Raw genomic sequence first — 112,985 nt, 5'->3', positions numbered from 1 at the left:
AGCACTTGCAATTCAGCAGGGTCATGTCTGGACCAGGCGATGAAGGACTTCCAGAAAGCAGCACGGGCAGGTTCGCTGCCTTTTTCGGCCACCTGCTGCAGAAAGCTGAGGCCAATGTGCTTGCCGTCCACATAGCCCCCTTCGTAATCGGTGAAGTCTTCTGAGTAATACGAGAGGTTCTGGCTGGCTTTGCGCAGGGTGTACTGTGCTTCGTCGATGACAATCAGCACGTCCAGGTCGCTGCTGGCTTTGCCAAACCCTTTGGCCAGTGACCCTCCGACCACGATGGCCTGGACTTCCGGGTTCTGGGTGTAATGCTCGATGAAACGTTCAAGGGCAGCATGGTGGTGGGGATGAAGCATCTGGGACCTCCGAAATTTTGAAATCGATTTCGAACCAGCATAGGGGGCAAGGGCTTCAGCTGTCCAGGATAGGCCTTTTGGCTGAGGTGGCGGCAGGTTGCTGGGGCAATGCTGGCCAGACCCTCCACCCTAACCAGCCCCCTCCCGTGCTGCACGGTCTGAGGGTACAATGGGACCCATCATCAGCGGCACAGGAGGCATATGCGCGGTTTGACCCCGGAGGCCATGGTCCTCGAAGAAATCAGGCAAAAGAAACTTGTCACCCCTGAAGAGTACCTGCTCATTCAGACCTACATCCAGACCCGCACCGACCACACCAGCGCTTCACAGATCAGGGACATCCACGAGGCATTCCAGCAGGGGCAAATCAGCGAAACCACCTACCAGGACACCAAGGCCAAACTGATCACCCGCATCCGCAAGGAAGTCAAAACCCGCGAAATTGCCCCCCTGGCCCCCGAAGAAGAACCCGAGAAACCGCGCAGCAGACCTCTTCCATTGCTGGCTTTGCTGGCTGTGGGGTTGGTGGTGCTGGGTTTGTGGGTCAGCGGGGTGTTCGGAGTGCCAGACACGGTTTCTGCCCGCACCGTTTCCCAGCTGGTGGAGCAGCCCAGTGGCACCTTGCCGATGGAATCTTTCCGTCAGCCAGATGGCACCTACAGCTTCGATTACCCGGTGACAACCCTGGGCCAGAACAGCCATATGGTGTGGTTCTCCAGCCAGAAGTGGTGGCTGCGCATTGAAAATCCGCAAATTGAGGCCGCAGACCTGGGCCGTGCCCGTGAAGTGAGCAGTGGCCTGTGGAAGGTGCAGAGCAAACTGGGCACCCTGTATGTGGCCGAGGGAAGCACCGGCATGCACATCCGTTCCGAGGTGTTCCAGCAGGAACTGGCAGGCATGCCCTGATCGATGGGCCCGGCGGGCTCATTGAATGCTGCGCACCGATCCCCGCTCGATGACCTGAAAGGGCAACACCACGCCCCGATCACAGCGGGGGTTTTGCTGGCATTCCAGCAGGAGTTTCACAGCCTCCTGACCCATCTCGACCAGGGGCTGGGCCAGGGTGGTGAGGGGCGGCCAGGTCATCTCACAGAGGGGGATGTCATCAAAGCCCATCACACTGATCTGGTCGGGAATGGCAATGCCCTGTTCTGCAGCACTGGCCAGCACCCCGGCGGCCAGTTCATCGCTGCAGGCAAAGAGGGCACTGAACGCTTTCTGATTGCGCAGCAGGGCCTGGAAGCCTTTTTGACCATCCTGAAAAGTGAAACCCCGGGTGTAGATGATCAGGCCTTCCTGCACACTCAGGCCGTGGTGCAGGTGGGCATCCCGGTAGCCTTCCACCCGTGCCGTGCTGCTGAAAGGGTCGAATCTTGCTCCAGCCAGAATGGCAATGTCCCGGTGGCCCTGCTGGATCAGGTGGGTGGTGGCGGCACGGGCCGCCAGACGGTCATCGCAGCGCACATAAGGCACCACAAACTGGTATGACATGGAGGACAGCAAGACCAGCGGAATCCGGGCCTGTTTTAAAAGGTCGTGGTGCTCGCGTTGCAGGACCTCGCTGGCGAAGATCACACCGTCCACCTCTTTTTCTTTGAAGGTTTGCAGGCTGTCCAGGGTGCGTTGCAAACTGCCATCCGAGTGGCAGACCAGCAGGGTGTAACCCTCTGGCAAGGCCTCCTGCACCCCTTGCAGCACCTGGGAGATGAGCATGCTGGAGACTTTTGGGAAGACCACACCAAATGTTTTTCGGGCGGTTTGCTTCACGGGTTCCGGAGCGCGCACAGGCAGGTACCCGAGGGTTTGCATGGCCTGCTGCACCCGTTCGCGGGTGTGCTGGCTGTAACCTTCCGTGGAATTGAGGATGCGGGACACCGTGGCCACCGAAACCCCGGCGGCCACCGCCACATCCCGCAGGGTGGGTCGGGAAGAGGTCAAGGTTCAGCCACTGGGTAACTCTGGGCATATTTGTTGATGGTGACTTCGCGTCCTGCGGCTTCCAGCACCTGCTGAAACACCTGCATCACCTGCAGATCTCCGTGCACCAGATGCACCCGTGCGTTTCCGGTGGGGGCCAGGAAAGCCAGCAAATCGTCCTGGTCTGCGTGGGCGGAGAAACCGCCAATGGTGTGCACGCTGGCCCGCACCAGCACCTCTTCCCCGTGAATGCGCACTTTTTCTGCACCGGCAATCAGGCGGCCCCCCAGCGAGTTGGGGCTCTGGTAGCCCACAATCACCAGGCTGGTGGTGTCTTTCCACAGGTGGTGCTTGAGGTGGTGCACGATGCGCCCCCCGGTGAGCATGCCCGATCCGGCCAGGATGATTGCACCACCTTTCAGATCGTTGAGCATGCGGGATTCTGCAGTGCTGGCCGTGACATGCAGGTTTTCTGGGCTGAAAGGACGGTCTCCTTCTTGCAGGTCGTGCTCAACATCAGGGTTGAATTCGCCGCCCAGCGTTTCATACAGGCGGGTGATGCGGGATCCCATCGGGGAATCCAGGTAGATGGGGGTCAGGGGAATGCGGCCCTCCTCCTGCAACTGGCGCAGCACATAAAGGATGTTCTGGGTGCGCTCCAGCGCAAAAGAGGGAATCAGGACCTTGCCGTCTTTGCGCAGGCTTTCTTTCAGCACCCCTGCAAATTCATCCACGGTTTCTTTCTGGCTGCGGTGCAGACGGTTGCCGTAGGTGGATTCGATCACCACTGCATTGCAGGGTCCAGGAAGCAGGAAATCTGCTTCCACGGGGCTTTCCCGGTTGCCGAGGTCGCCAGAGAACACCACCTTCTGCCCTTCATGCTCGATTTCGATCCAGGCGCTGCCCAGCACATGTCCAGCTGGATGAAAACGGATCTGGATGCCCTCAAATTCCAGCGGTTTCTCCCAGCTGGCATCGGGCTGCAGGCGTTCCATCAGCAGGTCAATGTCCGGGGTTTGATACAGGGGAGGTTTGACTTCGTGCTCGCGGCCCTGGCGTCTGGCTTTGCGCAAATCCCGCTCATGATCTTCTTCAGCAATGTGGGCAGCGTCCCTGAGGATGATTTCGGTGACGGCTCGGGTGGCAGGTGTGCAGTGGATTTTGCCCTGGTAGCCCCCTTTGATCAGGAGGGGCAGGCGTCCCACATGGTCCAGGTGCCCGTGGGTGACAAGCACCACATCCAGCGAGGCCGCATCAAACGGCAGGGGTTGCTGGTTCAGGTCGTCGAGTTCGCGGCTTCCCTGGTACAGTCCACAGTCAATCAGGATGCGTTTCCCGGCAGTTTCCAACAGGTGACAGCTCCCGGTGACGGTTTCGGCGGCGCCATAACTGGTGATGTGCATGCTTTCATGGTACGGAATTTTGCAGGGGTGGGATGTGGGATCAGCGGGTTTTCTCTGGCTCGATTCTCACCCCCTGAGCGAGTATGCTTGTACAGTATGTTGTTTGCCGTTCCCTTTGACCCGATTTCTCTGCTCCACCTTTCGAACGTTCCGGCTTGCGTTGCAGCCGTCCAAATGACCGATTTTTCGCGCAAAATCCAGCCCATCCACACCTTGCAGGAGCACTGAAGTGGAATGGGTGCTCGCCTCACAGAGCCCCCGCCGCCGGGAACTGCTTTCCCGCCTGGGGGTGCCTTTTCGCATTCAGGTGGCCCACACCGATGAAGTGTCACTTGCCACCTTGCCTGAGGAGGTCGCGCAGGACCTCTCTCGCCAGAAAGCCCTGGCTGTGCGGGAACAGGAGCCTGATGCCCTGATCATCGCAGCAGACACCATCGTGGTGCTGGACGGCGAGGTGCTGAACAAACCTGTGGACCGGGAAGAAAACCGAGGTTTCCTGTCCAGATTGCAGGGCAGAGAGCATCAGGTGATGACGGGTGTCACCATCAGCACACCAGAATCCGTCTTTTCTGGTGTGGAGATCACCAGGGTGAAATTCCGGGAATTGACGCAGCAGGAAATCGACTGGTATGTGCGTTCCGGGGAAGGCCTGGACAAGGCCGGAGGGTACGGGATTCAGGAACTCGGGGCGCTCCTGATTGAAGGCATCCATGGGGATTACTTCAACGTGGTGGGGTTGCCTCTGGTGCGCCTGCTGATGGTGTCCCGGGCTGCGGGTGTTCCTTTGCTGGGGGAGCATGTTTAAACAGCTCACCCTGCTGTTCATCGCCTTTCTGATTGTCGGACTGGTGATGACCCGCTTCATGCCCACCCCCCCCATGGCCGTGACCAGCGGGATCATTCCGTTGACCCGCCTCTCCCAGCAAATCTCCATGAACATCAAAAATGCGGTCACCAGCGTTCTGGAGCAGCGGGATTTGCGGGACCGCTACAACCTCAACCACGAAGAGTTGCAAAGCCTGCGCAACGAGGTGCGGCAACTGAGGCTGGAGGTGGCCCGACTGCAACGTGCCGAAGCGGTGCGCAAGACCGTCAGCCCTGGCATTTTCACCACCGCCGAAATCACCGCCATTGACCCCTCTCCCTTGCTGTCCCGCCTGAGGATCAACCTGGGCGGAGAGCAGGGCGTGCAGCGCAACATGCCGGTCACGGTGCCCACCGGACTGGTCGGACAGGTGATGGAGGTCAGCAGCCGTGAAGCCTGGGTGATCACCCTGGTGGACCCCGAATCCAACGTGGGCATCGCCATCCAGGGCAAATCTGGACGGGGCATTGCGGTGGGAGCGCCACCAGACCGCCTGCGTGCCGAATTCCCCCGCAATGTGGACGTGCAGGTCGGAGACCAGATCGTGACGGCCAGCCTGGGCGGCGTGTACCCGGCCAACGTGCGGGTGGGCGTGGTGGATTCGGTGCTGCCCCTGGGGGCCAATGCCACCAAACGGGTGGCTTTCATCAAGCCAGATGTGGATGTCAGCAACCTGGAAGAAGTGATTCTGTTGAGGGCCCTGTGATTCGACCCCTGCTTTTTGTGCTGTTCAGCGTGATCCTGCAAGGCATCTTTCCGATTTTGTTGCCCCGTGCCTGGGGCTTTGACGGCCCCGATCTTTTCCTGCTGCTGGCCCTGATTTTTGCGGCCCGCCTTCCCATGAACTGGGGGATGCTGGTGGCTTTTGTGGTGGGGCTGTTTCAGGATGCGCTGGGTGCAGGCCTGATGGGGCTGCATGCCACCGCACTGGCAGGAGCCGTTTACCTGTTTTACGGGGCCAGGGTGTGGCTCAGCCAGCAAACCCCCGGACGGGAAACCCTCTGCCTGATCCTGGCCTTGATCGGCCAGTGGACGGTGTTTCTGTTCCTGACCTACTGGCTGCGCAGCAATCTGGTCACCGTGCACACGCTTTACACGGTGCTGCCGTCGCAGGTGGTGTTCACCCTGCTGTTCACGCCCCTGATGTACCGGTTTGCTGACTTTGCGCTGGGCCGCGTTGCCACCGATGACCGGAGACTATGAACCGCCTCAAGTGGATCGCACTGTTTTTCACACTGGTGCTGGTGGCCTTCGGGTACCGGCTGTACGACTGGCAGATCAAAAAGTACGACCAGTTCCAGTCCCGCAGTGAAAGCAACACCCTAAAGAGCGGCCCCATCCGGGCGTGGCGGGGAGAAATCCGCACCAGAGATGGCCTCTTGCTCGCCACCAACCGCCTCAGTGTGGATCTGATTTACAAGTGGGTCAGTTCCCGCGACAACAAACCCATCGAATCCTGGGAGAAAATCCGTTACCTGGCGGGCATCAAAGACCCCAAAATGCCAGAGTTGCCTGTGGGCAGCGAAATCACCCTGGCACTCAACATCCCCCAGCAGAACCTTTCGGCGCTGTACGAATACGTGGTGTTCCAGCCCAACCTGGAACTGCGGGAACGCATCGAACGGGTGTATCCGCAGGGAAAACTGGCCTCCAACCTGCTGGGTTACGTGGGTCCGATTGATGAGACAGAGCTGGACTCCGGGCAATACCAGCGCGGAGACATCAGCGGCAAAACCGGCCTGGAAGCCAGCCTGGAAACGCAACTGCGCGGCATCAACGGCCTGAAACTCACCGAGGTGGATTTCAAGGGCAGGCGCATCACCGAGCGGGTCGAACAGGAAGGGGAAGCAGGCAAAAACTACACCCTCACCATCGACAGCAAGCTGCAGAAAGCCGCCGAGAAAGCCCTGGATGAAGCCCTCACCGACATCCTGCGGCAGCACAAGAGCCGCCGCAACATCAAAGAAGCCCACGGGGCCATTGTGGCCCTCGACCCCCGCAATGGAGAGGTGCTGGCCCTCGCCAGCAGACCCACTTTTGACCCCAACTGGTTTGCCCGTTCCCCAACCGCACCCGAAGCCGGAAAAGCGCTGGCCGCAGACCGCATCGACAGCCCCATGATCAACCGGGCCGTGAATGCCTTCAGTCCAGGCAGTGTGTTCAAACCCAGCACCACCGATGCCATTCTGGAATCCTACACTTACAACCCGGTGTTCAACTGCCCTTCCAGCATTTTTTATGGCGGTCGGGCCTGGAAAAACTGGGACTGGCGCAACCGGGGACCCATTGACGGGCGGGAAGCCATCGCACAGTCCTGCAATCCCTGGTATTTTCAGGCTTCCATCAATGCCAAAGCAGGCCCTGTCTCTTTTTCCAACACCCTCGCCAGAAGGGTGAAAGAACTGGGCTTCGGCAAGGAAACCGGCATTGAACTGATCGGCGAGAAAACCGGGAACATCCCCAGCCAGAAAGACTACAAGGAATGGTACCCCGGCTTCACCCTCAACATGTCCATCGGACAGGGGGATGTGCTGGTGACGCCCCTGCAACTGGCCAAGGTGCTCAGCACCCTGGTCAACGAGGGCAAAAACCAGCCGCTCACGGTGATCCGGGCCATCAACGGCACGGTGCAACCCCACAAGAAAACCAGTCAGGTGGCCGGGCAGGCCTGGGTCTGGAAACAGGTCAAACAGGGCATGGAAATGACCACCCGCGAAGGCACCAGCAAACACATGCTGGGACCGGACCTGTTTCCGGTGCGCACCGGAGGCAAAACTGGAACCGCCCAGACCAACGCCCGCGTGGACGGCCAGGTGCAGCAATTCGAGCACTCCTGGTACGAAGGATACGGGCCTCTGGACAACCCCAATCTGGTGGTGGTGGCTTTCTTCGAGTTCGGAGGGGAAGGCTCAGGGGTGGCGCTTCCTGCCGTCAAGAAAGTCATGGCGGCACACTGGGGCATCAAACTGGACGACAAACTCAAAGTCGTTCCGGTGGATGAATTGCCTGCAGATTGAAACACAAAAACCGCCTTGGAGGCGGTTTTTTGATGGGATCGGTTGATGTTTAGAGGTCAGGACACCCAGACCATGAAACCCTGGTTTGTGTGGTTTGGATTGTGCTTGTGAAATTTATATTTAAAATTTTTGTTTGGACCTCAGTGCTCAGTACGCCCAGACCAGCACCGCAGAAGCCCAGGTGAGCCCTCCTCCAAAACCCGCCAGAGCGATGATGTCGCCTTTTTTCAGCAGATTGTTTCTCCGGGCATAATCGAGGGCCAGGGGGATGGTGGCGCTGGAGTTGTTGGCATGCTCTTGCAGGCTGACCACAAACTTGCCGAGGTCCAGTTTCAGGCGGTCTGCGGCAGCCTCTATGATGCGGGCATTGGCCTGGTGGGGCACAATGCGGTCCAGGTCTTCCACGTTCAGGCCTGCTTTGCGCGTGGCGGTCAGAATGGCTTCGGGGATCACGCGGGTGGCAAATTTGAAGACCTCACGGCCATTCTGGACGATGTAAGGATGCAGGGCTTCTCCTGAGGGCAGGGTTTTTGCTGTGGCCCCTGAGTGGAGGTGCTTGCCCCCTGAGCCGTCTGTTCCCCAGACAAAGCTTTTGAAACCATAAGGCTCTGGGACTTCTTCCAGAACGGCCACCCCTGCTCCATCTCCGAACAGCACCGCCGTGGTGCGGTCTTCCCAGTTGGTGATCCTGGAGAGGGTTTCTGCACCGATCACCAGGGCTTTCTTGCTGGTGCCCGCCTGGATCTGGGCCGCAGCCACATTGAGGGCATAAGCCCATCCCGCACAGGCTGCAGACAGATCAAAAGCCGCGGCTTGCAGCTTGAAATGGTCCTGCACCAGTGCAGCCACAGAAGGAAAGTAAGCATCTGGAGTGGCCGTGGCCACAATCACCAGATCCACCCCACTCAGGGCCTCAGGAGCGAGCTTTGCGGTGGCCTGAATCGCCAGAGTGCTGGTGGATTCGTGTTCTGCAGCCAGAAAACGCTGTTTGATTCCGGTGCGGGTGTAAATCCATTCGTCGCTGGTGTCCAGCGTTCTGGAGAGGTCTTCATTGGTGATGCGTTTTTCGGGAAGGTGGGTGGCAAGGGCAGTGATTCCAACATTCATGGGATCATTCTATAATTGACTGACCGGTCAGTCAAAGAATTTGCTTACAATTCCTCAGGTACATTGGGAGCATGATGCCCGGACCAGAACAACTGCAGGAGATGTGGAGAACGCTGAAGATCAAAACCCTCCCAGACCTCCCTGCAGACATTGCAAATGTCCTGAACCAGATGCGCAGCACCCGAATCAATGGAGGGGCATGGTACGCAGCTTTTCAGTTTGAAACCCATCCGGCCCTGGATTGGTTCATCAAAGACCATCCACAACATCTGGAAGCTTCAAATTTCTTTGCAGACGCATTGCTGCATCCTGTGGTGCAGCAGGCCTTGAAAGCTGCCCTTCCTGAACAGGGCATCAGCGCAAATCCCATCTTGATGGATACCTTTGACCTGGAAGCCAGTCTGGCAAGGGAAATTCATTCGGGTGGAGCTTACCACCACACCTACACTTCGGTCAGGCAATCCAAAAACCTGGCAGCTTCCTTTGTGGATCAGGTCCAGGGAGATCTTCGCCACCAGTGGTTTGCATACAGTCCAGGGGGGTTCTCCGATCCCAGCGATTCAACCCCCTGGGACCACAGCTGGTATGGGCTGAACAGCCTGAAAAGAAGCTTCTGGATTTTGCATGTCCATGATGTGGATTGAAGAGAACAGAGGAGTGCCAGGATTTCCAATCTAGATGGAACATTAGACTGTGAACTGTTCACTGTGAACTGTAAACCTGTTCAATACTCTCTGGGATGGAGTTCCGGGTGCAGCACCCCATGAATGATCCTGCCCGTCATGCCCCAGATGCGGTGTCCGTTCCAGGGGTAGGTGTAGATCAGGTGGGTGCGGCCTTTGAATTCCCGCTCCAGGGTCTGGGGCGACAGCTGCATGAGGTCTGCAACCGGGACCAGCAGGATTTCTGCCACCTCTGAGGTCAGGGTGAAAGGGTAATCTGCAGGCAAAGTGGCGATCACCGGCGTGACGTGAAAGCCTTGTGGGGTGAAGGTGTCGTCCCACATGCCATGCACCGTGACCTGACTGGGGTCCAGACCCACCTCTTCCCAGGCTTCCCTGAGGGCCGCCTCAATGATGGTCTCCCCTGCTTCGATTTTGCCACCGGGAAAACTGATCTGGCCTTGATGGCTGGGCAAATCCAGAGAGCGCACAGTGAGCAGTATTCTGGGGTTTTCTTCTGCTGTAAAACCGACCAGCACGGCAGCGCTGCGGTACTCTGGCAGGTGCAGGGTCACGCGCTCTCGCTCTTTGAGGGTGTTCAGGATGTCATTCAGCAGGCTTAAGGGCATGGGCAATTCGCTGTTCGGTGCGGGACCTCAGGGCAATTTCGGGGTTGATGTCCAGGGTTCTGGCCCACTGAACCACAGCTTCCAGAACGTCCAGCACGCTTTCTTCTGTGTCGCTGGCGGTTTGCAGAGCGGTTTGCACTTCAGCAAGGCTGCCTTTTGGGAGTTGCAGGGCTTTTAAAACCTGACGGCTGCGCTCCAGGGCACCCAGGCTGCTGGGAATGCGTTCCAGGGGGTGTTTTTCTTTTCCACCGTTTTCTGCGGTTTTGATGGCTTGCCAGTTCTGCACCACCTCATCTGCATTTTCTACGCTGGTGTCTCCGAAAACGTGGGGATGGCGGCGGATCAGCTTGTCACAGATGGATTTTTCCACCTCTGCATAACTGAAAGTGCCGTTTTCCTCTGCAATGACCGAATGAAAGGCCACCTGCAACAGCACATCTCCCAGTTCGCCCGTCAGTTCTTTCAGGTCCCCTTTGGAGATGGCGTCCACGGCCTCTGCAGCTTCTTCCAGCATGTAAGGGCGCAGCGTTTCATGGGTTTGCTCCTGGTCCCAGGGGCAACCCCCCGGAGCCCGCAGGCGACGCATGATGTTCAGCAACTCTTGCATGCTTTACTTCTTCAATCCCTTGAAGGCCTCTGAAAGCACCTCGTCCAGTTGCAGTTGCTTCAGGACTTTGCTGGCTTCGGGGTGGTTTTCCAGGTAATGCAGGGCCGCAGGGTCAATGGACTGCATGGCACGCAAGTAGGCCCGCTGCACCTCTGGAGAAAAAGACAGAAAGGCAGCAATGCGGTCCTGGTCGGAGGAGAGAGCGGGGGTGGTGGTTTTGCTGGCCTTGCGTTTCATGTTTTTCAGCATACAGGTTCAGGTCCCTTCGCACACCTTCACACGCCGCAGAGGGTGGCGATGTACCGGCCAAATTGCAGGGTCTCCTGCTCATCGAAGTTGCCATCGGGTTTTTTGGTGGCCCTGAGGTACTGGTAGAGGGTCACCATCAGTTTCATGGTGGCGTCCAGTTTGAAGTGGGTGTCGGTCTGCCCGGAGAGTTGCAGGGCGTATTTGATGGCCAGTTCCAGGGCGGCCATGTCCACGACTTCGGCCTGACGGTAGCGGAAACCGCCCCCGGTGGCCAGCCATTCCAGCGAGCAGTTGGCGGCACGGGCGATCTGGTTGGCTCTGGAGAGGCTGGGTTCTGCCCCAGTGAGGTATTTGCGGATCAGGGCTTCTCCCAGTCCGACCTTGCGGGCAAAGCCAGACACGCTTTGCTCTCCGATCAGTTCTCTGAGGCGCTGGGCAAAGGTGCTCTGTGTGGGTTCGTGGGTGGAGGCAGTTTCGGTGTTTTCCATACTTTAGTACGAGATTTAGAACCAGAGTATTGACTTCTGTGTGTCATCCCGTAAGATGATTCTACAGGACACAACGTTGTCGGAGGGAAAATGAAAGCACACTTCAGCCTGGGAGATCAGGAAGCCCAGCAGGCCCTAAATGCCATTCACACCGAACTGCTGAAACGAAACAAAACAGCAGTCATTGCCATCGCCGATTCACACGGAGAATTGCTGGCCCTGCGCCGCATGGATGGTGCGGGTCTGCCCTCCATTCAGGTGGCCACCAACAAAGCCTACTCTGCAGCAAGGCTGGGGGAATTCACCGGAGACACCGGAAAAGCAGCGAACACCCAGGGCTGGAGTTTCAGCTATTACGGCGAACTGAAGTACGTGGGCTGGGATGGCGGTGTCCCGGTGTGGCACCAGAACCAGGTGGTGGGCTCGGTGGCCGTCAGTGGGCTCGCTCCCACCGAAGACCGCGAACTGGCCGAACTGGGTGCAAAAGCCATTCTGGACCATCTGAACCTGGAGTTGATTGCATGACCCTGCTGACCGAACTCAAACCCGGAGCCTTGAAGCTGTCCCGCATCATTGCCGGAGCCTGGAGGATGGGTGATTGGAACTGGAACGCCCAGCAGCGCCTTGCATGGATTGAGCAGTGTTTAGAACGCGGCGTCAGCAGCTTCGACCATGCCGACATCTACGGCAACTACAGCGTGGAAGACCTCTTTGGGGAAGCGCTGGCTTTGCAACCCCAGCTGAGGGAGCGCATCCAGCTGGTCAGCAAATGCGGCATCAAACTGCTCTCTGACCGCAGGCCAGAGCACCGCATCAAATCCTATGATTACAGCAGCACCCACATTCGGGAGTCTGTGGAAAACTCCCTGAAGGCCCTGCGCACCGACCATCTGGATTTGCTGTTGCTGCACCGCCCCAGCCCCCTCCTGAATGCAGATGAAGTGGCCGAAACCTTTGCAGCGTTAAAGCAGGAAGGCAAGGTGCTGCACTTCGGGGTGTCCAACTTCAGTCCAGCCCAGTTTGCCCTGTTGAACAGCCGTTTCCCACTGGTCACCAACCAGATTGAACTGTCTCCGCTGCATCTGGACCCCCTGCATGACGGGACGCTGGATCAGGCCCAGGAATTGAGAACGGCTCCGATGGTCTGGTCTCCGCTGGCGCAGGGCCGCGTTTTCACCGGAGAAGGCGATCAGGCCCAGCGGGTCAGGGGTACCCTGCACAAACTGGCCGACCAGCACGGAGTTGCCGTATCCACAGTGGTGTATGCCTGGATCCTGATGCACCCCAGCAACCCCTTCCCCATCACGGGCTCCCAGCGCATGTCCGTGATCAATGAAGCCGTGCAGGCCCTGCAGGTCAAACTGTCTGCAGAAAACTGGTTTGAGGTGTGGCAGGCCGCAGCGGGACATGAAGTGCCCTGAGAAGGTTTGAGATTTCTTCCATGGGGCGAGGCATGCCTCGCCCCAACATTTTTCGTTGTAGATCCCACACCTTGATCTTTTGCCCTTGGCTCTCGGCATCCACACATTCCTTCATGCCTTCTGCCCCTTCTGGGTCAATCCTCACTTTAGAAAGTTTTCCCAGACGGGTAAAGTGAAGCAAATGCACGATACCCTGGTGATCAATTGTGGCAGTTCCTCTTTAAAATTTGCCCTGATCCGGCTGTCCAGTCAGGAGACCCTGCTGAGCGGTCTGGCCGAGAAATTGTTTGAAGCAGAACCCGTGCTGACCGTCAAAAGTGCTGCCGGGAAACAGGTGGTGAAGCTTTCAGAGCAAGGCCACGCCGAGGCCATGCGCGGCATTCTGGGGGTGTTGCAGGAACAGGATTTGCTGTCCCAGGTGTCCAGTGTGGGTCATCGGGTGGTGCATGGTGGGGAGTTCTTCAAATCTGCGACCCGCATTGATGCTGCCGTGGTGCAGGCCATTCGGGACTGCATTCCGCTGGCTCCGCTGCACAATCCGGCCAACCTGCTGGGCATCGAGGAGGCCATGAAAGCTTTCCCGGACCTGCCCCATGTGGCCATTTTTGACACGGCCTTTCACCAGACCATGCCAGAGCAGGCTTACCGCTATGCCCTGCCCGATAACCTGTACCAGGAGCATGGGGTGAGGCGCTATGGTTTTCACGGGACCAGCCACCAGTACGTGACCCAGCAGGCGGCAAAGTTGCTGGGAAAACCCCTGGAGGACACCTGTCTGGTCAGTGCCCACCTGGGAAACGGTTGCTCGATCACGGCGGTGAAAGGAGGCCAGAGTGTGGACACCAGCATGGGCATGACTCCACTGGAAGGGCTGGTGATGGGCACCCGTTCAGGAGACCTGGACCCCAACATTCATTTGTTCCTGTCCCAGACGCTGGGCTGGACACTGGAGCAAGTCACGAATGTGCTGAACAAAAAAAGCGGATTGCTGGGCATCTCCGGGCTGTCCAACGACTGTCGGGAGCTGGAAGAGGCAAAAAATCAGGGACATGCAGGTGCAACGCTGGCCCTGGAGGTGTTCTGTTACCGTCTGGCCAAGTATGTGGCTGCCATGGCAGTGCCTCTGGGCAGGGTGGACGCCCTGATCTTCACAGGAGGCATCGGAGAGAACAGCCGTTTCGTGCGTGAGAAAACCCTGTCCCACCTGGGCATTCTGGGGTTTCATCTGGACCCGGAGAAGAATGCTGGCATGGTGGGAGGCCAGTCGGGTCCCATCACCCGTGAAGGTGGGCCAGTGGCCCTGGTGGTGGGCACCAACGAAGAGCGGATGATTGCTTTGCAAACCCGGGAGGTGCTGTCGTGAAAATCTTTTTTGTCGCTCCGGTGGGTCAACAGGTGGGTCTGTCCAGCACAGCGCTGGGTCTGGTGCGGGCCTTGCAGAGGGCTTCGCTGAAAGTGGGGTTCTGCAAGCCCATCGCGCAGGACCACACCAGCCTGGACCGCAGCGTGCATTTCGCCAAGGAGAACTGCAAGGTGCAGTCCCCCTCCCCCATCAACCTGGACCGGGCCGAGATGTTTCTGGGCCAGCACCAGGAAGACAGCCTGATGGAAGAGGTGGTGAGTGTCTTTCAGAAGGCCTCCGAGGGGGCAGATGTGGTGGTGGTGGAGGGTCTGGCCATCACCGGAAAAAACCCTTATGCCAGTCAGCTCAATGTTTCGATGGCCCGCAACCTGGGGGCAGACACCGTGCTGGTGGCCTCCCTGGCCGGGAACACCACTTTTGATCTGGCAGACCAGCTGGAAATCACCGCCCACGATTACGCCAGCAGCAACCGTCAGGCCCTGGCGGGTTATGTGCTGAATTTTGCCGAGCCTGACACCGATGTGATGAAACTTCTGCACGATCTGCGCACCCACAGCGCACTGCTGGCCGGGCTGCCCATGCTGGGGGTGCTGCCTCGCAATGCAGAACTGGCTGCTCCACGCACCTGGGATGTGGCCCAGCATCTGCATGCCAGGATCCTGAACCAGGGTCACATGAAGATGCGGCGGGTGCGGGCCAACATGGTTTCGGCCCGTTCGGTGAACCGCATTGTGGAACTGTTCAAACCCGGAACCCTGGTGGTGGTGCCTGGAGACCGCGAGGATGTGATCATGGCGACCAGTCTGGCCAGCCTGAATGGCATTCCACTGGCAGGCATGCTGGTGACCTGTGGTGAGATGCCCAACGAGAACATCCTGCGCCTGTGCAGGCCTGCACTGAACTCGGATCTGCCGGTGATGCTGGTGGATTCCAACAGTTACCAGACCGCAAATTTGCTGAGCCAGATGGATCCTCAGGTGCCTCTGGACGACCTGGAACGCATGGAGCAGGTGCTGGATTTCGTGGCAGACCGCCTGGATTCGGGCTCCCTGCAGCAGAACATCCATCTGACCCACGAGCGCAGGATGTCTCCTCCGGCTTTCCGTTTTGAATTGATCCAGAAGGCCCGTGCTGCCCGCAAACGCATCGTGCTGCCTGAAGGTGATGAGCCCCGCACCGTCAGGGCTGCCATTTTGTGCCATGAAAAAGGCATTGCCGAGTGCATTTTGCTGGCCCCTCCTGAACGGGTGCACCATGTGGCCGAAGCGCAGGGTTTGCACCTCCCCGAGAATTTGAAGGTGCTGGATCCAGCCAGCGTGCGTGCAAGGTACATCGAGCCAATGGTGGAACTGCGCAAGCACAAGGGCCTCACCCACCCAATGGCAGAACAGCAACTGGAAGACACCGTGGTGCTCGGGACCATGATGCTTGCTCTGGGAGAGGTGGACGGTCTGGTGAGCGGGGCCATCCACACCACCGCCAACACCATCCGACCGGCTTTGCAACTGATCAAGACCGCTCCGAGCGCCAGCATTGTCAGCAGTGTCTTTTTCATGCTGATGCCTGAACAGGTGCTGGTGTACGGGGATTGCGCCGTGAATCCCAACCCCACTGCGGAAGAGCTGGCAGACATTGCCATCCAATCTGCAGATTCTGCTGCAGCTTTTGGGATCATTCCCAGGGTCGCCATGATCAGTTATTCCACGGGGACTTCTGGAGCCGGGGACGATGTGGAGAAGGTGCGCAAGGCCACCGAACTGGCAAGGACCAAGCGGCCTGATCTGGTGATCGATGGTCCCATGCAATATGACGCGGCCAGTGTGGTCAGTGTGGGCGAGCAGAAAGCACCAGGCAGTCCTGTGGCAGGAAAAGCCACGGTGTTCATCTTTCCAGACCTCAACACCGGGAACACCACCTACAAGGCGGTGCAGCGCAGTGCCCATGTGGTGAGTGTGGGTCCGATGCTTCAGGGCCTGAGAAAACCGGTCAATGACCTCTCCCGGGGTGCCCTGGTGGATGACATCGTATACACCATTGCCCTGACCGCCATTCAGGCGGCACAGACCCAGCACCTGACCCCTTCCTGAAGGTTTTTGATTGGGGTTGTTGAAAAGTCGGTAAGACAAAATGTTCAAAAGCATCCCGGATCAAAAGGTCCGGGATGCTTTGTGAGGCGACTTTGCAAAGAAGATGTGATCTCAATCACAGGATGGGTTTTGAGGTCATGGTTTTGTAAGTGTTTTCCCGATACACTGGGTTCATACAGCACAACTTCAGGAAGGAGAAGGACATGAACAACTACAAACACACCGAAAGGCTCAGTGTTGCTCCCGGAGACCTCTGGCAGGTGCTGACCGATGTGGCCCACTGGAGCATGTGGGACACCGAAGTGGAAAGCGCTCAGATGGAAGGCCTCTTTAGACAGGGCTCAAAAGGAACGATCAAACACAAAAATGGCGGCTCAATCAAGTTTTCCGTGCTTTTGTGCGATGTGGGACAGAGCTACATCATCTCCACCACCCTTGCGCTTGGGGTGGAAATGCTGACCAAACGCTACTGGGAAAAAGACGGCAACGACATCCTGCTGACCCAGGAAATCACCCTGATTGGCCCCATGGCCCCCATCTTCCTGCGCATGCGCAAAGAGGGCTTCAGCAAAAACGTGCCCCAGTCTTTGCAGAACATCAAAGCACTGCTTGAACCCCGTTTTCAGCAAAGCCAAAAGGAAAGCATCAATCACAATTACAGCGCAGAAACCAAGCCTGGATCGGTGTTTTGAAGATTTTGTGATTTGAAGCGTTTCCAACAGTACACCTTCTTTCTCCTTCTGAACCCGGATCCACAGGTCCGGGTTTTCCCTGCAATGTTTCCCAGAACGCAATTGGCCTGACCGGGCTTCAATAAAATAAACCCCCATGAAACACCAGAATGCACTGATCACCGGCGGATCCAAAGGCATTGGATACAGCATTGCAAAAACCCTGCTGGACGCAGGACTGAACGTCACCATCACCTCAAGAAAACAGGAAGACCTGGATGCAGCCGCAGCCTCACTGGGGCACCCTGAAAAACTGCTGGCCGTCAAAGCAGATGCCCGGGATTACGGTCAACTGGAAACCGCAGTGCAGGCCCACCTGCAGAAATTCTCTGCCCTGGACGTGGTGGTGGCCAATGCAGGAGTGGGGATCTTCAAACCCGTGCAGGATTTGACCCTGGAAGACTGGCACGCCGTGATCGACACCAACCTGACCGGGGTGTTCTATACCGTCAAAGCCACAGTGGACGCTTTAAGCAAAACCCAGGGCTACCTGATCACCATTTCCAGCCTGGCCGGAAAAAATCCCTTCGCTGGAGGGGCTGCGTACAACGCCAGCAAATTCGGTCTGAACGGATTCACCGAAGCTGCCATGATGGACCTGAGAACCCTGGGCATCAAAACCACCCAGATCATGCCTGGAAGCGTGGCCACCTACTTCAACAACCACACGCCCAATGAACAGGATGCCTGGAAAATCCAGCCCGAGGACATCGCCCAGATCGTGCAGGATTTGCTGGAAATGAACGAACGTGCCCTGCCTTCACGGGTGGAAGTGCGCCCAAGCCAGCCCAGAAAAGGCTGAGGTTTTCAAAAAGAAAAAGAGGCCACTGGCCTCTTTTCTTATGGCTGGGATTCGTCCTGGGCTTCCTGAACTTCCAGAAAATGGCTGGGATCATCGGGCTGAAACACCTGACGGATCCACTCGTAAGCGCTGCGCTCACTGGTGAAACTGCCGTACTCGCTGGGGTTGCCCTCCGTGAAGTAAATGCGGATCTGCCACTGGGTGGGCAGAATCTGGTGAATTTCAGCGCGGGTCACCTGGTCCAGGTTGATCACATTCTTCTGTCCATTGGGGTTTTTCACCATCAAAAAGTGGGCCATGCCTCCAGTGTGGACACACTTTGCTTTGATGTCTGTAAGAAAGCCCGAACCACAAAGCAAAAAGCGCCTTTTGAAGGGCGCTCTGTTGCTTCTGGAAATCTGACAGAAACCTTACAGGCTTTTTCTGACTCAATCTCTGGAAAATTCCTCGATGCGGTCCTCATGGGCCACAATGGCCCGCGCGGCCATGCCCAGAAAAAACCCGGTGTCCACCACACCGAGGGTGCTTTTCAGGCTGTGTTCCAGCGCAATGGGATTGGGATGGCTGAAGCGCAAATCCGCAATGTAGTTTCCATTGTCGGTGATCAGCAACTCACCGTTCTTCTCTCTGAGTTTTGGCTCCCCAAATCTGGCAAGGCGCTGCAAGGTGCTCTGAATTCCGAATTGCACCACTTCCACTGGCACTGGAGCTTTCTGGCCCAGATGGGACACCAGTTTGGTGTGGTCTGCAATCACGATGAATTCTCTGGCCTGCACCTCCACGATCTTTTCTCTCAGCAGGGCGGCACCCAGCCCCTTGATCAGGTCCAGGCTGGGAGAAATCTCGTCTGCCCCATCAATGGCAATGTCCAGGGGGGTGGGATCAAGGTCCAGCACGGTGATGCCATTCTCGCGGGCCAGACGTTCACTGTCGATGCTGGTCGCCACCGCCACGATGTCGGTCAGTTCGCCTTCCTTCAATTTACGGGCCAGTTCCAGAATGGCGTACTTCGCAGTGGACCCGGTGCCCAGACCCACCCGCATGCCACTCTGGATGTGACTGACCGCTTTGATGGCAGCCTGCTCCTTAAGGGCCTCCAGGCTCATGCAGGTCTCTTTTCCAGGTCTGCACGGATGGCTTTCAGAACGGCCTCGGTGTGCCCCTCCACTTTCACCATGTACCAGGCTTTCACGATTTTGCCTTCGGGGTCAATCACAAAGGTGGTGCGCTTGATGCCCTCTGTGATCTTGCCATAGTTGTTTTTGGGACCCCAGGCCCCGATTTCATTGATGTAATCTCCGGTCAGGTCTGAAAGCAGCGGGAAAGGCAGGCTGAACTTCTCTGCAAAAGCCGCATGGCTGTCCTGATCGTCCTTGCTGAGGCCCAGCACCTGAGCCCCGAGCTGCTTGAGTTCCAGACTGTCCCGGAAATCACAGGCCTCCTGCGTGCAACCGGGCGTGTCGTCTTTGGGGTAAACGTAAAGCACCACATGACGCCCCCGGTAATCTGCAAGGCGGTGGGTGGTGCCGTTCTGGTCCTGCAATTCAAAGTCAGGCATCTGTTGTTGGGCTTCGAGCTTGGTCACAGGAATAGGTATACCACGGAAGAAAAGGGGAAGTGGGTGTGGTGGGTTGTATTTTGCCGAGGACCGAGGGCCGAGGGCAAATTAAGCTTTTGCTTCAGCCATTCAGATGGCCTGTGTGCTTTGGCTTTTGCCCAGCAGAAACAGCTCTCGGTCCTCGGCTCATTCACACCCTCTCCAGCACCCGCTCCACCCGACTGCCGTGCGGAAAAATCCCATCCTGCAAATCTTCGGTCAGGTTGAAGGTGACGGTGTGGTAATGGGTGGGGGCCACCCCGAAACGTTCCTGCAGGGTGCGCGGCAAGTCTCTGGGCTGGAAATCCAGGGAGGTGCGCAGCACATCCAGGTCTTGCTTTTCCAGCAGCATCAGGGGGTCGCTGGAGGCCAGCAGGCCGCCGCACACCTGCAAGAGGCGCAGCAGGGCTTCCCTTTCCATGTCACTGAGCAGGCTGAGTTTCTGGCGGGCGATCATCACGTCCGGGTCGGGCATGTACCAGTGGTACTGGTAAAAACGACTCAGGCAGGTTTGCAGGGTGCCTTTCAGGCTGGGGTGGCTGCCGTCTTTGACCCACCTGCGCCTGGAACCATCGTCCCAGACCGGGGCCACGTCGGGTCCGATGCGCATGGCGTCCACCAGCCCGACGCTCTGGGCGAGCGGTGCGCCGCAGCCAAGAATGAACGCATCTCCAGCGCCTCTTTTGAAAGCTTCCAGGCCTTTGCGGTAGGCTTCGGTTCTGCTGAGGCCACCCCGGCGCACCCCTGGCAGGGCTCCTGCGAACAGGAAATCCAGCTTGAAGTAGGTGTACCCATGGCTTTTGAAGGTGCAGGCGAGCTCCTCCAGCCAGTCCAGCACCTCCTGCTGGGAGAGGTCCAGAGCGTAGTAATCGTTGTCCCAGTTGTCTCCTGCAACCACAGGCTGGCCCTTTTCGTCTTTCAGGAACCAGTCTGGGTGGTCCCGGAAAAGCTGGCTGGTGGGGCTGGCAATGAAGGGGGCAATCCACAGGCCTGCTTTGAAACCGAGCGCTTCAATCTGGGCCGGGATGCGGGCCACATCGCCCTGGAAGGAGGGGCGCTTTTCCAGCCAGTCTCCGAGGTCGTTCTGATAGCCATCGTCCAGCTGGAAACAATCGAAGGGGAGGCTCAGCTCTCTTGCCAGACGGGCATTTTCCAGAAAGTCATGTTCGGTGATGTTGCGGTAGTAGGAGTACCAGCTGCACCACACCCTCACTGGCTTCCACTGTGGGGCCTGCATGTTGTGGGCAAATTGCCGGGACAGTTCTTCAATGCGCTCAATGGGGGCATCGGTCCATTCAAAGACCACTTCTTCCGGGGGGCCGTCTGTCAGCAGGGTGACGGTGACTTTTTCGGCTTCGATGCGGGCCTCCCAGCAGCTCACACTGGTTTTTGCAGAGAGGGCAAAACCCACGTAAGCCCCACTTTCGGTGATGAGGGCAATCAGGTGGTGGCTGCGCCAGATGCCTTTTTCTCCACTGGGCGGGAACTGGATGTCGTAACCCTGTTTGACCAGTTCATCCAGAATGGGCCTTTGCTGCACATCGGAGAGGTCCCTGAGGTCTGCGTCGCTCCAGCTCTGGTAACCATTGAGCAGGATCTGGTAGGGCTGTGCGGGAAGAATCCAGGTGTGGGTCTGTGTGGTCAGGCGGTCTTGCATGGTGCTCCTTGAGGGGTGCAAAGAATTGGGGAAGCCTCTTGCCGAAGGCTTCCCCGAGGAAAAGGGAGGTGGATGGGTGATGTGGGCTTATTTGAAGAGTTTGTTGACTTTCTCGTTGGCGTCTCTCAGGGCACTGGCCGCATCAGTCTTGCCCAGGTACACGTTTTCCAGCGCGGTGGTCATGATGCTGTTGATCTCACTGGCGTTGTCGGTGATGGGAAACAGGAAGGTGCTGCCTTTGGTCTGGGTCAGCTTGGTGAAGGCAGACACGTCTGCGCCGTTCTTCTTGTGGGCGGCCAGGGCGTTGCTCACGCCTTTCTTGGTGGCGGGGAACACCACCCCGAATTTGCCCACGGCGCTTTCACAGGCATCACTTCCCAGGTACTTGACCCATTTCCAGGCTTCTTCCTTGTGCTTGCTGCCCACCCAGATGCTGTCTGCCAGACCGTTGAACATGCTGACCCGTTTTCCGGTGGGTCCCACAGGAAGCAAGGCAAAACCCACATCGAACTTGGCGTTTTCGATGTACCACTTGATCATCCAGCTGCCATCGGTGGTCAGCGCGGCTTTGCCTGCCACGAAGTTGCTGTTGGCCCCCAGGCCTCTGGAGTCCTTGTAGGGCATCAGCAAACCTTTTTTGAGGCTGAGGTCGGTGAGCCACTGGATGGTTTCGGCCAGTCTGGGGTCATCGTAGTAGTATTTGGTGGCGTACAGACCATCGTTGTACTTGAAGCCGTTGGAGGCCGCGAGCCAGCTCCAGCCCGTCTGTCCGTAGGGGTTGGGGTCAAAGGGGCTGACAAAGCCGTACTGCTTGACTTTGGTTTTATCAAAACTCCTGGACAGTCCGTTGTTGCCGTTCTGGTCCAGGGAAAGCTGGGCGATCAGTTTCTCAAAGGTGCCGCCATCTCTGGGGTTCCATTTGAGGCTGCTGAGCGTTTTCTCGCTGATCCCGGCTTTTTTCAGCATGTCTTTGTTGTAGATGATCGCGACGGTGTCCCAGTCTTTGGGCAGACCGTACTGCTTGCCGTCCCTGCCCCACAGGGAGTAGAGGCCTTCCAGGTAGATGTCGGTTTTGACGTTGTCCCGTTTGATCCAGGGGGACACATCCACAATCTGGCCGTTGAGGGCAAACTCGGGATATTTGGAGAGGTGGTTGGTGAAGACATCGGGGGCTGTCCCCGCCACAAATCCGGTGGTGATGCCCGTCCAGTAATCGTTCCAGCCTTTCTGGCTGATTTTGATGTTGATGTCGGGGTTGAGTTTCTGGAAGTCTTTTGCGCACTGCTGGTAGGCAGGGAGCTGGCTGCTGTCCCACAGCCAGTAATCCACGGTGGTGGCTGCGCTGGCGCTGGAAACGGTGGCGGAAAGGGCAAGGATGCTGCTGATGGTCACAAACTTTTTCATAAGGGTCCTCCGGGGCAAAAGTGGGGCTTTCTGGGCGATTTTGTCTCCATTCAAGGCCTTCTCCCTCCTTGAATGCTGAAACCTGGGTTGTGTGAGGAAGTCAACGGTTTACAGTTGACAGTTCACAGTGAGAAAATGCTTTTCTGGTCAGAGCCCGCTGCCGTAAGGCTCACTTGCCGCCACTGAAGGCGAGGGATTCGATGACCCGTTTGCCCATGATCAGCAGCAAAATGAACACCGGGATGATGGATAAGAACGCTCCGGCCATCAGGCCCGTCCAGTCCGGGGAGCCCTGCGGGGTCTGGGTCTGGAATTGCTGCAGGGCCACAGGGAGGGTGTACACGCTTTCGTCTTTGCCAATCAGGTAAGGCCAGAAGAAGTCGTTCCACATGCCGATGGTGGTGAGGATGCCCAGGGTGGCGAGGGGTCCCTGGCTCATGGGGAGCACCACCTTCCAGAAGATCATGAAAGGGCTCGCACCGTCCAGCACGGCGGCTTCTTCAGTTTCTTTGGGGATGGAGAGAAAAAACTGCCTGAGGAAGAACACCGCGAAGGGGGTCATCAGGATGTAGGGGGCGACCATGCCCTGCATGGTGTTGAGCCAGCCCAGGTTCTTGATGGTGATGAAGTTGGGAATGAACAGCACGATTCCGGGGACCATCATGGCGGTGAGCAGCAGGGTGAAAATCTGGTCCCGGAAAGGGAATTTCAGCCTGGCGAAGGCGTAGGCAGCCAGGGCAGAAAAGAAGGTCTGTCCGATCACGATCAGTCCGGTGAACACCACCGAATTCCAGATGCTTCTGAGGAAGTTCACGCTCTGGCCGGAACCGCCAGCTTTGAGGGCATCTTCGGCACTGACCATTCCGAGGACCCGTTTGAAGTTGTCCAGGGTGGGTTCGCTGGGCAGCAGTCTGGGTGCCCCTTCAAAGAGGGTGGTGCTGCTGGAGAGGGCAGTTTTGAGCACAATCCAGATGGGGAAAATCGAGAGCACGATGACCAAGGTGATGCCGAACCAGGCGAGAAAGTGTTCCCAGGGGAGGTTTTTTCGGGGTTTGGGGGTGAGGACAGTCATGGGGAATCCTTTACGCGAGGTCCGACTGGTCGGCCCGGAAGAATTTGAGTTGCAGCAGGGTGACAATGAGGATGATGGCGAACAAAACCATGCTCATGGCGGTGGCGTAACCCATCTTGAAGAAGGCGAAGGCGTTCTCGTAGATGTAAAACACCAGCACTTTGGTGGCATCTGCAGGCCCGCCTTTGGTGGCCACAGCGATGGTGTCGAAGATCTGAAAACTGCCAATCAATGAGGTCACAGCCACGAACACGGTCACGGGCCTGAGCAGCGGCAGGGTGATCTTCCAGAACATCGCTCCTTCGCTGGCACCGTCAATCTTGGCGGCTTCGTAGACGCTTCTGGGGATGCTTTGCAGTCCGGCATAGAACAGCAGGGCAGTGAATCCAGCGTGCCGCCAGATGTTCACAAAGGCGACGGTGGGCAAAGCCTGATCGGTGGAGGCAAAGAAGTCCTGTTTGGGCAGGCCCAGCGTTTGCAGCATGCTGTTCACGATGCCCAGCGAAGGATCGAGGAGCCACAAAAACACCAGGGCCACCAGCACGTTACTGACCTCAGCAGATGTGGCAGAGACTGGAGGCTCGAAAAAATGACTGGACCAACTCTGGTCTGGATCTTACCTGTCGAAATCCCAAAGTCCAGGCCTGTTTCAGTTCCTTTAGATTTTTTGGGCATAAGTTGCGAATACGAAGCCGCTTGATCCACGACCACAACCACTCGATCGGATTGAACTCCGGCGCATAAGGTGGCGTGTGAAACACCGTGATGCGCTTTCCAACCTCGGTTTTCAGGAATTCCAGCACCACCCTGGCCCGGTGAATCCGGGCATTGTCCAGCAGAATGATCAGTGGACCATCCAGATGCTGCAGGAGATGCTTGAAGAACTTCACCACCTGCACACCCCGAATCGCATGCGGGTAGCACTGCTGATAGATTTTTCCACACGGGGTCATGCCTCCAATGATGGAGAGGTTATCCCAGTGGCCATGGGTCGGTAAGACCGGTGTTTTGCCCCGTTTCGCCCAGGTGACACCGCGCAGGGTTTTCAAACTAGACCCCACCTCATCACAGACCACCAGCGTGGCCCCTTGTTGCAGAGCCTTTTGAAGTCCTCGCAACTTCTCCTGCGTCCAGGTGTCGATCTGGAATTGGTTTCTCTCTCTGGACTGGACGCAGGCTTTCTGCGGACTGTAGCCCAGTCGATGCACCCTTTTGCGAAAATGTTCTGGGTGGAAGCGCAGGTTCTGGGTCAGGTAGAGCATTTGAGCCATCCGCTTGCTGGTCCAGCTCTCCGTAGGGTAACCAAAGTGCTTGGCTCCCCGTTGCAGATCCTGCTCAAAACGTTGAACATCCAACATTCTTGGGGGTCTGCCTGAAGAGATCGTCCTTTTCAGACCTGTTTGACCCTGTGCTCTCCAGCGTTTTTTCCACAATGAGACCGTATTGGGATGAACGCCCAGCTCATGGGCAATCTGTTTTTGGACATGGTGGGGATCTTCAAAACGTCTGGCTGCTTCCATGCGCCGTTCTTCCAGTTGGCTTCGGGTCAGTGTGCTGGGCATCCACTTCACCTGTCCAGCATAATCAGCTCGAACTTTTTGTTGCCTGAAAGGCATGTTCTGGGATTCAGCTATACTCTGGTGGAGGAAGAGAGATGACCTTGAACACCCGTGAATTGCTGCAGGACACCTATGATCTACACGTTTATGGAACATTTTCCCTGGACAAAGAGCGATTGCAACAGATTCAGGAACGCAGGTCTGAGTTGAAATTCTTGCCTGCAAACAAATCAGAGCCAACCCCAGAGTTCATGGGTTTGGAATTGGATGTGCTGCAAGCCATCTATCTGTGCAGGAGCCTGAAGGAAAACTTTAAAATCGTTGCGCTGCCTACCCCCATCCGTTACTGGGTCCCTCAGATTTCTGAAGAGGAAGCCTTTGAGATTGCAAAAATAGAGCACCTGCGGGTCATTCAGAACGATCCAGAACTGCAACTGGGGCCTTTAACGGACAAAGTGTTCGGCAGGTCTTATCAGATGTATGGAGTGGCTTATGGTTTCAATTGCGCGAACATCAAAGCACAACTGGCAGGTTATGTTCCTGGAACGTGGTGGGTGCATGTAGACATGGTGGATGGAACAGTGTGGACGGATAACCAACTCGATGCCAGAAAACTGATTTGTTATCTGGCACGAGGAGATTCTTAAGCGCTTGATGACTCACCGTGACTTACACTGACAACAGTAGAGAGCAGGTAAGGAAGGATCATCAGGCCCCGGATCACGGTGCTTTTGACCACCCGGTCCATCGCCACGGCCAGCAGGATGCCCAGCACGGTCTGGATGGGGATGTTGAGCAGCACGTATTTGAAGGTGATGCCCAGCGCAGACCAGAATTTTTCGTCCTGAAAGACCTGCAGGTAATTTTGCAATCCCACGAAACTGGGGGCACTGAGCATGTTCCAGTCGGTGAAGCTGATCCACAGCCCCCGGATGGCAGGATACAGGTAGAACAGGCCAAACCCGATGCAGGCTGGCAGGATGAAGGCAAGACCAATCAGGGCTTCCTGTCTGGCCCCCCTCTGGACAGTGCGGTCTGGGGTCAACTCGGGGTTGGCTTCGGTGGGGTTCATGGTCTCCTCCTCGGGTGAATCACTGGGTTGATGATGGTTGATCGTTCAACTTTCTGTCAGAAAGCAAGGTTGATCGTTCAACTTCTTGAGCTGCTGCAAAAATCGGAACGGGTCGAAAACTCAGGTGGAAGATCGAATGCGCAACGTGACGGGCATACCCAGGTGGCCCTGCACATCCTGGCCTTCCATCAGGGCCAGCAGGGTGTCCACAGCATGGTGAACCATCTCGACATAAGGCACATGCACCGTGGTGAGCGGGGGATTGGTGTAAAGCGAAAACTCGATGTCATCAAATCCACTGATGGACACCTCTTCAGGCACCTTCACACCCGCCTCAAAAGCTGCACTGAGCAGCCCAATCGCCATGCGGTCATTGGCAGCCAGAATGGCGTCCGGTCGGGTTGGGAGGTTCCACAGGTGCTCAAAAGCCCGCTTGCCCCCGCCAAAAGACCAGTCTGCAAAATAGATGTGTTCTTCTGGGACAGCAAGCTGCAGTTCACGGGTGGTGTCCAGAAAACCGCTGAGCCTGAGTTCTCCAGACTGGGTGTGGTCTTCCTGGCGGCCTCCCACAAAAGCCAGCTGTTTGCGGCCCTGGTTCACCATGTGCTGCACCAGTTGCCGGATGCCGTCCTGGTACTGGGGCATCACCGAAGGCAGACTGGAACTGGCATCAAAACGGTCAAAGAGCACGATGGGACAATTCCACCCAGCCAGTTCTGCAATCAGGGTTTCAGAAATGCTGGGGCTGAGGAACAGCAGACCATCCAGACGGCCCTGTGAAAGGTGGGTTTTGATTTCTTGCAGATCGCTGGAGCTGTCCTCGAAGCAGTGGTAGGTCAGCAGGCTGTAGTTGGCATCTTTCGCAGCTTTCGAAACAGCCGCCTGCACCATGTTGCGGTACGGGTCCTGCACATCGAAGTCAGCCACCTCGTAGAACACGCAACCCAGGGTCATGGACTTCTGCTGCCGCAGCACCTTGGCAGTGAAGTTGGGCACGAAGCCCAGTTCACGGATCACCCGCTCCACCCGTTCGCGGGTTTCGGGTTTGACGCTTTTGGTGTTGTTGATGATGTTGGAAACGGTCTGGTAGGACACGCCAGCACGTTCCGCAACAGCTTTCAGCGTGGCACGGGTCACAGTGGGTTCTCCTTGGGAAGCAGGTGGTTGAACGATCAACCTTTTTATAACAGAATTCTGACATGCGGTCAATCTGGCAAAAATCCCGCCCTGTCAAATGCATCTGGCCTGAAACAGTTGCACAGGAACAAAACCCGGAGATTTGTGCACCGGGTTCAGACTTTCAGGACTTGTTTTTCTTTCAAAACTTTACCGTAAAGCTTTCAAATTGCCTGATGGACTTCCGTTTTAGAGGTGCCGCAACACGCTTTCCCGTGAGGCTTTCAATGCGGGCACAAAGGCCGCCGCAATCCCCAGTGGAACCAGCATCAGCACCCTGAACAGCAAAGGCCAGGACACTTCTGGCGCAGGCAAACTGAAGCCCAGCTTCCCACCCAGAAGTTGCCCTCCGGTGTAACCCAGCAGGTACGCCAGCAAGATGCCTGCTGTGACCCCCAGGGTCACGGTCAGCAGGGTTTCCAGCAGCACCACATTGAAAATCAGGTTGCGGCCAGCGCCCAGCGCCCGCAAAACGGCCACACTTTTCAGGCGCTCAATGCCTGCCGCGTAAATGGAGAGCCAGACCGTCAGGGCAGCAAGAACCAGCACCAGCACCGCCAGCACGCCATAAGCTGCCTGTCCCTGCAGCAGGAAACTGCGCATCTGCCCGAAAACCTGCCCCGGAAAAACCGCCTGGGCCACCTGGCCTCTGTTGACCTGACCCGCCACATTGTAAAGATCCGCCAGGCTTTTTCCGGTGTAGAGGATGGCAGTGACTTCTCTGGCCGACGGATCAAAAATGCCATGCACCTCCCAGAGCGTCTCCATGGGGGTCAAAACCGCGCGGTCTGCCGGGCCTCCAGTGGGTTTCAGAATGCCCACCACGGTGTATTGCTGCTCGTGGTGCTCTTCCTCTTCGGGGTCTTCCAGGGCTTCCGTGCCATGGCTGGTCTGAAAGGTGGACCCCAGATGCAAGCCTGCCTGGGCTGCCACATTTGCACCGATCACGGTTTCAAAAGGCTTCTGGAACAGTTTTCCTGTGGAGACCTGAAAATAATCTGGCCCGGTGGGGGTCAGCTTCTGGGTGAAGAAATCTGGCGAGGTGCCCACCACCGGAAACCCGGCGTAATTGTCTCCAAACCCCAGTGGAACTGCACGGCGGGTTCGGTCATCGGTTTTGAGCTTCTGGAATTCGCTGTAGGGAATGTTCCCGATGGGCACGTCCAGGTAAAACAGGCTGCTGAGGATGGCCTGCGTGGGGCTGCCTTTTGCCGTGATCAGCAGGTCAAAAACCTGGGCGGCATCCTGCGCACCTCTTTCAACCTGACGGGACACCAGCGGCACCACCAGCGCAATGGAAGTCGCCAGGGCCACCACCAGCATGGTGATCAGCGTGGACATCCACCTCACCTTCAGGTTTTTGAGGGCAATCCAGAAGGTCATGCCAGTGCCCCCAGGGTCAGAAGGTCTGGAATGTGTTTTTTCACCAGTGGGTCGTGTGTCACCACGATCAGGGCAGCATTCAGGTCCTGTGCTGTGCTTTTCAACAAATCCATCACCTGATGGGAACGCGCTTCATCCAGGTGGGCAGTAGGTTCATCTGCCAGCAGGACTTCCGGGCGGTTCACGATGGCACGGGCAATGGCGACCCGCTGGCGTTCTCCTGTGGAAAGCTGCACTGGCAAATGGTGCAGCCTGTGCCCGAGGTCCACCCTGGAAAGGGCTTCGGTGGCCCGCTGTTTGCGTTCTCTGGGACTTACTCCTGCCAGCCCAAGGGCCAGCATCACGTTTTCCAGGGCCGTGTAACCCTGCATCAAATGAAAATCCTGAAAGATGTAGCCCAGGTGCCTCGCCCTGAAACCATCACGCTGGGCTTCATTCAGGCCTGCCAGATCGGTGCCACTGATTTTGACCTGCCCTGGCGCTGCCACCAGCAAACCCGAAAGGTAATGCAGCAAAGTGGTCTTGCCACTCCCTGAACTGCCCATCAGAACCCTCTGGTCTCCCCTGTGCACCGTGAAGCTGGGGTACTGCAGGGTCACAGGGTCACTGCAACTGGGATAGGTGTGAATCAGGTTGCGAACCTCGATCACAGTTCCTTCACCTGCTTTGCGTAAATGCGCACCAGGCTGACAAAACCGGTCTGGGGATCTTCTTTGATGCCCACCTCCAGTTTCCCGGTCACTTCCAGTTTGCGTGTGCTGGGATCGAGTTCCTTGCCTTCTGGCATGATCACCAGCACGATGTCCGGGGGCCAGTCTGCTGCCGTGGTGCAAAAAGGGCAGGTGGCCATTGGGGTGCGGGTCAGCACAAAAAAATCCAGCTTCGGTTTTAAAGGGGGGGCCATGTAACCCACCATCTTCACCTGCTGGCCGTTCTGTTTTTTCAGGATCGGGGAAAATTCAATGCCCCGCACCGTCACCTCGCTGTAGAGTTCGGTGAATTTGATGGGGGTCTGGGCGTGGGACAGGCCCAGCAGAAAAAGCAGCACAACCAAAAGTTTCTTCACATCACATCCTTTAACGGTGCTTTTTGAGCTTTTTGAAAAGACCTCCCCCGGACGCACATCCAGGGGAGGTCTGGCAAGGGTTACCTGTTCTCTTTTGCAGGGTTCAGACCCAGGGCTCTGGAGATCCCGAAGAAAATGTCGGTCTGGTCGATCACACCGTAGAAGTTCTGGGCTCCCGCACCCCAGGCAAAGAGGGGCAGGGGGTCAGAGGAGTGCACTTCGGAAGAAGCATTGGTGGGGAGGTTTCCGGTGCGCAGCACACCCGTCTTGCAGGCTTCAGGGTTGGCCACATAGCCACCTTTGCCGTCGCTGACAGCGGGGTCCATGAAGACTTCCGTCCAGGTGTAGGTTTCGCAGTAATCGGGGGTGTTGGCGAAGCCCACAGCAAGGCCCTGTTTGGCGTCTTTCAGGACAGGAATGCCGTTCTGGTCCACACTCTTGTAGTAGTCAGGCCAGCTGGAAGTCTCATACAGGCCCACAGCATTGCGGTTGCCGGGTCCTTTGGTGTAATCATAACCGCCATACACGCTGATGGAGTGGGAGTGGTCCGCAGTCACCACCAGCAAGGTGTCTGGGTGGGCCTTGACGTACTCTTTCAGGTAGGCAACGGTGTGGTCCAGTTCCAGCACATCCCAGATGCTACGGTGCCAGTCCATGGGGTGCTCGTACTTGTCGATCATGCCGCCTTCGATCAGCAGGGCAAAACCGTTGGGGTTCTTCTCCAGGGTGGTCACGGCTTTCTGGGCCATGTCCCACAGGAAGGGCATGTCGTTGAAGCTGCCCAGCATCTCAGGACGCTTGAACTGGGCACGGTCCAGGTAAGAGGGGAAGTTGTCGATGTTGAAGAGGCCGAACAACTTGCTGGAATCGGCTTTCAGCAGCTCGGTGCGGGTGGAGACAAAGCTGAACCCCTTCTTCTGGGATTGGTCAATCCAGTTGGTCTCGTCTTTGCGGCGGGAACCGGCAGCAGACTTGGGAATGAAGTCACGGGAGCCGCCAAACAGCAACACATCCGGCTGGGCAGGACCATTGAAGTACTGGTCTGCAATGGACTGGTAATCCCCACGGCGGCGGGTGTGGGTGGCAATGCTGGCCGGAGTCGCATCGGTCCCGAAGGTGTTGGTGACAATGCCCAGACCCATGCCACGGGTGCGTTTCAGCAGTTCCCCGATGGTTTCAAATCTGGGGTTGTCCAGGGTGTCCGCCGTGTTGTCGGGGTAGACGTTCAGGGCGTTCACTTCCTGCTTCTGTCCGGTCATGATGCCTGCAGCACTGTTGGCAGAGTCGGTGATGAAGGCGTCCAGGCTGTTGTTGGTGACGGTGGCAAAACCCTGCAGGTCTTTTTCCATCTCCAGGTTGCCTCTGGACTGGCCGTTTTCGCTGTTGTAGCCTTTTGCGACAATGCGGGCGGCGTTCACGGTGTTCCAGCCCATGCCGTCCCCGATCACAATGATCACGTTTCTGGCGCTCTTGCTGGTTTTCTTGAAGGATTCAGCAGTCCAGCTCAGGGTTCTGGTGACAGTGCTGTCCCCATCCTGAATCACCACTGCTGCAGTGTGCACCCCACCTTTGTTCAGGCTCTGGTCGCGCAGGGTCCATTCGTATTTGCCTTCAGCGCTGCTGGTTTGCTGAAATCCAGCCCAGGCTTTGCCGTCCAGAGTAACAGTGACCCCTTTGAAAGCCTTGATGTCGCTGGCTTCAATGCGCACGTCAAACTTCTGCCCGGTCAGGAATTTCGCTCCGTCATAGGGGAACACCCTCAGGCTGGCGGCACTGGCACTGGTGGTCAGGGCCAACAAAATCATGATGCTTTTCTGCATAAATCCTCCCTTTTTGCTCATCAACAGGGAGATTACCTACTGCGTGTCAATGCTTCTTCAGTGTCTGGTCATGGATCTGTCTGCTGGGGCCATCAGGTGGAGAGAAGGGCTGGATCTGGGGGAACAGCAGCAATCCAGTAGAATGACCACCAAAAGGCCAGATTCACCAAATGACCATACACTGAGAACCTCATCCTCAAGGAGTCGCCATGCCTCAACACAGTTTCATCCTGCCCCAGAAACCTGGTCCCCTTCCCCTGGCAGAGGTTCAGGCCTTTCTTGAGCCCTTCCATGCCGAATTGGTCAGTGCTGTTGATGGAGTTGAACACCAGGGTTTAAGGGCTGGCAGTCAGTTCTACGTGAAAATCAATCAGGAAATCTGGTTTCACATTTATGTCGATCCGTATGATCCAGAAATGTTCTCATATCGGGCAGATGTGGAGGAGATTCTCACAGATGAGGTTGAGCAGAAATATAAAAAAGCTGGTTTCGAGATTGTTTTTGAATACAGGACCAGAGTGGCATCACTCCATTTTGAACTTTTGTTTGGCCTCATGGCTTTGATCGCAGAATTGTGTGATGGTTATGCCCTTGTCACTGAATTTCCAGGCAAAGACGTGGTTCGCTCATGGGAAATCAGGGAGTGGATCCATCAGCAGACATACCATTCTTGACTCACACCCCCACAAATTCTTCAATTTTGCTGCGGGCATCCAAACTGTGCGTCTCGGTCTCCCCCACCACTTCACCATCCCGCAAAAAGATGATTTTCTCGGCACAGAGGGCAGCAGCAGGGTCGTGGGTCACCATCACCACGGTCCAGCCTTCCTCCCGGACCCCCTGCTGAAAAATCTCCAGCACCTCGCGGCCGTTTTTGCTGTCCAGGTTTCCGGTGGGTTCATCGGCCAGGATCACGCTGGGGTGGTTGATCAGGGCGCGGGCAATCGCCACACGCTGCCTCTGGCCTCCAGAGAGTTCAGAGGGTCGGTTTTTCAGGCGTCCCGTCAGGCCCAGACGGTCTGCCAGGGCGGGAAGCCGGGATTTTGCCTGCTTCAACTGTCCTGCCAGTTCGGAGGTCAGCAGAATGTTTTCCTCTGCACTGAGGGTGGGAATCAGTTCAAAGGTCTGAAAAATGAACCCGATTTTTTCCCGTCTGAGCAGGGTGAGGGCATCGTCTTTCAGGCCTCTGGTGGGAGTGGCAGCCAGGGTCACTTCACCCTGATCGGGCAGGTCCAGCAAACCCAGCAAATTCAGCAGGGTGCTCTTTCCACTGCCAGAGGGTCCCATCACGGCCACAAAACTGCCCTGCTGGATGTCCAGGCTCACCTGGCGGAGGGCGTGGACTTTTTCGGTGCCCAGAACGAAGGTCTTGGAGAGGTTGTGTGCTTGCAGGACGACTGGCATGTGCGCCTCCATCATACGGGAGATGGAGGGGTGCGGTGTGCATCTCCCGCATGGAAGCCTGCAAAACATCTGCCTGGTTGCAGTGTCACAAATCCTCGAATTCCATGTCCAGTTTGTCTGCATACTGCGTCAAAAGATAATCCCGCACATCGTCTAGAACTTTAAACTGAACCAGCAGTTCCTGACCGTTGTAAAGTTCAAACCAGCGAATCTCTGCCCGGTCAGAGAGGTACTGCACAGGTTTTTCTTCTGTGGAATGGATCAGGAAAAAGGCCCGCCCCTGTGCATCAAAGCCAAGTTGCCTCGCCTCGCCGCTTTCATAAAGGACCCGGATCACCAGAGGCTGATACTGCAGCACTTCTGTCACCGAAAGTCGTTTTTTTGAAGCCCAGGACTGTTCTGTGCTCTGGTGGTAGTGGGGATTGAGCCCCCGGATCTGGCGGTATTCCTGATAACGGCTGAGGACATCCGCTTCGGCTGCATCAAAGGAAGTCTGCTCAGCCACTTTCAGGCCTCTGAGCCACACTTCGGTTCGTTCAACCAATCCCAGGTCATCCGGGTCAACATGCCAGTGGTTCTCACCCTCCAGAAACAGAAAGTCCCTTTCCCCTTCCTGGTGCAGCAAAACATAAGGTCCTTTCAACTGGTTCAAACCCACTCCTGTCCTCGTCCAGAAGCGCACTTCGTAGGGACTGTACCTGAGGATTTCGTCACGGGTGGGATAAGACAATTCCGTCCACATGTCTGACGTGGTTTCCACGGGAACAGCTTCCTGACGGGTGAGGGTTTCGCGTGCAGACACTTCTGGAGACAGGGGCAACTTTCTGGATTTTCGGTGGGCCCGGTATCTGTCCAGCAACCATTCTTCTGCATCCTTGCGCTTGCCCGAAAACAGGGTTTCTCCCTGCATCCGCACCTCATGGTTGAGGGTTTTGCGTTCCTGGGACTGCAGCAACCCGCCTTCCCGGTGCTCGGTGATTTCGGTGACTTCGTAAACCGTCAGAACCCCAGAGGCCAGCACCTGCATGCGGCTTTGCTCGTGTTCTGAGAGCCACTCTGGAAGGTGTTTTCTGTTCAACACCCAGGTCCACACTCGGGCATTGAGGTTTTTGGGCAGGGTGAACGCCAGATAGACCTGGCCCAGACCAGAGGGTACCCCCACCCACCACAGGTTGTGGTTCCACCAGTGCAGCCAGGTTTGCAAAATCAGTCCTGCAGCCAGACCCACGTAAAGCCAACCTGCCACGGCACGAATCCGTTCAAATCTGCGCCGATACAGGGGCCAGGTGAGGGCAAAAATCAGCAAACCCAGACCCAGCAAAAGCCACCAGAAGTTGTTGTGCACCACCAGTCGCCCACTGGCAAACCCCACCAACAGGGCCAAAACAGCCAGTCCATTGAACATCCCTTGCATTGCTGCTTTCATGTCGCCTTCTTTCTGTCCGCTCAGGGAGAGCGGCGCACCATGCCCAGATGAAACATGTATTTGTCGGTGTGAACATCTTCGTTCTTGACTGCATGGTACTTCTTCATCAGGGCCTGCAACTCTGCCTGACAGGCTTCTGCTTGCTCTGGCGTGAGGTCTGCATGGAACCAGTCGTTGACCGGGTATTCCTTTTCATTGACGCTCAGTCCTTCTTGCAAAGCAGGTTCCAGACGGTGCAGCAGATCTGTTCCTGTGACCCTGAGTTGCCACTCAGGGTAGGCCCTGCGTCCGGCCCGCGCCACCTCTTCCATGAAGGTGGTCCACCACCAGACCGCATGGGCTTTGACCAGTTCCACATCGCTGAATTCAGGCAGGATGCTGATGGGAGCAACAAATTCCTCTGCAGTGGCACGGTAATAGCGCACAGGTTTTCCGGCCCGTTTGACCTCCCGGATGAGGACCAGCAAACCACGGTCCAGCAATTTGTGGGTCCAGTAACTCATTTTTCCCACCGAGATGCCCAGGTTTTGCGCGGCCTGTTGGATGCTGCATTCTTCATGCACGTAAGGCCGGAGGTACTGCAGGTTGCGGCTGTCCAGCATGAACTGGGCGGCTTCGGGATCCAGCAGGTGAGGAGGGTGTGGAGCCGTCATGGTTCTCAGCTTACCCGCCGAAGATGAAAGGGTTACATTTCAGAAACAATTCCAAAAAATGCATTGCATTTTGGATTGGGGCCGGGGCAGAATCAACAGCACTTCCAGGGTCCACACAGGACAGAAAGGACAACCATGAAACAATCCCAGATGAAACAATCCCTGCTGATTTTGATTGCCACAGGAATGATGACCGCCCAGGCCGAAGATGTGTTTTCTTCCATGTTTGAATCCACCGCTGGCAGCATCCAGAACGCCACCGTCTCCACCGTGATTGGTGGGGCAGTGGAGGCCAGTGAGGAGGGGCCTCCAGCAGCTGTGGCCAAAACCGCCTTTTTGACCTACCAGCCCAATGCCAAAACCACCGCTGCAGTAGAGCAACAGATTTTGAAAACCCTGCTGGCAAAAGCTCCGGGCAAAGAAACCGAAATCAAAAACCTGCTCAAGCAGGCCAATGTGGTTCCCAACGTGCGAAAAGCCATTCAGGGTCTGGGGTACGATCCCAATGAACTGGCGGTCAGTCTGACCCTGTGGGTCAACACCTCTTTCGGGCAACTGGAAGACCGGGACACCACAGATGCAGAAAATGCTGCGGTCCTGAAGCAATTTCGCTCTGCTGTGCAAAATGCTGCTGGCCTGAAAAAACTCAGCAACGAAGACCGCCAGAAAACCGCCGAAATGCTGATGTACATGACTTTTTTCCAGAGCGTGGATGTCATGGCCGCCCAGCAAAACAAACCCGGTTACGACCTGGAGACTGTGAAAGCTTCCATTGCAGAGAACCTGAAACGCTTTGATCTGGACCCTGAACTTTACACAGTGACCGAAACGGGAATTGGCAAGAAAGACTGAGTCAAGAAAGACTGAGCTGAACTGAAAAAAGCAGCCCGGTTGTGGGCTGCTTTTTTCACATCATCTGAAAGTCACTTCTTCTTTTTCTTGCGTTCTTCTTTTTGCTTCTTGGCAATTTCCTGGGCGGCTTCCTGCATGGCGTCTGCAGTGTTGGAATCCACAGCCCTTTGCAATTCCAGAATGATTTCAGCAAAATAACCCTGCACCAGACGCTCCACACCCTTGCGGGCCAGTTTGAAGCGGGGGTGCACCGTGAGGGTGAAGGTGACTTCTGCGCCTCCAGGCATGGGCTTGAAGGACCATTGCTGGCTCATTTTCTCAATCAGACCGAAAGGCTTGCTGGTTTCCAGGGTGGCCCGGTTGGGTCCTTGCAGGTGGGTGTATTTGCCCTGAAAGGCTGCTCCACCGTACTTCCACTGCAGCACCCCTTTGATTTTGGAGCCCACCTGCAGTTTCTCTTCGCCTTCATACCTGTATTGACGCAGGGACTTGTCCCAGCGGATGCGTTTCTTGGGATCACCCACCAGACGGAACAGCACATCGGGGCGGGAACGAATGGGGAAACTCTGTTTGAATTGGATCGGGTCCTGCATTGCTCTACCAGTCTACTGGATTTTCTGCTGCTGCTGCGGGACTCCCGTCCAGATTTTCCTGCAGGTGTTGCAGGGCCTGGTCCAGCACCTCTGAGGGCACCTCATGGATCTGCGCCAGGGCCAGAAACACCAGCCTCACGGTCAGGGGCCGGGCATCGGGTCGGGCTTGCCGCACAGCTTCGCGGTAGATGGCCAGTTGTGGAGCATAATGCTGCACGGCTTCATCCAGGTCTGATGCTTCGATCTGGTCGGTTTTGTAGTCTTCCAGAACCCAGCCTTCTGGGGTCTGGTACAGCCGGTCAATGATGCCATTCCAGGTGACGCCCTCCAGACGGAAGGCAAAAGGAATTTCCGGGTGGTCTTCCAGCCGCTCCTTGCGGTCTCCTGTGAGCTGGTGGTGGGTGGTGAGCATGTCCTGCACGGCCTGCAAGATCCGTTCTTTTTCCTGGGGGGTGTAAGGCCTGAGGATCTGCTGGGTTTTCAGAACCCCCATGCCCTTGACTGTCAGATCAAAAGCAATGGCGTAATGGGTGAGGATGCCCACCACCTTGCCAAAATCCGGGATGTCCTGATCTGGGCTTTCGGTGAATCTGAAACTTTTGCGGTTGCGGGTGGGGGCACGCACCGTCAGCGGTGGCGCTTCAATGCGGGCACTGGCAAACTGGGGGTCCAGCAGCGGCTGCTCACTGGCAACTTCCACTTCCTGAATGGGGTTGGTTTTCTCGGTGTGGATCACCCGCACATCACTGCGTTTCTGGTCATGCAAAAAAGACAATTGCAAGAGCCAGCCCTGGGTTTGCCCGGTCCCCCCCACCGATCCGGTGAGGATCAGGTACTTCTGGGCACGGGTGAGGGCCACATAAAGCAGGCGCAGGTCTTCTCCTTCGCGCCTGCGCTGCCAGTGCTGCTGGATGCGTTCAAATTCGGGGGTGTCTTTTAAAATCACCTCGCTGGAATGGGGATCCACCAGCACCCGACCAGAACGCTCTCTGGGGTCATCTGAGAGGTCAAAGAGCACCGTGATGGGAAACTCCAGCCCTTTGGCCGCGTGCACCGTCATGATTTTGACCGCCCCTGAACCACTGACCGGCTCATCCGGGTCATTGCCCCCTTCTGCAGCCAGACGCAGAAAACGTGCAGCTTTGGCCGCGTCCTCAAAGCCCCTTTCGGTGAGGTCCCGCAGCAAGCCCTCCAGATTGCTTCTGGCCTCCGGGGAAGACACATCGATGGGAAAAACCCCCAGTGCCCAGCGCAAGAAGGCCACCGGCTGTCTGGGAGCGGCACGGATGCCTTCCAGAAGTTCCAGCAGCTCTGGATGCCGGGAAAGGTAGCTGTCCACGGTGTCCGAAGGGGTGGGGGCAGGAACATTGAGGGGCGGCACCTGACCCAGACGGGCCAGATCCAGCAAGGTGGGATGGTACTCGGCACGGATGCGCAAAAGCAAACTGGCATCCAGAATCTCGGGGCGGGCGTAGTAATTGCGGCCCCGTCCCAGCACAAAAGGAATCCCATGCAGTTTCAGGGCGGGTTCCAGATACCTCAGGCTGGTTCTGCGCCGGATCAGCACCACCATGTCTTCCCATCTGGTGCCTCTGGCATAAACCCGCCTTAAACGCAAAGCCAGGTCCTCAGCTTCCTGCTTGCGGGCTGCAGCAATGGTATCGGCCTGGGTCAGGCGGAATTCAATTGGGGTGGAAAGGTCCTCGGTGTGGGCAGAGGTCACCCGTGCAGGAAGCCCCAGTTCTTCAAACTCTGGAAAAAAGCGCTCTGCCACCTCGGTGAAAATGCGGGCCAGGGTGGGAGGATGGCGGTAGGTGGTGGTCAGGGGGGCCAGTTGCTCTGCAGACTGGTACAGCTCCAGAAACGCATTCACGTCTGCATTGCGAAAGGCATAAATGCTCTGCTTGGCATCTCCCACCAGATCCACCAGCGGAATCTGCAAAGCGTGAACAATGCGGGCCTGCAAGGGGCTGACATCCTGAAACTCATCGATGAACACCCGCCGGAAACGCTCATGCACCCGTGAGAGCATGTCTGGAGACTGCGTTAGCCTGAGGGACCACTCCTCCACATCGTCCGGGTCCAGAACCCGCCCCGCCTGCCGTTCACGGGTGCGTTTGGCCGCCTCCTGATAGAGTTCCAGCAGCTCTTTTTCCAGGTTGCCATAAGCCTGAAAGGGCGAGTAGGCCCGCTGCCTGCGCAGTTCCAGCAGGGTTTTGAGGGTTTCATCGGTGCCCCACTGAGCCACCAGAGACACACCGGAGGACATGGGGATGGACACCGCCTCTGCAATCACCTCAAAACAGGCTTCCTGAAAGAGCAGGTGGCTTTCCAGTTCATCCTGGGCCGCAAAATCCGGGTCCAGGCCCAGACTGGGCGCATTGAGCCTCAGAAGCGTTCTGAAAAAGCCGTGCAGGGTGGTGATGGTGGCCCCACGCAATTCAGAGAGGGCCTCTAAATACAGCCGCTTGTCTCTGGACACCAGATCCAGGTAACGGCCTTTCTCGATCATCTCACGCAGGGCCAGTTCCAGACGGAGGCGCAAATCTGCCGCCCCGGAACGGGTGAAGGTCACTATGGCCGTGCGCCGAAGGGGGGTCTGGGGCAAACTGAGCAGCACCTCCCGCACCAGAGAGGTGGTCTTTCCCGTTCCAGCACTGGCCGAACGGGCACGGATGCGCATGGTCATGGGATCATCTTAAAAAATCATGGGCTGGAGCGTAAACCCGGCGCAGCGTGAATTTCTCGGCGAATTTGACATCTGATTCCTGACCGCAACGCCTGAATTCTGCCTCGAATTCCTGGCTGGAATAAGGCCACTGGTAGAAGTCCCGGTAAAAAGAAAACAGTTTCAGCTTGGTTTCCATCTGCCCTGTGACCTCCACATGCACCGCCGGGAAGGTCGCATGCTGGGTGTAATACTGGTAGAACTTGATGGCCTTGCGGTGGGCTTCCAGGATGTCCGTGAGGCCTTCATTGATGATCTTGGGAATGCGCGTGAGGGTCAGGGCATCAAAAGCAATTCTGGCCGTCATGCGGTGGTCGGGGTGCGGGCTGAAATCGTCCCAGGTGATCACGGAATCGGGCTGGAACTCCGAGTACAGGCGAGCCAGTTGCAAAGCCTCCTCGCGCCCCCCGGTCATGCGGGAATCCCCCATGTCCAGAAAGCGGTACTCACAGCCAATCTCCCCGGCCACAAAAGCCCCGTGTTGCTGGCGAATTTCCCGCACTTCCTCGTGGGTTTTGTCTGCGTACTGGCTGGCCATTTCTCCCAGGGTGGTCCAGACCAGCATCACCCGGTCTCCGCGCTCCAGATGTTTCTTGAGGGTGCCCACGCACCAGAGTTCATCGTCAGGGTGTGCAAAAACGGCAAGCAGGTTCATCAGAGAACATTTTATACCCTCTGATGGTCCTGTCTGGGCTCAGGCCCGGAGTTCCCCTTCAGAAATGCCAGACCGTTTGATGACCTCTTGCAGGGCCTCCTCTGGCGTGCATTTGGTGTACTTGCTGAAACTCATGGTGAGGCCCCGCATGTCCTGCTCCATCACCTTGATGGGCTTGGGATGCTCGCGCCACTTGATGGTCTGGGGAAAATCAATCAGGACCAGCTGGTCTTCAAAAATCAGCATGTTGTATGCAGAATAATCTCCATGGATGTACCCCAGTTTGAGCATGCGTGCATAAAGATCCAGGGCCTGCTGAAAAAACGCCGCCCCTTCTTTCCACTCCATGCGCACATCACTCATGCGGGGCGCAGGTGCATCATGGTCTCCGATGAAACGCATGATCAGCACCTTTCCGGCCACCTCGATGGGCTCAGGAACAGGCAAACCTGCCACAAAAAGGTCTGAGAGGAACTGAAATTCACTGCTTACCCACTGTGCCTGATCAGAAGTGATGCCAAATTTGCGGGCCGTCATCATGGCCTTCTTGGCCTTGTTGTTGGTGATGAAACGGCCTTCCTGGTACAGCTCATCCCGCTGGAAACTGCGAATGCGGGCATCGGTGTAGATCTTGGCGGCCAGCAATCCGTCTGCACTGTCCAGCACGTAAATGGTGGCTTCTTTTCCACTGTAGTGTTCATAAAGGAGTTCAGTGAACAGACGCTTCTTGTGCAGGTAAGCCAGAGCAGGATCTGCAAATCCAGAATCGGTCTGCTCGGTGGCCTTGCGGTTGGTCTGTGGTTTTCTCTCTTTGCTGCGGTATTTCTCGTGTTGCGAATCGGTGGGTTTCTTTGACATTCAGGTCCAGTGTAGCAGAGGGGCAAGAAAGGTTCTGTGGGATTGGGGGAACAGAAACCAGGGGCAGAAAGCATTGAGGAGATGCCGAGAGCCGAGTGACCCAGCGCTGATCAAGCCGCATTTGAGCGCCTCAGTTTTGATCGGGGGTCCCGGAGGCACGCTTTAAGAGGCAAGAAGGCGCGTATTGGGGTCAAGAAGGACAGAGGGCAAACAGCAAAAAACGAATCTCCTTCTTCTGGTGAAACCAGCAAAAACCCGACAGAAGTTCTGTCGGGTCAGGGTTTGCTTGCTGTGAACTGTCTACTGTGAACTTCTTAAAGCAGACGGATGGTGTAGGGGTAACGGTAAAAATTGCCCTTGCTGGCTTCACTCACACCAATGAAGCTGGGGATCAGGGACAGCACCCACAGGATGCCCATGGCAGGAACGGTCAGCAGGAAGCCCAGACCGAAGGTCACAAAGCCCAGCACAGTGGCAATGATGCCCGCAGCCCACAGGTACAGGGTCACGGAGATCTGGTAGTTCAGCACTTCTTTGCCCTGCTCATTGAGGTTGGAGGAACGGTCCCGGAAGACCAGCCAGGCCACCAGCGCACCAATGACATTTCCAAAACTGGTGGGAATCAGGAGTCCTGCCAGTGCAGAAAGGTGTTGAATGATGGCGTAAGTCTGTTCTTCTTTGCTGAAGACACCCTGGGGGGCGTCGAGGTTGCTGGGTTTCAAAAAGTCACTCATGCATCAGGATACGGAAAGCTGCTGAAAAAAGTTCCCCTCTGCACCTTAATCAAAAAAATCCCGTCCAGCACACTGCTTGAAAATGTCATTTTCAAGCAGTTTCAGAAAAACCCTGTTCTGAACACGGTCTTTGCCTTGTGAAGTGTAAAAGTTGCCAACCATTTTTACACGAAATCGGTTTTTTGACCACCCATAGCGCAAATTCAAATTATGTGCTATCTTGAGCCCGCAGCCTCAAACGCTGGACATTACGTCAAGGAGTACATCTCATGGCCGAAAAAATCGCCAAAACCCAACTGATCGACATCGTCGCCAGCAAGACCAAACTCAGCAAAAAAGATGCCGGAGAAGCCATTTCCGTCGTTCTGGACGCAATCGTTGACTCCCTCAAAGAGGGCAAGAGCGTGGGCCTGCCCGGTCTGGGCACCCTGTCTGTGACCAGCACCAAAGAGCGTCAGGGCGTGCGTCCCGGCACCAAAGAGCGCATCACCATTCCCTCCGGGAAGAAGATCCGCTTCAAAGTGGCCACCACCCTCAAAGACGAACTCTAAATTTAAGGGTTTGCATGGGACGGGATTTCTCCCGTCCTTTTTTGTTGGTTTTTTGACGAGGGCCGATAGCCCAAAGTGCTTTAGTGAAAGCTGGCTGTCAAAAACCAGCTGCTGCTGCAAAAGCTTTTTAAACTTGCCCTCTGCCCTTGGCCATTGGCTCTCGGCCTATAGTAAAATGCCCAAAATGACCGTTCCCGTTCTTTCCTGCATCCGCCCCGAAAAGCCCCCAACTGGTGAGCATGTGTATTTGTATTGCGATGGGGCCTGTGACACCCAGGCCGGTCATGGCGGGTGGGCCTGCATCCTGAGTTATGGGTCAAAAGAAATGGAACTCAAAGGAAATGCCTCTGAGACCACCAACAACCGCATGGAATTGACCGGTCTGCTGGAAGGGCTGAAGGCACTGAAGCGGCCCTGTGTGGTGATGGTGGTGACCGACAGCCAGTATTTGCGCAATGCCTTCACCCAGAAATGGGTGCTGAACTGGCAGAGAAACGGCTGGAAAACCGCCAGCAAAGAACCCGTGAAGAACCAGGATTTGTGGGAAGAACTGATTGCCCTGGCAAAAGTGCATGACCTGAAGTTCGTGTGGGTCAAAGGCCACTCCGGGCATGAGTTCAACGAACGGGTGGACAGACTGGCTGTGGAAGAACGCCTGAAGCTGCGGGTGAAGTGACTTCAGGAAAGTTTTCCCCGCGGTTCCTGCAAACACTTTCTCTTGCAGTGAACTGAAAACTGTGAACTGTAAACTTCTCAGCAAAGCGCTTCCAGCCTGCATCTGAAAAGCGCTTTACAGCAAAGCTTTTGCGCCCAGTTTGAACAAATCGTATTCCATCAGGAAGGTGTGGATCTGCACATCCAGCTGGTTGCGCACCACCCGGTAGGCATTGAGCACATCTTCTTCACTGCTGGTTGCAGGCTGGGGTCTGGAAGTGGTCCAGTCCAGACGGGTGCTCACACCGGGGAAGATGGGAGCATCTTCGTTTTCTTCGGTGAGGGTGATCAGGTAATTGTAGGTGATCCCCAGATAATCTTTAAGGCGTTTGGGACGCTGGCCATCCATGCGGATGCCCAGTTCTTGCAGCACAAGGCGGGTGTAAGGATGAATCTGGCCTGCTTCCAGACCCGCACTGTACACCTCGAAGCGGTCTCCTGCATGGTGTCTCAGCAGGGCCTCGGCCATCTGGGTGCGGGTGGTGTTGGTGGTGCCCATGAACAGAACGCTGGAACGAAAGACTCTCACGAATCTTTTGTATCAGCGGCAGGTCATGGAAAAATCAGCTGGCTGTCAGGTGCTGATGGTCCGTTGAAGGGCAGCTCAGCTGGAAACAAAGATCACCTGTCCGTCCTGGGTGCTTTGCAGGGTGGGCACGATGGTGCTTTCACTGATGCGGGCACAGAAACGGATGTCTTCCCCCAGGCCCTTGCTTTCCAGGCTCATGCCTCCAGAGCTGCTGGACAGGGGTTCGATGGGGTCTCCCACCTGCCTGCGCAGGGTGAGGGCAATGCGGGCACCGTCGTTGAGGGTGAATTCTCCCATGGCCAGCAGGTACTCGCAGAGCACCCCGGCTGTGTAGGTGTCGTCCAGAGAGGCCCGGCCCCGTTCTCCAGAGCACACAATGGCAATCTCTTCGACGGCCAGACCTTTGGCCTTGCGTGCGGCTGCGTGGGCGTTGCGCAGGGCTCCCAGCAAAACGTGCTTGGCGCTTGCAGATGCGACACGGGCAGCGTAGGTGCCGTTGGTGGTGTTCATCACCACGGTTTTGCCTGCATATGAGCCTGCACCAGCTTCAATGGGGCTGTTCCCCAGGTCAAATCCGGCCACCGCCAGACCGCCACGCTCTCCGGCAATGATGGTGTTCTCTGCTTTCATGCCCAGCGACTCTTCAATGCTGCCCGAAAACAGCAGGCGGTCTGCATGGTGCTCCAGAAACACCGTGGCGGTGGTGGTGGCCCTCAGCACATCCACCACGATCACGGTGTCGGAATACTCACCGTGGGGCAGAAGGTCTACACGCAGGCGCATGCAGCCTCCGTGAGGGCCTTGAAGTTGCGGGCAATGCCGCCGGGATTGAAGACTGCACTGCCTGCCACCAGGATGTTGGCTCCGGCACGCACCACACTTTCCACGGTCTGCAGGTTGACCCCACCATCCACTTCCAGGTGACAGGTGGGGTTCACTTCATCCAGCCAGCTTCGCAGGGTTCTGATGCGTTCCAGAGCAGCAGGGATGAATTTCTGCCCTCCAAAACCGGGGTTGACGGTCATGATCAAGGCCAGGTCCAGATCTGGAAGCAAGGGACGGATCATTTCCAGGGGGGTTCCAGGATTGAGGGCCACTCCAGCCTGTGCGCCCAGTTCCCTGATCAGGTGCACAGCGCGGTGCAGGTGGGGGGTGGCTTCGGCATGCACAGTGATGTTCTGGGCTCCGGCCTGCACGAAGTCTGCAATGTAACGTTCGGGTCGGTCCACCATCAGGTGCACGTCCCGGTACAGGTTGCATGAGCGTTTTACTGCTTCTACGATGAGGGGGCCGATGGTGATGTTGGGGACGAACTGGCCATCCATCACATCGATGTGCACCCACGTGGATCCGGCAGTTTCAGCTTCCTGAAGGTCCAGGCCCAGCCGTGAGAAATCAGCAGAGAGGATGCTTGGTGCAATTTGCAGTCTGGTCACCCTCCCATTTTAAAGGTCTTTTCTGAAAAAGGTACACCACCCACCTGAAATCAGGCTGCTTGTGGGGGTCTTTCACAAGTGGCATGAACTTGCAGCAACAGAAAAGAGAGGCTTTGCAGCCTCTCTCGTGCACTTCCAAATCCCACCAGAAATCAGACCAGCAGACCTGAACGTTCCAGCAGTGCATCGGGGTTGGGGTCACGGCCCATGAAGTCCCGGAAGAGTTTGGCCGGGTCTTCGCTGGCCCCTCTGGAGAGGATCTTGTCCAGGAAGTCCTGCCCGGTGGCCCGGTTGAAGATGCCTTCTTCGCGGAAGCGGCTGAACGCATCTGCATCCAGCACCTCTGCCCACTTGTAGGAGTAGTAGCCTGCTCCATATCCCACTGGGGAAGCAAACAGGTGGGTGAAGGCGGTGATCATCTTGAATTCTGCTCCGGGTTTGACCGCCATGAATTGACCCAGCAGGTTGCGGCTGTAATCCAGCACACTGCCGTCCGCCTCAGGGTTGTATTTCATGTGCAGCATCAGGTCCGTGGTGCCCAGAGAAAGCTGGCGCATGGCCACACTGGCGGCACGGAAGTTGCGGGCGGCCACCATTTTTTCAAAGAGTTCATCGGGGATGGTTTCTCCGGTCTGGTGGTGGTGCGCAAAGAGGTCCAGGGCCTCCCGTTCCCAGGCCCAGTTTTCCATGATCTGGGAGGGAAGCTCCACAAAGTCCCAGGCCACGTTGGTGCCCGCCAGTTTCTTCACTTCCACATCGCTGAGGGCATGGTGAATCAGGTGTCCCCATTCATGGAAGATGGTTTCCACATCGCTGTGGGTCAGCAGGGCAGGTTCGTCCCCTACAGGAGGGGTGAGGTTTCCGCACATCAGGCACAGGTGGGGTTCAAAAGCCCCATCGCGGTCTCCGGTCATGAAGCTGTTCATCCAGGCTCCGCTGCGTTTGCTTTCACGGGGGAACCAGTCTGCAAAGAAGCGGGCCAGCAGCTGTCCAGCTTCATTGTAAATCTCGTAGGTTTTGACTTCTGGGTGCCACACCTGCACGCCCTTGACTTCCTGAATGGTGACCCCGTACACCCTGCGGGTGATTTCAAAGAGGCCTGCCATCACCCGGTCCACTGCGAAGTAGGGTTTGAGGGCTTCCTCATCAAAGTCATAGCTGGCTTTGCGGAGTTTTTCAGCATAATAGCTGACATCCCAGGGTTCGAGTTCCGGGGCATCCTCCCCTTCCAGCGCACGGCGGTATTCCATCAGTTCGGCGTTTTCCCGCTCGAAAAAGGGACGGATCTTGAGGGTCATGTCCTGCTCGAACTGCAGGGCGCGTGCTCCATTTTTGGCCATGCGGTCTTCCAGCACCAGATCTGCAAAGTCCTGGTAGCCCAGCAATTCTGCTTTTTCTTTTCTGAGGGCCAGAATTTCGTTGATCAGGGGTTCGTTGTTGTAAGGGTCTTCACTGCCCCGCTGGTTGTAGGCGGTGTACATGGCTTTGCGAATTTCAGGATCGTCCAGGTAGAAGATCACCGGAAGGTAGCTGGGCTGTTGCAGGGTGAAGCGCCAGCCAGGTTTGCCTTTGGATTCGGCATTCTGCCTTGCAGCAGCCCTTGCACTTGCAGGAAGACCGGCAAGTTTGCTTTCGTCTTCGATCAGGTGCTCAAATTCAGCGGTGGAATCCACCACATTCTGGCTGAATTGGGTGCAGATCTCAGAGAGGCGCATGTTGATTTCTTCCATGCGCTGCTTTTTCTCTGCAGGCAAATCTGCACCACTTCTGCGGAAGTCATCCAGGGCCAGTTCCAGCAGGCGGCGCTTGGCTCCGGTCAGGAACTGGGCATCTGGAGTGGCGGCATAATCTTTAAGGGCCTGATAGAGCGGCTGTGAGAGCGAAAACCGGGTGAAAAAGCTGGTGACTTTGGGCTGCACGGCCTGCAGGGTGGCCCGCACTTCTGGCCCGGTCACCACTGAGTTGAGGTGCAAAAGCAGGATGTAGCTGCGGGTGAGGGGTTCTGCCAGGCGGTCATAGGCCTTCAGGGTGTTCAGGTAGGTGCGTTCACCCTGCACCTCCAGCAGGTCTTTCAGTTCCTGTTCGGCCTGCTGGATCTGCACATCGATGGCGGCTTCAAAATGCTCAGGTTTGATGTCCTCAAAGGGCAGGTCAAACCCGAGGCTGAGCAATGGGTTGTCGTTCATGGCGAAAGTATAACCCGACTCCAAAATTTTTCTCTAGTGGTTTTTGCTTATTTTTTTCTGGGTGGGACAGGTGCCAGGAGCATTTTGAAACTTTTTCTCTACTTGACACACTGAAACGTTTACAAAGCTGAACCGGAATCGCTGTTGCCGTACAGCAACATGGCATCTCCCAGGCTGTAAAACCGGTAGCTTTCTGCAATGGCCGTCTGGTAAGCCTCTGCAATCTGCTTTTCACCAGCAAAAGCACCCACCAGCAGCAGCAGTGTGGAATGGGGAAGGTGGAAATTGGTGATCAGCAGATCCGGCACCTGAAAGGTGTAGGGGGGGTGAATGAAGATGCGGGTCTCCCCTGCTCCAGCCTGCACTTCACCATTCTGCACGGCACTTTCCAGCGCCCTGACGGTGGTGGTTCCCACGGCGATGACCCTGCGGCCTTCTTTTCTGGCCCGGTTGATGGCGGCAGCCGTCTCCTCGAAGATCACGAACTGTTCCTCGTGCATCACATGCTCATGGATGCTGCCAGAAATGGGTTTGAAGGTGCCTGCGCCCACATGCAGGGTCAGGTGGTGACGTTCCACACCCATGGCGTCAATGCGGGACAGCAGTTCTGGAGTGAAGTGCAGCCCTGCGGTGGGTGCAGCCACACTGCCTTCGGTGCGGGAATACACCGTCTGGTAGCGCTCTCCTGCCACCGTATTCTGGATGTAGGGAGGCAGGGGCAAGGTGCCCAGTGCATGCAGGTGAGGTTTGATGTCCTCATTGAAGGTCAGCAGGCGTGCTCCATCTTCCAGCGTGCCTGTCACCTCTGCAGTGAGGGTGCCGTCGCCAAAATACAGGGTGCTGTTGGCCTTGCGGGCAGGTTTCAGGTAGGCACTCCACACCTTGTGTTCTTTTTCCCTCAGCAAGAGCACCTCGATGGTGCCTCCAGAGGCTTTGCGGGCATACAGGCGTGCCGGAATCACCCGCGACTCGTTGAAAACCATCACGTCTCCAGGCTGCAGGTATTCCAGCAGATCCTTGAAAATGCGGTGCTCGGGGCCTTCAGGGGACACCACCATCAGGCGGCTGTGGTCCCGCGGCTCTGTGCCCGTCTGGGCAATCAGGTGGTCGGGAAGTTCAAAGTCCAGCAGGTTCATTGTGGTCGCTCCATGAAAAGTGCGCAGTCTGGCAACTGCGCATGGTTTGAAAAAGCTCAGACCTGGGTGGCAGGACTGTTCTTGTTGCCCTTGATGGGCATCAGGCCATGGTCAATGTCCACCAGATGGGTGAATTTGTCCACACAGTCGATGAGTTTCTGGGCGGTGGTTTCCTTGAAGGCAATCACCTCGACCCGTTTTCCTCGCTCCATGAAGACCTCCAGCACATCTGCGAAGTCTCCGTCTCCGCTGCCCAGCACAATCACGTCCAGGCTGTCGATCAGGCGCATCATGTCTGCCACGATGCCCATGTCCCAGTTGCCTTCCCAGATCACTTTGCCCTGTTCGGTGGTGTGGTGGTACTGCAGGGTCATGCGCCTGACCTTGTAGCCCAGCGTGCTGAGTTTGTAGATGAAAGGCCAGGCGCTGGTGTCTCCTTCTTTTTCCACCACATAACTGATGGCCCGCACCAGATGCCTGCCCTGTAAGGCATATTCCAGGACCCTTTCAAAATTGACGGTCCTCTCGTAGTAGTCCCGTGCAGAGTGGTACAGGTTCTGGGTGTCGATAAAAACGCCAACTCTCGGTTTGTCGGTGATGAACATTGTGCACCTCAAAAAATCACACGGCAGATGCCGCAAATAGCATAATATACCTTTAAGAGGCTTCATGTCTGTACAGGCAGGTTCAATGCCCGTCACATCAGAAAGCTGTTCTCAAGGCACATTGGCAGGAGGACCATGAAGCAAAATGTTTTTACAATCCTGCTGGTCAGCCCTGCTTCGCCTCCCCAGTGGATGCCCACAGACATCCAGTTGATCTGGCAGAGCGGGCTGGAGGTGGTCCCGTCTGAAAAAATACACCTGCTGATGGTGGATCTGCAAGCATCTCCCCAGGTGATTCAGCAAGCCCGTTCAGTTTTCCCGCTGTGTCCCACCATAATCCTCGGAGACAGTGCTGCACAAGCAAGTTGTTTAAGCTTGGAGCTTCCACTGGAGCATTTCGAGGGCTTCACCCCCCAGCTGTACCAGCGTTTGTTGATGCTGCACCAGCAACACCTGGAGCTGAACGACGCCATCAACCAGGAACTCAACAACCTGAACCTGCAACTGCTGCAGAACGGCACCGAAGATTTTTACAGCACCCTGGTGGAATGTGCCGTGCACCTGGTGCCTGGTGCCCAGGCCGGAAGCCTGATCGGGGTGGATCCGGATGGGCATTACACCTTCAAAGCTGCCCAGGGTTACGATCTTCCTGGCTTGCAACGCATCCGTTTTGCTCCCCACCAGGTGATCGGAGCAGAAAATGAAGTCCCACGGGCAAGCCGCCTGCTGAGGTTTCGGGAATTCAATGCAGGCCGCCTGGACCCCGAAATCGAAAGCATCCTGCGAAGTTCTGGACGCATCGATGAGATTCAGGTCAGCCTTTCCACCCAGGTGAGGGTGCACCAGAAACTGGCGGCCATTTTAAACCTGGAAAACTTCGATTCCGAAGAGGCCTTCACCTCCGAATCGGTGCGCATTGCTGAGTCTTTTGCAGACCGGGCAGCCCTCCTGATGCAGCGCTACATGCTGGAATGGCAGGTGCAGGAGCGGGCACAGCGTTACAAGCTGCTCAGTGAGCTCTCTGCAAAAATCGAAACCCTGATCCAGCCCAGTGAGGTGGCAGAAACCGCCCTGGAAACCCTGATTCAGCTCACCGGTTATGATTTGTTTGCTTACTATGAACGGCTGGCCCACGGCTGGCAGTTGCAGGCTTACAGGCATGCCGTTCCGCTGCCTTTTGATCCGACCCTCTTGATGAATGTCAATTTGCAGGACTTTGAGCGCCTGCCCCGTTCGGTGATGGCCCGTGAGGTGCTGGACATCCCGGATTTTCAGCAGGTGGTCAATCCCAGCCCTGACCTTCATCAACTGGGCCTGAAAAGCGTCCTGCTGGCCCCCGTGCAGGTGCAGCAGAAAGTGATGGGGGTGATGGTGCTGTGCACCCTCTCAGAACACCGGGAAGCCAGCCGCAATGAAGTTCAGGTGGTGCGCTTCATTCTGGGCCGCCTGCAAAATGCATTTGAACGCCGCACCTATCTGGAACAGGTGGAGTCCACGCGGGAAGCCACCCTGCGTACGCTGGGTCTGGCCCTGGAATACCGGGATTTTGAAACCAAAGGCCATACAGATCGGGTGGTGGATCTGTGTGAACGCTTTGCCCTGCGGTTGGGCCTGCCAGAAGAGGACCGCACCTTCCTGCGCTGGGGCGCATATTTGCACGATGTGGGGAAAATTGGCATTCCAGATTCCATTTTGCTGAAACCCGGCAAACTGACCCCGGAAGAGCGCCTCAAGATTCAGGAACACACCCTGATTGGCGCGGAAATCTGCATGCAAATGCCCCTCCTGCCAGAAGCCACCCGCGATGTGGTGCGCAGCCACCATGAGTGGTGGGATGGATCGGGTTACCCAGACCAGTTGCTGGCAGAGCAGACCTCGCTCCTGGCCCGCATTTTCACCATTGTGGATGTCTTCGATGCCCTCACCACCGAGCGGCCCTACAAAGAAGCCTGGAGCATCCCGACCACGCTGGTGCACATGGAAAAGCTTGCAGGCAAACAGTTTGACCCTGCCCTGCTTCCCGTGTTCATCGACCTGATTTGTGACCTGTATGGGGTGAGCCGGGTGCCCTGAAGCATTTGTCAAAAGCAGGGGTGGAAAAGGCCTGCTGAGAAGTTTACAGTTTGCAGTTCACAGCGAGATGAATCCTTTGCACGCTTTTCAAAGACCAGGGCTCCAGAGGGCACCAGAACCTTCATGTGGCTTGCGTCTTTTCTGGGAGAGCTTGAGGTGCAGATGCAAGAATGTTCTTGAAAGGGTGTTTTTTGCATTTGTTCTAGCTCGTGAAATAAATATCTTTTAAATCTGAGGCCACAAAAAAACGGGGCACATGGCCCCGCAGAATGTTTCTGGAGTTGCTTCTGAAATCAGCCCGTGTTGCGCACTCCAGCAGCAATCCCCTGAATAGAGAGCAGCAGGGAACGTTCCAGAGCGCTGCCTTCCATGCTTTCCGGGGGCAGGCTGCGGAAACGCTTGAGCAATTCCACCTGCAGTCTGTGGATGGGTTCGATGTAAGGGTTGCGCAGCAGGATGGACTTTCTGAGGTTGGGCTCGTTGTCCATGATCTCCCCTTGCACCACCTGACGGACCAGTTCCAGGGCTTCCTGGTGGGCCTGCTGGATCTTCTGGCCCAGTTCAGGGAGGTGGGGTGCCAGGTTCAGGTAAGCCTGGAAGACCATCATGTCGGTCTTGGCAAGGCTCATCTGGGCGTTGTCCAGCACACTTCTGAAGAAAGGCCAGTTCTGGTACATGTCACGGGCGACCTCCAGATCCATGGTCTTTAAACCTTCCAGCAGACCGTACCAGCCGGGAACGTTGGCGCGGTTCTGGGTCCAGGCCATCACCCAGGGGATGGCCCGCAGGTTGTGCAGGGTGGCTGGGCCGGGACGGCGCACCGGACGGGAGGCGATGTTCAGGCGGGCAATCTCCCGGATGGGGGTCACCAGTTCAAAGAATTCCAGGAAGTCAGGGTGCTCCACCAGTTCACGGTAGGTTTTCTGGCTGACTTTGGAAGCCCCCTGCATGGCCTTGACCCAGTTTTCAGGCAAATCCTGCACAGGTTTGGCTGCAGAGAGCAGCAGACCATACATGCCCTGCTCCAGGTTTCTGAACGCAATCTTGGGGTGGGAGTACTTGTCTGCCAGCGCTTCGCCCTGCTCGGTGATGCGCAGTCCGGTTCCGATGGTTCCGGCAGGCTGACCCAGGATGGCGCGGGCCATGGGGCCGCCACCACGGCCAATGGAGGTCCCGCGTCCATGGAAGAAACGCCAGGGCACTCCGGCTTCGCGGCACACATCAGAGATCAGGCGCTGGGCTTCATGCAAAGCCCAGTTTGCAGCCAGGAAACCCGCATCTTTGTTGGAATCTGAGTAGCCCAGCATGATTTCCTGCACGTCGTCTGCCAGGATCTTGCGGTATTCTCCGTTGGAGAGCACCTCGCGCATGATCTTGGGGGCATTCTGCAGGTCTTCCAGGGTCTCGAAAAGGGGCACAGGCAGCACCCGCACACCAATTTCACGCGACAGGATCAGCACTTCCAGGAAGTCAGAGACACTCTCGCTCATGGAAACGATGTAACGACCAAAAGACTCCTGGCCGTACTTGCCCAGCGCCTCGCGGATGGCCCTGAGGGGACCCAGCACACTTTCAAGGTCTGCACTGGGAGCGGCTTCTGCAGGCAGCATGGGCCTGCGGGTCTGCAGTTCCTTGCGCAACACATTGACCTTGGCTTCTTCAGGCAGGTCCTGGTAGTTGGGTACGCCAGCGTAGGTCAGGAGTTCTGCCACTGCAGCCCCGGTTTTGCCAGAGTGCTCGCGGATGTCCAGGCTGACCAGGTGGGTACCGAAGGTGCGGGTGCGGGTGATCACGGGTTGCAGGAACACCTGGGCAGAACGCTTCTGGAAGGACTGCTCCAGGGCTTTCTCCAGGTGGCGGATCTGGTCCAGCACCTGATCGCCACGCATGGATTCATTGTTGTGGATGGCCTGCAGCACTTCACGCCAGGGTTCTTCGGCCTTGTATTCGCGGGGGGCTTCCACCCGGGTCTGGTGGTGGCTGAGTGCAGAGAAGGCTTCACGGATGTCTGCCCGCAGCATTTCACGGGCACGGTCTGCGTGCAGGGCCAGCGTTTCACGGGTGACTTCGGGGGTCACGAAGGGGTTGCCGTCCCGGTCTCCTCCCATCCAGGAGTAGAAGTGGTAAGGCAGGCGCAGTTTGGCCTGCTTGCCATACACCCGCTCAAAAGCGCTGCGGAATTCGTTTTCCAGGGCAGGCAGCACGGCACCAATCACTTCGATGTAGTTCAGACCGCCTTTGACTTCATCGCGCACGGTGGGGCGCACGTGGCGCAATTCCAGGGTGCCCCACAGGGCTTCCACATGGGCGGTCACGCGTTCCTGGGCCTGCACATCGTCCAGTTTGGGCAGATCGCGGGCAATTTTGTCCAGGTGGAAGCGCACGGTGCGGCGGCGCATCTCGGTGGGGTGGGCCGTGAAGGTGAGGCCCAGGTGCAGGCCTTCCACCAGGGCAATCACGTCTTCGGCTTTCATGCCCTGCTCTTTGAGGGCCGTGAAGGCTTTTTCCAGACTCTGCTTGTGGGGGCCATCGGAGTTCTCGATTTTGCGAACCCGTTCGTATTCTTCGGCCAGGTTGATCAGCTGGAAGTACATGGAGAAAGCCCGCACCAGGGATTCCGCATCCAGCAGGTTGAGGTCCTTGAAGAAACCCTGCAGTTCGCTGGTGTCCTCTCCGTTTTCACGCAGTTCGATGCTGCGGGTTCGCACTTTTTCCACCAGCTCAAAAAACCGCTCGCCCTGCTGCTCTTTTAAGACGGTCCCCAGGGCGCGCCCGAGGGTGTTGACATCCTGATTGATGGTGCGCATTACTCTTCCTCCGTGTGCTGATAACGCTCGATGTGCTGGCACTGGTTGTTGTGAACATGCAGGACCACGCCGTTGAGTTGCGCCCGTCCTTCTGCCGTGCTCCAGCGCACCGGGATTTTGTCGACAAATTTGGAAATGGGTCCGTCTGGAGCGGCTCCAATCACACTGTTCAATACGCCCGTCATGCCTGCATCGGTCTGGTAGCCGGTTCCTCTGGGAAGGATCCGGGTGTCTGCAGTGGGAATGTGGGTGTGGGTGCCCACCACGCCCGCCACCCGACCATCCAGGAAAAAGCCGTAGGCGGTTTTCTCGCTGGTGGCCTCTGCATGAAAATCCACAAAGATGCTGCCCAGGTCTTCTCTTTCCAGCAGGGTGTTGGTTCCTGTGAAAGGGCAGTCCAGGGGATCCAGCCACACCCGACCCATGGCATTGATCACTGTGATGCGCTCCCCTTTGACCTCGAAGGTGTGCATCCCGTGTCCGGGGGTGCCCAGTGGGTAATTAAAGGGCCTGAGGATGTGGTTGGTCTGCAGCAACTCGTACACTTCCCGGTTGTCCCAGGTGTGGTTTCCCAGGGTGATGCAGTCTGCTCCGGCATCCAGCAGGGTTTTCGCGCTTTCTTTGTTGATCCCGAAGCCCCCTGCGGAGTTCTCCCCGTTGACAATCACAAAATCAAATTGGTCACGGATGGTCGGCAGGTGGTTTTTGAAGATCCGCCTGCCTGGTTTGCCGTAAACATCCCCCACGAAAAGCACTCGTAGCATGAGTCAAACTATAACGTAACTTTCACACCAAGGGAAAATTTGTTTAACGTGCGCGGTATACTGCCCCGTAAAATGGTTTTCCCCGTATCAGACGACAGCCTGAACTGTTGCCCCTGAAGTGGTGTACTTGCTGCGATATTTAACCCACAGAAAAAATATGCATTCTGGCGTTCTGGATGCACAAAAAAACTGGAACCCAGGGTTCCAGTGTCAGACCCAGCAGCCAGAATCACTCTTCCTGCAGCACTTTTGGCACAAACTTCAGGGCATCTGCAGCCACAAAATGCAGCGGAATGCCACACCAGTGTTTGATCAGTTTGTCCTGGTTCACGCCATGCAAATGCCCGTAAACCACCCCATCTGGACGGTGATGCTCGATCAGGCGGGTGAACCCGTTGGGTTCAAAAGCCGCATTGGTGAGGGGATAATGCAACATCACCAGCAATTTTTTACCCTGCAGCTTGCGGGCGGCTTCCAGGGTGAGCCTCAGGCGTTCCACTTCCCGCAGGTAGATTTTCTCGTCTTCGGGTTTGAAGCCCTCGGTGCCAGGGGTGACCCAGCCCCGGGTGCCACAGATCACCGTGTCTCCAAAAACCACGGCATCGTTCTGCAAGGCATACATGCCTGCAGGGAGCACGGCCCGCAGTTTGGAGATGGCAGGCCACCAGTAATCGTGGTTGCCCCTGGAAATCACTTTGATGCCAGGCAGGGCAGCGATGTCCTGCAAGTCCAGCAGCGCTTCTGGGAGGTGCATGGCCCAGGAGATGTCTCCGGGAATCAGGACCAGATCGTCTGGCTGCACGGTTTCATGCCAGCGTTCAAAAAAAATTTGAGGATGACCCGCCCACCCCGGACCGAAAATGGTCATGGGTTTGGGGGTGTGACGGGACAGGTGGGGATCGGCAATGGCCAGAATTCGCATGGTTTCATTCCTGTGGATTGATGCTATGAGGATTGATGCTATGAAAAATCCCCCCAGAGCTGGGGGGGTTGGTGGTCGGGGCGGCGAGATTCGAACTCACGACCCCTTCGTCCCGAACGAAGTGCGCTACCAGGCTGCGCTACGCCCCGTGACCACGGCAAAGGGTAGTTTACCCGTCCAGATCGGCAATGTCAAGCTGAAATTCCTCTTTCAGAAGCTTAAGCACTTTACCGTATTCAAAGCCACGGCGCACCAGAAAACCCACCGCCCGGCGGAAGCCTTTCTCTCCATCCCGCTGCCATTTCTGCAGGTTTCTCTCCATGAGGTCTCGAAGTTCCTGCTCCTCGGATTCGTCATCCCGCAGGGTCTTTGCATTGGCCTTGACCCCTTTTTCATAGAGTTTCTGCTGGATGTATCCTCTGCCCACCCCTCGTTTGCGGGCCAGGGTGCGGGCCACCTCCTGGTCGTTGAGGTAACCATAGCTTTTCAGCAGTTCAATCAGGGCATCTGACTGCTCAGGGGTGGCCCCTCTGCGGATCAGGCGGGTGCGCAGTTCATGCTCAGAGAGTTGCTTCTGGGCCAGTGCCCGGAAAGCGTAGGCCTTGAGTTGTTCCAGTTCCACATGTTTTACAGGGTTTTGGTTTTCCATCGTCCGCTCCAGAAGCGCCACAGGTAAATCAGTGCAATGGCTGTGATGTAAATCAGGGCTCCCATCCAGGCGCCCTGCACCCCGTAACCGTTTTCGGTCAGCAGGTAAGCAGGAAGCACCAGCAAAGACCAGGATCCCAGCACCGTCACCAGCATTCTAAACCGGGTGTCCCCTGCTCCCGAAAGGGCTCCCCCCAGAATGATCGCGATGCCATCCACCACCTGATAGAGCGCCATCACCCGCATGATCTGCACACACAGTGCCACCAGTGCAGGATCATGGGTGAAGAGGTTCACCAGAGGCACAGGAAAGGCAATGAAAGCAACAGCAATCAGGGTCATGAAACTGCCCCCCAGCACCGTGCCCCGCCACCCCACCCGCTGTGCAGTGGTCACACTCTGTTCTCCAATGAAGCGAGACACCAGGCTGCCCGTTGCTGCCGAGAGGGCAAAAGCAGGCATGAACCCGAAACTTGCCATCTGGTTGGCGATCTGGGACGCGGCCAGTTCCAGGGTGCCCAGCCTGGAGATGATGGTCATGAACACCGCAAACCCGGCCACTTCTGAGAGGTCTGCCAGTCCCATGGGAATGCCCAGCCTGAGGGTGCGCGCACTGTCCCGCCAGTGGGGCCACAGGGGGCGCATCACCCCATGCAGTTTAAACAGCACCACAAAACTCACCACGCACTGCACCACCACCGAGATGAAAGCTCCCCAGGCTGCACCTGCCACCCCCCAATGAAACTGAAAAATGAACACCCAGGCCAGCAGGGCATTGAGGATCACGGTCATCCAGCTGAGGATCAGGGGAATTCGGCTGTTGCCCACCCCCAGCAGGAACCCCACATTGAGGATCACCAGCAGGGCAAAAGGCGTTTCCAGCAAACGGATGCGGGCATAGGTCAGCAGGGCTTTTGCCAGTTCAGGCTCGGGGTTGCTGAGCTGCACGATCCAGTTCAGCAGGGGCTGTCCCAGCAGGGTAATGATCAGGGCCAGCAGCACAGAGATCGTGAAATACACCCCGTACCATTTGCGCATCTCGCGGGGTTCATTGGCTCCAAAGGCACGGGCCACAAAAGTGGTCACCGAGTTGGTGTAACTGCGAAACAGCAAGGTGAGGGTGAAAGCATACATCCAGCCCAGACCCACAGCGCCGACCTCCACCTGTCCCAGCCTTCCCATGAACAGCGTGTCGGTCACGCCCAGCATGGAGTAAGCAAGGTTGGAGAGCATCAGGGGCCAGGCCAGTTGGGTCAATTGAGAGGTCAGTCCAGAAGGGGTGCGAGCCGTCGTCACCGGTTCAGCCTACCATCCTGTATACAATCAGGAAAGCGCTTTCATGCCTATTGAAAACCAGCCACCAGAAGTCAGCCTTCAGCAAAAACCCAAAGCAGGTTTCAGCCTGAATCAGCAAAGCAGTTGAACGTTTGACCTGACAGCCACTTCAATGCAAATGGCTGCTCCCTTGCAATATTGGGCATCCTGAGCTACCATTTAAAGGCTTGTGTATTTTTGAATGCACAGGTGCACCCAGAAGTGCGGGTGCGCGCTTGCTGCAAAGCAGTCAGGCGCTCCGTGTTCCCCAGAACTGCGAAAAATGGGAACCGCTCCGGCAAAAGTCCGGAAGAAAGAGAGCAAAACATGCCTTTACGTCACCCTTCTGCACAAAAGCGTCACCGCCAGAGCCTCAAGCGTCGCCAGAACAACCGTTCCAAAAAGAGCGCCATCAAAACCTTCAGCAAAAAAGCCGTTGACGCTGCTGTGAGCGGTGCTGAAAACGCCAAGGAACTGCACAGCTTCGCTGAGAGCCTGATCGACAAGGCCGCCAAAGGCAGCACCCTGCACAAGAAAACCGCTGCCCGCAAGAAGAGCCGTCTGGCCAAGCGCCTGAACAAAGCTGCTCAGCCTGCCCAGTAATCCCATCTGAAATTCAAACCAGGAGGCTTTGGCCTCCTGGTTTGTTGTTTCTGCTTTTTGAATCAGTAAGCGATGGTGAACCTCTGGCGCTCGTGCTTGGGGTCTTCCAGTTCACTGATGACAGCGTGGGCGTAATCTTCCACACTGATGTTGCTGTTTCCGGCAGCATCGGACAGCAACTGGTCTGTTCCGAGGCGGTACTGGGTGGTGCGCTCTCCGGGGGCAATGATCGCAGCCGGGCTGAGGTAGGTCCAGTTGTGGTCGGTGCTTTTCAGCAGTTCCAGGGCTTCACCCTGCTGCTGGGCTTCGTGTTTGTATTCAGCAGGAAACTGGGGAATGTCCATGAGTTTGACTCCGGGAGCCACTTCCAGGCTGCCCGCCCCTCCCACCACAAAGAGCTTCACACCTGCCTGCTGGGCTCCGGCAGCCACCGTTTGAATCACTTCAGGGATGGGGGTGTCTCCGGGTTTGCGGGCACTGACCGAGGCGATCACCACATCGTGTCCTCTGGCAAGGTCTGCCACCTGTTCGCTGCTGGTGATGGTGGCTGGCACCACGCTCAGGCCAGCGGTTTCTTGCAGGGCACCTTCGCGTCTCACCACTGCGGTGACCTCATGGCCTTTGTGCAGGGCTTCTTTGAGCAGGGCGGAACCAACAAAACCAGTGGAACCAATCAAGAGAATCTTCATGGGTGCTCCTTTCAATGAGCAATGAGAGGTCTTTCCTGTAAAAATAAATTTTACAGGTTTTCCAAAAAAAATCTTCACACCTTCTGTCGGGTCAGCTCTTCGGCAAAGTCAGCCAGGGTGATGCCAGAGAACCGCTCTTCCATGGCTGTGCGGGCTTCCAGGAACACCCAGTCCAGGGATTCCTGGATGTTCTGTCCGATGGGACAATCGGGGTTGGGTCGGTCATGCATCCCAAACAGTTCGCGGTCAGGCACCACTGCCCGAAACACGTCCAGCAAGGTGATCTGTTCTGGAGACCGGGTCAGTCTGGAACCAGCCACCCCTGGACGCGTGTGCACCAGACCTGCCTGTTTGAGCTGGCTCAGGGCACTGCGCACCACCACCGGATTCACCCCCACGCTGCCTGCCATCTCTTCTGAAGAAGACATGCGGTCCGGCGTCAGGGCAATCAGGGACAGCACATGCACTGCGACAGCAAAACGGCTTGTGATCATGCCCACCTCCAGACCTGTAATAATTATATTTACAGGTCTGGAGAAATGTCAAGTCTGCAGGTTCTTCTGCAGGGCTTCCAGCAATTCCCCGGTCTGCCAGTAAATCCCGTGGGTGTAGTAATGCCCCTTCAGCAAATCGTTTAAACCGCCTTCTGGATGCACCTGCACATCAAGAACAGGTTGCCCTGAAGCCAGCACAAACATTTTGGAGGCCACAAAAGCCAGGGGGTCCAGAGGTTCCCACAGGTTGATCCAGCGCTTCAACTGGGCCGGAAGCAGGAGGGACTTCCCCTGATAGGCTCCTATGGAAGGTCTGGGATCGATCAGGTGAAAATAGGGGAACTGGCTGCCAAATGTGGTCAGTGATTTTGCCTGCAGGGGAAGGGGACTCCTCAGAATCAGGTCCAGGGCAATCACGCCACCCAGCGAATGCGCCACCACATGCACAGGTTTTCTTGCTGTGCCGTACCCAGATTTTTTCACATCAAAAGCTTTCAGAACCTCCAGAACCCGGTTCTGAATGGTCCTCTGGTTGCGCTGGTACACCAGAATGTCGCCCAGAGAGGTGGTGATCATGTGCCGGTTGGTGACCCTGGCGGTCTGGTACAACTGGGCCAGTTGATTGCGCACCGTCTCCCCTGCTGCCCGGTTGATGGCCTGTTCCAGCTGAGCTTTGATTGGCGCTGCCAGCCCAGGAGAAAGGGTGTTGATCAGGGAAAGCAGATCACCCATCCGGGCATTCTGCACAGAAATGGGAGGCAAGCTGAGGGCAGGTGCAGGATCCAGATCTGGCATGCAGGCGTCCAGATTTTCAGTGTGGGCTGCCAGATCTCCCCAGAACACCGGAAGAAACTGAAAATTCCTGTTCCCAGATGCCTGTTCAAAAGCTTTTTGCAGGGTCTGGACTTCTTTCTCAAATCCTGTTTTGTCGCGGTTGCCAATCCCCTGAATCACCAGAACAGGTTCCATCAAAGTCCTTTCAAAAAACCTGCCTTTTACAAGGCAGGTTCGGCAGAAGGGTTTTATTGGGCAGCGTCGGTCAGGTGTTCGGCTTCGGATTTTTCTTCCCAGCCCCCCATGATGTGCACGTGGGTGTGGAACACCACCTGCCCGCCTCCTGCGCCCACATTGACCACCAGACGGTAATCGGTCAGGTGCTCACGGGCCACTTTGTTGGCGGTCAGGAACAGTTCTCCCATGTGCTGGGCATCTGAGATCTCATCCAGACGGCTGGAAAACCGTTTGGGGATCAGCAGCAGGTGCACGGGGGCTTTGGGGGCAATGTCCCGAATGGCGATGAACTGCTCGTCTTCGTAAACGATCTGCGAGGGAATTTCGCGGTCAATGATCCTCTGGAAAATGCTTTTCTCCATGGGTGTCCTCCAGCAAGAGATGTGCAGCGTTCAACGGGTCCATTGTGCCTGTTCTGGCCTGCTGGCGCAAGGCTTCGCGTTTCTGGGGGTTCACCTGCGCCTGAAAATGCAGCCACACCAGCTGTTTCAGGTGCTCCTCAAACCACGCGGCCTGCTGGTCCTGCCTTTTGTGCAAGAGGTCTGCAGCGTGTTTTTCACGCCAGAGCTTCAGATGCTCCCAAACCTGAGCAATGCCTTTGCCTTGCAATGCACTGATCTGCAGCACTTTTGCCGCTGTTTTTTGCAGCCTGAAGGCACTTTCCAGCTGCACCTGGGTCAGGTTGGCCTTTTCGGGCAAAAGGTCGGTTTTGTTGATGAGGACCAGATCCACCAGTTCCAGAATGCCCCTTTTGACCGCCTGCAGGTCGTCTCCAGCATTGGGCAGGGTCAGCATCAAAAAGACATCGGTGAGGCTGGACACCAGCGTTTCCGATTGGCCCACCCCGACGGTCTCGATCAGGATGACCTCAAAACCTGCTGCTTCACAGGCCAGCATCACTTCACGGGTGTGCAGGGCCACCCCTCCCAGCACCCCTGCACTGGGACTGGGGCGGATGAAAGCCTCTGGACGGCTGGACAGCTTTTCCATGCGGGTCTTGTCTGCCAGAATGGACCCGCCTGAAACGCCTGAACTTGGGTCGATGGTCAGGACAGCCACTTTCAGATTCTGCTGGATCAGGTGCAACCCAAAAGCCTCAATGAAGGTGCTCTTCCCTGCTCCGGGCGTCCCACTGATGCCGATCCTCAGGGCCTTTCCGGTGTATGGGAGCAGCTGTTGCAACAGGGCTCTGGCCTGCTCTTGATGTTCTGGTTTGCGGCTTTCCAGCAATGTGATGGTGCGGGCCAGTGCCCGACGGTTCCCCTGCAACAACTGAGCAAACAGATCAGGACGGTGCAAATCAGGACTGGGCATCTTGCAGCAAATTAAGGAGGTCCTGGGCAGCGTCCATCACCACCGTGCCCGGTGTGAAAATGGCGGAAACCCCGGCTTCGTACAGCAGGTGGTGGTCTTGCGGCGGAATCACCCCTCCGGCCACCACCAGAATGTCACCGGCCCCCTGTTTCTGCAGTTCTGCAATCAGGTCAGGCACCAGCGTGAGGTGTCCTGCAGCCTGCGTGGACACCCCCACCACATGCACATCGTTCTCAATGGCCTGACGTGCTGCTTCTTCGGGGGTCTGGAACAGGGAGCCCAGGTCCACATCGAAGCCCACATCTGCCAGACCTGTGGCAATCACCCTGGCCCCCCGGTCGTGTCCGTCCTGCCCGAGTTTGACCACCAGAATTCGGGGCCTGCGTCCAGTGCGCTCCTGAAATGCCTCTGTCTGTTTTCTGAGGTCTGCAATGCGTTCCTGGTCTGCATAATGGCTGGCGTACACGCCGGTCATGCTTTTCACCTCTGCACGGTAGCGGCCAAAAGCGTGTTCCAGTGCAGTGCTGACTTCTCCCACCGTGGCACGCACCCGCATGGCCTCAATGCTCAGGGCCAGCAGATTCCCTTCTCCAGAAAGTCCAGCCTGTTCAAGGTTTTTCAGGACAGCATCAACTTTCTGGCTGTCCCGTGATGACCGGATCTGTTTCAGGCGGGCAATCTGCTGTTTTCGCACTTTCACGTTGTCAATCTGCAACACATCTACAGGGGTTTCACTGTCCAAACGGTAGCGGTTGACCCCCACAATCACATCCTGACCGCTGTCAATGCGGGCCTGTTTGCGGGCCGCACTCTCCTCGATGCGCAATTTGGGAATGCCCTGCTCCAGCGCTTTTGTCATGCCCCCCAGGTTTTCCACTTCTGCGAGGATCTTGCGTGCCTCCTCTGCCAGATCATGGGTGAGGGTTTCCATGAAATGGCTGCCCCCAAACGGGTCCACTGTATGGGTGATGTCTGTTTCTTCCTGCAAAATCAGCTGGGTGTTGCGGGCAAGGCGGGCACTGAATTCGGTGGGCAGGCCCAGCGCTTCATCAAAAGCATTGGTGTGCAGGGACTGGGTACCCCCCATCACAGCCGCCATGGCCTCAATGGTGGTGCGGATGATGTTGTTGTATGGATCCAGCGCAGTCAAACTCCAGCCTGAAGTCTGACAGTGCGTTCTGAGGGCCAGACTCTGGGGGTTTCTGGGCTGAAAAGGAGACAGCAGTTCTGACCACAGCAGCCTTGCAGCCCGCAGTTTGGCCACCTCCATGAAGAAATTCATGCCCATCCCGAAGAAGAAACTGAGTCTGGGGGCAAAAGCGTCAATGTCCAGACCTTTTTTGAGGGCTGAACGCACGTATTCCAGGCCATCTGCCAGGGTGTAAGCCAGTTCCAGGGCCGCATTCGCTCCGGCTTCCTGCATGTGGTACCCAGAAATGGAAATGCTGTTGAACTTTGGCATGTGGTTCGCGGTGTACTCGATGATGTCAGAGACAATCCGCATGCTGAATTCTGGTGGGTAAATGTAGGTGTTCCTCACCATGAATTCTTTCAGAATGTCGTTCTGGATGGTCCCGGAAAGCTGCGCCTGCGAGACCCCCTGCTCCTCGCCCGCCACAATGAAAGACGCCAGCACCGGAAGCACCGCCCCGTTCATGGTCATGGACACGCTCATCTGGTCCAGCGGAATGCCCTCAAAGAGGATTTTCATGTCCTCGACAGAATCAATGGCCACACCCGCTTTGCCCACATCTCCGGTCACCCTGGGATGGTCTGAATCGTAGCCCCGGTGGGTGGCGAGATCGAAGGCCACCGAAAGCCCCTTCTGACCCATGCGCAGGTTCTCACGGTAAAAGCGGTTGGATTCTTCAGCTGTAGAAAACCCTGCATACTGCCGGATGGTCCAGGGCCGGTGGGTGTACATGGTGGCCCTGACCCCACGGGTGAAAGGTGGCAACCCGGGAAGAGCCTCCTGCTGGGGAAGGTTCTGCTGGTCTTCTGCCGTGTAGAGGGGCCTGATGGTCACACCTTCAGGGGTGGTCCGGTTCAGGGTTTCGGGGCCATTGCCCCGCAGTTCTTTGCGGGCGAGGTCCTGCCACGCTTGCCTGTTCAATTTGTCCATACGTCTAGACAGAATATAACCCATTTTCGCAGGCTTGCCCATGAAAGCCGCTGCAACCCCTCACTGCAAAACAGCCACCTGATACTGGACACGGGTGATCCAGCCATCGGCATCCGGGGTGTCCTGAGCCCCCTTCAGGTAGACCTCCCGAATGCCTCCCAGAAAAGTCATGTTGTTCTTCTGCACGTATTCCAGCATGGCCTGATGCACCAGATGCAAGGGCTCATAAGGACCCAGATGGGTGAGGGTCAGGTAGGTGCCCGCAGGCATTTCCCTGAGCAAAAACGGGCTTTTCACCTCTGCATCGCCCTCAACAGCATAAGCCAGCTCAATTTCAAAGGGATCGTCTATGGGACACACCTTCGTCACCATTTCTGGCTTGAAGAGGTCCTTCTGGTCGTTGATGAACACGCTGCGCAACTCCATGTACGGAGACACCACCTTCAGACCCTGCTCTTCTGCATAATGCAGCAACATTCTGGAGGTCCGTTCACGGGTGGCCTCAATCCCTGCAAGCCCGGTCATCAGGCCCAGGCTCAGGATTCTGCTGGGAGGTTCCTGTTCCAGCGTGGGTCTGATGTCCTGGTGGTGCATGGACACCCGATCCAGATGCTGCAAGGTGCGCTGCAGTTCCTCAATCTGCAGCCTCAACCTGTGCCGGTGCTGCTCGATCACCTGCTCCACCACTTCATCCGTGCCAGAAAGGATTTCCCGGATGTTTTCCAGGGGCACATCCAGAGAACGCAACAAGCGGATTTTCTCGGCGTCTTTCAACTGTTCTGCAATGTAAAAACGGTACCCCGATGAGGGATCCACAAACTGCGGCAACAGCAACTGGATCTCGTCGTAAAACCTCAGGGAACGGATGGAAATCCGACTGAGCCTGGAAAAATTACCGATGGACAGAAAACCAATCTCACCCATGCACACCCACTCCAGCCCTGAGCATACAGGTCTCACACCGTGTGAGGGTCAAATGTTGCTTCTGGTGCCGTTTGACCCTCACACCACCGGAGACCCCAATCTGGATTCAGAAGGAGATGCACCATGTTTGAATCCCAGAATTACCTCGCCCTGCAAGCCGTCCAGAAAACCATCCAGCAAGAAAGCCAGCACCAGCAGGATGAACCAGCCCCATCCCTTCGAGGAGCATCGTCCTGGTTCAGCACATGGTTCGGAACCAGACCCTCCAAACGCACATCCAGAAAACCCCTGCGTCGGGCATGAAACCAGGGCATCCTGGCAACAGAAAAATCGGAAAGCAGAAGGCAAGTTATGCTTCTGCTTTCCGCTGTATGCCTTTAGCACTCGGCTCTGCGCTCCTGGCTCTCGGCTTTCTGCTTTGTACTTGTGGATCTGGTTACTTGTAGATCTGGGTGATGGTGTAGGTGTAGGTGCGTTTCTCGCCAGCGTTCAGTTTGGGTTCGACCAGCACACCTTCGGTGGTGGCTTTGACATTGCCCTTGATCTCGAACTTGCCAGAGAGCATGTCTTTGAACTGGGCCTGCACGGCGCGTTTCTTGTTGTTCTTCAGGGTGAGGGTGACGTTGTAAACGGCCTTGCTGTCGTTCTGGGAAACGGTTTTGACATCCCGTTTGAAGCTGACATCGGCGTCTCTGCCCAGGTTCAGCAGGGTTTCCCTGTCGGCGGTCAGGTCAGGGACCTGGGCCTGTCCAAGGATGCGGCCATCTTCCCGCACGGTGATGGTGCCTCTGGGCAGGAATTCGCTGCTGGTGAATTTGTACATGCGGCTCAGGTTGCCCTCGGTGGTCTGGGGGTAGAAGTAGGTGTTGGCTGCCAGATAAGGGGTGACTTTGGTCTGGGGTTTCACGAAAGGCAGGGTGTAGGTGCCATTGGCCGCCAGGGTGAAAGGCTGAGAGAGGTCGTAACGGTAAAGACCGCCTGCTTCGCCCTGTGCCTGGATTTCATTGGCGGTGGACTTGTCCATCATGGCTGCACCTTCCCGGACCATGGGCATGGGGGGGTTGTAGCTCTGGTTGAGGTTGACATCTCCCCCGAACAGTTCGGTGTTGTCCACGGTCAGTTTGCGTCCCGTGTTGTTGGTGATGTCTGCCCAGGCGGCAAAGGTGTGCCCGGCATCGGTGATGTTGAGGTTGTAACGGGGATTCCAGGTGATGCCCTGGGTCAGGTAACTGAGGGTGCCTTTGCCTGGTCTGGAGACCAGGAAATCCACCTGATAGCTGGGAAGCTGGGGAACACTCAGATACTCGATGCTGCGGGGATCACCGTAAAAGTAACGTCCGGTTTTGAGGTCTTTCAGCAGGAAGTCTTCTGCACGGATCACTTCGGCTTCGATGGTTTCATTGCCTTTTTGCACCAGCACCTTCTGGCCTTCCAGGGAACTGATCACCTGGCGACTGGTCTGGTTCAGCACATCCAGACCTTCCAGGGTCAGGCTGCCTGGAAGGATCTGGGCAAAATGTTCAATGGGCAGGTTCAGGGTGTAGTTTTCGCTCACCTGAACGTTTTCACGGATTTCTGCGAATCCGGGGTAAATGCGCAAATCGGCGGCTTGTGCAGAGGCCAGCAGGCCCAGGGCAATCAGTGCAAATCTTTTCATGAGGTCAGCTTAACCAGCCATCGTGAAGTTGGATACACAATCTGCTTCAGGTTGAATTAAGGTTGGATTTCACCCGCTGCTCATGGCCAGATCAGAAATCAGTAAGGTCTCTCGGTTTGCAGTTTGAATTGCAGGGTTTTTTCTTCTTCTGGCTGCAAAATTCCCTGGTATCCAAAATTGTTCTCTCTGACCACTTTTCCCTGATCTTCCAGCACCACCCAGGTTCTGCCCAGAGCATTCATGCTTTCTTGATATTCCACGTTCACCGGGGCATCTTTGAAGCTTTTGAGGACCACAGTGACCAGATAAACCTCGCGGATGCGGTCCAGGTTGTTCACCTCCACCCGTTCCTGGGAAAGCATCTGAATGGTGCGATCGTAAGTGACTTCGGGAGCACTGCCCACCTGCACAGAGAGCTCCTTGCCTTTGGCAGCATGGGCAATCACACTTTCCCCTATGAAGAAGTCCTCATCTCGCACTGTGAATTGACCCCCCAGCAGGAATTCAGGGGCTTCAAAACGGTACACCCGGTCCAGCAAGCCTTTCTGGTTGCCATAAGAAAAGTTCTGGATGTGGGTCAGCACCCGTTTGACTTCCGGAACATCTGCATCCTGCAAGGGCAAGGCATAGGTGGCTCTGGAGGGAACCTCAAACACCTTGCTCACCTCGTATTTGTAAATGCCTCCAGCTGTGGCCTGGGGCACCGAGACCGCTTCCTGGGCCACGATGGGCGCTGCGGCCATGTCTGCCAGTCCGTCGTATGCTTTGTTGTAATAGGCCTGCGGCGCATACCCTCCACAGCTCGGGAACTTCTGGGCAGGTCGGTTCACATCTCCCCCGAACAGGTCTGCATGGTCCACCTTGAGGGTTTTTGCGGTCTGGTTGGAAACCTCAGCCCAGGCACGCAGGGTGGCGCTGTCGCCTTCCACCTCCAGGGCATACAGCGGTTTCCAGGTCACAGCTCCGGTCAGGTAATGCAGTTCTGGCTGGTCGGTCTGACCCAGTTGAAACTGGTAGGCCACCTCGGTCTGGTCCTGAAAGGTGGAGGGGGCCTCAAAAAATTCCAGTGATGCAGCGGTGGTGGTGTAGTAGCGCTTTGTCACCTCGTCCTGCACCAGCAGAACCTGACCCTCAATGCGCACAACGATGGCGGGATGCACCCCATAGCTGTCTTTCACGGCCACCCGTTTTCCTTGCAACTGGGACAGCCAGGGCACTGTGCGGGTGGTGACCAGGTAAGATTCCACCTCTGCATTTTTCAGGCCAATGGAACTGGGAAACACCTGACAGAGGTCGTTCTGGTCAATGGTGAAGGTGTACTGCCCGTTTTGCGGGGTCACCTGCTCCAGAACCTCGCTGAATGTGGGGTAAATGCGGTAGTCGGCAGCCTGCGCTGCGCCTGACAGGACCAGCAGGGTCAAAATGTGTTTTTTCATGTTTTCAGCATAGAAACTGCACGGTGAGGATCATGCTGTTGGCATGAGAAAAACCTTCAGGTGACTGGACTCGACCTCAGCAGCTCAGGGTGCTGTTCTTTCAAATCTTCCAGCTCTTCCCTGGCCTCCTGCTCGGTGTGGCGGTTGTTCCTGAGGCCCTTGCTGACCGCCCTGAGCTGCCCGGCACAGGCTTCCGCGGTGGTGATGCGTTCGGTGAGCCGGGCCTGCTGGATCATGGTGGTGCAGAGGGTGCTGAGCAGGGTCAGAAGCCCCACAGCGCCACAGGTGAGGCTCCAGCCGGTTTTGCCTTCTCCCACAATGGCCCCCTGTTTGACAGCAGCGTAGGTGGCAATGGCGGTGGCCAGAAACCCTCCAATTGAACTGACAGTGGTCAGCAGGTTGTAAGTGCCCCGCAACCGCTGAATCAAATCCTGCACCTGCTGAAGATGAACCCTGAGCCTTTCAGATGTGTTTTCTGCAATGGTCATGTGCTCCCCCGGGATGAGATGTTCTCAGTTTACCTTTCATCCGATCAGGGGGAAGGTGACAACAGCAGTGGTGCCTTTGCCCAGTTCGCTTTCCAGGTGAATGTGGCCTTTGTGTTCTTCCACAATCCAGCGGGCAATGGACAGACCCAGTCCCGAACCGCCAGGATCCTCAATTCCCTGATGGGAGAGATCTGCCCGGTAAAAACGCTCAAAAACATGCTTGAGGTCTTCTTTGCCAATACCAATCCCGGTGTCAGAGACACGAATCTCTGCTTGATGGCCCTGCCGTTTCAGCTGCAAGGTGACCTGACCTCCAGCTGGGGTGTATTTGATGGCATTGCTGATCAAGATCACCAGCAGTTGCTTGAGGCGGTCCGGGTCTCCCAGCACCAGACAGGGCTCCACCTCTCCCAGGCGAATTTGGCGGTTTCCCCGGGTGCGTTCCAGCTCGCGGAAAGTGTCCTGCACCATTCCCTCCAGCCGCACATCGTCTTCGATCATTTGCAGGTCGGTGTTGCCGCGAGCCATGCCCAGCAAATCCTGCACCAGCCGTCCCAGACGGGTGGCTTCCCGGTGACAGTCCTGCAGGATTTCCCGTTTTTCTTCTTCTGGGATGTCCGCATAACGCAGCAGAACCTCTAAATTGCCCTGAATGCCTGCCAGAGGGGTTTTGATTTCATGGGAGGCTTCTGACACAAAACGTTTCTGGGCTTCCATCAGGCGAATCAATTGCTGCTCGCTGTGCTTGAGGGCCACCTCAAATTCTTTGCGTTCGGTGATGTCCAGGCTGGCACTGAGGGCACTGAGGGCTTTGCCCTGGGCGTCTCTGGTAAAAATGGTGGTCTTGCCATAAATCCAGCGCCACTGGCCATTCTTGTGCCTGATGCGAAATTCCCTTTCACGCACCTCGCCTTCTGCGAGGTCAGGAATGGTCTGGTAATGCTGGTAGGTGTCTGCCCGTTCTTCTGCAGGAAACAACTGGATGAGTTCTGTCTCAGTCATGGCTTCCAGTTCAGACAGTGCATACCCGATCACCGATGCAGCGTAATTGTTGGAAAACAGGGTCTTGCCCGTTTCCACATCCCGCAGGCTGATCACCGCTGGCACGGCTTCGGTGATGCGCCGCAAAAACTCCCGGCTTTCCTGCAATTGTTGCTCGGCCTCCTTGCGCGCCGAGATGTTTTCGGTCAGGCTGCCCACCCCCAGCATGCGCCCATCCCGGGTTTTCACCGGGAAATAGGTGATCTGCCAGTGTGGTGCTGGCTGGCCCTCGGGAGGATAAAGGCTCTGGAAGGCCATGGGTTCCAGCTGTTCCCCACTGCTGAGCACCTGATCAATCAGGGGCCTGACCTGCTGGAACGTGTCAGGAAACAATTCTCCCAGATGGGACTTCAGGTATTCGTCCCGGGTGTAGCGGGTGCGTTCGGTCAGTTTGGGATTGATCATCTGCAGGCGGTACCCTGGATCCAGCAAAGCCATGCCCACCGGAGCATGTTCAAACAGGGCTTCCAGCACATCGCGGGTCTGGTCCAGAGGTCGCACAATGCCCAGCCAGGCCAGCACCTGATGCTGATCCAGCACAGGGTTCACCTGCACCTGATGCCATTGGTACAGGTTGGTTCCTGCAAGATCCGTGTCCTGCCTGACCCTGAAGCTCACCCTGAATTCCTGCTGGCCCTGAAACCCTGCCGCAAAGAGTTGCTGCAACATTGCCCGGTCTTCTGGATGCAGCAGGTTTTGCTGTTCTGCCCTGGATTGCTGAACCACCGGAAAAGTTTCGGTCAGCTTGTGGTTGTAAATGCACTCCAGACCATCTGCAGAGGCCAGCCACGCAGGTTCTGGCAGGGCATGCAAGACCTGGGTGAGGGGAAGCTGCGAGAGTGTCCTTTGCTCTGGGATCATGCTTGGTCCTTTTTGATGTCTGGGGGCACATCTGTAGAGCAGTCCAGCGGTTTTGAAGTCAGTGTATACAGAAACCTGGCTTCCTGACAACAAAAGTCGCTTTTTCAGACTGATGTGAAGATTCTTAAGGCAACAAACATCCCCGAGACAGGGCCCGGGGACAATCTAAAACGGCTTTGGGTTGTTCAGTTCAGGAGCAGGGCAAGGGGTTCGGCTTCTTCCAGGCTGTGGAACACCAGCGAGTTGTTGCGGGTGGGCACGAAAGATACGCGGGTTCTCACCCGGATGTGGCGAATGTGCTGGTTCATGTCGGTGCAGGGGCCAGTGTAAACCCAGTAGTAGGCTTGCTTGAGCGCTTCCAGCTTTTCGCCTTCTGGAAGGAAGATTTCTCCTGCAACAATTTGCATGCTGCCTTCCTGTCCAAGCATCTGTACTTTGCCCGTCACTGGGATGCCGTTGATGGTTCCGAGGTGCTGCTGAATCACAACAGAAGTGTAACTGTATTTCACCTGAAGAACTGTGTCAATCACCCACAATTAAAGCCCCCTTGAGCTCCAGTGCAGTGGCACAACGATTCAGACGAATCCAGCAATGAACCAGCAATGAACAAGTGATCATGAAACAACAAAAAACAGGGAAGGAAAATCCCCCCCTGACCATGTTTTCTGCTGATTGTGATGTTTAAAGAATGTCATCGCGGATGCATGCCTTGAAATGGCCCGGAGCGACTTCACGCAGTTCAGGCACTTTGTTGGCGCATTCAGCAATGGCATACCGGCAGCGGGTGCGGAACACACAGCCACTGGGGGGGTTGATGGGGCTGGGAATGTCCCCTTCCAGAATGATGCGGTCCCGTTTCACCGTGGGATCGGGAATGGGAGCAGCACTCAGCAGCGCCTCGGTATAAGGGTGCTTGGGATTCAGGTACAGTTCGCGGCTGGTGGCAATTTCCATGATGCGGCCCAGGTACATCACGATCACCCGGTCACAGATGTATTCCACCACGGCCAGGTCGTGCGCAATGAACAGCACGGTCAGGTTCATTTCCTTTTGCAGGTCCTGAATCAGGTTGACCACCTGTGCCTGGATGGACACGTCCAGTGCAGAAACAGGCTCGTCTGCCACGATGAAGCTCGGGTCAACGGCCAGTGCACGGGCAATCCCGATGCGCTGACGCTGACCCCCGGAGAACTCATGGGGGTAGCGGCGCATGTGCTCGGGGAGCAAGCCCACACGTTTCAGCAAGGCACCCACACGTTCGGTGCGCTCCTGGGGGGTGCCAATGTGGTGGATCTGCAGGGCCTCACCGATGATGTCGGCCACAGTCATGCGGGGGTTCAAAGAAGCGAAAGGATCCTGGAAGATGATCTGCATCTTCTTGCGGTACTCGCGCATCTGGGCTTTGGACAGTTTGGTGATGTCCACGCCTTCAAATTTCACCTCACCACCAGAGGGTTCAATCAGGCGCAGCAGGCTGCGGCCCACCGTGGTCTTGCCAGAGCCAGATTCACCCACCAGACCCACCACTTCTCCACGGCTCAGGCTGAAGGACACATCGTCCACAGCTTTGACGTTCGCCACCACACGGGACAGGATGCCACCACGGATGGGGAAGTATTTTTGCAGGTTTTTGACTTCCAGCAAAGGCTGGTCTTTTTCTGTGAAGCTCATGTCTTTCTGAAAGGCAGGTTTCTGGGTCATATTTCTCTCCAGCGGATGCAACGGGACATGTGGCCGTTCCCGGTGTCTTCCAGCGGAGGCACAGCTTTGTTGCAGTCTTCCACCATGAATTTGCAGCGGGGTGCAAATGCACATCCGGGGGGCAACCTCAGGGGGTTGGGCACATTGCCAGGGATGGCTTCCAGTTTGCGTTTGACCCCGGTGTCTTCAGACTGGTAGTCCACACGGGGAATGGAGTTGAGCAGTCCCATGGTGTAAGGGTGTTTGGGGGCTTTGAAGATCTCCACCACATCCCCTTCTTCCACCACACGGCCTCCGTACATCACCACCACACGGTCAGCCATTTCTGCCACCACACCCAGGTTGTGGGTGATGAACAGGATGCTCATGCCAATCTCGCGTTGCAGTTTGCGCATCAGGTCCAGAATCTGGGCCTGGATGGTCACGTCCAGCGCTGTGGTGGGCTCATCTGCGATCAGGAGGGCAGGGTTGCAGCTCAGGGCCATGGCGATCATCACACGCTGACGCATGCCCCCGGACATCTGGTGGGGGTATTCATTGACCCGTTTTCTGGCGGCAGGAATGCCCACAAATTCCAGCATCTGCACAGCCACTTCCATGGCATCCTTGCGGTTTTTGGCTTGGTGCAGCATCACGGCTTCTGCGATCTGGTCCCCGATGGTATATACAGGGTTCAGGCTGGTCATGGGCTCCTGGAAGATCATGGAGATGTCGTTTCCACGGATCTTGCGCATGGACGCTTCATCCAGTTTGGTCAGGTCTCTTCTGGACTGGTCTTTGCCCGTGAAGAGGATTTCCCCTTCCACAATTTTGCCGGGAGGGCTTTGAATGAGTCGCATGATGGACAGGCTGGTGACAGACTTGCCTGATCCCGATTCACCCACGACAGCGAGGGTTTCACCTTTGTTGATGTGGAAGGTCACCCCATCCACGCTCTTGACGACCCCTTCATCCGTGAAAAAGTACGTCTTGAGGTTATTAACAGCCAGCAAGACGTCGCTGGTTGCAGCCATGATTCCTCCTACTTTTGCTTGCAGTGATTGAAGTGTTTGAGCAGCACTTCCGATCATCATAACAGGATTTCCTGAAATGTATACACAGCAGACAAGTTGTTTCGGGGCCCATCTTAACACGAAAAAGACCCGGTGCAACAACCTGCCTTTTTTTCACTCCAGCACTTCAAGCAGTGGCCCATCCCTCTGTGGTTGATGGGGTGTAAAAACAACACAAATTCAAATGCATTTCCCCGCTTGCAAACCATGTGCCTTCTGGTGCAAAGCCAGACATGGCAAAGACCACATGCAAAGACCACATGCAAAAACCACCCTTGCGGGTGGTCTGGTGTTTCAGCGATCAGAAGTGCTTTATTTGGAAATGAAGTTCAGCACCAGGGCCAGCACAATGAACAGGCCACCGCAAATGCTGCTCAGGCGGATCAGGCCACCTTCATAACCTTTGCCTCCAAAGAGGTCAGAGCCGCCGCCCATGCCACTGGACAGACCGGATTGCTTGGGGGTTTGCAGCAGCACAAACAGAACCACCCCAAGGGCAGCGAGGATGTAAAGGATGTAAACGATGGTCTGCATGTGTGCCTCCAAATGTGGTGCCGGGGAGGGGACTCGAACCCCTACGGTTTCCCGCTCGATTTTGAGTCGAGTGCGTCTACCAATTCCGCCACTCCGGCGCAACAGGGAGTCTAGCACCTTGCTCAGAAAAAGTCAAGAAATCCCGTGTTTATGGGGGTTTCCAGGCTTCCAGATGGCTGTTACAGCATCTGGCTGGGACGGGGCAGGTTCTGCTCTTCGGGGTCTCTTTCCCGGTGGAAAACGATGCCTTCATGCTGGCGGGCCAGACCCTGAGCACGGGACAGCTGGATGCTGGTGTCTGCCAGCACCACCACCATCAAAACAGCATCTTGCAGCATCATGCTGTAAAAGCCTGCTTCCTCCGGGGCGTAACCCAGGGTTTGCAGGGCCTTCAGAAGCTGGAGCTGTTCACCACTGGAACCCCCTGCTCTTTGCAGCCTGTCTGCAAAAAGACCTGTGGCGCAATGTCCAGCCAGTGGATAAATGCAGTGGGTGGGAAATTCGGTGCCAATACCAGCCAGCACGGTTTGCTGCAGGCGCTCTGGAATGACCAGTGAAATGTATCCTGCAGGAATTCCAGCTTCAATCATTTGCAAGATGGCCCTTCTGGCCTGATTCAATTCTTTAAATACAGTGGTGACGGAGCCCATGTGATCGTTTTTCATCCTGTCTCCTTCTGCTGGCCTGTCTGGAAGATGAACCTTCAGGCCCTCACTGCCAGTATGGCAGCTCAGTTTGAAGCCTCCTTTAATCTGAGATGATTTTTATAAGGGAAAACCGGGGAATGCACAGGTGCAGTTCAGGCAGCAGGGTCATTCCAGAACGTCCAACAAAAAACTGGACCTCCAGAGAAGTCCAGTCCGGGCAGCAACGCCATCAATGTTCAGCGTTTCAGTTCACTGACTGCAGTGATGCTGATGCCCCCTCTGGGACGCTGAACGAGTTCCACCCGCACCCCATGGGGTTGCAGGGCTTCAAAGAAATCTCTGGCGATCTTGTCAGAGAGGTGCTCGCAGAAAATGCCCGCATCCCGGAGGCCCTGGAAATACAGCTTGACGCTCTTGCTTTCCACGCAGGTCTCATCTGGGAGGTAGGTCAGTTTGCAGCTGTAGAAGTCAGGCTGCCCGGTCACAGGACAGTGGGCGTAGATCTCCTCTGTATATAAGGTGACTTCTTTGAGGTTCTTGCTCTGGGGAGCGGGAAAGACCTCCAGCTTGCCGCCGCTGTCTGAGACTTTGCGGCCCAGCATGGTGAGGTTGTCCAGCAGTTGGGGGTTGTTGTGCTCTTCACTCATCAGCGATCACTTTACCTTAAGGAGGCGGGACACAAAAAAACCATCCACACCATTGATGGGCAGGGTGCGGGTGCCCTGGGCGGTTTTGAGGGAAGGCACCATCAATTCAGGGACCTGAACCTCGAAATCGGGATGCTTTTCCAGAAAGCTGGAAATGACCTCCTCGGCTTCCTGTGGCAGGATGCTGCACACGCTGTACACCAGTTCTCCCCCACTGGCCACAAATTTGCTGCTTTCTTCCAGGAGGCTTTTTTGCAAAGCAGCCATTTCCCGTGCGTATTCCGGGGTAATGCGCAATTTGATTTCCGGGTGGGTTCTGAGGGTGCCCGAGCCAGTGCAAGGCGCATCGAGCAAGACCTTTGAGTAGGTGCCCAGGTCTCCCGGGGTTCTGAGGTCTGCGGTTTTGAAGTTGACCTTCTGGCCCAGACGCTCTGCATTCTGTTTGCCCTGCTCGGCTTTTCTGGGATCAAGGTCCACACTGGTGACCCTGGCTCCTTTTTTGGCCAGAAAAGCCGCTTTGATGCCGGTCCCTCCAGCCAGATCCAGCACCTCTTTGTTCATGACCTCGCCCAGGGCTTCCACCACGCTGTAAGAGGCAGGGTTGATGGGCTGGGCCTGGCCTTTCTGATAGGCTTTGGTCTTTCTGAGCGAACGGGAGAGCACCACCTTATCAATCTGGCCAAATCCACGTTCCACCAGGGCTTCTTCTTCCTCCAGTTGCCTGACCCCTTTGTCCGAGAGCCACAGCCACAGGGGACTGGGTTTGAGGAGGTCTTCCACCACTTCCTGCCACTGCCCGGGGTAGGCTTGCTGAAAGGCTTTCAAGAGCCAGTCTGGCAGGCTGTAATCCAGGGTTTCTGGAAGCTCGACTTTTCTGAGCACGGCATTGACCAGTCCCCCCAGCTGGGGACCGTGGTTTTTGGCAAGTTCGGTGTATTCGTTGACCACGGCATGTTGTGCCGTGCCCAGGATCAGTTTCTCAAAGGCCCCCAGCAGCAGGATCACCCAGGTTTGCCTCTGGGGTTTCTTTTTCAGGTGGGGCAGCAAGGCCTTTTCCAGGGTCTGGGCATGGCGCACCGTACCGTACACCAGATGGGTCAAGAGTCCAGCATCAGAAGAACTGAACTTCTGGGCCAGGGTCTGGTCCAGCAGAGGGGCAGCGTAGGCACCATCGAGCACCTGCTTTAAAATTCGCACTGCAGCATTTCGCGCAGGATTGACGGATGACATAAAACCTCCAGCGCTCCATTGTACTGGTTTCAAGGGTGTGCAAGCGTTTGCACTTTTTGACCTTTTGAAACGTTCCATGTGCTGTTTTTCAGCAACTGGCGCTGGAGGTGATTTGTGCTGTTTCTTTCTGGAAACAGTTTGAGGCAGTTGTCAGCAGAAAAAATCAACTGCAGCGGTTCATGTGGCGATGAGACAAAAATCAGCGGTCAGAAATCAGGCTGTCTTCACGCCAGTGATGGCGAAGCGGACAGCGGTGCGCTCTTCGTCTTCCAATTCCAGTTTGACAAACGAAGGCTGGGTGGTGAGATCAAGATTTTCCGGCTGGATGTAACCCCGGGCGATTGCGATGGCTTTGACTGCCTGGTTGACAGCGGCAGGTCCAATGGCCTGCACTTCGACTTCTCCCTTGGTGCGCAATAAAGCAGCAATGGCCCCCGCAACTGCATTGGGTCTAGATTTGCCGGATACGCGTAACGTTTCCACGAACTACCTCCGCGATGATGCAGACCTTAACGACGAAGTTTATACCCTAATTTAATATATTTCACACTTAATAGCAATTTGACGGTCACAGACAAAAACCGCGATGATAGCGTCAGTTCTGACCCAATCGGGGGTTTCACCAGGGTGTCACCCCCAGAGAACGTACGATTTTTTACTTGCCCACACACACAAAAGGTATTAAAGTAAAAAAGTCAACCTAACCCCGAGGTTCCCTCGCTTGCCAGGGAAGCAAATGCGGCGTCAAAATCGCGCATGTGCTTCTAGGCAAGCGATTTGCGTACCAATGACACGTGTGTATAATCATAAATCACATTGATGGCAGTCTACCGAGTCTGCAGCAACGCTCCAAACCCCTGTTCAGCACAAGGATCCCAGTTGCCTCCAGACAAATTAGACCCCCCGTTACGCCTAAGGAGGAACGATGAATCACTCGGGTAAGAATATGCATCACTCTGAAAGTCTGTACCGACAGGCCGAGCGTCAAAGACTGGAACCGGACTTTCCGGGCAGCTTTGACGAGATCGAGCACGACGCCTGCGGTGTGATTGCCAGCATCCGCAAAACCGGTGAAGCGACCCACGGAAACATCGTCCGCACCCTCCAGGCACTGGCCTCCATGGCCCACCGCAGTGGTGAAGTGCGCGGCGAAGGTGACGGATGTGGCATCCAGACCGACATCCCCAGAAAAATCTGGGAAACCTACCTTATCGATTCCAAACTCGACGGGAACCTGGCCTACACCCCCGAGTTTTTTGTTGGACATTTTTTCATCCCCCAGGGCCAGAATCCCCGCGAGCTGCTGGACGCCCTGCGTGTGGCTGGCAGCAAGTACGGCGCCCAGATCCTTCTGGAGCGCCAGGGCAACACCTACACCCCCGCACTGGGACCCATTGCCAAACTGACCGAACCCGTGTTCATTCAGGTGGCCGGTCTGGTGCAGGGCGAAGCCGCCTGGGACCGCGAATCCAAACTGTTTGCTCTGGGTCTGGAACTGGAAAAATCCCAGCCTGTGCACGTGGTCAGCCTCAGCAGCTTCTCCACTGTATATAAGGTGCGTGGCAGTGCAGAAATCCTGGGACGTTACTACCCCGAGCTGAACCTGCCCGAGTTCGTGTCTGTGATCTCGATTGGTCACAACCGTTACTCCACCAATACCCTCTCCACCTTCGAGCAGGTGCAGCCTTTCTCCATGCTGGCCCACAACGGTGAAATCAACACCATTGACCGCCTGCGCCGCGAAGGCAACCTGCTGAACATCCCCCTCACGGGCGGATCTGATTCCCAGGACCTCAACCGCGTGATGGCTGGCTACATCAACACCCGTGGCCTGAGCCTGCTGGAAGCCCTGGAATCCGTGTTCCCCCCCATCCTGTACGAGGTCAAGGGCTTCAGTGCTCCCCTGCAGGACACCTACATGGGCCTGCGCCTGACCGGTGGTCCTCTGGCCCAGGGTCCTGCCGCCATCATCGCCCGTTACAGCAACGAGTGCGTGTTCTCCGTGGACGCTCTGGGTCTGCGTCCCCTGTGGTTCGGTGAAACCGAGAAGGAATACTTCTGGTCCTCCGAGCGCGGTGTGATTCCCCTCGGCACCATGGTTTCCGATCCCCAGCCTTTCTCTCCCGGAGAGAAGTGCGTGGCCATCGTGGAAACCGGCGTGTCCGTCAAGATCTACGCCAACGAGAACGTGCAGCGCCTGACCCTGGAACGTGTGCACGCCAAAAATGCCCAGCTGACCGGTGCCCGTGAACGCATTGCTGGCCCCCACTGGGAAGCCAAAGACCAGACCCTCCCCGAACTGCCTGCCAACGTGAAAGCCGCTTTCGGCTGGGACAAATGGGACGAGAACTACGTCGATTCCATCGTGGAAAAAGGCGTGGAGCCCATCTCCTCTCTGGGCTTCGACGGTCAGATGCCCGCACTGCGCGAAGAGAAGCCCAACCTCGCGGAATTCTACAAAGAAACCGTGGCCGTGGTGACCAACCCCGCCATTGACCGCGAGCGTGAAATCGAGCACTTCTCCACCCGCCTGATCACCGGACGCCGCCCCCTGCCCGGCAGCTCTGAAGGTCACAGCGTTGAACTGCTGACCCCCGTGCTGGCCCCCACTGCGGCCCTGGCCAAAAAGCACGGCACCCTGACCATTGCCAGCCTCGAAGCAGAGCTGAAAACCAGCTTCGTGGTGCCCAGCCTGAAAGCGGACGAGTCCATCCAGGACGCTCTGGCCCGCCTGAAAGCTGCTGCTCAGGAAGCTGCAAAAGAGGGCGCTGGCCTGATTGTCGTGGACGACACCAGCCTGTACCAGAACGGCGAAGCTGCCCTGGACATCATCCTGTCTGTGGGTTCTGTGGAGAAAGCCCTGTCCGAATTGCGCGACGAGGAAGGCATCTCCCTGCGCCGCAAACTCGGTCTGGTGGTGCGCTCTGCACAGGTGCGCAATCTGCACGACATCGTGCTGCTGGTCGGTCTTGGTGCTGAGGGCGTCGAACCCACCCTGATGTACGCCATCAACCCTGAAGAAGCTGCCCAGGACAAACTGATTGGCGGTCTGACCAAGGGTGCAGAGAAGGTCATGAGCACCATGGGCATCCATGAGCTGCGCGGCTACGGCCACATCTTCGCCAGCCTGGGTCTGAAAGACGACCTCGCCAACGAGATTGGTGTGCGCAACTTCTGGGGCTCCAGAGAGAAAGGCTACGGCCTGACCGAACTGGAAGCCACCCTGAAGAAGCGCCTCTCGAAATTCCAGGCTGGACAGGCCAACCTGGAGCGCGATGTGCGTTTCAACCCCCGTCTGTTCAAAGCGGCATTCCAGCTCTCCAACGGTGAAATTGCTGCCGAGGATTACTCTGCACGCATCAAGGCCCTGGAACTCGAAATGCCCCTCGCTGCCCGCCAGCGTCTGGAATTCAACGCTCCCGAAGGCACCCAGCCTGTGGATCCCGAAACCGTGGACCTCGCCGTGGGTGGCCAGTCCCTGCCCTTCGTGATCAGCGCCATGAGCTTCGGCTCGCAGAACGAAACCCCCTTCCGGGCTTACGTGGAAGCTGCCAAGCGCCTCAACATCATCGCCATGAACGGTGAAGGTGGAGAGATTCCCGACATGGTCAACAAGTTCAACCACTGGCGTGGCCAGCAGGTGGCTTCCGGACGCTTCGGTGTGTCTTCCAGAATGCTGAACTCCTGCGCCGTGATTGAAATCAAAGTGGGTCAGGGTGCCAAGCCCGGAGAAGGTGGACACCTCCCCGGCAAGAAAGTGACCGCCAAAGTGGCTGCTGCCCGTCACGCTGTTCCCGGCGTGGACCTGATCAGCCCCTCCAACAACCACGACGTGTACTCCATTGAGGACCTGGCGCAGCTCATCGAAGAGCTGAAGACCGTGAACCCCAATGCCAAGATCGACGTGAAGATCCCCGTGGTTCCCGGTGTCGGCACCATCGCTCTGGGTGTGGCCAAAGCAGGCGCCCACATCATCACCCTCTCCGGCTTTGAAGGCGGAACCGGTGCTGCCCGCATGCACGCACTGAAATACGCCGGGATGCCCGTCGAGTTCGGGGTGCGCCAGGCCCACAAGATGCTGGTCGCTGCTGGCATGCGTGACAAGGTGGAACTCTGGGCCGACGGTGGCGTGAAAACCGCCCAGGACGTGGCCCGTCTGGTGGCCCTCGGTGCCAACCGCACTGGCTTCGGAACCCTCTCCATGGTCGCCATCGGTTGTACGATCTGCCGTGGCTGTCAACTGGACACCTGTCACGTGGGCATCGCCACCCAGGTGGAAACCAAAGAGCAGGCAGACGCCCACCACATGAAGCGCTGGGTGCCCCGTGAACTGCCGCGCGAAGTCGAACGCCTGACCACCTTCTACACCGCCCTCGGCGAAGAACTGAAGAAGATTGTGGCGAGCCTGGGCCTCTCCAGCCTGCAAGAACTGGTTGGACGCACCGAATTCCTGCAGTACATGGGTGGCAACGAGCTTGACATGGCCGACGTGCTCTCCCCTGTGGAGCAACCCGCTGGCTGGGCCAAACTGGGCCGCCGCGTGGTGCACAAACCCCTGAACTACATGACCAAGATGGTCTCTGACTGGGTTGCAGACGTTCTGGACGAAGAGGAAATCATCTACCGTGATGGTCCTGTAGCCAGCACCGAACGCGCACTGGGAACCCACCTGGTCGGCACCCTGCAACGCAAAACCAAGATCAACACCAAGCGTGTGAAGCTGCACTTCGAAGCCGGATCCATCCCTGGAAACGGACTGGGCGCCTTCAACAACGCTCCCGTGGAAATCCTGGTGGATGGTGGTGCTCAGGACGGCGTGGGCAAATCCTCCCTCGGCGGCAAGATCACCGTGCTGAAAGGCAGAAACCACCAGGGGCAACGTGTGGACGGCTCTGTGGGCAAATCCTTCGCCTACGGTGCCATCGGCGGACGTTTCCTGCTGCAAGGCAATGCCGACAGCCGCTTCTGTGTGCGCCTCTCCGGTGCTGATGTGGTGCTCGGTGGAGAACTGCGCGGACCCGTGGACGACTCCCTCGGCATGATCGCCACCCGCGCCAACGCCAAGGGCTTTGCTTTCGAGTACATGACCGCAGGCCGTGCAGTGGTGGTGGGCGATCCCGGTCCCTGGATCTGCTCTGGCATGTCCGGTGGTGTGATCTACACCCGCTACGCCCCTGACAAAGGCCTGGATGACGCCGCCCTCAAGCGCCGTCTGGCCAAAGGATCCAGCGTGGTGGTGCTGCCCCTCAACCCCAACGGCATGGCCGACATCCGCGAACTGCTCGGGGATTACCATGATGCCCTGATCAAGAGCGAACAGCACAGCGCTGCACGCCGTGTGGCTGAACTGCTGGTGGATCCTGCCCAGCACTTCAGAATGATCATTCCTGCTGCGCAAACCGTGGACCAGACGGTGGCAACAGAGTAAGACCCCACCTCGCTTGCTAACGCTTCGCTTTCCTCCCCTGCCATGCAGGGGAGGATTTTTTCAGTCGTAATAGAAAAACACTTTCCCCTGAAATTCATTCCCCAGGGCCAGTGGTGTATCCACCTGGATGGTGTATTCCAGTTCCCCAGCAAGACTGGTCAAATCCAGTGCAAAAGGCAGGGGAAAATATTCATTCCAATCTCCATAGGTGATTTTGACGTCTCCTCTGGCTCCTGCAGCGTCAAAAATCAAATGATCGCCATTTCTGGCTGTGGTGTCCCGGAACCGCACATCCATGAAGCCTCCAGAGGCGTATTTCTCGATGTGGACCACTGGAACCTTGTTGTAACTGGGTTTGTTGTTCAGGAAGGCCCGCTGAGAACGCAGCCTGTGATCATGCACGGATGCATCTTTATACGATGCATCTGCCAGATCCACATAGCCCACAGTTCGGGCATCCCTGCCCTGATAAAGCTGGTATTCAAGAGCAGAATATTCTTCTGGAATGCGGTCCAGATCAATTTCCACAGGCAAATCGAACACCTCGAGGTCATCGGTGCGCTGTCCGTTGTTGAGGATCCAGCGGATGGAGACACTGTCCTGGTCAAAACCTCTGGATTTGAAAGCCAGTTTGAGGGTGCCATCGTCAAATTCAATCACCGATTCGGTGTCGTAATCATAATGAAAACCCTGTTCTCTGGCATAAAGCGGGGCTTTCAGGGCATTTGAGAGCACAGCATAACGCCTGCCTGATCTGGAGAGCATACGGGGATCTGCAGGAGGCTCTGGGGGCTTTGCAGGCATGACGGGTGTGCTGGAAGGCTGCGGAAGAGGGGTTGGTGCCCTTCTTGATGTTGCTGGCATCTGCAACCACTCCCGCATCTGGGCTATGGACTGGGGCCTTTCTTCAATTTGCAGTGCCAGGGTCTTCTGGATCACCTGGGCCAGCAGCGGATCTGTTCCCGTGGGAAGCCCGGGCAAGGCCATGCCATTGATCCTGTCCAGCACAGCAGGAGGTGGCGCCCCCGTCAGGGCATGGAACAGGGTGGCCCCCAGAGCATACAGATCGGTGTAAGGTCCCACCTTTGCAGAGGTGGCGTATTGTTCCAGAGGAGCATAGCCCACCGTCACCAGACGGGTGTGGTTGCTCGCTTTGCCTGCTGTGAACGTTCTGACCGAGCCAAAATCAATCAGTACGGTGCGCCCCGTGCGGGTCAGGAAGATGTTGTGGGGTTTGATGTCCCGATGCAGCATGTTCTGGTCATGAAGCACTTTGAGGGCATCCAGCAAAGGATAAAGCATGTCCAGCACTTCCTGATCAGAAAGCTTTCCTCTGGACTCGATGCGCTTGCCCAGCGTTTCCCCTTGCAAATACTCCATCACCAGATAGACGGTGTTGTTTTCCTCAAAAACATCAAAGACCCGCACGATGTTGGGATGGGAGAACTGGCCCAGTTTTCGGGCTTCGTCCAGGAAGCGCAGCTTTTCATCGGCAAATTCGGTGTGGGCTGGAGCCAGGACTTTTCCAGTGTTGCCACGGGCCATCCCCTCCATGAACAGTTCCTTGATGGCCACAGCCATCTTGAGGATGGTGTTGGCTCCCAGATAAGTGATGCCAAACCCACCCTGCCCCAGCACTTTGCCCACCGTGTATTTGCCTTGCTGCAAGCGGGTTCCCACTTTGAGCTGCATCTGCAGGGGCATGCCACAGGTCGGGCACACCCGCAGGTCTTCGGTGATGGGTTCATTGCAACTGGGACAGTTCATGGTCTGAAACCAGTTTAAGCAGCAGGTTGCCTGAGCAGAGGTGTGAAATGCTGCGATCCTGCAAACAAAAACAGCCTCGTTTGCACGAAGCTGTTTGATGGGTTGGGATTTATTTCAGTTGCCTGGAAACACCTGAGGAACCGTGAACAGTTCAATGAGTCCCTGACCGTGGTTGTGGTCATCGATGCCCTGGCTGGACACCAGGGGCAGGGTGTAGGCCTCTGCAGCATTGTAATTGACTTTGTAACCCAGGTCTTCCAGTGCTCCCACAGTGATTTTGCTGAGGGGCATGGAACCCATGTTCACAAATCCGGTCATCAATTCATTGCCGAACAGGGCTTCGCTCCAGTGACCACATTTGGTGCCTGCACTGTACTGGTTTTCCACAGGCACATTCCCGGTTTTGCCCAGGCTGTGATACTGGGTGGTGGCGTGGGTTCCGTTGAAGGAGATGGCTGTGGCACCCTGGCAGTTGGAATTGCCATTGTAGGTGATGAATTTGCTCCAGAGGGTGCCGATGCCCAGCACATGGCCCATTTCATGCAAAATCACTCCGCTGAGGGTGCCGTTGGCTTCCATCAGTTTGAGGTCTGCACTGTCAAATTCCATGGTGCCAGTGATGGGAAGGCCTGTGTCATTGCGCACCAGATCAGGACCTGCACGGCCCAGCACTTTGCCCACACCATCAATGCTGACAGCACTGGCCGTGATCTGGAGGTCATCCACTTTGAGCGACTGACCATTGATGGTGCCACTGGCATCAGGGAGGCCTGCAGCAATCACGCTGGACCAGCGGTTGGCAGCATCGTAGAAGGCGGTTTTCTGGGCTGGGGTCAGGGAAGCATTGGGAAACACCAGGGTGATGTTGAAAGCATCGTTGGTGTTGGGGGGGGTGGGCTGGGTGGTGAGGGTGGGAACGCTGCTGGAGCCGCAGGCGCTGAGGGCGAACAGCAGAACCAGTGCTGCTCCTGAAAAGCTGATGGATCTCAAAGGTCCTCCTTGGGTGCCTGCAGCACTTTCTGGAAGAATGGGAGGAAAAGAAAACGCAGGAAGAAGAAAGCAAGATGTCGCAAGTTGTGCCCTCCCATTTCCAGGGAAGTGCTGTGTGGCAACAGGCAGGTGCAGATGCAAGGAAAGTGTTTGCCCGGGTCAGCCAGGCTTTGCTGGGCTGATCGTCTTTCAGTATAGGAATCTGTCCTTTCCAGAATCTTTCAGGGTGGCTTCAGGATTGTTAAATCCCATTTCCAGACTTTTTGGCAAAAGAGCACCAATCCAGAGAGAAAAAATCCGTTTTACAAATGCCCAAAAGTGTTAAAACATGAAGGCGTTGGGCCAGAGCAGTTTGCCAAAAACTTACAGTCCCAAACACCAGCAGAAACCTGCAGCAGTCCAGGGCGTTCTTTTGATTGCCAATGGGGTTCTGCCACGCTTCAGGCAATAAGTGCTCTCCCCTATGTTCGATTGTGGGATGCACTGCATACGCTGTGAAGGACACGACTCAACACGACACAGCAAACAGATGTTTTACTTCAGGAAAAAGCATGGCCATCAGCACCACCACTGCAGACACCTTGCCCGGCATTCAGACCAGCAGCACGACCACAGCCGTGGCACCAAACCCTGAGAACCTGAATGTGCATTCAGGCAGCTTCAGCCTGTTCGGGCCGCTCAGCATCCATTACACCCTGGACCTGCAAACCCTCTCTTTTTCTGCTTCGCTGGTGGCTTTTGGCGTGCAGGTGGCAGAAGGTGACCTTTCGGTGCTGCACCCTACTCTGGCCCTTTCTGGGAATTACCACATTGCCAAATGGGACCTCAATCTCGCCCTGGATGAGAGCAACAAAAAACTCGATCTGTCTGGAGATGCCTGCCTGGATGCGGTGGGCTGCAAAACCTTCGACATCACACTGCTGAAATGGTGAAACATGGGAGCCGCTGAACAGATCATTGAAATGCTGATTGGCATGATGGGCCTCGGAAAAAACAGCAGTTTTCAGCAGGTGCTGGAAACCATTGCCAACACCGCCCAGAGCAAGGACATCCTGACCGATGCAGAGCGCATCCAGATTCAGGAGAAGATCCAGTCTGCCCTTTCAGAAGTGGGCCTCCTGAAAGGACACAACCTGTGAAACGTGCCTTGCTGGGTTTTCTGGTTCTGCTGGTGGCCTGTGCTCCTGCCCAGCAAGCCACCACTGTTGTGATCGACTCCACCTTCGGAGACGAGGCCACCCTCACTTTCGTGCAAGGTGGCCTGCAATTCAATCCAGGAAGTGTGCCTGCTCTGGGAACCATTGTGGTGGTTCAGGGGCAAGCCCTCAAAACCCTGGATGCCAGCAGTCCCTGCAAACCCAATGCAGACAGCACCGAACTCAGTTGTGAGCTGGGAGATGTGGCGACTGCACAAACCCTGGGGCTTTCAGGACAGAATGTGACGGCCTCGGTGAGCTACCGCAGAACAGGCAGCAATCGGGTGTATCTGGAAATTGCCAAGTAAGTCCAGTTCCATCAAGGGGAAAGGGGCCTGTAGATGGGCCCCTTTCCCTGATTCAGAATTCAATACCCGCGGCTGGCATCCACCAGTTGCTGGCCCTCCAGTGCACCCAGCAAATCCTTTGAGGTCATGGGACGGGAGAACATGGGGTAATCTTTTTCGATGGCCACACGTTGTTCTTCTTCGCTGGTGGCGGCCACGCAGTCCGTGAGGGTCAGCACATTGAAGCCTTTTTCGTAGGCCGTCCGCATGGTGCTTTCCACGCAACAGTTGGTCAGGAAACCTGCCAGGGCCACATTCTGCAGCCCTCTGGACCGCAGGATGAAATCCAGGTTGGTGCTGGCAAAGGCGCACAGGCCGCGTTTCCCCTCAATGATGATGTCTCCAGCTTCTGGCTGCATCACATCGATGATCTCTGCGCCCCAGGAACCTTTCACAAAGGCGTTGCTGTCCACGACACCTTTGAGGATGCCATATGGGCTGGGGTTGATTTCACCATATCCAGCAGCGAAAGAAATGGGGGCATGGATGATGGTGACCCCCTGATCACGGGCCTGCTTGACCAGGGCGGTGGTGTGTTCCAGCATCTGGCTGGAATCCATCACGCCTTTTACGGCACCGTGCAACGCTCCTCCGGGAGTGGTGAAATCGTTCTGAAATTCGATGAGAACAAGTGCGGTCTTGCTGGGATCTAGCTGCATTCTGGACCTCCATGTCAAGCGGGTTGAATTGTTTACAGCAGCTTCAGTCTAACACCCCTGCATCAGATGAACATTTGCATCAGGGATTTCCCTGAAACCAGCCAAAAAAGCAAAGTTGCGGCCCATCAGAGAATTGCCTCAAGATTGTGAACACCTTTCACACAGAGGCACATTGGTGTGGATCAGGCCAGAGATCCAGCAAAATCAGCGGTATCTGCAACAGAAATCTGCTAAGCTGTTTAAGGCTTTAAGGGCCCTGATCCCATGATTCGACTGGAACTCTGTACCGACCAACTTGATCCTGAGCTTCGTGAAGCCATTCTCGAAGTGATCTATGAAGAACTGCGCATTGGACCTGGCATGGTCACAGCAGACGGTGATTTTGAACTGGTGCTCAAGAAATGCAATGAAAGCCTGGAAGATGCCCCCTGTTTCAAAATCAATGATGCCCTCTTTGCCCATGTGACCCCAGAACGGGTGAGGCAACTCATCCGGGCACGCAAGCGCAGGTAAAGTCCTCACTCCAGCACAGGCACTCCTTTTCAGGGGTGCCTGCTGTCACACCACCTGAGACTTTGCTGAGCGTATGCTGAGTTATTCAAGTCACGGGGGTCACCATGAAAACATCTCGCATCTGGGTTCTCAGTTTGTTGCTCTGGTCTTGCCAGGGGCATTTTGTGGCGGCACCGCCCAGCCCATCTGGAGGCACTGTACCTGAAGATGTGGTGCTGGAAGCCACACCTCAGGCCTTCAGTGCCGTTTATCCCATCCTTTTTGTGACCCAGGTTCCGGTGCGGCCAGACTTCACCACCATTGGATCCACCTTCGGGAACCAGCTTTCTGATGTGCAAAGTGCCACCCGTGGCGGAGATTTGTGGATCCGTTACCCGGATGGCACCCTCAAAAACCTCACCAAAGCTGCTGGCTGGGGCGTGGACGGCTTTCAAAACGCGGGCGGCATTGCCGTGCGGGATCCCAGTGTGCACTGGGATGGCAAGAAAGCCCTGTTCAGCATGGTGGTGGGCTCTCCCACCAGCCAGTACCAGGTCAAAACTTTTTACTGGCAGATCTACGAGATCACCGGTCTGGGCAAAACAGAAACCCCCAAAATCACCCGCATCACCACCCAGCCCAGCAATTACAACAACATCTCGCCGATTTATGGCACCGATGACAAGATCATCTTCACCACCGACCGGCCCAGAGCAGGTGAAGCCCACCATTACCCTCAGCGGGACGAGTATGAAGAAGCTCCCGTGGTCACCGGTTTGTGGTCCATGGATCCTTCCAGTGGCCTGCTGAAACTGCTGAACCATGCCCCCAGTGGCAATTTCACGCCCATCATTGACAGCTATGGACGGGTGATTTTCACGCAGTGGGACCACCTGCAGCGCGACCAGCAGGCAGATGCAGACACCTATGACAATGCAGGATACGGCACTTTCAATTACACCAGTGAAGCAGCCACGGCCTCCAAAGTCACCCGCAAGGAAATCTTTCCTGAGCCCCGTGCACAGGAAGAAGCCCAGGGCACCAATTTGTACCCCCACACCTTCAACCAGTTCTTCCCCTGGACCATCCACGAAGACGGCACCGAAGGCGAAGTCCTCAACCACCTGGGCAGACAGGAGCTTCACGGTTACATCCCCAGCACCTTCAATGATGATCCCAACCTGACCGAATACTACGGACAATACAGCCGGGTCAACAAAAACAGCATCAACAACTTCTTCCAGATCAAGGAAGACCCCAAATATCCAGGGTGTTACTTCGGGGTGGATGCACCAGAGTTCTCCACACATGCTTCAGGGCAGATCATCAGCATGTGTGCACAGCTGGGACGGGCAGCAGACAGCATCACTGTGAATTATGTGACCCACCGCGACACCGCCAGTTACACCCAGGCCGGGGGAACCCCGACAGTCAACAGCTCCGGGCATTACCGGGATCCCCTGCCTTTGCAGGATGGAACCCTGGTGGCCGCTCACACCGCCTACACCTATGCTGAGGCCAACAGCGGTGCCAGCAAATATGATTTCCGCCTGACCACCCTCAAGAAAAACTCCAGTGGTTACATGGTCCCCAACCAGTTGCTGACCCCTGGCATCCAGAAAACCCTCTCTTACTGGGATCCAGACACCAAGGTCAATTTTTCTGGCACCCTGTGGGAACTGCAACCTGTGGAAGTCAGACCCAGAACCAGACCCAACATGTTGAAAAGCACCCTGCCTGCCCCAGAACAGGCGGTCTTTCAGAAAGCGGGTGTGGACCCCGTGGCTTTCCAGAATTACCTGAAAACCAACCAGCTTGCTCTGGCCGTGGTGCGCAATGTCACGGTGCGGGACCGTCTGGACAAACAGCAACCCTTCAATTTGCAAGTGCCAGGCGGCATCAAGAGCATCGCCACCGGAGGCAAAGCCTATGATGTCAGTTTCCTGCAACTCTTCCAGGCCGACATGATCCGGGGTCTGGGTGGCATGGCCAATCCCAAACCTGGACGGCGGGTGCTGGCCCAGGAGTTGCATGAGGGCAGGGCCCTGACGGCCAATGTGGGCACCAACTTCATGCAGGTGGGAGCGGATGGTTCGGTTGCCATGTTCATGCCCGTGAACCGCGCCACCACCTGGCAACTCACCGATGCTCAGAAGAAAGGTGTGGTGCGGGAGCGCTACTGGCTGACCTTCCAGTCTGGAGAAATCCGGGTGTGCGCCTCCTGCCACGGTCTGTCTTCCAGAGATCAATTGGGCCGCAGTGAACCCATGAATGAACCGCAAGCCCTCTACAAACTGCTGGTCAACTGGAAAGCCAAAAATCCCTGAGGTGCTTGTTGCACAGGCCAGCGGTGCAACAAGCACCTCCAGGTGTCTGACCATTCTTGTTTGCGTTCTTCCACCAAAAGCATGATTTGTGCTTTTGGTGGAACGCATAAGGAGAGAAAGATGTCCAGAATTCGCCTCAGAATGACCACCCTCAGTTTGCTGCTGTTGTGTTCCCTCTCTCCGCTCTCGCAAGCTGAAACCGAAAGCATCACCGCCCCAGATCCCATCCTGTTCGTAACCCAGGTTCCGGTGACGGCAGATTTCACCACCATCGGGTCCACCTTTGGAAACCACATGGGCGACATGCAAAGCGTGGCCCGTGGCGGCGGTTTGTGGATCCGTTACCCAGATGGCACCCTCAAAAACCTCACCAAAGCTGCAGGGCTGGGCATGGAGGGGTTTCAGGGGGACAAAGCCATTGCAGTGCGAGACCCCAGCATACACTGGGACGGCAAGAAAGCCCTGTTCAGCATGGTGATTGGCGCACCCACAGAGCAGTATCAGGTCAAGGATTTCTTCTGGCAGATTTATGAAATCACCAATCTGGGCCAGTCAGAAACCCCCAGAATCAGCAAGGTGCCCAATCAGCCCAGCAATTACAACAACATCTCCCCGATTTACGGAACCGATGACAAGATCATTTTCACCACTGACCGCCCCAGAAATGGCGAAGCCCACCTTTACCCCCAGCGGGATGAATACGAAGAAGCTCCGGTGGTCTCTGGGTTGTGGTCTCTGGATCCTGCAAATGGCAGTCTGAAGCTGCTGAACCATGCGCCAAGTGGGGATTTCACGCCCACCATCGACAGCTATGGACGGGTGATTTTCACGCAGTGGGACCACTTGCAGCGCGATCAGCAGGCAGACGCAGACCAGTACGAGGGGGCCGAATACGGGACCTTCAATTATGCCAGCGAAGCCAAAAACGCTGCCCACCTGCCCCGCAAGGAAGTCTTTCCTGAACCCCGTGCAGGCAAAGAAGCCGAGGGCACCCACCTCAACACCCATGACTTCAACCAGTTCTTCCCCTGGACCATCCATGAGGACGGCACCGAGTCGGAAACCCTCAACCACATTGGGCGGCATGAATTGCAGGGTTACATGATGCAGAGCTTCAATGATGATCCTGCACTGGTGGAATACTACGGGCAATACGACCGCAGCAATTCCAACAGCATTCAGAACCTGCTGCAGATCAAGGAAGACCCTGCCCACCCTGGAACGTATTTCGGGGTGGATGCACCAGAATTCCGCTCCCACGCTTCCGGTCAGATTGTGAGCCTGTCTGCTCCTCCTGGAACCCCTGCAGACAGCATCCTGGTGAATTACCTGACCCACCGGGACACTGCGGGTTTCCCGGAAGAAGGCAAGAAAGCTGGGCCAGACCACTCCGGGCATTACCGGGATCCCCTGCCGCTCAGCAATGGCACTTTGATTGCTGCCCACACCCGTGAAACCAACATCGAGGAAGACGACACCAGCAAATCTTCCCGGTATGACTTCCGGCTCAAAACCCTGAAGAAGAACAGTAGTGGTTTCATGGTGCCTGACCAGATGCTCACTGCCGGACTGAAAGCCAATGTCTCTTTCTGGGATCCAGACCGCAAAGTGAATTACAGTGGCAACCTGTGGGAACTGCAGCCTGTGGAAGTCAAAGCCCGGCCCAGGCCCACCATGCTAAAAAGCATCCTGCCCGCACCTGAAAAAAGCGTGTTCCAGAAAGCTGGTGTGGACCCTGTGGCCTTCCAGAATTACCTGAAAAGCAACAACCTCGCACTGGCCGTGATGCGCAACATCACCACCCGTGACATTCTGGACCGTCAGCAACCCTTCAATCTGCAAGTTCCAGGCGGCACCGAAACCCAGATGAACGATGGAGGCAAAGTCTACGAGGTCACCCACATGCAGTTCTTCCAGGCCGACCTGATCCGGGGAATGGGAGGCAACGAACCCTGGCCTGGACGGCGCGTGCTGGCCCAGGAACTGCACGATGTGAACGCCCTGAAGCTCAATGGCTCTGCCTTCACCCCCATTGCAGAAGACGGTTCAGTGGTGGCTTTCATGCCTGTGAACCGTGCAACCACCTGGCAACTCACCGACAGCAAAAAACAGGGCGTGGTGCGGGAGCGCTACTGGCTGACCTTTCAGGCTGGAGAAATCCGGGTGTGTTCCTCCTGTCACGGCCTGTCCTCCCGAGACCAGCTGGGCCGCAGTGAACCCATGAACGAACCGCAAGCCCTCTACAAACTGCTGGTCAACTGGAAAGCCAAAAATCCCTGAAACTCAGAACAGTCTGGAGATGGCGTACCAGAGGTTTTCCTTTGCCTGCCGCTCAAAACGCTCGTAAAAGTAATCGGTGATGTAGATCCTCTTGCGGCTGTAAAAGCCCAGGAGGATCTGTTTGCGTTTGACGGTGTAGACCAGTTTTGGCACATGCTGGTATTCCTTGCGGATCTGCTCGTTGTACTCCAGAAAACGCTCTCTGGGCTGTCCCAGAATGCTGAGGTCCAGGTCCAGCATGTGCGATTCGATGGGGTACTGGGGTTCATCGCCATGTTTGGTCACCAGAATCAGGCGTTCCACCTGATGCACGATGTTGCTGGGGTAGCCCAGTTCACGCATCCAGGAGGTGAAGAGTTCTGCGCTTTTCTCTTCGTTGTCATTGCGTCTGGGATCGTAAATCAGGTCGTGACCCCAGATGGCAAATTCAATTTCGTGCTCGGCAATGCGGGCTTCTTTCATCAGGGCCAGCATTTCCTGGATGTGGGTGAGGTTGTGGTAAGCCCGGTGCGGTTCCTGAAGGTGAGGCAGGCAGCGGTCAAAGAGGTCCATGCTTTCATCATATCGGGCGGATCAGGCCCACTCCTTATCTGCGCCTCACCTGAGGGAAGCAGAATGTGGGATGAAAATCATTTCTTTTCCGTCCTGCAGTGCCACTTGCAACGGAAGAAACACCAGAAGGAGTGCTCATTTTGAAAACATCACAGGCCACTGGAATCGCCCTGGTGACATTGCTGGCAGGAGGCGCAGGGGGATACCTGCTGGGTCAGCAAAAAAACGCCCCTGGAAATGCAGATGTGGCTTTTGCCCAGGACATGATGACCCACCACGCACAGGCCATAGACATGGCCAACCGCCTTTATGTGCGGTTGCTGGCAGAAAAAACCCTCTCTCCGCAGCAACAGAACCTGAAATACCTGTCCTATGACATCATCACGGGACAGAGCAACCAGAACGGTCAATTGCTGGGCTGGCTGTCTTTGTGGGGAAAATCTCCCAACAACCCCACCCCCATGGACATGCAGGCCATGGGCATGGCGACTTCTGAGCAGGTGGAAGCCCTCAGCGACTTGCCGCTCAATGAAGCCACCAGCCGTTTTCTGCAACTGATGATCCGTCACCACCAGGGAGGCGTGATGATGGCCGAAAGCGCCCTGAAATCAGCCAGAACCCAGGTGGTGAAGACCCTGGCCCAGAAGGTGGTGGGTGCCCAGAGCAACGAAATTCAGCAGATGAAAAACATGCTGACCGAAATGAAGGTTGAGCCACAGCAAGACCTGGAACAGATGGACATGGATTCCATGCCAGGAATGGACCACTCGAACTGAACCCAGCATCATGCATTGCAGCATCAAGCAAAAAGAGTCAGACGCATCTGTTCTGACTCTTTTTGTTGCTCACGGGTTCAGTGGGAGTGTTCGTGCTCATGTTCGGTTTCCTCAGCTTCGCCTGCCCGCACCACCCACTGCAGGGTGAAAGCATTGAAGTCTGATCCTGCACGGGGTTTTCCAGACAAAACCAGGGTGTAGGCTCCGCTGACAGGCAGGTTCACCGTGGCTTTCAGGTGGTTTTTGTCGGTGGAGAGTTTGGGGGTGCTTTGTGCTTTCACTCCTGCTTTGTAAGACCCTGCATAAACTTTGAGGGTGCAAATGCAGTTCTTGAGGGTGATGGGGATGCCGCCTTTCTGGTTCACTTCAAACCAGGTGGTGTTGTTGCCCACCACCGGGGCATCGTCGGGTTCAATGTGGATCAGTGCGCCCACATTGCCATCTTTTTCCACTTCATGGGCCAGCGCAGGGGTCAGGCCCAGCAACAGCAGCATCAGGATTTTTTTCATGTTCTTTTTTCCTTTCTGGTTCGCCATCCGAAGATCAGCAGGGTGAGCAGGGCAAGCAGGATGGAGGTCCACTTCATGGGATCCACCCCGAAATGAACCCCCACCCACACTGTGTGCACAATGGCCAGGAGGGTCATGGGGGGACCCAGGCGGTGCAGGGTTTTCCAGTGTTTGCCCATCTGGCGCATGGCGAAATGGGTGGAGGTGAGGGTCAGGGGCAGAAAACCCAGCAGGGCCACCACCCCGGCATAAATGGCCCACTGGTCAGGCTTGCTGAGGAATTCCACACTTTCCCAGTCTCGATCAAACACAGCCAGGTAAGCCAGCCAGGTGTGAATGACCGAGTACACAAAGGCCGCCACCCCCAGCATCCTGCGTTGCAGCATCAGTTTCAGGGGCCGGGCCAGCAACACCAGCACCAGCGACAGCACGGCAAACCAGCCATACACCTCACTTTGCCGCTGGGCAAAAGTGTGGGAGTGGGGATTGTACATGCAGAGCAGAATCCCTTCTGAAATCAGAGGGATGCCCAGCAGGAGCGCCCAGGAAATGACGGTTTTGGTTGCTGTGCGTCTGGCCATGGTCTGGTTACTTCAGGGTGGTCTTGCTGGCGGGGGTGTCTGCAGAGGAGTCATCCCAGGCCACCACAGTGCCATCACTGTAGGTCTGGTAGACCTTCCAGGCGAGGGTGCCTGCATCTGCCGGGTTGGTGGCAGAGAAGAAGAAGCGCTGAAATTCCATGGGCTCCAGGTTGCCTTTCCAGACCACGGCAGTGATGCGACCATTGGCGTCTTTTTCCACGGTGCGGACCCAGCCAGGCACGGGAATGAAACGGCTGATTTTGACTCCATCCGGGACAATCAGTCGGATTTCGGTGGTGGCGAGGTCTTTTTCAACAGGCACCTGCAGGCGGTAGGTTTCAGACTTGCCTGCAAGGCTCTCAGAAAGGCCCATTTCGGTTTTGACTGTGGCATGGGAGAAAGCCACAGAGAGCATCAGGGCAAGGCTGGCAGCAAGGGTTTTCTTCAGAAGGGTTTTCAGCATGGGGGGTGTCCTTTTGGCATTCAAAAGTGGATTTGCGAAATCAGGTTTGCGAAATCAGGCTGGCGAAATGAGAAACTGTGGTTTCAGACCATTCCATCTTGCAGGTGCATTGCGACCTGACCTCCAGACAGCTTGCACCTGCTGCCTGTGGATGAAACAGAATGGGTTTTCAGAAATGAAAAATCAAATGCTGCCAGAAGGGGGTGCCCTGGCTTTTGGCCTCAGGGCGACATTTTTGCCAAACACCAGCGGGCATTCCATGGCCTGCGTTTGCAACTTCTGGCTGTCTGGCAGCTTCTGGGACGCTGGAGCCTCTGACACCATGGGCATGCAGCAGGAGCAGTCATGGTTCTGGTGTTTGGAGGAATGGTCAGGATGTGAAGCTGCATTTTTGGCAGGCTGTGCCCCAGCATGGTGCATGTTGTGGTGCATGTGCTGGTGGGCTTGCAGAACAGTCTCAGGCTGTTCTGCAAGCCCATTCTGGGCAGCAGACTGGACAGCAGCTGACAGCATTTCGTGCTTCAGGTGCAGGGGAACCTGCAACAGGAAGAGCACAGCAGCCAGCAGCTGAACCCAGAGGCGAAGCTTCACCATGGTTCGCATGATGCCACAAATTGTGGGGTTGGATGCAGGGTCGTTGGTTTGTATGTTGCAACACCAGGCAGGTCAGAAAGCTGGCCTCTGCTGAACAGGGTCATCTGTCACCCTGTTGTCCTTCCTGTCAAGACAACCTCAAAAAACATATTTGACAAATCCGAGCAGCTTACTTAGGATTAACAGCAATGAAAACGTTCTGGCTTTCTGCATTTTTACTCATGGGAGGACTGGCACTGGGAAAGGCTTCTGTGGAAGCACCCCCTGCAGACCTCACGGTCTACTCAGGAAGATCAAAGGCTGCTCTGGATCCCCTGGTGCAGCATTATCAGGCCCGCACTGGACTGAAAATCAATGTGGTGTACGCCAATGACCGCGATCTGACCGCCAGATTGCAGCAGGAGAAAACCAGCAGTCCAGCGGACCTGTTCATCAGCAACACGTTCAGCACCATTGGCACCCTGGAAAGCCTGAACCTGTTCAGCAAACTGAATCCCAGTTTGACCACGGGTGTGCACAGCACATGGCTTCCAGCCAGCCAGAAGTGGACCCCACTGGCCCTCAAATTCCGCGTGCTGGCCTACAACCGGGACGTGATCAAACCCGAGCAGTTGCCTGAAAACCTGCTGGACCTCTCCAGACTGCAGCCCTACAAAGGAAGAATTGGCTGGGCACCCCTGGATGCTGGATTCCAGGAAATTCTGGGTTTGCTGGTGGAAACCCAGGGCATGGAAAAAGCCAGAATCTGGCTGGACCAGTTGCTGGCGCTGGAATTGCAAGATTACGGCAGTGGCAACACCGGCATGATGGAAGACCTGGGCAATGGAACCATTGATGTGGCCTTTTCCCAGCACATTCTGGTGCAGCGTTTTCAGCGGGCTGGTTACCATGTGGCTTCTGCTTTCTTCAAAGCAGGTGATGCAGGCAACCTGATGGACGGTTCTGCGGCTGCAGTGCTGAAGGCAGGGAAACATCAGGCCCAGGCGTTCCGCTTCCTCAAGTACCTCCTGAACAGCGAAGCCCAGGCATTCACCCTCAGCGTGAATTTCGAGTATCCGGTCATTGCTGCCCTTCCCTACCCCGCCACCCTGGTGCCCTACGCCCAGGTGGCCCAGATTGTCACCCCCCTGAACCCTGCAGACACCAGCAAACGGGTGCAACTGGGGCAGCAACTGCTGCAAGATGCAGGCGTGATGTAAATGCGCTTTTCTTGTGGCTGTTCCCACACACATGTCCGGCACTTTGACCATGTGCTGGGAACGGCCCTGGAAATCCAGCTTCAGACAAGTCACAAGGCCGCTGTTCAGGTTGCTGACCAGGCCATTCTGAAAGAGATTGACCGTCTGGAAGGGGTGTTCAGCCGCTTTCTGCCCAGCAGTGAATTGAACACCCTGCTGAACCATTCGGGCCAGAAACAAACCCTTTCCAGCGAAATGGCCTGGTTGTTGCACACCAGTCAGAAGTTCAGTGACCTGACGGGCAATGCCTACCATCCAGCAGCCGATCAACTCTGGCAGATGTGGAAACAGGCCAGCAACCTGAATGAATTGCCAGAGTACGATTTCCGTTTGCCTGCCTCCGACCTGTGGTCCTTTCATGCTGAACAGGATGTCACCCTGCACCATCAGGGCACCCTGAATTTCAATGCCCTGGCCAAAGGGCGCATTGCCGATCTGGCTGCACAGAAAGGCCACCAGGTTGAAGGCGTCCAGCAAACGCTGGTCAATCTGGGCGGAGACCTCAGGCACCTGGGATCCCATAAAGTTCTGGTCCAGATCGAGAATCCCTTCTCTCCATTCGATCAAAACCAGCCCGTCTCCGCTGTATTCATCTGCAATCAGGGGGTGGCCACCAGTGGTCCCTCCAGACGCAGTTTTCAGGTGGCAGGCCAGCAGTTCAACCACATTTTTGACCCGCGCACAGGCCGTCCGGTGCAGCATCTGGTCAGTGCCACAGTGCTGGCACCAGACTGCGCCACTGCAGATGTGCTTTCCACGGCTTTCAGTGTGCTGCAACCTGCAGAAAGTCTGGCTCTGGCAGACACCCTGCCTGACATTGGCTGCCTGCTCATCACCCGTGAAGGTGAAATTTTCAGCAATGCCTTCTGGGACCAGCACATCCCCAGAACATCCAGCCAACCCTCTCTCTTCTCGCGTCTGGTGCGCAGCTGGCGTGGTTTTCGCAAAACCAGACCCCCCAGCAGAATCCCCAAGAGGTAACCCCATGACCAACGAATCCAGCACCCCTTCCCGCTACTCCCGCCGCCGTTTCCTGGTGCAGGGAACCCTGTTCGCCGCTGGACTGACCTTCACCCGTTTGCTGGGCTCCAACGCCTTTGCCCAGAGCAAGAAAGCCCTGCTGCCAGAAAACATGGCCCTGGGTCTTTCCCTGACCCTGGTGCAACCTGCGGGCGGCCGGGTCGAGCGCCCTTACATCGCTGTGTGGATCGAGGATGAAGCAGGCAACCCTGTGCGCACCCTGGCTTTGTGGGTCAACAAGGCCGAAAAAGAGCGCACCCGCTGGATCAATGAACTGCGCCGCTGGTTCCGGGGCGACACCGCCCGCAAAGGCAAAGGTGGGGAGAACCTGGTGCCCACCTTATCGAGCGCCACCCGACAGCCTGGAAAGTACAGCGTGGAGTGGGATGGCAAGGACGACCGCAAGGAGCAGGCAGAACAGGGCGATTATTACATCTGCATCGAATCTGCCCGTGAGCACGGCAAGTATCACCTGATCCGCGAAAAAGTGTCTCTGGGCAAGGAGGCTCTGAGCAAGACCCTCAAGGGGAACATTGAGATTCAGGAGGTGGCCCTTGACTACCGAACCCAGAAATAATCCCATCAACAGGGCACAAAATGCTCCTGCAGTCAAAAAACGCCCACTGAAGGTGCGCGTTTACGCCCTGATGCGCTCCCTGCACCTGTACATCTCGATGTTCTCGCTGCTGATCATCCTGTTCTTTGCAGGGACTGGAATCACCCTGAACCATCCCGAGTGGGTGTTTGGCAGCGACATGGTGCGCAAGGATTTCTCTGGAAACCTGCCTGCAGACTGGAAGAAAGATGGAAAAATTGACCCTCTGGGGGTGGCCGAATTCCTGCGGGAAACCCACCATCTGAAAGGCAAAGCCCAGGACTTCCAGGAAGGCGACACCGAGAGTTCCCTGAGCTTCAAGGCTCCGGGGTACAGTGCAGATGCCTTCGTAGACATGAAGCACGGAACCTACACCCTGGCGGTGGATGCCCAGGGCGCAGTTGCAGCCATGAACGATTTACACCGGGGCAAAAATGCCGGGTCGGTGTGGGCGAAAGCCATCGATTTCTCCAGCATCTTTCTGATCCTGATTTCAGTCACAGGCATTGCCCTGATGCTGTACATGAAAAAAGTGCGCCTGGTGGCCCTGATCACCATTGTGGTGGGCAGTGGGGCCATGCTGGGCCTGATGTCTCTGGCCATGTGACAGACTGCAGAACACGCGAAAATCCAACCCCTCTGTTCAGCACAGGACCAGGGGGTTTTTGCTGGTTTTTGAAGGGACCTCAAAAATCGAAGGTCATCAGGACAGGCTGGGCTGGTGTGCTTGACCTTACTCAAAACTTGGTTATGATGTACATGTCTGGTGTCTTTAAGGGCACTGCATACAAGGGATTGATTTTAAAAGCTTCCCTTGATGTGACTGGGGAACCCGGTGAAAGGCCTGAACCATTCTGGGCAACATTCCGGGACTGACGCGCAACGGTGACTCTGGGGTCAAAACCAGAGAAGTCCGAATGCCAGTCGGATGCACCGCCTCGCGTCATGGGCACGTGAAAACGTGAATTTCACCCATCGCTTCCAGAAAAGAGCGACATGGTCAAACGGTACAGATCCCCCTGAACCCCACCTTCCGGGTGAGGGCTTTTTTGTGGACCTGCTTGAGGGCAGGCCAGTGTTCTTTTGTGTTGCTTTATGTTGTTGTGCAGGGTTATGGAGAGGGTCATGCTGCTGGTTTATGCGTCCAGAACAGGAAACATTGAACGGTTTGTGCGCAAACTGGGTGCATTGCCCGCTTTGAGGCTGTACTCGGGTGAGGAAACCGTGCAGGAACCCTGCTTGCTGCTGACTTACACAACAGGTCTGGGACAGGTGCCTGCAGAAGTCCAACAGTTCGCCAGCCGCAATGCCCACTGGATTCAGGCGGTGGCGGCCAGTGGCAACCGCAACTGGGGAGACAGCTACGGACGGGCCGCAGACGTGCTTGCACAGCAGTTGCAGGTTCCGGTGGTGCAGAAATTTGAACTCTCTGGTCGGCCCGGTGATGTGGTGCGGTTTTTAGAAGTGCTGGAAGGAGTGAAGGGTCTTGAACGAAGTGGTCATGGGTTATCTGGAACTGAACAGTCAGGTGATGCAGAAAAAAGAAGGGTTCTTTCAGATTGAGAAGGATCTGGAAGCTGTGCAGGCTTTTGAGCAGGAGGTGGAACAAAAGCTTTTGCGTTTCTCCTCTCCCCTGGTCCGCATGCACCGCCTGATTGCCGAACAGTATTACGAGAACTTCTTTGAGGTGTACTCCGAAGAAGCCGTGCTGGGCCTGATCGAGCAGGCGTACAGCCATCCTTTTCGGTTCCAGTCTTTCATGGCGGTGTCCAAGTTCTACAAGGATTACGCCCTGAAAACCAATGACAGGAAACACTACCTGGAGCGCTATCAGGACCGGGTGGTGGCGGTGGCCTTGCACCTCGGGCAGGGGAATGTGCAGCAGGCCAGCCGTTACATCAACGCCATGATGCAGCAGCGTTACCAGCCTGCCACCCCCACCTTTTTGAATGCAGGTCGGGCCAGAAGGGGTGAACTGGTGTCCTGCTTCCTGCTGGAAGTGGACGACAGCCTGAACGCCATCGGGTACAACATCAACACCGCCATGCAGCTCTCCAAGATTGGTGGGGGTGTGGCCCTGAACCTGTCCAAACTGCGTTCCAGAGGGGAATCCATCAAGGAGGTGGCCCTGGCCGCCAAGGGTGTGGTTCCGGTGATGAAGCTGCTGGAGGATTCCTTCAACTATGCAGACCAGATGGGGCAACGCAAAGGGGCCGGAGCGGTCTACCTGAACATCTTCCACTGGGATGTGGAAGAGTTTCTGGACACCAAGAAAATCAACGCAGACGAGAAGAGCCGCATCCAGACCCTCTCTCTGGGACTGATCGTGCCTGACCGTTTCTTTGAACTGGCTGCAAAAAACCAGGACTTCTACATTTTTGCTCCGCTGTCGGTGCGCAAAGCCTTCGGACAGCACCTGGATGACATGGATCTGGACGTGATGTACGACCAGCTGGCCTCCCATCCAGAGGTGGTCAAGAAGCCCTTGAATGCCCGTGCCATGCTGACCCGCATTGCCACCACCCAGTTTGAATCGGGCTACCCTTACATCATCTACAAATCTGCGGCCAACCGCATGAACCCTTTAAAGAACATTGGGCAGATCAAGATGTCCAACCTCTGCACCGAGATTTTCCAGCTGCAGACCACCTCCAGCATCGGGGATTATGGCGAGGCAGACCAGATCGGGCATGACATCTGCTGCAACCTGGGGTCCCTGAACATCGTGAATGTGATGGAGGCCGGGAGCTTGCAGGAAAGCGTGCACACGGGCATGGACGCCTTGACCGCCGTGTCTGACATGTCCAGCATTGCCAACGCTCCGGGGGTCAAAAGCGCCAACGATGCCTACCATGCGGTGGGTCTGGGGGCCATGAACCTGCACGGCTTTCTGGCCAAAAACCACCTGCGTTATGAGAGCGAGGAGGCCCGCGATTTTGTGCGCACCTTCTTCATGATGGTGAATTTTTACTCGCTGGAGCGCAGCATGCAGATTGCCCGCGAGAAAGGCCAGACCTTCCTGAACTTTGAGCAGTCCGATTACGCCACGGGCACTTACTTCAAGCTGTACGAGGACACCTCTTTTGCACCCCGCACCCAGAAAGTGCAAAAGCTCTTTGAGGGCTTCCAGATTCCCACCCAGGCAGACTGGGCCAGACTGAAAGCCGAGGTGCAAAAACACGGCCTGTACCACGCTTACCGCATGGCCATTGCACCCACGCAGAGCATCAGTTACATCCAGAACTCCACCTCTTCGGTGATGCCCATTGTGGACCACATCGAAGCCAGAACTTACGGGAATGCCACCACCTATTACCCCATGCCGTTCCTGTCTCCCGAGACGTTCTTTTACTACAAATCTGCCTACCACATGGACATGATGCAGGTGATCGATCTGGTCTCTGAAATCCAGCAGCATGTGGACCAGGGCATCAGCACCATCCTGTACGTCACCAGTGAAACCAGCACCCGCGATCTGGCCAGGCTCTACATTTACGCCTACAAGAAGGGCCTGAAAAGCCTGTATTACACCCGGACCAAGAACCTGAGTGTGGAGGAATGCATCTCATGCGCCATCTGACCGAAACATCCCCTTTCTCTGCCGTCAACTGGAACCTCACCCAGGACCCTTACAGCAAACTGTTCTGGGACCAGAACGTGCGGCAATTCTGGGTGGATGAGGAAATCCCACTGGCAGACGACAAACTGGTCTGGATGACCCTTTCCAGAGAAGAACAGCGCACCTACGAGCATGTGCTGGGTGGCCTGACTTTGCTGGACACCGAACAGGGCAGTTTCGGGATGCCCCAGATTGCCCACGCTGTGCCCAACCTGCAGAGCAAAGCCGTGCTGAGCTTCATGGGAGCCATGGAGCACATGCATGCCAAGAGCTACAGCAGCATTTTCTCCACCCTCTGCACCACCGAACGCATCAACGGGATTTTTGGCTGGGTGGAAAAAAACCGATTCCTGCAGGACAAGATTGATTTTGTACACCGGCAGTACAGCAACATTCACAACGACAGAACCCTGTACCTGGCCATGACCACCAGTGTTTTTCTGGAGTCCTTTCTGTTTTACTCTGGCTTTTTTTACCCGCTGTATCTGGCGGGTCAGGGCAAACTGGTGAGCAGCGGGGAAATCATCAATTTGATCATCCGGGACGAGTCTGTGCACGGGGTGTACACCGGACTGCTGGCCCAGGAGGTTTTCCAGCGCCTTCCTGAACGGGCACAAAAAGAAGTGCAGCAGGAAACCGTGGGCATTCTGGAACAGCTTTATGGGCTGGAAACCCGTTACACCAGCGAACTCTATGCCCCTCTGGGTCTGACCGAGCAGGTGCTGCAGTTTTCCCGGTACAACGCAGACAAGGCCCTGATGAACCTGGGGCAGGAGGTGCACTTTGATGTTTCTGAAGAGGACATCAACCCGATGGTTCTGAGCGGTCTGCGCACCGACACCAAGAACCACGATTTCTTTTCCACCAAGGGAAACGGCTACATCAAGACCACCCGTGTGGAAGCCTTGCGGGACGAAGATTTCGTTTTTTGAGTTTTCAGTAAACAGTTTTCAGTAAACAGCCAAAAACCCCGAGCATACAATCTCGGGGTCTTTTCTTTTTGTTTTCTGCAAGCAAATTTCAGAGGAAAACAACACTTCTGCTGTGAACTGTTTACTGAAAACTGTCTGCTGTGGACTTCCGGCACTCAGCCTTTGACCGATCCAGCCAGAATGCCCTGCACAAAATAGCGTTGCATGGTGAAAAAAAGCAGCAGGGGGAGGGCCATGGAAATGAACGCCGCTGCGGTCAGAAGTTGCCAGCCGTCTCCGTACTGGCCCACCAGATAGGAAATGGCCACGGGCAGCACGGCCACCGAGGGGGTGCCTCCCAGGAAGATCAGGGCCACCAGCAAATCGTTCCAGACCCACATGAATTGAAAGATCGCCAGGGAAGCCAGTGCAGGCACAGAGGTGGGCAAAGCCAGCCTGAAAAATGCCACCAGCGGAGAAGCACCATCCAGATAGGCAGACTCGAACATCTCTTTTGGCAAAGCACTGAAAAAGTTGCGCATCAGAAAGATGGCGAAAGGCAAACCAATCCCGGCGTGAAAAATCCACACGGCTTCAAAACGCCCGGTCAGGTGCAACGCAGACATCAGCTTCAGAATGGGACCCAGGGACATCTGGATGGGCACGATGGACAGGGCCACCAGTACCGTGAAGATCAGGTTGCTGCCCGAAAAGCGCATCCAGGAGAACGCGTAAGCCGCCAGGGAGGCCACGGCAATGGTCAGGACTGTGGCCGGGATGGTCAGGTACAGGCTGTTCACAAAAGCCAGACCCAGGTTGTTGGCGGCAAAGACCGCCTGATAGTTGGCAAGGGTGAATTCACTGAAGGAAAAGGTCCACCAGCCGGTATTGGCAATTTTGTCCTGGGGTCGGAAAGAACTGACCAGGAGGGCCAGGGTGGGCAAAATCCACATCACGCTGGTCAGGAGCAGGAGCAGGTAGGTGGGCAGGTTGCGAAAGAACACCACACTCAGCCATGGGCTGCGCTGGGCATTCACTTTTTTCTGGACGATCATCAGCGGTTCTCCTGGGCGTGAAAGCGCCGCACGTTCTGCACCATGAAGGGGAAGATCACCACCAGCAGGATCACTGCCAGCGTGCTGGCCATCCCCAGATCGCGGGAACTGTACAGTTGCTTGTAAATCTGGTTGGCGATCACATCGGTGCCGAAGTTGCCAGCGGTCATCACATACACGATGTCGAACATCTTCAGGGCGTTGATCACCATGGTGGTGGCGACCACGGAAATGGTGGGGGCCAGCAGCGGAACGGTGATGCGGCTGAACACCTGCCATTCGGTGGCTCCATCCACCCGTGCAGCTTCATGGACTTCTTCTGGGAGACTGCGCAGACCTGCGTTGAGGATCACCAGGCAGAACCCGGTGAACATCCAGACCCCCACCACAATCAGGGCCAGGTTGTTCCCTGGCTGCTGGAAAATCCAGGCCACTGGAGGAATGTGGAACAGCCCTGTCACCACAGCATTGAGGGTGCCAATCTGGGGGGCATCTTCGGGGCGGTAGGCGTACATGAAACGCCAGATCACACCCGTGGCCACAAAAGAAATGGCCATGGGCATGAACAGGATGGTCTTGACCGGACCACCATATTTCACCCGGTTGACCAGCACCGCGAGGGCCAGCCCACCGCACACGGTCACTCCGGTGAAAAAGACAATCCAGTACAGGTTGTTGACCATGGAACCCAGCATCTGTGGGTCCGTGAAGGCCGTGATGTAGTTCTGGATGCCCACGAAAGGACCCGTGACGGCATCTCCGGTGACATGCTGGAAACTGGCCACAAAAGATTGCAAGAGGGGCCAGACCATGATCACCACCAGCAAAAGCAGGGCTGGAGACAGCCAGATCCAGGGGCGAATGGCTCCCTGGCGGCTTCTGGGCAGGCGGGCAATCAGGGCCTCACCCAGGTACAGATAAAACAGCAAACCTCCCACAATCAGAACAGGGATCAGGAAGGCAAGGACAAGTTTTTCCAACATCGATCTCTCCTGGGCACCCGGACCAGATGGAGGTGCCATCCAGTCCGGGTTGCGTTTCATAGCCCATCAGGCTGAACGGTCAGTAAACTTCCTGACGGGTTTTTTCCAGTTCCTGCAAGATGGCGTCCAGTCTGGAGGGGTTCTGCACGTAATCCAGGATGGCCTTCCAGAAGGCTTTGTTGATGCGATCCGGCATCAGGTCAGAAGCGTCAAAGCGCACCGATCTGGCCCCATTGAGGGTCTTCTGGAAACCTGCAGCCATTTTGTTGGGGAGCACACTGAGGGCCACGCGCTTGTTGGGCGAGAGTTTGCCTCCCAGGCTGGGCCAGATGGATTGCGCTTCGGTGCTGGCGAGGTATTTCATCAGCAGGGCACTCTGGGGGGTTTTCTTGAACAGGCCCACCATGTCTCCGTTGATCTCAATGGTGCCAGCGTACTGTGGGTTGATGTTGGGGAAACCGAAGAAATTGTAGCCAGTGATGGCCTGCAGTCCGGGGGTGTTCTTCTCTAAGAAGGAGGGGATGAAGGAGGCCTGATGGTGCAGGAAGCATTTGGGCGGGTTGCCGAACATGGGGGTGGCGGCATCGCTGAAGTTGGTGGTCAGCACGGTGGTGGGGCCACCGTAAACCATTTTGGGATCCGTGGCGACCTTGCCAAAAGCCTGGAAGGCAGATTTGACTTCGTTGGAGGTCCAGGGGAGTTTGCCCTGATACCACTGGTCGTAGACTCTGGGACCACTCTGCCTGAGCAGGATGTTCTCCACCCAGTCGGTTCCGGCCCAGCCTGAAGCAGCTCCGCTCTCCACACCCACGCACCAGGGTGTGGTGCCTGCAGCGGCAGTCTTGCTGGCCCAGGCAGCCAGTTCATCCCAGTTTTTGGGGTTTTTGGGGCCTTTGTAGGTTTTGGTGTTGTACCAGACCAGGCCTTTCACATCGGCATTGATGAAAAGCCCGTAGGTCTTGCCCTTGTAACCGCCGAGATCCAGGAACCCTGGTCCGAAGTTCTTTTCCAGCACTGAAGTGCCCACAATGCCATCCAGATCCGTGAGCTTTCCACCTTCTGCCCATTCCTGCAGCAGGCTGATGGAAGGCACCACAGCGATGTCAGGAGCATTTCCCCCCTGCACACGGGTGGTCAGCACAGCGTTGATGTCACGGGTGGCCTCGTATTCCACCTGAATGCCTGTGGCATCCGTGAAGGGTTTGATGGCCCGCAAAAAGTTTTCTTGCTCCACACCGGACCAGACAGCAAAAACAGAAACTTTACCTCCGGGCTTCTGGCCTTTGACCAGCGAACTGGCGTAATTGAAAGCTTTCTTCTCCAGGTCTGCAGTGGCAGCAAATGCAGAGTGTGCCAGGAAAAAAGTGCTGCAGGCCCCCAGCAAAAGGGCCTTGTGGATGTGCTGAACAGATGAACGCATGACAGATGAACGCATGTTCTTTCCTCCTTCAGAGACAGAGACTTCAGAAACAAAGGCTTCGAGTGCAAAACCAGACCTCAGGCAGCACAAAGCCAGCACGTCCACGGTTCAAAACATGAACTGTGAATCTGCAGGTTTGCTGGTGAGATCAGGGAAAAGCCAGAACAACAAACGACGGGGCAACCTGGTGGGGTTCAGCCCGCAAGGTGGATCAGGGTGGCAAGACAGCCTCCTTCAGAACATTGAATTTCAGGGGAAAAGGGGATCAGGGAAGCATCAGGACAACATGCAGAAAGCAAGGATTGAGGACACCCGCAGCATTTGAGGTGCTGGAGTCAGGTTTTGAGGCAACAGAACTGCAGGTTCAATCAGCAGGTCAGGTGGTCTGGCGCTGGATCACCCGCACAGGCAAGATCACCTGCTGGGCAGAAGCACTGGGGTTGGCCAGGCGGTCCAGCAGCAAGCGGGCTGCCACTTTTCCAGATTCGATGAGCGGTTGATGCACGGTGGTGAGTCCCAGAAAATCTGCGAAATCCATGTCATCGAAACCGATCACGGCGATGTCGTCTGGCACTTTCAGGTTCAGTGCGCGGGCAGCTTTGAGCACCCCGGCGGCCTGCAGATCGCTGTAGGCAAAGATGGCATCTGGTGGATCTTTCAGGCTGAGGAGTTCGGTGGCCTGCTTCTGGGCTTCTTCCACCCCGTAGGTGCCCAGCGAGATGTAGCGGTCAGGAAGTCCGATTCCGGCATCTTCCAGGGCTTTTTTGAAGCCGGTGAGCCTGCCTCCAGAGAGCACCACTGTGGAGTGGGCAAATTGCTGTTCTCCCAGAAAAGCGGGCCTTTTGTAGCCTCTGGACAGCAGGTGTTCTGCAGCAAGTCTTCCTCCTTTGACGTTGTCGATCTCCACACTGCTGAAATCCTGGGCATCGCATTCCACGAGCACGGTTTCCAGTTTGCGGTCTTGCAGGCGTCTGACCACCTGGTCTCCCAGGGGCAGGGACATCACGATCACACCATCGAGGTGCCCGGTGATGGGAAGTTTGGCGAGGTAATCCCCTTCCCGCTGTGGCGAAGTCTGGTCGTAGACCACCACCTTGTAAGGCTGGTTTCTGAGGGCATCCAGCACCCCGGCCAGCCTCATGTTGAAAGAGGCATACGCCGTGAAGGTGGCCACCACGCCAATGGATCCATAGCCTTTGCGGCTGTAGGTCACGGCTTCCAGTTTGGGAACAAACTTCAGATCGTCTATGGCTTTCATGACCTTCTGCAAGGTAGCAGGCTTGACTTTCGCTGGTGTGTTGATGACGTTGGAGACGGTTGCGACGCTGACTCCAGCTTTTTGAGCCACGTCGTAAATGGTGGGCCTAGACATAGGTATACTCTACCCGATGAAAATACGGCTGCTGAACGTATGGCTCTAGGTGGTTCTCAGTATGTTTCAGCATCCGGGTTTTGTCAACAGTTTTATTAAACCAGTTCAATTTTGCTCTGGGATTCATTTATACAGCACTTCGATTGATCTGCCACCAAACAAAGTCTCCGATTTTTCGCATAAACATTCAAGATTTTCCAGGAAAAATGCACCGGGTTCAGGCAGTTGGACTTTCCGATAGCGCATACGGTGACACAACACCACCGAAAAACTTCAATTTTTCATTCTCAGCACACAATTTAATCCAGAACTTCTTCCCGTCCAGCCGAAAGCGCTCCTGCTTCCGGGTAAAATTCCGCCCAACCCCTCACCGAACTTCAAGCACAAGAGATTTTGAAGAAAACTCCATTCAGAACGAAGTGGTTTTGATTTTTGAACTGCTTCAATGAACCAATTGACAGCACTTCGGTAACCATGCATACTGATTGCACCCGAAGCCAGAGTCTGGAACGCAAGGGAAGAACCTTGCTGTTTTCCTCACCGTCGTCCTGCCTCTTATGCCTGGCTCTGGCTTTCGGGATGCCCTGTATGTGCTTTTTTGATCCCGACTGCTTTTACAGCAGCATCAACTCTGGTGCCCACTGCACCGCATTCTCTTTCAGGTCAGAAGCGCCCTGGGTGGCAACAGGGTTTTCTGAGTGGTTTGCTGGATCCCTTTCCTCCTTCGCCCCCTCCAGATTGGAGGGGGAACTGTTTTTACTGTTCAGAATGAAGGTTTTGCGCATTCGGAAAACCCAACAGGATGGAAAGAAAGCTGACAGGTCAGGGCTGTTAGACTGGCAACAGATCAAGCAATCCTCCCCAGAGCACATCAAACATGGACGTTTCTCCGGGCTTCGTCTGCACATCCACCAGAACCCAACAGCATTGCTTCCGCTGGCTGCGTCCTCTCCAAAAGGCATTCAGGCACCACCGGCCACCGGATTTCCCATTCCGCTGAGGAGCAACAGATGAACCACCCTGCCCACGGGCAAATGAAACCAGAAGAACATTACATCCGGGATCCCCTGACGGGAGCCTACACCCGTGGTCTGCTGGACTCACGGCTGAGTGAAGAAGTGGCCCGATCCCAGCGGGAACAGGGTCAGCTGACCGTGTGTCTGTTTGACATCGACCACTTCAAGAGTGTCAACGATGCTTACGGCCACGCTCGGGGAGATGAAGTGCTGGTGCATCTGGTGCAGGTGGTGCAGGCCAGCCTGAGAACTTCAGATGTGCTGTTCCGTTACGGTGGAGATGAATTTGTGGTGCTGCTTCCCTCCACCGGACGTGCCCAGGCAGAAATTGTATGCCAGCGCATGGTGCAGCAGGTGCGCTCCCAGGTGCTGGAAGGGTCTCCCCCGCTCAAAATCTCCATCAGCATGGGGCTGGCGGTTTTTCCCGAAGACGCTTCTGGAGGCCGGGAGCTGCTGCAGGTGGCAGACGAACGCAACTATCTGGCCAAACGCCAGGGCCGGGACCGCTTTGTCAGTCAATCCCTGGCCGAAAAACCCGCTTTGCAGTTCGATGCCCAGTCCAGACCCCTGGAACGGGACCACCAGCTGGGCGTGTTCCACCAGTTCATGCACCGGCTGGAAACCAGCAGAACTGGCATCCTGCGCATCACTGGAGAAACAGGCTCCGGGCGCACTTTCTTTCTGAATCGCATCCAGCAGGATTTGCATGCCAGAAACCACCTTCACCTTGCCCTCACCCCCACCCGCACCCTGCAGCACCGCCCTTACGCGGTTTTTCAGCATGCCCAGGGTCTGGAGGTGTCCATTCAGGCTGGGGTCACAGGCATTGTCAGACAATTGACCCAGGCTGTGCAGGAACAGCAAAAAGCAGGACTGGCCCTCCTGATTGAGAACATGGCCCTGCTGGACTGGGCCAGCCGTGCCCTGCTGTCCCGGCTGTTGCAGGACTGGAGTGGTCCTCCTCTGGCCATCATTTACACGCAGGGCGTGCAGGACATTCCGCCAGTGTTGCAGCCAGGCAACCGCAATGAAGTGCAGGTGGTGCTCACACCCCTGTCCCGGCATGCCATTCAGGTGTGGATGCGCGAAATCCTGCGCTGGGAAGCCCCTGCAGAATTGATCGACTGGATTTTTGGAACCTCTCAGGGGTTGCCTGCCCGGGTCAGGACCATCCTGCAGGCCCTGCTGGACCAGAAGCAACTGCTGCGTCGGGAGGAGGGCTGGCAGCTGGATGCAGGATTTCGGGGCACAGTGCTGAACTTTCAGCATGAACAGGCCACCCCCACCACCCTGCCTGTCCCCTCCACCCACTTCTTTGGCCGGGAAAAAGAATGGGCCGAGGTCAACAGCCTGTTTGAACACCGCAGGCTGGTCACCCTGGTGGGACCGGGAGGCATTGGCAAAACCCGCCTGAGCATCGAGGTGGCCGAATTGCGGCAGGAGCACTACCAGGATGGGGTTTGGTTTGTGGGCCTGGACAGCATCCAGAACCCTGAACTGGTGGTGCCCAGCATCGCAAGGGTGCTGGGGATCAAAGAAGGCCGCCGCCCCCTGATTGAAGACCTCAAAGACCACCTGAAAAAACAGTCCAGACTGCTGGTGCTGGACAATTTCGAACAGGTGATTGAAGCTGCACCCCTGCTGGATGGGTTGCTGGCTGCTGCCCCTGGTTTGCAGATGCTGGTGACCAGCCGTGAAAAACTCAACATTTCAGGAGAGCAGGTTTTTGTGGTGCCTCCGCTGGGCATGCCTGCCGACCGGGACATCACCAGCGAGGAAGAAGCCTACCAGTACAGCGCCATGAGCCTGTTCATTGACCGGGCCAGGGCTGTGCTCCCAGGACTGGAGCTTTCCAGGGCACAGCTGAAATCCATCCAGCAGATCTGTCAGCAACTGGACGGCCTGCCTCTGGCCCTGGAACTGGCAGCGGCCTCTCTGGATCTGTTCTCTCCTGAAGAACTGGCCCATGACCTGGGGCAGAAAAGGCTGGACGTTCTGACCGAAGGCCCCCGCAACCTGGCCGAACGCCAGAAAACCCTGCGCAACACCATCAGCTGGAGCCACCACCTGCTGAACCCACAAGAGCAGTGGGTGTTTGCCCGCATGGGGGTTTTTCTGGGAGGCTGGTCTTTCGAGGCGGCACAGGCCGTCTGCTCCGAAATGTCCACCCTGTTCACCAGCGCTGTTTCCCTGCAAAGCACCCTGATGAAACTGGCCGCCAAAAGCCTGATTCAGTTTCAGCGCAACCAGAAACGCTTCAGCATGCTGCAGACCATCCGGGAATTTGCACAGGAAAAGCTGCAGGCCTCACAGGAGCAGGCCCAGGTGCAACACGCCCATGCACAACACTTCCTGAACCTGGGACAGCAGGCCGAAGGGTACCTGGTGGGCGATGGTCAGGACGACTGGCTGGAGCGCCTGCAAATCAACCATGGAAACCTGCGGGAAGCCCTGACCTACATGCTGGAGCACCATGAGGTGCTGTGGGCCATGCAGCTCTGCAACAGCATCTGGAAATTCTGGCAGTTCAAAACCCACCACCAGGAAGGCCGCAACTGGATCAGGCAGGTGCTGTTGCGCAGCAAAATGGCCCTGCTCAGCAGCAAAAACCTGGAGGAGCGCAAAGTGCTGCGGGAACTCGAAGCCCGCCTGCAAATGGCTGGAGGCTGGCTGGCCAACGACCAGGCCGACCATGCCGAATCTGCAGAGCTTTTCTATGCTTCTCTGGCAGGATTCCGTGAAGTGGGAGACCGTCGGGGCATAGGATTGGCCTTGCAGGGCACCGGAGAGGTGATGATGAACCATGGTCAGTATCCAGAGGCCATGCACCACTTCGAGGAAAGCCGCCAGATCATGCAGGAACTGGGTGACCTGGAGGAATATGCCTGGGTCACAGACCACCTGGGGCGCTGCCAGCAGATCACCGGGCAACTGGAGGCTGCCGAGGAAAGCTTCACGCTGTGCAGCCAGCTGTTTCGCCAGCTCAAACAACACTGGGGGGAAAGCATCGCCACCATCCATCTGGCAGATGTGCTGGTGAGACAGGCCAAGTTCACCCAGGTGTTGCACCTGACCTCACCCTGGATCAGGCAGCAGCGGGACAAGAAAGACACCAGTGGTTTTGTGTACGCCATGGCCCTGGGATGGTCTGGAGAGTCCCATCTGCACCTGGGGCACTTTGAGCAGGCCCGTGAAGACCTGGAAGAAGCCCTCGAGACCTGCAACACCTCAGGTTTTCGGTTGACCCGCATTCCTGTGACCCTCAGCCTGCTTCACCTGTTGCAGGGCAGCCTTGAAGACGCTGTACCCCTGCTGCTTTCCACCCTGCGCATTGTGAAAGCCCTGCATGATCCGGTGCGCGTCCTGGAAATGCTCATTCCCATGGTTCACCTGCAGCTTCTGAAGGGCAACCCGCAAAAAGCTGTGGCTTATCTGGGCGCACTTTCTCACCTCAAAAAGGAATATGACATCCAGTCCACCCCACAGGAGGCTTTTGTGCTGGACCCCCTCCAGCTTGAACTGCAAGCCCAGCTTTCTCCAGCAGAATTCGGGCAGCACTGGCAAAAGGGGGCAACTTTCAGCAAAACCGAATTGCTGCAACAGCTGGAATTGGAATTGCAGAAACTGCAGCAATCACAATGACCGAAACCAGAAACAAACCAGAACCCCCTGCATGCGGCAGGGGGTTCATTCTTGGAAAATTCATGTTCCTCAAAAAGCTCAAAAACCAGGGTAGCCCACCTGCTTCAACACCTGATCCAGAATCCGGGCCTGATCCAGAGAATCCAGGTGCAAGGGGTACTGCACGGTTTCTTCTCCCCTGGCGGCACGCTCGAAGTGCTGCACCATCTGGGTGTAGCCGTTGACCTCATCGAAAGTTTCTGGGAGGCCATTCAGGGTCAGGGTGGCGTTGTGTCCCATGCTCACAAAGGGAGCATTCAGGTGCACGACCCCATGGGCACCCACCACAGTGAGAAATTGCTCGAAGGGAACTGCAAATGATGCGTCCAGATGGCCCACAAAGCCCCCAAAGTCCAGCAGGGCACTGGTGGTGTGGTCCACCCTGCTCTCTGTGAACTGGGCCACGGCCTGCACAGCAACCGGGGCTTTGCCTGCCACCAGACGCATGATGTCCACGCAGTAACAGCCCACATCGTAAAAGGCCCCTCCGCCCAGTCTGGGATCCCAGCGGATGTCATCCGGGTTCCCGAGGGTGAAAGTGAAGGCCGAACGCATGGTGCGCAGTTCTCCCAGTTGACCGGAACGCACGATCTCCAGCAGGCGCTGGATCTGGGGGTGGAAACGGTAGAAGAAGGCCTCCATCACCACCTTGCCAGAAACTTGCTGGGCAGCCATCATGGTCTGGACTTCTGCGGCATTGAGGGTGAGGGGTTTTTCACACAGCACGTGTTTGCCTGCTTCCAGGGCTTTGACGGTCAGGGGCAGGTGGCCGGAGTTGGGGAGTGGGTTGTAGATGATGTCGATGTCCGGGTGGGCCAGCAGTTCGTCGTAACTGAGGGCATGTTCAATCTGGTTGTGGGAAGCGTAATCTCTGGCCCGTTGCAGGTCACGGGCAGCCACGGCAAAAACAGTGCTGCCTGCCTCACGGATGGCAGGAATCAGGGCTTTTTGGGCGATGTTGGCGGCTCCGAGGATTCCCCAGTTCATGTGTGCTCCTTGGCATGGCAGCAGGAGGATCTCTGCCTGCGGGAAGATGCATTTTCCTGAACGCAGGCTTTGTTTACTGAAACCCTGTGCTGAAACCCATCATAAAACCTTCCACACCTGAACCTGAGGGCAATCTACACAAATCCAGGCTTGCAGGAAAACACCAGAATGCAAGCCAGAACCCAGATGGGTTGGACATTTAAGTTCAACATTTGCATCTGCTCTGCAACGTCTAAACCGATTCCAGATTCCTCCTCATCTGAATCGGCTATCATGAGGAGATCTTGGAGCGGGAATCTGTATGGCCCGAGATGTGAAAGGGTTGATCCTGAAAAAACCACAGAAGGTCTGTTTTCTTCGCCTGATGTGTTTGCTCCTGCATTTGATCTCAACACTTAGCACCCCTCTCAACCACCGCTCATCGCACTAAACCGGGTGTTTCACAAGCACCGGATGGAGATTTTAAATGGCTGCCATTGTGCCTCCCAACATCCTCAGTACCGTTTCACGCACCCCAGCAGGGTTGCTGTCCAACCGCGAAAAAGACACCCTGATTGAACGCGCCTTCACCG

Annotated in this window: 109 protein-coding genes and 2 tRNA genes (1 of these 111 running past the window's edge); 36 read left to right on the top strand and 75 right to left on the bottom strand. The window is 56.4% G+C overall.

All coding sequences use genetic code 11. The annotated features are described in order from the left end of the window. Positions 1-362: the beginning of a nucleotidyltransferase domain-containing protein gene (locus IEY52_RS09210; protein WP_189002389.1), read on the bottom strand. Its footprint begins 433 nt before the window's first position; only the first 362 of its 795 coding nucleotides appear in the window; it begins with the start codon at positions 360-362; its stop codon lies beyond the left edge, outside the window. Between the two features lie 201 nt (positions 363-563). Between IEY52_RS09210 and IEY52_RS09205 the strand changes: the two genes are divergently transcribed. Next, complete coding sequence (locus IEY52_RS09205) at positions 564-1,268, top strand: hypothetical protein (protein WP_189002388.1); 705 nt, start codon at positions 564-566, stop codon at positions 1,266-1,268. 18 nt (positions 1,269-1,286) lie between these two features. On the opposite strand, the gene IEY52_RS09200 is transcribed toward IEY52_RS09205, so the two are convergent. Both IEY52_RS09200 and IEY52_RS09195 read right to left on the bottom strand, forming a co-directional pair. Continuing rightward, positions 1,287-2,300, bottom strand: coding sequence for a substrate-binding domain-containing protein (locus tag IEY52_RS09200; RefSeq protein ID WP_189002387.1), 1,014 nt, complete (start codon positions 2,298-2,300; stop codon positions 1,287-1,289). Then, entirely contained in the window at positions 2,297-3,682 is a 1,386-nt protein-coding gene (locus IEY52_RS09195; RefSeq protein ID WP_189002386.1) for an MBL fold metallo-hydrolase, read from the bottom strand. The genes IEY52_RS09200 and IEY52_RS09195 overlap by 4 nt, the downstream gene beginning before the upstream one ends. Positions 3,683-3,911: 229 nt before the next feature. Between IEY52_RS09195 and IEY52_RS09190 the strand changes: the two genes are divergently transcribed. Genes IEY52_RS09190 through IEY52_RS09175 form a run of 4 tightly spaced genes read left to right on the top strand, consistent with a single transcriptional unit; the run spans position 3,912 to position 7,564 of the window. Then, a complete protein-coding gene (locus IEY52_RS09190; protein ID WP_189002385.1) occupies positions 3,912-4,487 on the top strand; it encodes a Maf family protein in 576 nt (191 codons plus the stop codon). Next, the gene (mreC, locus tag IEY52_RS09185) at positions 4,480-5,253 is read left to right on the top strand and encodes a rod shape-determining protein MreC (RefSeq protein WP_189002384.1); all 774 of its coding nucleotides are present in this window, start codon (positions 4,480-4,482) and stop codon (positions 5,251-5,253) included. The genes IEY52_RS09190 and mreC overlap by 8 nt, the downstream gene beginning before the upstream one ends. Continuing rightward, positions 5,250-5,750: a rod shape-determining protein MreD gene (gene mreD / locus IEY52_RS09180; protein ID WP_189002383.1), complete on the top strand. Its 501-nt coding sequence runs from the start codon at positions 5,250-5,252 to the stop codon at positions 5,748-5,750. Before mreC ends, mreD begins: the two co-directional genes overlap by 4 nt. Then, positions 5,747-7,564, top strand: coding sequence for a peptidoglycan D,D-transpeptidase FtsI family protein (locus tag IEY52_RS09175; protein WP_189002382.1), 1,818 nt, complete (start codon positions 5,747-5,749; stop codon positions 7,562-7,564). Before mreD ends, IEY52_RS09175 begins: the two co-directional genes overlap by 4 nt. 147 nt (positions 7,565-7,711) lie before the next feature. Here the strand turns inward: IEY52_RS09175 and IEY52_RS09170 are convergent, their stop codons facing one another. After that, a complete protein-coding gene (locus IEY52_RS09170; protein WP_189002381.1) occupies positions 7,712-8,671 on the bottom strand; it encodes a beta-ketoacyl-ACP synthase III in 960 nt (319 codons plus the stop codon). A gap of 71 nt (positions 8,672-8,742) precedes the next feature. On the opposite strand from IEY52_RS09170, the gene IEY52_RS09165 reads away from it, so the two are divergent. Next, entirely contained in the window at positions 8,743-9,315 is a 573-nt protein-coding gene (locus IEY52_RS09165; RefSeq protein WP_189002380.1) for a hypothetical protein, read from the top strand. Positions 9,316-9,395: 80 nt separating this feature from the next. On the opposite strand, the gene IEY52_RS09160 is transcribed toward IEY52_RS09165, so the two are convergent. Genes IEY52_RS09160 through IEY52_RS09145 form a run of 4 tightly spaced genes read right to left on the bottom strand, consistent with a single transcriptional unit; the run spans position 9,396 to position 11,306 of the window. Continuing rightward, positions 9,396-9,962 (bottom strand): NUDIX hydrolase, encoded by a 567-nt coding sequence (locus IEY52_RS09160; RefSeq protein WP_189002379.1) that lies wholly within the window; start codon positions 9,960-9,962, stop codon positions 9,396-9,398. Then, positions 9,940-10,569 carry a MazG family protein gene (locus IEY52_RS09155; protein WP_189002378.1) on the bottom strand — a complete coding sequence of 210 codons (630 nt, stop codon included), beginning with the start codon at positions 10,567-10,569 and terminating at the stop codon, positions 9,940-9,942. The genes IEY52_RS09160 and IEY52_RS09155 overlap by 23 nt, the downstream gene beginning before the upstream one ends. 3 nt (positions 10,570-10,572) lie before the next feature. Continuing rightward, a complete protein-coding gene (locus IEY52_RS09150) occupies positions 10,573-10,806 on the bottom strand; it encodes a hypothetical protein (protein ID WP_189002377.1) in 234 nt (77 codons plus the stop codon). A gap of 38 nt (positions 10,807-10,844) precedes the next feature. Continuing rightward, the gene (locus IEY52_RS09145) at positions 10,845-11,306 is read right to left on the bottom strand and encodes a helix-turn-helix domain-containing protein (RefSeq protein WP_189002376.1); all 462 of its coding nucleotides are present in this window, start codon (positions 11,304-11,306) and stop codon (positions 10,845-10,847) included. Positions 11,307-11,396: 90 nt separating this feature from the next. Between IEY52_RS09145 and IEY52_RS09140 the strand changes: the two genes are divergently transcribed. From IEY52_RS09140 to IEY52_RS09115, 6 genes are all read left to right on the top strand, one after another. Then, on the top strand, positions 11,397-11,831 hold the full coding sequence (locus tag IEY52_RS09140; RefSeq protein WP_189002375.1) for a GlcG/HbpS family heme-binding protein: 435 nt from the start codon (positions 11,397-11,399) through the stop codon (positions 11,829-11,831). Continuing rightward, positions 11,828-12,727 (top strand): aldo/keto reductase, encoded by a 900-nt coding sequence (locus IEY52_RS09135; protein WP_189002374.1) that lies wholly within the window; start codon positions 11,828-11,830, stop codon positions 12,725-12,727. Before IEY52_RS09140 ends, IEY52_RS09135 begins: the two co-directional genes overlap by 4 nt. Before the next feature lie 181 nt (positions 12,728-12,908). Further along, on the top strand, positions 12,909-14,090 hold the full coding sequence (locus IEY52_RS09130; RefSeq protein ID WP_189002373.1) for an acetate kinase: 1,182 nt from the start codon (positions 12,909-12,911) through the stop codon (positions 14,088-14,090). Continuing rightward, complete coding sequence (gene pta / locus IEY52_RS09125; protein WP_189002372.1) at positions 14,087-16,177, top strand: phosphate acetyltransferase; 2,091 nt, start codon at positions 14,087-14,089, stop codon at positions 16,175-16,177. The genes IEY52_RS09130 and pta overlap by 4 nt, the downstream gene beginning before the upstream one ends. A 203-nt stretch (positions 16,178-16,380) precedes the next feature. Next, the gene (locus IEY52_RS09120) at positions 16,381-16,869 is read left to right on the top strand and encodes an SRPBCC family protein (protein WP_189002371.1); all 489 of its coding nucleotides are present in this window, start codon (positions 16,381-16,383) and stop codon (positions 16,867-16,869) included. A gap of 136 nt (positions 16,870-17,005) precedes the next feature. After that, positions 17,006-17,710, top strand: a complete 705-nt coding sequence (locus IEY52_RS09115; protein ID WP_189002370.1) for an SDR family oxidoreductase — start codon at positions 17,006-17,008, stop codon at positions 17,708-17,710. Positions 17,711-17,748: 38 nt separating this feature from the next. Here IEY52_RS09115 and IEY52_RS09110 read toward each other — a convergent pair whose 3' ends face one another. The 8 genes from IEY52_RS09110 to IEY52_RS09075 form a co-directional block, all read right to left on the bottom strand. Beyond that, positions 17,749-18,009 (bottom strand): hypothetical protein, encoded by a 261-nt coding sequence (locus IEY52_RS09110; protein ID WP_189002369.1) that lies wholly within the window; start codon positions 18,007-18,009, stop codon positions 17,749-17,751. Positions 18,010-18,138: 129 nt separating this feature from the next. Then, the gene (rpiA, locus tag IEY52_RS09105; RefSeq protein ID WP_189002368.1) at positions 18,139-18,816 is read right to left on the bottom strand and encodes a ribose 5-phosphate isomerase A; all 678 of its coding nucleotides are present in this window, start codon (positions 18,814-18,816) and stop codon (positions 18,139-18,141) included. Further along, the gene (prxQ, locus tag IEY52_RS09100) at positions 18,813-19,295 is read right to left on the bottom strand and encodes a thioredoxin-dependent peroxiredoxin PrxQ (RefSeq protein ID WP_308425002.1); all 483 of its coding nucleotides are present in this window, start codon (positions 19,293-19,295) and stop codon (positions 18,813-18,815) included. Before prxQ ends, rpiA begins: the two co-directional genes overlap by 4 nt. A gap of 163 nt (positions 19,296-19,458) precedes the next feature. Further along, entirely contained in the window at positions 19,459-20,964 is a 1,506-nt protein-coding gene (locus IEY52_RS09095) for a glycoside hydrolase family 36 protein (RefSeq protein ID WP_189002367.1), read from the bottom strand. A gap of 87 nt (positions 20,965-21,051) precedes the next feature. Then, the gene (locus tag IEY52_RS09090; RefSeq protein WP_189002366.1) at positions 21,052-22,368 is read right to left on the bottom strand and encodes an ABC transporter substrate-binding protein; all 1,317 of its coding nucleotides are present in this window, start codon (positions 22,366-22,368) and stop codon (positions 21,052-21,054) included. A 169-nt stretch (positions 22,369-22,537) separates the two neighbouring features. Beyond that, positions 22,538-23,440 carry a carbohydrate ABC transporter permease gene (locus IEY52_RS09085; protein WP_189002365.1) on the bottom strand — a complete coding sequence of 301 codons (903 nt, stop codon included), beginning with the start codon at positions 23,438-23,440 and terminating at the stop codon, positions 22,538-22,540. A 10-nt stretch (positions 23,441-23,450) separates the two neighbouring features. Further along, the gene (locus IEY52_RS09080; protein WP_189002364.1) at positions 23,451-23,984 is read right to left on the bottom strand and encodes a carbohydrate ABC transporter permease; all 534 of its coding nucleotides are present in this window, start codon (positions 23,982-23,984) and stop codon (positions 23,451-23,453) included. Between the two features lie 10 nt (positions 23,985-23,994). Then, positions 23,995-25,002 (bottom strand): IS630 family transposase, encoded by a 1,008-nt coding sequence (locus tag IEY52_RS09075; RefSeq protein ID WP_189002363.1) that lies wholly within the window; start codon positions 25,000-25,002, stop codon positions 23,995-23,997. Positions 25,003-25,115: 113 nt separating this feature from the next. Here IEY52_RS09075 and IEY52_RS09070 point away from each other — a divergent pair, with 113 nt between their 5' ends. Then, a complete protein-coding gene (locus tag IEY52_RS09070; RefSeq protein WP_189002362.1) occupies positions 25,116-25,646 on the top strand; it encodes a hypothetical protein in 531 nt (176 codons plus the stop codon). Here the strand turns inward: IEY52_RS09070 and IEY52_RS09065 are convergent. From IEY52_RS09065 to IEY52_RS09040, 6 genes are all read right to left on the bottom strand, one after another. Next, the gene (locus IEY52_RS09065; protein ID WP_189002361.1) at positions 25,643-26,071 is read right to left on the bottom strand and encodes a carbohydrate ABC transporter permease; all 429 of its coding nucleotides are present in this window, start codon (positions 26,069-26,071) and stop codon (positions 25,643-25,645) included. The two genes, IEY52_RS09070 and IEY52_RS09065, sit on opposite strands and share 4 nt — an antisense overlap. Before the next feature lie 120 nt (positions 26,072-26,191). Further along, the gene (locus tag IEY52_RS09060; protein ID WP_189002360.1) at positions 26,192-27,208 is read right to left on the bottom strand and encodes a LacI family DNA-binding transcriptional regulator; all 1,017 of its coding nucleotides are present in this window, start codon (positions 27,206-27,208) and stop codon (positions 26,192-26,194) included. A 228-nt stretch (positions 27,209-27,436) separates the two neighbouring features. Further along, positions 27,437-28,630: an FtsX-like permease family protein gene (locus tag IEY52_RS09055; RefSeq protein WP_189002359.1), complete on the bottom strand. Its 1,194-nt coding sequence runs from the start codon at positions 28,628-28,630 to the stop codon at positions 27,437-27,439. After that, the gene (locus tag IEY52_RS09050) at positions 28,627-29,280 is read right to left on the bottom strand and encodes an ABC transporter ATP-binding protein (protein WP_229684698.1); all 654 of its coding nucleotides are present in this window, start codon (positions 29,278-29,280) and stop codon (positions 28,627-28,629) included. The genes IEY52_RS09055 and IEY52_RS09050 overlap by 4 nt, the downstream gene beginning before the upstream one ends. Continuing rightward, positions 29,277-29,696 (bottom strand): hypothetical protein, encoded by a 420-nt coding sequence (locus tag IEY52_RS09045; protein ID WP_189002358.1) that lies wholly within the window; start codon positions 29,694-29,696, stop codon positions 29,277-29,279. The genes IEY52_RS09050 and IEY52_RS09045 overlap by 4 nt, the downstream gene beginning before the upstream one ends. An 80-nt stretch (positions 29,697-29,776) precedes the next feature. Then, positions 29,777-31,516 carry an alkaline phosphatase gene (locus IEY52_RS09040; RefSeq protein WP_189002357.1) on the bottom strand — a complete coding sequence of 580 codons (1,740 nt, stop codon included), beginning with the start codon at positions 31,514-31,516 and terminating at the stop codon, positions 29,777-29,779. A 209-nt stretch (positions 31,517-31,725) separates the two neighbouring features. Here IEY52_RS09040 and IEY52_RS09035 point away from each other — a divergent pair, with 209 nt between their 5' ends. Further along, positions 31,726-32,190 (top strand): hypothetical protein, encoded by a 465-nt coding sequence (locus IEY52_RS09035; RefSeq protein ID WP_189002356.1) that lies wholly within the window; start codon positions 31,726-31,728, stop codon positions 32,188-32,190. Between the two features lies 1 nt (position 32,191). Here IEY52_RS09035 and IEY52_RS09030 read toward each other — a convergent pair whose 3' ends face one another. From IEY52_RS09030 to IEY52_RS09020, 3 genes are all read right to left on the bottom strand, one after another. Beyond that, positions 32,192-32,920 carry an ABC transporter ATP-binding protein gene (locus IEY52_RS09030; protein ID WP_229684697.1) on the bottom strand — a complete coding sequence of 243 codons (729 nt, stop codon included), beginning with the start codon at positions 32,918-32,920 and terminating at the stop codon, positions 32,192-32,194. An 85-nt stretch (positions 32,921-33,005) separates the two neighbouring features. Next, positions 33,006-34,346, bottom strand: coding sequence for a hypothetical protein (locus tag IEY52_RS09025; protein ID WP_189002354.1), 1,341 nt, complete (start codon positions 34,344-34,346; stop codon positions 33,006-33,008). Between the two features lie 20 nt (positions 34,347-34,366). Further along, the gene (locus IEY52_RS09020; RefSeq protein WP_189002353.1) at positions 34,367-34,999 is read right to left on the bottom strand and encodes a hypothetical protein; all 633 of its coding nucleotides are present in this window, start codon (positions 34,997-34,999) and stop codon (positions 34,367-34,369) included. A 135-nt stretch (positions 35,000-35,134) separates the two neighbouring features. On the opposite strand from IEY52_RS09020, the gene IEY52_RS09015 reads away from it, so the two are divergent. Beyond that, positions 35,135-35,851, top strand: a complete 717-nt coding sequence (locus tag IEY52_RS09015) for a DUF6683 family protein (RefSeq protein ID WP_189002352.1) — start codon at positions 35,135-35,137, stop codon at positions 35,849-35,851. 71 nt (positions 35,852-35,922) lie between these two features. Here the strand turns inward: IEY52_RS09015 and IEY52_RS09010 are convergent, their stop codons facing one another. The 5 genes from IEY52_RS09010 to IEY52_RS08990 form a co-directional block, all read right to left on the bottom strand. Beyond that, a complete protein-coding gene (locus IEY52_RS09010; RefSeq protein ID WP_189002351.1) occupies positions 35,923-36,444 on the bottom strand; it encodes an SRPBCC family protein in 522 nt (173 codons plus the stop codon). A gap of 4 nt (positions 36,445-36,448) precedes the next feature. Further along, a complete protein-coding gene (locus IEY52_RS09005; protein ID WP_189002350.1) occupies positions 36,449-39,133 on the bottom strand; it encodes a UvrD-helicase domain-containing protein in 2,685 nt (894 codons plus the stop codon). Positions 39,134-39,137: 4 nt separating this feature from the next. After that, a complete protein-coding gene (locus tag IEY52_RS09000) occupies positions 39,138-39,827 on the bottom strand; it encodes a PIG-L deacetylase family protein (RefSeq protein ID WP_189002349.1) in 690 nt (229 codons plus the stop codon). A 39-nt stretch (positions 39,828-39,866) separates the two neighbouring features. Next, on the bottom strand, positions 39,867-40,685 hold the full coding sequence (locus IEY52_RS08995; RefSeq protein WP_189002348.1) for an RIO1 family regulatory kinase/ATPase domain-containing protein: 819 nt from the start codon (positions 40,683-40,685) through the stop codon (positions 39,867-39,869). A gap of 314 nt (positions 40,686-40,999) precedes the next feature. Beyond that, on the bottom strand, positions 41,000-41,419 hold the full coding sequence (locus IEY52_RS08990) for a DUF4870 domain-containing protein (RefSeq protein ID WP_189002347.1): 420 nt from the start codon (positions 41,417-41,419) through the stop codon (positions 41,000-41,002). Between the two features lie 269 nt (positions 41,420-41,688). On the opposite strand from IEY52_RS08990, the gene IEY52_RS08985 reads away from it, so the two are divergent. Together IEY52_RS08985 and rnhA are read left to right on the top strand one after the other, a co-directional pair. Continuing rightward, positions 41,689-41,970: an HU family DNA-binding protein gene (locus IEY52_RS08985; protein WP_189002346.1), complete on the top strand. Its 282-nt coding sequence runs from the start codon at positions 41,689-41,691 to the stop codon at positions 41,968-41,970. A gap of 184 nt (positions 41,971-42,154) precedes the next feature. Next, on the top strand, positions 42,155-42,646 hold the full coding sequence (gene rnhA, locus IEY52_RS08980; RefSeq protein ID WP_189002345.1) for a ribonuclease HI: 492 nt from the start codon (positions 42,155-42,157) through the stop codon (positions 42,644-42,646). 114 nt (positions 42,647-42,760) lie between these two features. On the opposite strand, the gene IEY52_RS08975 is transcribed toward rnhA, so the two are convergent. The 6 genes from IEY52_RS08975 to IEY52_RS08950 form a co-directional block, all read right to left on the bottom strand. Next, a complete protein-coding gene (locus IEY52_RS08975; protein ID WP_189002344.1) occupies positions 42,761-43,213 on the bottom strand; it encodes an arsenate reductase ArsC in 453 nt (150 codons plus the stop codon). Positions 43,214-43,288: 75 nt separating this feature from the next. Beyond that, the gene (locus IEY52_RS08970; protein ID WP_189002343.1) at positions 43,289-43,996 is read right to left on the bottom strand and encodes a 2-phosphosulfolactate phosphatase; all 708 of its coding nucleotides are present in this window, start codon (positions 43,994-43,996) and stop codon (positions 43,289-43,291) included. Next, a complete protein-coding gene (rpe, locus tag IEY52_RS08965) occupies positions 43,981-44,649 on the bottom strand; it encodes a ribulose-phosphate 3-epimerase (protein WP_189002342.1) in 669 nt (222 codons plus the stop codon). The genes IEY52_RS08970 and rpe overlap by 16 nt, the downstream gene beginning before the upstream one ends. 152 nt (positions 44,650-44,801) lie before the next feature. Further along, entirely contained in the window at positions 44,802-46,835 is a 2,034-nt protein-coding gene (locus tag IEY52_RS08960) for a M3 family metallopeptidase (protein ID WP_189002341.1), read from the bottom strand. A 119-nt stretch (positions 46,836-46,954) separates the two neighbouring features. Beyond that, on the bottom strand, positions 46,955-47,971 hold the full coding sequence (gene queA, locus IEY52_RS08955; protein WP_189002340.1) for a tRNA preQ1(34) S-adenosylmethionine ribosyltransferase-isomerase QueA: 1,017 nt from the start codon (positions 47,969-47,971) through the stop codon (positions 46,955-46,957). 56 nt (positions 47,972-48,027) lie between these two features. Next, positions 48,028-48,576 (bottom strand): LabA-like NYN domain-containing protein, encoded by a 549-nt coding sequence (locus IEY52_RS08950; RefSeq protein ID WP_189002339.1) that lies wholly within the window; start codon positions 48,574-48,576, stop codon positions 48,028-48,030. A gap of 135 nt (positions 48,577-48,711) precedes the next feature. On the opposite strand from IEY52_RS08950, the gene IEY52_RS08945 reads away from it, so the two are divergent. Continuing rightward, positions 48,712-50,649 carry an HD domain-containing phosphohydrolase gene (locus IEY52_RS08945; RefSeq protein WP_189002338.1) on the top strand — a complete coding sequence of 646 codons (1,938 nt, stop codon included), beginning with the start codon at positions 48,712-48,714 and terminating at the stop codon, positions 50,647-50,649. A 293-nt stretch (positions 50,650-50,942) separates the two neighbouring features. Here IEY52_RS08945 and IEY52_RS08940 read toward each other — a convergent pair whose 3' ends face one another. From IEY52_RS08940 to IEY52_RS08915, 6 genes are all read right to left on the bottom strand, one after another. Next, positions 50,943-53,456, bottom strand: a complete 2,514-nt coding sequence (locus IEY52_RS08940) for a phosphoenolpyruvate carboxylase (RefSeq protein WP_189002337.1) — start codon at positions 53,454-53,456, stop codon at positions 50,943-50,945. Beyond that, positions 53,456-54,220 carry a TIGR00282 family metallophosphoesterase gene (locus IEY52_RS08935; RefSeq protein WP_189002336.1) on the bottom strand — a complete coding sequence of 255 codons (765 nt, stop codon included), beginning with the start codon at positions 54,218-54,220 and terminating at the stop codon, positions 53,456-53,458. The genes IEY52_RS08940 and IEY52_RS08935 overlap by 1 nt, the downstream gene beginning before the upstream one ends. 229 nt (positions 54,221-54,449) lie before the next feature. Further along, complete coding sequence (locus IEY52_RS08930; RefSeq protein ID WP_189002335.1) at positions 54,450-55,142, bottom strand: metallophosphoesterase; 693 nt, start codon at positions 55,140-55,142, stop codon at positions 54,450-54,452. Positions 55,143-55,214: 72 nt separating this feature from the next. Continuing rightward, positions 55,215-55,291 (bottom strand) — tRNA-Pro (locus IEY52_RS08925). Between the two features lie 20 nt (positions 55,292-55,311). Further along, positions 55,312-55,791, bottom strand: coding sequence for a regulatory protein RecX (locus IEY52_RS08920; RefSeq protein WP_189002334.1), 480 nt, complete (start codon positions 55,789-55,791; stop codon positions 55,312-55,314). Beyond that, positions 55,770-57,086 (bottom strand): MATE family efflux transporter, encoded by a 1,317-nt coding sequence (locus IEY52_RS08915; RefSeq protein WP_189002333.1) that lies wholly within the window; start codon positions 57,084-57,086, stop codon positions 55,770-55,772. Before IEY52_RS08915 ends, IEY52_RS08920 begins: the two co-directional genes overlap by 22 nt. A 345-nt stretch (positions 57,087-57,431) precedes the next feature. Between IEY52_RS08915 and rpsT the strand changes: the two genes are divergently transcribed. Beyond that, entirely contained in the window at positions 57,432-57,707 is a 276-nt protein-coding gene (rpsT, locus tag IEY52_RS08910; RefSeq protein WP_189002332.1) for a 30S ribosomal protein S20, read from the top strand. Between the two features lie 62 nt (positions 57,708-57,769). Here the strand turns inward: rpsT and IEY52_RS08905 are convergent, their stop codons facing one another. From IEY52_RS08905 to IEY52_RS08875, 7 genes are all read right to left on the bottom strand, one after another. Then, on the bottom strand, positions 57,770-58,396 hold the full coding sequence (locus IEY52_RS08905) for an NAD(P)-dependent oxidoreductase (protein WP_189002331.1): 627 nt from the start codon (positions 58,394-58,396) through the stop codon (positions 57,770-57,772). Positions 58,397-58,470: 74 nt separating this feature from the next. Further along, complete coding sequence (locus IEY52_RS08900) at positions 58,471-58,890, bottom strand: Rrf2 family transcriptional regulator (RefSeq protein WP_189002330.1); 420 nt, start codon at positions 58,888-58,890, stop codon at positions 58,471-58,473. A gap of 48 nt (positions 58,891-58,938) precedes the next feature. Beyond that, positions 58,939-59,859 carry an alpha/beta fold hydrolase gene (locus IEY52_RS08895; RefSeq protein ID WP_189002329.1) on the bottom strand — a complete coding sequence of 307 codons (921 nt, stop codon included), beginning with the start codon at positions 59,857-59,859 and terminating at the stop codon, positions 58,939-58,941. A gap of 53 nt (positions 59,860-59,912) precedes the next feature. Then, the gene (locus IEY52_RS08890; protein ID WP_189002328.1) at positions 59,913-60,263 is read right to left on the bottom strand and encodes a histidine triad nucleotide-binding protein; all 351 of its coding nucleotides are present in this window, start codon (positions 60,261-60,263) and stop codon (positions 59,913-59,915) included. Further along, the gene (meaB, locus tag IEY52_RS08885; RefSeq protein ID WP_189002327.1) at positions 60,232-61,215 is read right to left on the bottom strand and encodes a methylmalonyl Co-A mutase-associated GTPase MeaB; all 984 of its coding nucleotides are present in this window, start codon (positions 61,213-61,215) and stop codon (positions 60,232-60,234) included. The genes IEY52_RS08890 and meaB overlap by 32 nt, the downstream gene beginning before the upstream one ends. Next, on the bottom strand, positions 61,202-63,337 hold the full coding sequence (gene scpA, locus IEY52_RS08880) for a methylmalonyl-CoA mutase (protein WP_189002326.1): 2,136 nt from the start codon (positions 63,335-63,337) through the stop codon (positions 61,202-61,204). Before scpA ends, meaB begins: the two co-directional genes overlap by 14 nt. Positions 63,338-63,397: 60 nt before the next feature. Then, complete coding sequence (locus IEY52_RS08875) at positions 63,398-64,261, bottom strand: MerR family transcriptional regulator (RefSeq protein WP_189002325.1); 864 nt, start codon at positions 64,259-64,261, stop codon at positions 63,398-63,400. 123 nt (positions 64,262-64,384) lie between these two features. Here IEY52_RS08875 and IEY52_RS08870 point away from each other — a divergent pair, with 123 nt between their 5' ends. Then, entirely contained in the window at positions 64,385-64,564 is a 180-nt protein-coding gene (locus tag IEY52_RS08870) for a hypothetical protein (RefSeq protein ID WP_189002324.1), read from the top strand. Between the two features lie 133 nt (positions 64,565-64,697). On the opposite strand, the gene IEY52_RS08865 is transcribed toward IEY52_RS08870, so the two are convergent. From IEY52_RS08865 to IEY52_RS08805, 13 genes are all read right to left on the bottom strand, one after another. Beyond that, positions 64,698-65,918 (bottom strand): DUF4139 domain-containing protein, encoded by a 1,221-nt coding sequence (locus IEY52_RS08865; RefSeq protein ID WP_189002323.1) that lies wholly within the window; start codon positions 65,916-65,918, stop codon positions 64,698-64,700. Positions 65,919-66,016: 98 nt separating this feature from the next. Beyond that, a complete protein-coding gene (locus tag IEY52_RS08860) occupies positions 66,017-67,354 on the bottom strand; it encodes a hypothetical protein (protein ID WP_189002322.1) in 1,338 nt (445 codons plus the stop codon). Between the two features lie 56 nt (positions 67,355-67,410). Further along, positions 67,411-67,842, bottom strand: coding sequence for a hypothetical protein (locus tag IEY52_RS08855; RefSeq protein WP_189002321.1), 432 nt, complete (start codon positions 67,840-67,842; stop codon positions 67,411-67,413). 36 nt (positions 67,843-67,878) lie between these two features. After that, entirely contained in the window at positions 67,879-69,744 is a 1,866-nt protein-coding gene (locus IEY52_RS08850) for a PAS domain-containing sensor histidine kinase (protein ID WP_189002320.1), read from the bottom strand. 185 nt (positions 69,745-69,929) lie between these two features. Continuing rightward, the gene (locus IEY52_RS08845) at positions 69,930-70,229 is read right to left on the bottom strand and encodes a hypothetical protein (protein WP_189002319.1); all 300 of its coding nucleotides are present in this window, start codon (positions 70,227-70,229) and stop codon (positions 69,930-69,932) included. Between the two features lie 196 nt (positions 70,230-70,425). Beyond that, positions 70,426-71,445: an ABC transporter ATP-binding protein gene (locus IEY52_RS08840; protein WP_308425001.1), complete on the bottom strand. Its 1,020-nt coding sequence runs from the start codon at positions 71,443-71,445 to the stop codon at positions 70,426-70,428. Then, the gene (locus IEY52_RS08835) at positions 71,442-72,458 is read right to left on the bottom strand and encodes an ABC transporter ATP-binding protein (protein WP_189002318.1); all 1,017 of its coding nucleotides are present in this window, start codon (positions 72,456-72,458) and stop codon (positions 71,442-71,444) included. Before IEY52_RS08835 ends, IEY52_RS08840 begins: the two co-directional genes overlap by 4 nt. A 351-nt stretch (positions 72,459-72,809) precedes the next feature. After that, positions 72,810-73,031 (bottom strand): preprotein translocase subunit SecG, encoded by a 222-nt coding sequence (gene secG, locus IEY52_RS08830; RefSeq protein WP_189002317.1) that lies wholly within the window; start codon positions 73,029-73,031, stop codon positions 72,810-72,812. 15 nt (positions 73,032-73,046) lie between these two features. After that, a tRNA-Leu gene (locus IEY52_RS08825) sits at positions 73,047-73,129 on the bottom strand. Between the two features lie 81 nt (positions 73,130-73,210). Next, positions 73,211-73,696, bottom strand: a complete 486-nt coding sequence (locus IEY52_RS08820) for a hypothetical protein (protein ID WP_189002316.1) — start codon at positions 73,694-73,696, stop codon at positions 73,211-73,213. Positions 73,697-73,914: 218 nt separating this feature from the next. Continuing rightward, positions 73,915-74,325 (bottom strand): preQ(1) synthase, encoded by a 411-nt coding sequence (gene queF / locus IEY52_RS08815; RefSeq protein WP_189002315.1) that lies wholly within the window; start codon positions 74,323-74,325, stop codon positions 73,915-73,917. 6 nt (positions 74,326-74,331) lie between these two features. Beyond that, positions 74,332-75,555, bottom strand: a complete 1,224-nt coding sequence (locus IEY52_RS08810; protein WP_189002314.1) for a transcription antitermination factor NusB — start codon at positions 75,553-75,555, stop codon at positions 74,332-74,334. A 213-nt stretch (positions 75,556-75,768) separates the two neighbouring features. Then, positions 75,769-76,038 carry a stage V sporulation protein S gene (locus IEY52_RS08805; RefSeq protein ID WP_034337686.1) on the bottom strand — a complete coding sequence of 90 codons (270 nt, stop codon included), beginning with the start codon at positions 76,036-76,038 and terminating at the stop codon, positions 75,769-75,771. A gap of 463 nt (positions 76,039-76,501) precedes the next feature. On the opposite strand from IEY52_RS08805, the gene IEY52_RS08800 reads away from it, so the two are divergent. Further along, positions 76,502-80,983 carry a glutamate synthase-related protein gene (locus tag IEY52_RS08800; RefSeq protein WP_189002313.1) on the top strand — a complete coding sequence of 1,494 codons (4,482 nt, stop codon included), beginning with the start codon at positions 76,502-76,504 and terminating at the stop codon, positions 80,981-80,983. Between the two features lie 60 nt (positions 80,984-81,043). Here IEY52_RS08800 and IEY52_RS08795 read toward each other — a convergent pair whose 3' ends face one another. Further along, entirely contained in the window at positions 81,044-82,750 is a 1,707-nt protein-coding gene (locus IEY52_RS08795; protein ID WP_189002312.1) for a serine/threonine protein kinase, read from the bottom strand. A gap of 114 nt (positions 82,751-82,864) precedes the next feature. Beyond that, positions 82,865-83,740: a leishmanolysin-related zinc metalloendopeptidase gene (locus tag IEY52_RS08790; protein WP_189002311.1), complete on the bottom strand. Its 876-nt coding sequence runs from the start codon at positions 83,738-83,740 to the stop codon at positions 82,865-82,867. Between the two features lie 551 nt (positions 83,741-84,291). Here IEY52_RS08790 and IEY52_RS08785 point away from each other — a divergent pair. The 3 genes from IEY52_RS08785 to IEY52_RS08775 are packed head-to-tail and all read left to right on the top strand — an operon-like array spanning position 84,292 to position 85,244. Then, positions 84,292-84,672: a hypothetical protein gene (locus tag IEY52_RS08785; protein ID WP_189002310.1), complete on the top strand. Its 381-nt coding sequence runs from the start codon at positions 84,292-84,294 to the stop codon at positions 84,670-84,672. Positions 84,673-84,675: 3 nt separating this feature from the next. Continuing rightward, positions 84,676-84,879 (top strand): hypothetical protein, encoded by a 204-nt coding sequence (locus IEY52_RS08780; protein ID WP_189002309.1) that lies wholly within the window; start codon positions 84,676-84,678, stop codon positions 84,877-84,879. Beyond that, entirely contained in the window at positions 84,876-85,244 is a 369-nt protein-coding gene (locus tag IEY52_RS08775) for a hypothetical protein (protein ID WP_189002308.1), read from the top strand. The genes IEY52_RS08780 and IEY52_RS08775 overlap by 4 nt, the downstream gene beginning before the upstream one ends. 59 nt (positions 85,245-85,303) lie before the next feature. On the opposite strand, the gene IEY52_RS08770 is transcribed toward IEY52_RS08775, so the two are convergent. After that, positions 85,304-85,942 carry a cysteine hydrolase family protein gene (locus IEY52_RS08770; protein WP_189002307.1) on the bottom strand — a complete coding sequence of 213 codons (639 nt, stop codon included), beginning with the start codon at positions 85,940-85,942 and terminating at the stop codon, positions 85,304-85,306. Between the two features lie 264 nt (positions 85,943-86,206). On the opposite strand from IEY52_RS08770, the gene IEY52_RS08765 reads away from it, so the two are divergent. From IEY52_RS08765 to IEY52_RS08755, 3 genes are all read left to right on the top strand, one after another. Then, positions 86,207-86,455 carry an NAD(P)H-dependent oxidoreductase subunit E gene (locus tag IEY52_RS08765; protein WP_189002306.1) on the top strand — a complete coding sequence of 83 codons (249 nt, stop codon included), beginning with the start codon at positions 86,207-86,209 and terminating at the stop codon, positions 86,453-86,455. Positions 86,456-86,559: 104 nt separating this feature from the next. Next, positions 86,560-88,761: an HzsA-related protein gene (locus tag IEY52_RS08760; protein WP_189002305.1), complete on the top strand. Its 2,202-nt coding sequence runs from the start codon at positions 86,560-86,562 to the stop codon at positions 88,759-88,761. 120 nt (positions 88,762-88,881) lie between these two features. Beyond that, positions 88,882-91,041, top strand: a complete 2,160-nt coding sequence (locus IEY52_RS08755; RefSeq protein ID WP_229684696.1) for an HzsA-related protein — start codon at positions 88,882-88,884, stop codon at positions 91,039-91,041. A 3-nt stretch (positions 91,042-91,044) separates the two neighbouring features. Here IEY52_RS08755 and IEY52_RS08750 read toward each other — a convergent pair whose 3' ends face one another. Next, positions 91,045-91,593 (bottom strand): HD domain-containing protein, encoded by a 549-nt coding sequence (locus IEY52_RS08750; protein WP_189002304.1) that lies wholly within the window; start codon positions 91,591-91,593, stop codon positions 91,045-91,047. 140 nt (positions 91,594-91,733) lie between these two features. On the opposite strand from IEY52_RS08750, the gene IEY52_RS08745 reads away from it, so the two are divergent. After that, positions 91,734-92,369 (top strand): DUF305 domain-containing protein, encoded by a 636-nt coding sequence (locus IEY52_RS08745; RefSeq protein ID WP_189002303.1) that lies wholly within the window; start codon positions 91,734-91,736, stop codon positions 92,367-92,369. 77 nt (positions 92,370-92,446) lie between these two features. Here IEY52_RS08745 and IEY52_RS08740 read toward each other — a convergent pair whose 3' ends face one another. The 4 genes from IEY52_RS08740 to IEY52_RS08725 form a co-directional block, all read right to left on the bottom strand. Further along, positions 92,447-92,878, bottom strand: coding sequence for a hypothetical protein (locus IEY52_RS08740; RefSeq protein WP_189002302.1), 432 nt, complete (start codon positions 92,876-92,878; stop codon positions 92,447-92,449). Further along, a complete protein-coding gene (locus tag IEY52_RS08735; protein WP_189002301.1) occupies positions 92,875-93,459 on the bottom strand; it encodes a ferric reductase-like transmembrane domain-containing protein in 585 nt (194 codons plus the stop codon). Before IEY52_RS08735 ends, IEY52_RS08740 begins: the two co-directional genes overlap by 4 nt. A gap of 7 nt (positions 93,460-93,466) precedes the next feature. Further along, positions 93,467-93,922 (bottom strand): YcnI family protein, encoded by a 456-nt coding sequence (locus IEY52_RS08730; protein ID WP_189002300.1) that lies wholly within the window; start codon positions 93,920-93,922, stop codon positions 93,467-93,469. A gap of 183 nt (positions 93,923-94,105) precedes the next feature. After that, positions 94,106-94,516 (bottom strand): hypothetical protein, encoded by a 411-nt coding sequence (locus IEY52_RS08725; RefSeq protein WP_189002299.1) that lies wholly within the window; start codon positions 94,514-94,516, stop codon positions 94,106-94,108. A 188-nt stretch (positions 94,517-94,704) separates the two neighbouring features. Between IEY52_RS08725 and IEY52_RS08720 the strand changes: the two genes are divergently transcribed. From IEY52_RS08720 to nrdF, 7 genes are all read left to right on the top strand, one after another. Beyond that, positions 94,705-95,715 carry an extracellular solute-binding protein gene (locus tag IEY52_RS08720; RefSeq protein WP_189002298.1) on the top strand — a complete coding sequence of 337 codons (1,011 nt, stop codon included), beginning with the start codon at positions 94,705-94,707 and terminating at the stop codon, positions 95,713-95,715. Further along, complete coding sequence (locus IEY52_RS08715) at positions 95,716-96,735, top strand: FAD:protein FMN transferase (RefSeq protein ID WP_189002297.1); 1,020 nt, start codon at positions 95,716-95,718, stop codon at positions 96,733-96,735. A gap of 4 nt (positions 96,736-96,739) precedes the next feature. Further along, positions 96,740-97,351, top strand: coding sequence for a DUF2271 domain-containing protein (locus tag IEY52_RS08710; protein ID WP_189002296.1), 612 nt, complete (start codon positions 96,740-96,742; stop codon positions 97,349-97,351). Continuing rightward, positions 97,329-97,976, top strand: a complete 648-nt coding sequence (locus tag IEY52_RS08705) for a PepSY-associated TM helix domain-containing protein (RefSeq protein WP_229684695.1) — start codon at positions 97,329-97,331, stop codon at positions 97,974-97,976. The genes IEY52_RS08710 and IEY52_RS08705 overlap by 23 nt, the downstream gene beginning before the upstream one ends. A 518-nt stretch (positions 97,977-98,494) precedes the next feature. Then, positions 98,495-98,932 carry a class Ib ribonucleoside-diphosphate reductase assembly flavoprotein NrdI gene (nrdI, locus tag IEY52_RS08700; protein ID WP_189002295.1) on the top strand — a complete coding sequence of 146 codons (438 nt, stop codon included), beginning with the start codon at positions 98,495-98,497 and terminating at the stop codon, positions 98,930-98,932. Beyond that, positions 98,865-100,949: a class 1b ribonucleoside-diphosphate reductase subunit alpha gene (nrdE, locus tag IEY52_RS08695; RefSeq protein ID WP_229684710.1), complete on the top strand. Its 2,085-nt coding sequence runs from the start codon at positions 98,865-98,867 to the stop codon at positions 100,947-100,949. Before nrdI ends, nrdE begins: the two co-directional genes overlap by 68 nt. Further along, positions 100,937-101,920: a class 1b ribonucleoside-diphosphate reductase subunit beta gene (gene nrdF / locus IEY52_RS08690; RefSeq protein WP_189002294.1), complete on the top strand. Its 984-nt coding sequence runs from the start codon at positions 100,937-100,939 to the stop codon at positions 101,918-101,920. The genes nrdE and nrdF overlap by 13 nt, the downstream gene beginning before the upstream one ends. 155 nt (positions 101,921-102,075) lie before the next feature. Here nrdF and IEY52_RS08685 read toward each other — a convergent pair whose 3' ends face one another. From IEY52_RS08685 to IEY52_RS08670, 4 genes are all read right to left on the bottom strand, one after another. After that, the gene (locus tag IEY52_RS08685; protein ID WP_189002293.1) at positions 102,076-102,954 is read right to left on the bottom strand and encodes a carbohydrate ABC transporter permease; all 879 of its coding nucleotides are present in this window, start codon (positions 102,952-102,954) and stop codon (positions 102,076-102,078) included. Beyond that, positions 102,954-103,937 carry a carbohydrate ABC transporter permease gene (locus IEY52_RS08680; RefSeq protein WP_229684694.1) on the bottom strand — a complete coding sequence of 328 codons (984 nt, stop codon included), beginning with the start codon at positions 103,935-103,937 and terminating at the stop codon, positions 102,954-102,956. The genes IEY52_RS08685 and IEY52_RS08680 overlap by 1 nt, the downstream gene beginning before the upstream one ends. Before the next feature lie 79 nt (positions 103,938-104,016). Then, a complete protein-coding gene (locus IEY52_RS08675) occupies positions 104,017-105,372 on the bottom strand; it encodes an ABC transporter substrate-binding protein (RefSeq protein WP_189002292.1) in 1,356 nt (451 codons plus the stop codon). A gap of 361 nt (positions 105,373-105,733) precedes the next feature. Then, positions 105,734-106,729 carry a LacI family DNA-binding transcriptional regulator gene (locus IEY52_RS08670; protein ID WP_189002291.1) on the bottom strand — a complete coding sequence of 332 codons (996 nt, stop codon included), beginning with the start codon at positions 106,727-106,729 and terminating at the stop codon, positions 105,734-105,736. Positions 106,730-107,739: 1,010 nt separating this feature from the next. Between IEY52_RS08670 and IEY52_RS08665 the strand changes: the two genes are divergently transcribed. Next, positions 107,740-111,387, top strand: coding sequence for a diguanylate cyclase (locus IEY52_RS08665; RefSeq protein WP_189002290.1), 3,648 nt, complete (start codon positions 107,740-107,742; stop codon positions 111,385-111,387). A gap of 78 nt (positions 111,388-111,465) precedes the next feature. Here the strand turns inward: IEY52_RS08665 and IEY52_RS08660 are convergent, their stop codons facing one another. Next, the gene (locus IEY52_RS08660; RefSeq protein WP_189002289.1) at positions 111,466-112,413 is read right to left on the bottom strand and encodes a Gfo/Idh/MocA family protein; all 948 of its coding nucleotides are present in this window, start codon (positions 112,411-112,413) and stop codon (positions 111,466-111,468) included. Positions 112,414-112,985 lie beyond the last annotated feature (572 nt).

Origin of the sequence: Deinococcus roseus (assembly GCF_014646895.1) — a bacterium.
Taxonomy (GTDB): Bacteria; Deinococcota; Deinococci; order Deinococcales; family Deinococcaceae; genus Deinococcus_C; species Deinococcus_C roseus.
The sequence above is the reverse complement of the archived record's forward strand: the minus strand, read 5'-3'. Positions and strand labels throughout refer to the sequence as shown.

What these genes read in the sequence shown, in the direction of transcription:
- IEY52_RS09175 (WP_189002382.1), top strand. Translation starts at nt 5,747, where the DNA reads ATGAACCGCCTCAAGTGGATCGCACTGTTTTTCACACTGGTGCTGGTG.
- IEY52_RS09115 (WP_189002370.1), top strand. Translation starts at nt 17,006, where the DNA reads ATGAAACACCAGAATGCACTGATCACCGGCGGATCCAAAGGCATTGGA.
- IEY52_RS08875 (WP_189002325.1), bottom strand. Translation starts at nt 64,261, where the DNA reads ATGGGTGAGATTGGTTTTCTGTCCATCGGTAATTTTTCCAGGCTCAGT.
- IEY52_RS08935 (WP_189002336.1), bottom strand. Translation starts at nt 54,220, where the DNA reads ATGCTACGAGTGCTTTTCGTGGGGGATGTTTACGGCAAACCAGGCAGG.
- IEY52_RS08765 (WP_189002306.1), top strand. Translation starts at nt 86,207, where the DNA reads ATGATTCGACTGGAACTCTGTACCGACCAACTTGATCCTGAGCTTCGT.
- nrdI (WP_189002295.1), top strand. Translation starts at nt 98,495, where the DNA reads ATGCTGCTGGTTTATGCGTCCAGAACAGGAAACATTGAACGGTTTGTG.
- IEY52_RS09130 (WP_189002373.1), top strand. Translation starts at nt 12,909, where the DNA reads ATGCACGATACCCTGGTGATCAATTGTGGCAGTTCCTCTTTAAAATTT.
- IEY52_RS08785 (WP_189002310.1), top strand. Translation starts at nt 84,292, where the DNA reads ATGGCCATCAGCACCACCACTGCAGACACCTTGCCCGGCATTCAGACC.
- IEY52_RS08670 (WP_189002291.1), bottom strand. Translation starts at nt 106,729, where the DNA reads ATGTCTAGGCCCACCATTTACGACGTGGCTCAAAAAGCTGGAGTCAGC.
- IEY52_RS08725 (WP_189002299.1), bottom strand. Translation starts at nt 94,516, where the DNA reads ATGGTGAAGCTTCGCCTCTGGGTTCAGCTGCTGGCTGCTGTGCTCTTC.
- IEY52_RS09170 (WP_189002381.1), bottom strand. Translation starts at nt 8,671, where the DNA reads ATGAATGTTGGAATCACTGCCCTTGCCACCCACCTTCCCGAAAAACGC.
- IEY52_RS08900 (WP_189002330.1), bottom strand. Translation starts at nt 58,890, where the DNA reads ATGATCACAAGCCGTTTTGCTGTCGCAGTGCATGTGCTGTCCCTGATT.
- rnhA (WP_189002345.1), top strand. Translation starts at nt 42,155, where the DNA reads ATGACCGTTCCCGTTCTTTCCTGCATCCGCCCCGAAAAGCCCCCAACT.
- IEY52_RS09040 (WP_189002357.1), bottom strand. Translation starts at nt 31,516, where the DNA reads ATGCAGAAAAGCATCATGATTTTGTTGGCCCTGACCACCAGTGCCAGT.
- IEY52_RS09010 (WP_189002351.1), bottom strand. Translation starts at nt 36,444, where the DNA reads ATGCAGGACCCGATCCAATTCAAACAGAGTTTCCCCATTCGTTCCCGC.
- rpiA (WP_189002368.1), bottom strand. Translation starts at nt 18,816, where the DNA reads ATGAGCCTGGAGGCCCTTAAGGAGCAGGCTGCCATCAAAGCGGTCAGT.
- IEY52_RS08960 (WP_189002341.1), bottom strand. Translation starts at nt 46,835, where the DNA reads ATGAACGACAACCCATTGCTCAGCCTCGGGTTTGACCTGCCCTTTGAG.
- IEY52_RS08855 (WP_189002321.1), bottom strand. Translation starts at nt 67,842, where the DNA reads ATGACCATTGCAGAAAACACATCTGAAAGGCTCAGGGTTCATCTTCAG.
- IEY52_RS08970 (WP_189002343.1), bottom strand. Translation starts at nt 43,996, where the DNA reads ATGCGCCTGCGTGTAGACCTTCTGCCCCACGGTGAGTATTCCGACACC.
- rpsT (WP_189002332.1), top strand. Translation starts at nt 57,432, where the DNA reads ATGCCTTTACGTCACCCTTCTGCACAAAAGCGTCACCGCCAGAGCCTC.
- IEY52_RS09085 (WP_189002365.1), bottom strand. Translation starts at nt 23,440, where the DNA reads ATGACTGTCCTCACCCCCAAACCCCGAAAAAACCTCCCCTGGGAACAC.
- IEY52_RS08750 (WP_189002304.1), bottom strand. Translation starts at nt 91,593, where the DNA reads ATGGACCTCTTTGACCGCTGCCTGCCTCACCTTCAGGAACCGCACCGG.
- IEY52_RS09075 (WP_189002363.1), bottom strand. Translation starts at nt 25,002, where the DNA reads ATGCCCAGCACACTGACCCGAAGCCAACTGGAAGAACGGCGCATGGAA.
- IEY52_RS09090 (WP_189002366.1), bottom strand. Translation starts at nt 22,368, where the DNA reads ATGAAAAAGTTTGTGACCATCAGCAGCATCCTTGCCCTTTCCGCCACC.
- IEY52_RS08945 (WP_189002338.1), top strand. Translation starts at nt 48,712, where the DNA reads ATGAAGCAAAATGTTTTTACAATCCTGCTGGTCAGCCCTGCTTCGCCT.
- IEY52_RS08780 (WP_189002309.1), top strand. Translation starts at nt 84,676, where the DNA reads ATGGGAGCCGCTGAACAGATCATTGAAATGCTGATTGGCATGATGGGC.
- IEY52_RS08800 (WP_189002313.1), top strand. Translation starts at nt 76,502, where the DNA reads ATGCATCACTCTGAAAGTCTGTACCGACAGGCCGAGCGTCAAAGACTG.
- nrdF (WP_189002294.1), top strand. Translation starts at nt 100,937, where the DNA reads ATGCGCCATCTGACCGAAACATCCCCTTTCTCTGCCGTCAACTGGAAC.
- IEY52_RS08730 (WP_189002300.1), bottom strand. Translation starts at nt 93,922, where the DNA reads ATGCTGAAAACCCTTCTGAAGAAAACCCTTGCTGCCAGCCTTGCCCTG.
- IEY52_RS08870 (WP_189002324.1), top strand. Translation starts at nt 64,385, where the DNA reads ATGTTTGAATCCCAGAATTACCTCGCCCTGCAAGCCGTCCAGAAAACC.
- IEY52_RS09110 (WP_189002369.1), bottom strand. Translation starts at nt 18,009, where the DNA reads ATGGCCCACTTTTTGATGGTGAAAAACCCCAATGGACAGAAGAATGTG.
- IEY52_RS08920 (WP_189002334.1), bottom strand. Translation starts at nt 55,791, where the DNA reads ATGGAAAACCAAAACCCTGTAAAACATGTGGAACTGGAACAACTCAAG.
- IEY52_RS09135 (WP_189002374.1), top strand. Translation starts at nt 11,828, where the DNA reads ATGACCCTGCTGACCGAACTCAAACCCGGAGCCTTGAAGCTGTCCCGC.
- IEY52_RS08895 (WP_189002329.1), bottom strand. Translation starts at nt 59,859, where the DNA reads ATGGAACCTGTTCTGGTGATTCAGGGGATTGGCAACCGCGACAAAACA.
- IEY52_RS08735 (WP_189002301.1), bottom strand. Translation starts at nt 93,459, where the DNA reads ATGGCCAGACGCACAGCAACCAAAACCGTCATTTCCTGGGCGCTCCTG.
- IEY52_RS09030 (WP_229684697.1), bottom strand. Translation starts at nt 32,920, where the DNA reads ATGCCAGTCGTCCTGCAAGCACACAACCTCTCCAAGACCTTCGTTCTG.
- IEY52_RS08930 (WP_189002335.1), bottom strand. Translation starts at nt 55,142, where the DNA reads ATGCGAATTCTGGCCATTGCCGATCCCCACCTGTCCCGTCACACCCCC.
- IEY52_RS09160 (WP_189002379.1), bottom strand. Translation starts at nt 9,962, where the DNA reads ATGCCCTTAAGCCTGCTGAATGACATCCTGAACACCCTCAAAGAGCGA.
- IEY52_RS09035 (WP_189002356.1), top strand. Translation starts at nt 31,726, where the DNA reads ATGCCTCAACACAGTTTCATCCTGCCCCAGAAACCTGGTCCCCTTCCC.
- IEY52_RS08905 (WP_189002331.1), bottom strand. Translation starts at nt 58,396, where the DNA reads ATGAAGATTCTCTTGATTGGTTCCACTGGTTTTGTTGGTTCCGCCCTG.
- IEY52_RS08890 (WP_189002328.1), bottom strand. Translation starts at nt 60,263, where the DNA reads ATGGAGAAAAGCATTTTCCAGAGGATCATTGACCGCGAAATTCCCTCG.
- IEY52_RS09015 (WP_189002352.1), top strand. Translation starts at nt 35,135, where the DNA reads ATGAAACAATCCCAGATGAAACAATCCCTGCTGATTTTGATTGCCACA.
- IEY52_RS08760 (WP_189002305.1), top strand. Translation starts at nt 86,560, where the DNA reads ATGAAAACATCTCGCATCTGGGTTCTCAGTTTGTTGCTCTGGTCTTGC.
- IEY52_RS08795 (WP_189002312.1), bottom strand. Translation starts at nt 82,750, where the DNA reads ATGAACTGTCCCAGTTGCAATGAACCCATCACCGAAGACCTGCGGGTG.
- IEY52_RS08660 (WP_189002289.1), bottom strand. Translation starts at nt 112,413, where the DNA reads ATGAACTGGGGAATCCTCGGAGCCGCCAACATCGCCCAAAAAGCCCTG.
- IEY52_RS08740 (WP_189002302.1), bottom strand. Translation starts at nt 92,878, where the DNA reads ATGAAAAAAATCCTGATGCTGCTGTTGCTGGGCCTGACCCCTGCGCTG.
- meaB (WP_189002327.1), bottom strand. Translation starts at nt 61,215, where the DNA reads ATGCCCAGTCCTGATTTGCACCGTCCTGATCTGTTTGCTCAGTTGTTG.
- IEY52_RS09095 (WP_189002367.1), bottom strand. Translation starts at nt 20,964, where the DNA reads ATGCAAGACCGCCTGACCACACAGACCCACACCTGGATTCTTCCCGCA.
- IEY52_RS08715 (WP_189002297.1), top strand. Translation starts at nt 95,716, where the DNA reads ATGCGCTTTTCTTGTGGCTGTTCCCACACACATGTCCGGCACTTTGAC.
- IEY52_RS09195 (WP_189002386.1), bottom strand. Translation starts at nt 3,682, where the DNA reads ATGCACATCACCAGTTATGGCGCCGCCGAAACCGTCACCGGGAGCTGT.
- IEY52_RS09120 (WP_189002371.1), top strand. Translation starts at nt 16,381, where the DNA reads ATGAACAACTACAAACACACCGAAAGGCTCAGTGTTGCTCCCGGAGAC.
- IEY52_RS09000 (WP_189002349.1), bottom strand. Translation starts at nt 39,827, where the DNA reads ATGAACCTGCTTGCCGTTTTTGCACACCCTGACGATGAACTCTGGTGC.
- IEY52_RS09025 (WP_189002354.1), bottom strand. Translation starts at nt 34,346, where the DNA reads ATGAAAGCAGCAATGCAAGGGATGTTCAATGGACTGGCTGTTTTGGCC.
- IEY52_RS08840 (WP_308425001.1), bottom strand. Translation starts at nt 71,445, where the DNA reads ATGACCCAGAAACCTGCCTTTCAGAAAGACATGAGCTTCACAGAAAAA.
- IEY52_RS09165 (WP_189002380.1), top strand. Translation starts at nt 8,743, where the DNA reads ATGATGCCCGGACCAGAACAACTGCAGGAGATGTGGAGAACGCTGAAG.
- IEY52_RS08680 (WP_229684694.1), bottom strand. Translation starts at nt 103,937, where the DNA reads ATGTTGGAAAAACTTGTCCTTGCCTTCCTGATCCCTGTTCTGATTGTG.
- IEY52_RS08770 (WP_189002307.1), bottom strand. Translation starts at nt 85,942, where the DNA reads ATGCAGCTAGATCCCAGCAAGACCGCACTTGTTCTCATCGAATTTCAG.
- IEY52_RS09055 (WP_189002359.1), bottom strand. Translation starts at nt 28,630, where the DNA reads ATGACCTTCTGGATTGCCCTCAAAAACCTGAAGGTGAGGTGGATGTCC.
- IEY52_RS09150 (WP_189002377.1), bottom strand. Translation starts at nt 10,806, where the DNA reads ATGAAACGCAAGGCCAGCAAAACCACCACCCCCGCTCTCTCCTCCGAC.
- IEY52_RS08835 (WP_189002318.1), bottom strand. Translation starts at nt 72,458, where the DNA reads ATGGCTGCAACCAGCGACGTCTTGCTGGCTGTTAATAACCTCAAGACG.
- IEY52_RS08985 (WP_189002346.1), top strand. Translation starts at nt 41,689, where the DNA reads ATGGCCGAAAAAATCGCCAAAACCCAACTGATCGACATCGTCGCCAGC.
- IEY52_RS08860 (WP_189002322.1), bottom strand. Translation starts at nt 67,354, where the DNA reads ATGAAAAAACACATTTTGACCCTGCTGGTCCTGTCAGGCGCAGCGCAG.
- IEY52_RS08990 (WP_189002347.1), bottom strand. Translation starts at nt 41,419, where the DNA reads ATGAGTGACTTTTTGAAACCCAGCAACCTCGACGCCCCCCAGGGTGTC.
- IEY52_RS08685 (WP_189002293.1), bottom strand. Translation starts at nt 102,954, where the DNA reads ATGATCGTCCAGAAAAAAGTGAATGCCCAGCGCAGCCCATGGCTGAGT.
- IEY52_RS08710 (WP_189002296.1), top strand. Translation starts at nt 96,740, where the DNA reads ATGACCAACGAATCCAGCACCCCTTCCCGCTACTCCCGCCGCCGTTTC.
- IEY52_RS08720 (WP_189002298.1), top strand. Translation starts at nt 94,705, where the DNA reads ATGAAAACGTTCTGGCTTTCTGCATTTTTACTCATGGGAGGACTGGCA.
- IEY52_RS08810 (WP_189002314.1), bottom strand. Translation starts at nt 75,555, where the DNA reads ATGTCATCCGTCAATCCTGCGCGAAATGCTGCAGTGCGAATTTTAAAG.
- IEY52_RS08820 (WP_189002316.1), bottom strand. Translation starts at nt 73,696, where the DNA reads ATGAAAAACGATCACATGGGCTCCGTCACCACTGTATTTAAAGAATTG.
- queF (WP_189002315.1), bottom strand. Translation starts at nt 74,325, where the DNA reads ATGAGTGAAGAGCACAACAACCCCCAACTGCTGGACAACCTCACCATG.
- IEY52_RS09005 (WP_189002350.1), bottom strand. Translation starts at nt 39,133, where the DNA reads ATGACCATGCGCATCCGTGCCCGTTCGGCCAGTGCTGGAACGGGAAAG.
- IEY52_RS09140 (WP_189002375.1), top strand. Translation starts at nt 11,397, where the DNA reads ATGAAAGCACACTTCAGCCTGGGAGATCAGGAAGCCCAGCAGGCCCTA.
- IEY52_RS08665 (WP_189002290.1), top strand. Translation starts at nt 107,740, where the DNA reads ATGAACCACCCTGCCCACGGGCAAATGAAACCAGAAGAACATTACATC.
- IEY52_RS08950 (WP_189002339.1), bottom strand. Translation starts at nt 48,576, where the DNA reads ATGTTCATCACCGACAAACCGAGAGTTGGCGTTTTTATCGACACCCAG.
- queA (WP_189002340.1), bottom strand. Translation starts at nt 47,971, where the DNA reads ATGAACCTGCTGGACTTTGAACTTCCCGACCACCTGATTGCCCAGACG.
- IEY52_RS09020 (WP_189002353.1), bottom strand. Translation starts at nt 34,999, where the DNA reads ATGACGGCTCCACACCCTCCTCACCTGCTGGATCCCGAAGCCGCCCAG.
- IEY52_RS08850 (WP_189002320.1), bottom strand. Translation starts at nt 69,744, where the DNA reads ATGATCCCAGAGCAAAGGACACTCTCGCAGCTTCCCCTCACCCAGGTC.
- IEY52_RS09145 (WP_189002376.1), bottom strand. Translation starts at nt 11,306, where the DNA reads ATGGAAAACACCGAAACTGCCTCCACCCACGAACCCACACAGAGCACC.
- IEY52_RS09155 (WP_189002378.1), bottom strand. Translation starts at nt 10,569, where the DNA reads ATGCAAGAGTTGCTGAACATCATGCGTCGCCTGCGGGCTCCGGGGGGT.
- scpA (WP_189002326.1), bottom strand. Translation starts at nt 63,337, where the DNA reads ATGGACAAATTGAACAGGCAAGCGTGGCAGGACCTCGCCCGCAAAGAA.
- IEY52_RS08940 (WP_189002337.1), bottom strand. Translation starts at nt 53,456, where the DNA reads ATGCGCACCATCAATCAGGATGTCAACACCCTCGGGCGCGCCCTGGGG.
- IEY52_RS08865 (WP_189002323.1), bottom strand. Translation starts at nt 65,918, where the DNA reads ATGAAAAGATTTGCACTGATTGCCCTGGGCCTGCTGGCCTCTGCACAA.
- IEY52_RS08755 (WP_229684696.1), top strand. Translation starts at nt 88,882, where the DNA reads ATGTCCAGAATTCGCCTCAGAATGACCACCCTCAGTTTGCTGCTGTTG.
- IEY52_RS09205 (WP_189002388.1), top strand. Translation starts at nt 564, where the DNA reads ATGCGCGGTTTGACCCCGGAGGCCATGGTCCTCGAAGAAATCAGGCAA.
- IEY52_RS08675 (WP_189002292.1), bottom strand. Translation starts at nt 105,372, where the DNA reads ATGCGTTCATCTGTCATGCGTTCATCTGTTCAGCACATCCACAAGGCC.
- secG (WP_189002317.1), bottom strand. Translation starts at nt 73,031, where the DNA reads ATGCAGACCATCGTTTACATCCTTTACATCCTCGCTGCCCTTGGGGTG.
- IEY52_RS09065 (WP_189002361.1), bottom strand. Translation starts at nt 26,071, where the DNA reads ATGAACCCCACCGAAGCCAACCCCGAGTTGACCCCAGACCGCACTGTC.
- IEY52_RS08995 (WP_189002348.1), bottom strand. Translation starts at nt 40,685, where the DNA reads ATGTCAAAGAAACCCACCGATTCGCAACACGAGAAATACCGCAGCAAA.
- mreC (WP_189002384.1), top strand. Translation starts at nt 4,480, where the DNA reads ATGTTTAAACAGCTCACCCTGCTGTTCATCGCCTTTCTGATTGTCGGA.